The organism is Pseudomonas silensiensis (genome assembly GCF_050434865.1).
Classification (GTDB): domain Bacteria; phylum Pseudomonadota; class Gammaproteobacteria; order Pseudomonadales; family Pseudomonadaceae; genus Aquipseudomonas; species Aquipseudomonas fluorescens_W.
On the sequence record NZ_JBNDJH010000014.1, the window covers coordinates 1 to 112,043 of the forward strand.

A 112,043-nucleotide genomic window follows, 5' to 3' on the forward strand; every position below is an offset into this window, starting at 1 on the left:
CTGACGGGCAAGGCGACACCAAACCTGAAGGTCGTCATTACTGATAACGGCGCTCTGCCGCAGACGGTCGATGTCAAGCCCGATGGGAGCTGGACCTTGACCCGCACCGGGCTGAGCCGGACAGGGCATAGCTTCGTCGCGAAATCGGAGTCGCTGGCGTCGGCGGCCTGGGTTGTAAATGTGGTGGCAGAGGTGCAGCCGAGCATCGACAAGATCACCGACTCGCAGTTGCGGGATATCGCCAACCGCGGCACGACCGTCGACACCACGGTGATCCTGACGGGCAAGGCGACACCAAACCTGAAGGTCGTCATTACTGATAACGGCGCTCTGCCGCAGACGGTCGATGTCAAGCCCGATGGGAGCTGGACCTTGACCCGCACCGGGCTGAGCCGGACAGGGCATAGCTTCGTCGCGAAATCGGAGTCGCTGTCATCGGCGGCATGGACCTTGACCGTGGTGGCATTGGTCACACCGAGTGTTACCGTCAGGGACCCTCAGGGGGCTAATATTCCCCACGGTGGCGAGACCACGGCAACCACCGTGTATGTCAGCGGCAGTGCGTCTATCAATACCGCTGTCGAGGTTCGCGATAATGGTGTTCGGAAGCAGGATGCATCCGTCAACGGCAGCGGTGGATGGGGGGAGATCAGTCTGTCGGTGGGGGCTGGTTTTCATAGCATTACGGCCAGAGGGCTTTATGGTAATAACCCGGTATCTCCGGCCCGGAGCTTTACCGTAGTGGTTGATACCTGGCGGGACTCCATTACTGACTTCAACAATGGAACCGCAGGAAACTGGCAAAAAGGCCCGGCAGGTTTTCAAGGGCGTATTACGGGGGGAGTGTTTCATAACGATACGACAGCTGTTTCAGGGCATGCCGGCGTGTTGTTCAGTCAAACATTTAACTTCATGACCGGGCGAACCTATTCATTCAGCTATAGCGTTCGAAACTTTAGTCCGCTGGTAAACAATGTGCCGCCGATTTTTTCAGTCAGCACCGCCGCGGGCCAACAGATACTTCCTGCCTATAGCGTCCCCAGGACAGGGCAATGGTTTCAACAGAGTGCCAACTTCTCCGTTACCCTGACTGGAAATCAGCTAGTGCGCATAGTGAGTCACCAGGACAGGGGGGGTAACGATGGTAGTGACGGTGGGAATGACTATCAGATAGATAACATCATTGTAAGAAGAGTTTCCTGAAGCTTAGAAAGTAAATGAGCAGAAAAGGTTAAGGTTTATTTTTCCGACATGAAAAATAAACCTGCACCCTTGATTCCAGAGCCATGGAAATGTCCGGTGAATTTTCAGGGTTGCCGGTCGGAAGTGCCGCGACTGTCAGCCCGAGGCTAATCCAGGTGATAGTGGACTTGCTCGCCATGGCGCCAGTCCAGACTACACAGAACCCTCCAATAAACCCTTCTATTTCCCACCCCCTGCAAAAGTTGGAAGGTTTCTTGCAGTAGCGGCTCTGCGCCTGCTTTCGGCGTCAAAAGTTTGCTTCAAGGAACGGGGAATACCGGTGGATCGCTCTCAGTTACTCAACAGTGCTCGCACAAACGTTGCCGACTTAAGTCGGGGCAATCTGGGTGTGCCGTTGTTGCTGCTGGTCATGCTGGCGATGATGATGTTGCCGGTGCCGCCGTTCCTGCTGGACGTGTTCTTCACGTTCAACATTGCCTTGTCGATTGTCGTCTTGCTGGTGTGTGTTTATGCGTTGCGGCCACTGGACTTTGCGGTGTTCCCGACCATTTTGCTGGTGGCGACCCTGTTGCGACTGGCGCTGAACGTAGCCTCTACGCGCGTGGTGATGCTCCACGGTCAGGACGGCCATGCCGCCGCCGGTAAGGTGATCCAGGCCTTCGGCGAGGTGGTGATCGGCGGTAACTACGTGGTCGGTATCGTCGTCTTCGCGATTTTGATGATCATCAACTTTGTCGTGGTGACCAAGGGTGCCGGGCGGATTTCCGAGGTGAGTGCGCGTTTCACCCTCGATGCGATGCCCGGTAAACAAATGGCGATCGACGCCGACTTGAACGCCGGCCTGATCGACCAGAACCAGGCCAAACTGCGCCGGATGGAAGTGGCCCAGGAAGCCGAGTTCTACGGTTCCATGGACGGTGCCAGCAAGTTCGTTCGCGGTGACGCCATTGCCGGCCTGCTGATTCTGTTCATCAACCTGATCGGCGGCATGGCGGTTGGTATCTTCCAGCACGGCATGAGCTTCGGCGACGCCGGCAAGGTTTACGCACTGCTGACCATCGGTGACGGTTTGGTGGCGCAATTGCCATCACTGCTTTTATCTACAGCTGCAGCGATCATGGTGACCCGTGCTTCCGGTTCGGAAGACATGGGCAAGCAGATCAATCGCCAGATGTTTGCTTCGCCCAAAGCGTTGGCCGTGGCGGCGGGTTTGATGGCGGTGATGGGCCTCGTGCCGGGCATGCCGCACTTTTCCTTTCTCAGCATGGCAGCCCTGGCGGGTGGCGGCGCGTACCTGTTCTGGAAGAAGCAGAACGTGGTCAAGGTTCAGGCGCTGCAAGAGGTCAAGCGTCAACAGGAACTGCTGCCATCGCCCGCTCGCGCTCAGGAAACCAAGGAGCTTGGCTGGGATGACGTCACTCCGATCGACATGATCGGCCTGGAAGTCGGCTACCGGCTGATTCCGCTGGTGGACCGCAATCAGGGTGGTCAGTTGCTGGCGCGGATCAAGGGCGTGCGCAAGAAGCTGTCCCAGGACCTGGGCTTCCTGATGCCAACCGTGCATATCCGTGACAACCTCGACCTGGCGCCGAGTGCCTATCGCCTGACCTTGATGGGGGTGATCCTGGCCGAAGCGGAGATTTACCCGGACCGCGAACTGGCGATCAACCCGGGGCAGGTCTACGGTACGCTCAGCGGCATTACCGCCAAAGATCCGGCTTTCGGTCTGGAGGCGGTCTGGATCGAAATCAGCCAACGTGCCCAGGCTCAATCCCTCGGTTACACCGTGGTCGATGCCAGTACGGTGGTGGCAACCCACTTGAACCAGATTCTGTACAAGCACTCCAGCGAGCTGATCGGACACGAAGAAGTCCAGCAACTCATGCAATTGCTGGGCAAAAGCTCACCTAAACTGGCCGAAGAGCTGGTGCCTGGCGTGGTGTCTCTGTCGCAGCTGCTCAAAGTATTGCAGGCATTGCTGGCCGAACAGGTGCCAGTACGGGACATTCGCAGCATTGCCGAAGCCATCGCCAACAATGCCAGCAAGAGTCAAGATACTGCCGCGTTGGTGGCCGCGGTGCGCGTCGGCGTATCCCGCGCAATCGTCCAAAGCATTGTAGGCACTGACTCCGAGCTCCCAGTGATCACCCTGGAGCCAAGGTTGGAACAAATATTGCTCAATAGTCTTCAGAAGGCAGGACAAGGCTCGGAAGAGGGTGTTCTGTTGGAGCCAAGCATGGCTGAGAAACTGCAACGCTCGTTGATCGATGCGGCGCAGCGACAGGAAATGCAAGGTCAACCGGTGATTCTGCTGGTAGCCGGTCCGGTTCGCGCGATGTTGTCGCGATTCGGCCGATTGGCAGTCCCGGGTTTGCATGTGTTGGCTTACCAGGAAATTCCTGACAACAAGCAAGTGACCATCGTTGCGACAGTAGGGCCCAACGGCTGAGGTAGTGGTTTATGCAAGTTAAGCGTTTTTTCGCCGCCGATATGCGTCAGGCCATGAAACTGGTTCGTGATGAGCTGGGCGCTGATGCCGCCATCATTGGCAACCGCCGGATCGCCGGTGGTGTCGAGCTGACGGCTGCCCTGGATTACAAGTTGTCGGCGCTGGCTCCGCGCGTTCCGAACATGGAACTCGAAGACGAGCTGCGCAAGACCCAGTCGCGGATCGTCACCGCTCAGGCCGAACTGAGCCTGCGCAGCGATGGCGAGAGCGACAAGTCCACCAATCGCCAATTGTTTGCCGGCCTGCCACTGACCGCCGCCGAGCCGCTGATCGAGCCGACCTACACCGAACCCCGTCGTCCTGCACCGGCTGCGGCACCTGCCTCCGGTGGCGTCGATCCACGGGCGTTCGACTCGATGCGTTTCGAACTCAACAGCCTGCGCGAACTGATGGAAGTGCAACTCGGCTCCCTGGCCTGGAATCAGCTGCAAGGCAGCCGTCCGGCCCAGGCCAATCTTTGGCGTCGCCTGCAACGCATCGGCCTTTCCGGCCCGTTGTCGCGCGATTTGCTGGCGCTGATTACCGATATTGAAGAACCTCGTCAGGCTTGGCGCATGTTGCTGGCGCATCTGGCGCGGATGATCGCCACACCGGAAGTCGAGCCTCTGGAAGAGGGCGGCGTGATTGCCATGGTCGGCCCTGCCGGCATGGGCAAGACCACCACCCTGGCCAAGCTCGCGGCCCGTTACGTGCTCAAGTACGGCGCGCAGAATATCGCGCTGGTCAGCATGGACAGCTACCGTATTGGTGCTCAGGAACAACTCAAGACGCTGGGCCGGATCCTCAATGTGTCGGTGACGCATGTCGATCCGGGCCAATCGCTGGTGCAGGCGCTGGAGCCTTTGCTGCGCAAACGCGTGGTGCTGATCGATACCGCGGGCCTTCAGGCCAGCGATCCGGCACTGCGCATGCAGCTCGAAAGCCTGGCCGGTCGTGGCATCAAATCAAAAAATTATCTGGTCCTGGCAACCACCAGCCAGAAACAGGTTCTAACGGCCGCTTATCACAGTTACAAGCGTTGTGGGCTCGCTGGCTGCATCCTGACTAAACTGGATGAAACGGCAAGCCTGGGCGAGGTGTTGAGCCTGGCCATCAGTCATGAATTGCCGGTGGCCTACCTGACCGATGGCCCGCGGATTCCGGATGATTTGCATCTACCGCGTCGTCATCAGTTGGTCAGTCGCGCCGTCAGCGTGCAAATGCAAGAAGAACCCAGCGAAGAAGCCATGGCTGACATGTTCGCTGATATTTACCACAGCCCGACCAAGCAGGTTGGCTGAGGTATTAATGAACAGTTTTTGTACCTACATCGATGGTCTGCCATGCATTGTTCCGTTAGTGAACGCGCAGCCAGTAATGTGGCCTCCGTCTATGCAAGACAAGGTAAAGAAATAACATGGGCAGCATGCATCCCGTACAGGTGATCGCGGTGACCGGCGGCAAAGGTGGCGTCGGGAAAACTAACGTGTCAGTGAACTTGTCCCTGGCTCTAGCTGAGCTCGGCCGGCGCGTCATGCTGTTGGACGCCGATCTGGGGCTGGCGAACGTCGACGTCCTGCTGGGACTGACACCCAAACGTACTTTGGCCGACGTGATCGAAGGCCGCTGTGAGCTGCGCGACGTACTGTTGCAGGGCCCTGGCGGTATTCGAATCGTCCCGGCCGCGTCCGGCACACAGAGCATGGTTCATTTAAGCCCGGCCCAACACGCCGGCCTGATCCAGGCGTTCAGCGATATCGGTGACAACCTCGACGTGCTGGTGATCGACACCGCTGCGGGCATTGGTGACTCGGTAGTCAGTTTCGTTCGTGCAGCGCAAGAAGTCTTGCTGGTGGTCTGCGACGAGCCGACCTCGATCACCGATGCCTACGCACTGATCAAACTGCTGAACCGCGATTACGGCATGAACCGCTTCCGCGTCCTGGCCAACATGGCCCAGAGCCCGCAGGAAGGGCGCAACCTGTTCGCCAAGTTGACCAAGGTCACGGATCGCTTCCTTGACGTCGCCTTACAATACGTCGGCGCGGTGCCTTACGACGAAAGTGTGCGCAAGGCTGTGCAGAAACAGCGCGCCGTCTACGAAGCCTTCCCTCGGTCCAAGTGCTCACTGGCGTTCAAGGCGATTGCACAGAAGGTCGATACCTGGCCGCTACCTGCCAACCCGCGTGGGCACCTGGAGTTTTTCGTCGAGCGCCTCGTGCAACAAACGGCAGGACCGGTGCTATGACAGCCAGTGGCTACGACCTCTACAAGAAGTCGGCACGTGACGCGCAGTACGAGCTGATCGAGCGTTACGCGCCACTGGTTAAACGCATTGCCTACCACTTGCTGGCGCGTTTGCCCGCCAGTGTTCAGGTTGAAGATCTGATCCAGGCCGGGATGATCGGCCTGCTTGAAGTATCGACCAAATACGACGCCAGCAAAGGCGCGAGTTTCGAGACGTACGCGGGCATTCGAATCCGTGGCGCGATGCTCGATGAAGTACGCAAGGGGGACTGGGCGCCACGTTCGGTCCACCGCAATACCCGGATGGTCAGCGACGCAATTCGCTCGATTGAAGCTAAAACCGGTCGTGACGCTAAAGATCACGAGGTTGCGGCCGAACTCCAATTGAGTCTCGACGATTATTACGGGATTTTGAACGACACCCTGGGCAGCCGGCTATTCAGTTTCGACGATCTGTTGCAGGACGGCGAACACGAAGGGCTGCACGAGGATGGCGCCAGTGCTCATCTCGAGCCGTCACGCGATCTGGAAGATGAACGCTTCCAGGCGGCGCTGGCGGACGCGATTGCCAATTTGCCGGAGCGTGAGCGACTGGTGTTGGCGCTGTACTACGACGAAGAGTTGAATCTCAAGGAAATCGGTGAGGTCCTGGGGGTCAGCGAATCTCGGGTCAGCCAGTTACACAGCCAGTGCGCGGCCCGCTTGCGGGGGCGTTTGGGGGAGTGGCGAGCGCGCTGAAGGCAGTGTGGGGACACTGCGAGCGGGACCGGTGTGGGATTAGCTGCACCGGTCGCGATTTGTTGTGCTCCAGACAGTCATCGAGTGCATTGCCGGATTGATTGAAATGGCGCGTCCAGGTGCTGGGCGCGTTTAAGACTGCTTGGAGGTCGAATTGGACAAGAACATGAAAATCCTCATCGTTGATGACTTCTCAACGATGCGGCGGATCATTAAAAACCTGTTGCGTGACCTTGGGTTCACCAACACGGTCGAGGCCGACGATGGCACTACTGCCATTCCGGTTCTCAACAGCGGCAGCATCGACTTTCTGGTAACAGACTGGAACATGCCTGGCATGACCGGTATCGACCTGCTGCGTCACGTGCGTGCCGATGAAAAGCTCAAGCACCTGCCGGTGCTGATGGTGACCGCTGAAGCCAAGCGCGAGCAGATCATCGAGGCAGCCCAGGCCGGAGTTAACGGCTATGTGGTCAAGCCCTTCACGGCCCAGGCGTTAAAAGAAAAAATCGAGAAGATTTTCGAACGCATCGGTTGATGTGCGAAGCCACTGCGCCACGGGGGAGCTATGGAGCATAACGAGTCTTCACAGAGCGATTTCGAATCGACTCTGAAAAAACACGCGGTCGAACTGGTCGACAGCCTTGAAAAAGGCAGGTTCGGCGACGCTGTGCAACTGATCCATGAGCTCAATCAGACCCGTGATCGTGGCCTGTATCAGGAAGTGGGCAAGCTCACTCGCGAGCTGCATAGCGCGATCGTCAATTTCCAGATTGACCCGCACATGCCGCAAGCCGAGGAAGTCTCGCAGATCACGGACGCCACCGAGCGTCTGGGTTATGTGGTCAAGCTGACCGAGGCTGCTGCCAACCGCACCATGGACCTGGTGGAAAACGCCACGCCGCTGGTCAACGGCCTGAGCAACGAAGCCCAGGCCTTGAGCACCGACTGGGGACGGTTCATGCGTCGCGAAGTCGGGGCTGAAGAGTTCCGCGAGCTGGCTCGGCGAGTCGACGGTTTCCTGACACGCAGCAGCGAAGACAATCGCGTTGTGTCGAGCAACCTCAACGACATTTTGCTCGCTCAGGATTACCAGGACCTCACCGGTCAGGTGATCAAGCGTGTGACCCAATTGGTCACCGAAGTTGAAAGCAACCTGCTCAAGCTCGTGCTTATGGCCAGTCAGGTGGACCGCTTTGCGGGCATCGAACATGACCGTGAAGCGATGCTGGCAGAAAAAGATCCGCAAAAACATCTCTCTCAGGGTGAAGGTCCGCAGATTCATGCCGATAAAAGAGAAGACGTTGTGTCCGGTCAGGACGATGTAGACGATTTGCTTTCCAGCCTTGGATTCTAGGAGCACCCCTACACATGAGCTTCGGCGCCGATGAAGAGATCCTTCAGGATTTCCTGGTTGAGGCCGGCGAGATTCTAGAGCAACTGTCCGAACAGCTGGTCGAGCTTGAAAGCCGACCTGATGATGCGGACTTGCTCAATGCAATTTTTCGCGGTTTTCACACTGTAAAAGGAGGCGCCGGCTTCCTCCAGCTCAACGAGTTGGTGGAGTGCTGTCACATCGCCGAGAACGTGTTCGACATCCTGCGCAAGGGTGAACGTCGCGTCGACTCGGAACTGATGGACGTGGTTCTCGAAGCGCTGGATGCGGTGAACGGCATGTTTACCGAAGTCCGCGAGCGCAGCCCGATCACGGCTGCCACGCCAGAATTGCTTGCGGCACTGGCCCGTCTGGCCGAGCCGCAAACCGCCGATGAAACGGCACCGGTCGCCGAGGTGGTGGAAGAACCTGCCGCCGAGAGCGAATCAGGTGACATCACCGATAACGAATTCGAACAACTGCTGGATTCGCTGAACGCCGTCAAGGCTCAGGCAGAAGCCCCGGTCGTTGTGCCAGCGCCGAGCAGCCATGCGGCGGCCAGCGACGAAATCACCGATGCCGAGTTTGAGTCGTTGCTCGATCAGCTGCACGGTAAGGGCCAATTCGCCGTCGATGCGGTAGCCCCGGCGCCAGCCGCACCGGCTGCCCCGAAAGCGGCAGGCGACAGCTCCGATATCACTGATGACGAGTTCGAAGCCCTGCTCGATCAGTTGCATGGCAAGGGCAACTTTGCCGTTGATGCGCTGGAATCGGCCATTGCTTCGGTCCCGGCCCCGGCTGCGCCCACCGCTAAAGCGGCTGGTGGCGATCTGATCTCCGATCACGAGTTCGAATCGCTGCTCGACGAATTGCACGGTAAAGGCAAGTTCACTGAAGTCGGTACCGGTGCAGTGGTTTCGGCTCCAGCGGCCAAGGCCCCAACACCTGTCGCGAAGCCTGCGGCCAAAGCGCCCGAGCCTAAAGCTGAAGCGCCGAAACCGGCAGCCGCAGCGGCTCCGGCACCTGCTCGCGCCGCGCCGTCCGCGCCGCCACCGGAAAAACCGGCCAGCGAAGCCGAGACCACCGTGCGGGTCGATACCGCGCGTCTCGACGAAATCATGAACATGGTTGGCGAACTGGTACTGGTGCGTAACCGCTTGGTCCGTCTGGGCCTCAACAGCGGCGACGAAGCCATGTCCAAGGCCGTGTCGAACCTCGACGTGGTCACGGCCGACCTGCAAACCGCGGTCATGAAGACCCGGATGCAACCGATCAAGAAGGTCTTCGGGCGCTTCCCGCGCCTGGTTCGCGACCTGGCTCGCCAGCTCAAGAAAGAGATCAACCTGGAACTGGTCGGGGAAGAAACCGACCTCGACAAGAACCTCGTCGAGGCCCTGGCTGACCCGCTGGTCCACTTGGTGCGCAACTCGGTCGACCACGGTATTGAAGAGCCGGCCGAACGTGAAGCGATGGGCAAGCCTCGCAGCGGCAAGGTGATCCTGTCCGCTGAACAGGAAGGCGACCACATCCTGCTGTCGATCTCCGATGACGGCAAGGGTATGGACGCCGATGTTCTGCGCGGCATTGCCGTGAAGAAAGGCTTGATGGACAAGGATGCAGCGGATCGCCTCAGCGAATCCGATTGCTTCAACCTGATCTTCGCACCGGGTTTTTCGACCAAGACCGAAATTTCCGATGTCTCCGGACGCGGCGTGGGCATGGACGTGGTGAAAACCAAAATCGCCCAGCTCAACGGCACCATCAATATCTATTCGACCAAGGGCAAGGGCTCGAAGATCGTCATCAAGGTCCCGTTGACCCTGGCGATCATGCCGACGCTGATGGTCATGCTGGGCAACCAGGCGTTTGCGTTCCCGCTGGTGAACGTCAACGAGATCTTCCACCTCGACCTGTCGCGCACCAACGTGGTGGACGGCCAGGAAGTGGTAATCGTGCGGGACAAGGCGCTGCCATTGTTCTACCTCAAACGCTGGCTGGTCAGCTCTGCCGCTCACGAAGAGCAGCGCGAAGGCCATGTGGTGATCCTTTCGGTGGGCACTCAGCGGATCGGCTTCGTCGTCGATCAACTGGTGGGCCAGGAAGAAGTGGTCATCAAGCCATTGGGCAAAATGCTCCAGGGAACCCCGGGCATGTCCGGCGCCACCATCACCGGTGACGGCCGCATTGCGCTGATTCTCGATGTTCCGAGCATGCTCAAGCGTTACGCCGCACGGCGTATTTGATTCTGGTGGGGCGGGGCGACTGAGCCTCGCTCCGTCTAACGGAGTGTTTATGGCAGTTAAAGTCCTGGTGGTGGACGATTCGGGGTTTTTCCGCCGCCGCGTCTCGGAAATTCTTTCAGCGGATCCGAATATCCAGGTCGTCGGCACGGCGACCAACGGAAAAGAGGCGATTGATCAGGCGCTGGCCCTCAAGCCAGACGTGATCACCATGGACTACGAGATGCCGATGATGGATGGCATCACGGCGGTGCGGCACATCATGCAGCGCTGCCCGACCCCGGTGTTGATGTTCTCCTCGCTGACGCACGAAGGCGCTCGGGTAACCCTCGACGCACTGGATGCCGGCGCGGTGGATTTCCTGCCGAAGAATTTCGAAGACATCTCCCGTAACCCGGAGAAGGTCAAGCAACTGCTGTGCGAGAAGATTCTCAGCATCTCGCGCAGTAACCGTCGCGCCAACACCTACAGCGCTCCGGCACCTGTCGCCGCACCCGCTCCGACGCCTGCACCTTCGAGTGTCAGCAGCTACGGCAGCAGCGCGCCTGCGCGCCCGGCACCGGCTCCGATTCCGGCCCGTACGTACGCGCCAGCCTCGTCGTCGCCCGCACCGAAACGCAAAGCCTACAAACTGGTCGCCATCGGTACGTCCACGGGCGGCCCGGTTGCCTTGCAGCGGGTTCTGACCCAATTGCCGGCCAACTTCCCCGCACCGATCGTATTGATCCAGCACATGCCGGCTGCCTTTACCAAGGCGTTCGCCGAGCGTCTGGACAAGCTCTGCCGCATCAGCGTCAAGGAAGCCGAGGATGGCGACATCCTGCGTCCGGGCCTGGCGTTGCTGGCGCCGGGTGGCAAGCAAATGATGATCGACGGCCGTGGCGCGGTGAAAATCCTCCCGGGCGACGAACGTTTGAACTACAAACCGTGCGTGGACATCACCTTCGGTTCGGCGGCCAAGTCTTACGGTGACAAAGTTCTGGCGGTCGTATTGACCGGCATGGGCGCCGATGGCCGCGAAGGCGCGCGTCTGCTCAAGCAGGGCGGCAGTGCAATCTGGGCTCAGGATGAAGCCAGCTGCGTGATCTACGGTATGCCGATGGCCATCGTCAAAGCCGAACTCGCCGATGCGGTGTACAGCCTGGACGATATCGGCAAGCATCTGGTCGAGGCTTGTATCTGATGGACGTTTTAAGCCTTATCGGGATCATCCTGGCGTTCGTCGCCATCATTGGCGGCAACTACCTTGAAGGCGGCCACCTCGGCGCGCTGGCCAACGGCCCGGCGGCGTTGATCGTTATCGGTGGCACCGTCGGTGCGGCGCTGCTGCAGGCACCGATGAGCGCCTTCAAGCGCGCCATGCAGATTCTGGCCTGGATCCTGTTTCCTCCGCGCATCGACCTTGCTGGTGGCGTCGATCGCGTTGTGAGCTGGAGCCTGACCGCGCGCAAGGAAGGCCTGCTGGGTCTGGAAGGAGTAGCCGACGCCGAATCGGACAACTACTCGCGCAAAGGCCTGCAACTGCTGGTGGACGGCGCCGAGCCGGAAGCGATTCGCAGCATTCTGGAAGTGGATTTCTACACCCAGGAAAGCCGCGACATCGAAGCCGCCAAAGTCTTCGAAAGCATGGGCGGCTACGCGCCGACCATCGGGATTATCGGTGCGGTGATGGGCCTGATCCACGTGATGGGCAACCTGGCCGATCCATCGCAACTGGGTAGCGGCATCGCCGTGGCCTTCGTCGCGACCATCTACGGCGTGGCCAGTGCCAACCTGGTGCTGCTGCCGATTGCCGCCAAACTCAAGTCCATCGCTTTGCGGCAGTCGCGTTATCGCGAAATGTTGTTGGAAGGCATTCTGTCGATCGCCGAAGGTGAAAACCCTCGCTCTATTGAGTTGAAGCTTCAGGGCTTCATGGATTGATGGGGGTAATGGACTATGGCTCGTCGTCGGCAACCTGAAGAACATGTAAACCATGAACGTTGGCTGGTTTCGTACGCCGACTTCATTACGTTGCTGTTCGCTTTCTTCGTGGTGATGTACTCGATCTCTTCGATCAACGAAGGCAAGTACAAGGTAATTTCCGAAGCGTTGATCGGGGTCTTTACCGACTCCGACCGCGCCCTCAAGCCGATCCCGATCGGCGACGAGCGACCGAAGACCGTGACCCCGGCCAAGCCGCTGGTTAAAGACGCCGAGCAGGTCGACGCCGGTATCGCAGGTGCCAGCGATCCGCTCAAAACCATCGCCGACGACATCAGTGCCGCGTTCGGCGACTTGATCAGCTCCAACCAGATGACCATTCGCGGCAACGAGCTGTGGGTCGAGATCGAACTCAATTCCAGCCTGTTGTTCGGCAGCGGCGACGCCATGCCCAGCGACATCGCGTTCAACATCATCGACAAGGTCGCCGCGATTCTGAAGCCGTACGACAACCCGATTCACGTCGAAGGTTTCACTGACGATCAACCGATCCGCACCGCGCAATACCCGACCAACTGGGAGCTGTCCTCGGCCCGGTCGGCGAGCATCGTGCGCATGCTGGCGATGCAGGGTGTGAACCCCGGTCGCCTGGCCTCGGTGGGTTACGGCGAGTTCCAGCCAGTGGCCAACAACGCCACTGCCGAGGGCCGGGCGCGTAACCGTCGCGTCGTCTTGGTGGTGTCACGAAATCTCGATGTACGCCGCAGCCTCACCGGTACCGGAACCGCCAATGCAAAACCGGATGCCGCGTTGAAGCGTGCTGGCACACAAACTGCACCGACCCCGGTCAAGTCGCCGGGACGAGAGAGCGCCGTCAATTCTCCGTCACCCGCATTAATACGCTGAACCATTTCTCGGTCGACCATGTCGACCGGGAGGAACAATCCGAATGAGAGTCTGGGCCGTTGCCAATCAAAAGGGTGGTGTTGGTAAAACCACTTCCTCTATCGCTTTAGCCGGTTTGCTGGCCGAGGCGGGCAAGCGCGTGGTTGTGGTCGATCTCGACCCCCACGGCTCCATGACCAGCTACTTCGGTTATGACCCTGACAGCCTGGAACACAGCAGCTACGACCTGTTCCTGAACAAGGGCAGTGTGCCGCAAGGCTTGCCCGGTCAGTTGCTGTTGCCGACCAGCCACGAGAGTATTTCCCTGCTGCCATCAAGCACCGCACTCGCGACCCTCGAGCGCCAGTCGCCGGGGCAGAGTGGCTTGGGCCTGGTGATTGCCAAGAGCCTGGCGCAACTTTGGCAGGACTTCGATTACGCCGTGATCGACAGCCCACCGTTGCTCGGTTTGCTGATGGTCAATGCCTTGGCGGCGAGCCAGCAATTGGTGATTCCGGTGCAGACCGAACACTTGGCGGTCAAAGGCCTGGAGCGCATGGTCAACACCCTGGCGATGATCAATCGTTCGCGTAAACAGGCGCTGCCGTTCAGCATCGTGCCGACCCTGTTCGACCGCCGTACGCAGGCTTCCCTCGGAACGCTGCGAGTGTTGCGTGACAAATACCCGGAAGAAATCTGGCAGGGCTATATCCCGGTCGATACTCGCTTGCGTGATGCCAGCCGTGCTGGCGTGACGCCTTCGCAGTTCGACGGCAAGAGCCGTGGCGTGCTGGCTTATCGCGCGTTGCTCAAGCATCTGCTGGCCGCACAACTTGTTCCGCAGGTGGCGTGAGATGAACCGCCCGGTAAAAATCACCTCGCGCCCGCAACTGGCACTCCAGTCTTATCTGGACAGCTTGCTGATGGAGGCGACTGAAGAGTTGCCGCCAGAAATCGAAGCGCTGGTTGAAATCGTTGAGGTTGTTGAAGCGGTCGAATCTGAAGCTGCACTGGACGAGTTCCAGGCGGCGGTGCTTGAAGAGCAGGCTCGAGATGCGCAGAACCCCGCCGTGGCTGCTGCGCCGATAGCAGCGCCCGTGGTGAAAGCTCCAATGGCGCTGGTCGAAGCACCTGTACCGGTGCTGGCGCCGGTCTCCACCATCGCACCGCTGCTGCAAGCCTTGGTACCGCCAGTGGTCGAAGTCCACCTGCCGCCAAGTAATACGCCGCCACCGGTGGAAACCGATGGTCGCCCGTCCTGGGCCGCCGAGCCGTTCGAATGCCTGTTGTTCGATGTCGCCGGGCTGACCCTGGCCGTACCGCTGGTGTGCCTGGGCTCGATTTATTCTTTGGCCGGTCACGAGCTGACACCGTTGTTCGGTCAGCCGGAGTGGTTCCTCGGGATCCTGCCGAGCCAGGCCGGCAACCTGAAAGTATTGGACACCGCGCGTTGGGTCATGCCGGACCGCTACCGCGACGATTTCCGTCAGGGCCTGCAATACGTTATTTCGGTTCAGGGCTACGAATGGGGGCTGGCGGTGCATCAGGTCAGCCGCTCGTTGCGCCTGGACCCGAACGAAATCAAATGGAGAAGTCATCGAGGTCAGCGGCCATGGCTCGCCGGCACGGTGATTGAGCACATGTGTGCGCTGCTGGACGTTTCCGCCCTGGCCGAGTTGATCGCCAGCGGCGGGGCAAAGCACATGAGCAGCAGCAAGCCGCTACACAAACCGACATAGCTGCCGACATAACAAGTATGCGACGGCATTGTTGAATGCCGCCAACAGAACACACACCGCTATGGCGGTTTTTCGAGGGGTCAGGGTATGAGTAATCAAGCGACGAATGCAAAAGGTTCTGAAGATCCGATCCTGCAATGGGTGACCTTCAAACTGGACAATGAAACCTACGGCATCAACGTGATGCGCGTTCAGGAAGTCCTGCGTTACACCGAAATCGCCCCGGTCCCGGGTGCCCCGAGCTACGTGCTGGGCATCATCAACCTGCGCGGTAACGTGGTCACCGTGATCGACACCCGTCAGCGCTTCGGCCTGATGAACGCCGAAATCAGCGACAACACCCGTATCGTCATCATTGAAGCCGACAAGCAAGTCGTCGGGATCATGGTCGACAGCGTCGCCGAAGTGGTTTACCTGCGTCAGTCGGAAATCGAAACCGCGCCGAACGTCGGTAACGAAGAATCCGCCAAGTTCATCCAGGGCGTGTGCAACAAGAACAACGAACTGCTGATCCTGGTCGAGCTGGACAAGATGATGAGCGAAGAAGAATGGTCGGACCTGGAGAACATCTGATTGATTCTTGAGGTAGCGGTCATTGTCCTGTTCCTCTTTTGGGCAGGCACGCTGGCGATGTTTCTGGCGTACATACGAGGCCAACGACTGATCGCCACGCAACAGGCGCAGGGCGATGCGCTGCGCGATCAGCGCATCAGGGACTTGGCCAAGCGTGTCGAGGACTACCAGAGCGGCAACGTGCGCATGGGTGAAGACCTGCACGAACTGCGCGCAGTGGTTGCCCCGTTGCCGGACAAACTGGCTCAACTGGAACAGCGCGATCCGTCGAGCCTGTCGTTTGCACAGGCGGCAAAACTGGTCGGTATGGGCGCGAGCGTCGATGAACTGACTCAGTCCTGCGGCTTGACCCAGGCTGAGGCGGAGTTGATGAGCAAGATGCACAAGAACTGACGCCTACCAACGATCATTCCCACGCTCTGCGTGGGAATGATCAGTAATCGTCGCCGCGTTCGGTGATGTCCTTCTCGACCATCGGCGCATCCGGATCCTGCCCCTGGGGAAACTTGCCCTTCAGATTCCACGCAAACGCAATAATCTCCGCAATCGTTCGATACAACTCCTCCGGAATACTTTCCCCCAATTCCATCCGCGCCAACAGTTTCACCAGCTCGGCGTTTTCGTAGATGGGTACTTCATAATCGCGGGCAATCTTCAGAATGGCTTCGGCCAGTGCCTCGTCACCTTTGGCCGTGAGGGTAGGGGCGTGGCTGCCGTCGTATTTGAGGGCGATGGCCTGGCGCGGGGTGTTGGGATTTCTCATGCGGTTTCGTCGACCCAGCGTTGTTCGAGACGGGTTTGAGGGCCTTGTGGCGGAGTGCCAAGGTGGCAATCGAGATCGCCGACATTCAGGCCGGACGCCAGCAGCCGTTGGCGTAGTTCGGCCAGATGACTTTCGATCAGGCTGGCGGTGTACGGGCGTTCGGCCCACAGCTGGCTGGACAGGCTGCCTTTGATCAGTTGTGCCTGAATCTGCAACGGGCCCAAGGGCTCCATGTCGAACGCCAGGTCCACTCGCCACAATTGTTGTTTGGGTTCGCGCTCGTCGCGGCGTTCGTTTTGCTGTTCCTTCCCGGGCGCTTCTTCGCGCTGGAACTTGACCTGCAACGGCACGATGTCCTGCAGATTGCGCATCGGGATTTCCAGTTGCCAGGTGCTCATTAACCGTCCGTCGTCAGTGACGCCGGTCTGTTCCAGGCTCGACAGTTGATGGCTTTGCAGGCGTGAAACCGCCGCTGCTGCCAAACGCAGCAAGTGCTCGAGATCGCCTTCGCCGTCCATGCTTTGTAACAGGCGCTCGGGCAGCGGGAAGCTGGTTGGCTGCGGTTTGGCGCTGACCTGACCGAGCATGCCGAGGGCGCTGCGCACGAAGTTCGGCATGGCCTGGGCCAGTGTGTTGGCGGCAATGATCGCGTTGAGATTGGTGTTGGCCGGCAGGCCTGGCGTCAGTTGTGCGATCAGCTTGAGCAGATCGCCTTTCATGTCCGGGGCCAGTGTCGGGTTCTGACCGCTGAGCAGTTTGGCTTCAAGGAACAGCCCGCTATTGGCCAGTGACTGGGCCAGCCCCTTTGGCGTGCTGAGTTGTTGAACATCGGGCAGGCCGGCGAGCAACTTGTCGACGGCGGCACGCAGATCACTGGACGTCTGATTCGAAGACGGCAGGTTTTGCAGGAGCTTGAGCAGGCCATCCAGCGAACCCTGGCGGCTCTGTTGACTGACCAGTTGTTGGGTCACCGCCAATTGCTCCTGGCGGCTGCTCAATGGCACGAACTTCAACGTCTGGGTGTCCTGCACCAGCGCGCTCAGCAAGGTGCCGATGCGCAGCGGCGTCGGGCTGTCGATGCTTAGGGTGCTGCCGCTCAACGCGGTGTTGAGCACGCTCACCATCGAGCGAAACACCGTCGGCTGGCCCGGCACCTGCGGCAACACCTGAGAGGTCAGCACTTTGCCTTGCAGCAGGGTGCCGACGGGCAGTTGCGCCGTGTCGATACGGGTGAGGGTGGCGACGCTGGAGGCGATGGCTTGTTGCACGGTGACGGCCAGATTACCCGCCGACGGCTGGGTAATCGCCAGGCTGGTGCCCTGAGGCAACGGTTGGGTGCTGGTGGCCTGGACCGTGGTCTGACGGCCGCTGTCGAGGGTGACCTTGAGCAACAGTTGAAAGGTCTGATCCGCCTGCTTGAGCGACAGCACTTCGGCCTTGGCGGTCTGGCCCGCAGTGATCAGGCCCTCCATCGGCGTCAGTAACTTCAGCAGGTCGCCACTCACCACCAGCGGCCGCGAAGTCGCGGGGGTGGTCTGCGGTAGCGGGAGGATGTTCATTTCGCCTGTCATACGCGGTCACAACCTGAGGAAATTGCCCTCTTGAGAGTAGGGCATGGCATGTATAATGCCGCCCCGTTGTATCCGGGGCGCTGAAAACATTTCAAATACTTGATCCAGCTCCTTAGAACGGGCCGCCAATGCATTTATCCTGCATATCTTTAACGGCCGCTCCACTGCCGACTTGAACCCAAAAGGCCCGTGATCTCTTGACCAGTCCAGTCCTGCAAACCGTTGCCCTCGCCTGTGAGCGAGACCTTCGGCTGCTCTTCGAAAATCTCGAATTGAGACTGGCCAGTGGCGAAATGTTGCAAATCAGCGGCCCCAATGGCAGTGGCAAAACCAGCCTTTTACGCCTGCTTTGCGGGCTGATGCAGCCGACTGCCGGTCAAGTGCTGCTCAACGGCCAGCCATTGAACGAGCAGCGCTTCGAACTGGCGCGCAACCTGCTGTGGATCGGTCATGCCGCCGGGATCAAGGATCTGCTGACGCCGGAAGAGAATCTGAGCTGGCTTTGCGCCTTGCATCAACCGGCCTCCCATGAGGCGATCTGGCAAGCACTGACGGCCGTCGGACTGCGCGGTTTCGAGGATGTTCCTTGCCATACGCTGTCTGCCGGGCAGCAACGCCGGGTCGCGTTGGCGCGGTTGTACCTGGAAAGCCCGCCGCTGTGGATCCTCGATGAGCCATTCACTGCGCTTGACAAACAAGGCGTGGCGCAACTCGAAGAACACCTGGCCGCACACTGCGAGCGCGGTGGCATGGTGGTCTTGACCACTCACCACACGCTGACCCGAATGCCGGCCGGCTATCGCGACATTGATCTGGGGAACTGGGCCGTATGAGTGTTTTTGGCCTGTTGGTCGCCCGTGAAGCCCGATTGTTGTTCCGCCGTCCGGCGGAGTTGGCCAATCCGCTCGTATTCTTCGCGATCGTGGTTTCCCTGTTCCCGTTGGCGGTCGGACCCGAGTCTCAATTGTTGCAAACCTTGTCTCCGGGACTGGTCTGGGTAGCGGCCCTTTTATCGGTTTTGCTCTCGCTGGACGGGCTTTTCCGCAGTGATTTCGAAGACGGATCGCTTGAACAGTGGGTCCTTTCGTCGCACCCCCTGCCTCTTCTGGTTTTGGCCAAGGTACTGGCACACTGGTCCTTCTCTGGCCTGGCACTGGTTTTGCTCGCTCCATTGCTGGCATTGATGCTCGGTTTGCCAACCGCCTGTCTGCCGGTGTTGCTGCTTTCTTTGTTGCTGGGTACACCGGTGCTGAGCCTGCTCGGTGCGGTGGGCGCAGCCCTGACGGTGGGGTTGAAGCGTGGTGGCCTGTTGCTGGCGCTGCTGATTCTGCCGTTGTACATCCCGGTGTTGATTCTCGGCAGTGGCGCCTTGCAGGCGGCATTGCAAGGCATGCCGGCGACCGGTTATCTCCTGTGGCTTGGTAGCCTGACCGCCCTGGCGATAACCCTGACACCTTTTGCAATAGCTGCTGGCCTGAAGATCAGCGTCGGCGAATAATGAGGTCTGGTTATTTTTTAACCAGTAAAGACCCTTCGCTGCTCGTGATGGCGAGCAGCAACCGTGATGGAAACAGTAATGAACTGGACTTGGTTTCATAAGCTCGGCTCGCCAAAATGGTTTTACGGCATCAGTGGCAAACTGCTGCCGTGGCTGAGTGTCGCGGCGTTGCTGCTGATCAGCGTTGGTGTGGTGTGGGGCCTGGCCTTCGCCCCGCCGGACTACCAGCAGGGCAACAGCTTTCGCATCATTTATATCCACGTTCCGGCCGCCATGCTGGCCCAGTCTATCTACGTGATGCTGGCGATCTGTGGCATCGTCGGGCTGGTGTGGAAGATGAAACTGGCCGACGTCGCCCTGCAATGCGCGGCGCCCATCGGTGCCTGGATGACCGCCGTAGCGCTGGTCACCGGCGCGATCTGGGGTAAACCGACCTGGGGCTCGTGGTGGGTCTGGGATGCACGACTTACGTCCATGCTTATTCTGCTGTTTCTGTACTTCGGTCTTATTGCGCTGGGCAATGCGATCAGCAATCGTGACAGTGCTGCCAAGGCCTGCGCGGTATTGGCGATTGTCGGCGTGATCAACATCCCGATCATCAAATACTCGGTGGAGTGGTGGAACACCCTGCACCAGGGCGCGACGTTCACCCTCACCGAAAAACCGGCAATGCCCGCCGAGATGTGGCTGCCACTGCTGCTGACGGTGCTGGGTTTCTACTGTTTCTTCGGCGCGGTGTTGCTGCTGCGCATGCGTCTTGAAGTGCTCAAGCGCGAAGCCCGCGCCAGTTGGGTCAAGGCCGAAGTGCAGAACAGTCTGGAGGCCGCTCGATGAGTTTCGCTTCATTCGGCGACTTTCTCGCCATGGGCCATCACGGCCTGTATGTCTGGTCAGCCTATGGCATTAGCCTGGCGGTGCTGGCCCTCAACGTGGCGGCGCCGATCCTGGCCCGCAAGCGGTATCTGCAACAAGAGGCGCGTCGTCTGCGCCGGGAGAACGGCAAGTGAATCCGCTGCGCAAAAAGCGTCTTATCATCATTCTCGCGATCCTGGTCGGTGTCGGCGTTGCCGTCGGCCTGGCCCTGAGCGCCCTGCAGCAGAACATCAATCTGTTTTACACCCCGACCCAGATCGCCAACGGCGAAGCCCCGCAAGACACGCGCATCCGCGCCGGTGGCATGGTCGAGAAAGGTTCGCTGCAACGCTCCGGCGATTCGCTGGACGTGAAATTCATCGTCACCGACTTCAGTAAATCCGTGACCATCAGCTACCGCGGCATCCTTCCGGACCTGTTCCGCGAAGGGCAGGGCATCGTTGCCCTGGGCAAGCTCAACGCCGACGGCGTGGTGGTGGCCGACGAAGTGCTGGCCAAGCACGACGAGAAGTACATGCCGCCGGAAGTGACCAAGGCGTTGAAAGACAGTGGTCAATCTGCTCCAACGCCCGCGAAGGAGGGTTGATCGATGACATCTGGACTCTTTGTTCCTGAACTCGGCCATCTGGCCATGATTCTGGCGCTGTGTTTCGCGCTGGTTCAGGCCGTGGTGCCGTTGTTCGGTGCCTGGCGCGGTGACCGCTTGTGGATGAGCCTCGCTCAGCCGGCCGCCTGGGGGCAGTTCGCGTTTCTGCTGTTCTCCTTCGGTTGCCTGACTTACGCCTTCATGGCCGACGATTTCTCCGTCGCCTACGTTGCCAGCAACTCCAACAGCGCGTTGCCGTGGTACTACAAGTTCAGCGCGGTGTGGGGCGCTCACGAAGGGTCGTTGCTGCTCTGGGCCCTGATACTCGGCGGCTGGACCTTCGCCGTGTCGGTGTTCTCCCGTCAGTTGCCGCAAGTGATGCTGGCTCGCGTGCTGGCGGTGATGGGCATGATCAGCACGGGTTTCCTGCTGTTCCTGATCCTCACGTCCAACCCGTTTGCACGGATCCTGCCGCAGATTCCTGCGGACGGTCGTGACCTCAACCCACTGCTGCAAGACATCGGCCTGATCGTTCATCCGCCGATGCTGTACATGGGCTATGTCGGTTTCTCCGTGGCCTTCGCTTTCGCTATCGCTGCGCTGCTGGGCGGTCGTCTTGATGCGGCGTGGGCTCGCTGGTCCCGTCCGTGGACCATCGTCGCCTGGGCCTTCCTCGGTATCGGCATCACCCTCGGTTCGTGGTGGGCCTACTACGAACTCGGCTGGGGCGGCTGGTGGTTCTGGGACCCGGTGGAAAACGCCTCCTTCATGCCATGGCTGGTGGGTACGGCGCTGATTCACTCGTTGGCGGTCACGGAAAAACGTGGCGTGTTCAAGAGCTGGACCGTGTTGCTGGCCATCGCGGCCTTCTCGTTGAGCTTGCTGGGGACTTTCCTCGTACGTTCCGGCGTGCTGACCTCGGTTCACGCCTTTGCGTCCGACCCTGCGCGCGGCGTGTTCATCCTGATCTTCCTGTTGTTCGTGGTCGGTGGTTCGCTGACGCTGTTTGCCCTGCGCGCTCCCGTGGTGAAGAGCCACGTCGGCTTCAACCTCTGGTCCCGGGAAACCTTGCTATTGGGTAACAACCTGGTGCTGGTGGTGGCGGCGTCGATGATCCTGCTCGGCACCTTGTATCCGCTGATTCTCGATGCGATGACCGGCGCCAAGCTGTCGGTCGGCCCGCCGTACTTCAACGCACTGTTCATTCCGTTGATGGCCTTGCTGATGATGGTGATGGCAGTCGGCATGCTGGTGCGCTGGAAAGACACCCCGGTCAAATGGCTGTTGAGCATGCTGACCCCGGTGTTGCTCGGCAGCGCCGCGCTGGCCGTGGTAGCCGGTGTCGCTTACGGCGATTTCAACTGGGCGGTGATCGCGACCTTCATGCTCGCCGCCTGGGTGTTGCTGGCCGGTGTGCGTGACATCTTCGACAAGACTCGCCACAAAGGCTTGATCAAAGGCCTGCCGACCCTGACCCGCAGTTATTGGGGGATGCAGGTCGCTCACCTCGGCATCGCTGTGTGTGCCCTCGGCGTCGTGCTGTCGAGCCAGAACAGTGCCGAGCGCGACCTGCGCCTGGCGCCGGGCGAGTCCATGGACCTGGGCGGTTACCAGTTCGTGTTCGAAGGCGCCAAGCATTTCGAAGGCCCGAACTTCACCTCCGATAAGGGCACCGTTCGGGTGATCCGCAACGGCCAGGAAGTCAGCGTGCTGCACCCGGAAAAGCGCCTCTACACCGTGCAGAACTCGGTGATGACCGAAGCCGGGATCGACGCCGGTTTCACCCGCGACCTTTACGTCGCACTCGGCGAACCGTTGGGCGACGGTGCCTGGGCCGTTCGCGTCCACGTCAAACCGTTCGTGCGCTGGATCTGGTTCGGTGGTCTGCTCACCGGTTTGGGCGGGTTGCTGGCGGCATTGGATCGCCGTTACCGGGTCAAGGTGAACAGCCGTGTGCGTGAAGCACTGGGCATGAAGGGAGCCACGGCATGAGACGTTGGTTGATGCTGTTGCCCCTGGTGATTTTTCTGGTGGTGGCTGTTTTCCTTTATCGCGGGCTGTTCCTGAACCCGGCCGAGCTGCCCTCGGCGATGATCAACAAGCCATTCCCGGAGTTTTCCCTGCCGGCCGTGCAGGGCGACAAGACCCTGACCAAGGCGGACATTCTGGGTAAACCAGCGCTGGTCAACGTCTGGGGTACCTGGTGCATTTCCTGCCGGGTCGAGCACCCGGTGCTGAACAAACTGGCCGAGAAGGGCGTGGTGATCTACGGCATCAACTACAAGGACGTCAACGCTGACGCCTTGAAGTGGCTGGTGGAATTCCACAACCCGTACCAGCTGGACATTCGTGACGATGAAGGCACCCTGGGCCTGAATCTCGGCGTTTATGGCGCTCCGGAAACCTTCTTCATCGACGCCAAGGGCATCATCCGCGACAAGTTCGTTGGCGTGATCGATGAACAGGTCTGGCGCGAAAAACTGGCGGCCAAGTATCAGGCGCTGGTTGATGAGGCCAAGCCATGAAGCGCTGGATAGCCGCCGCGGTATTGGGTTTGAGCATGGCCGGCGTGGCGCACGCGGCCATCGACACCTACGAGTTCGCCAAAGAAGGTGATCGCGAGCGTTTTCGCGAACTGACCAAAGAACTGCGTTGCCCCAAGTGTCAGAATCAGGACATTGCCGATTCCAATGCACCGATCGCCGCCGACCTGCGCAAAGAGATTTTTCGCATGCTCGGCGAGGGCAAGGACAACCAGCAGATCATCGACTTCATGGTCGACCGCTACGGTGATTTCGTCCGCTACAAACCCGCTCTGAACGCCAAGACTGCTGTGCTCTGGTTCGGCCCTGCCGGCCTGCTGCTGGGTGGTTTTGTGATCATCGCCGTGATCGTCCGCCGTCGTCGCGTGCAACGCGCTGACACCAAGGATGAGCTTTCCGCCGGGGAGCGTGAGCGCCTCGACCACCTGTTGGATAAAACCAAGAATGATTGATTTCTGGCTCGCTGCAGGTCTGCTACTTCTGGTTGCCCTGAGTTTTCTGCTGATTCCCGTACTGCGTGGTCGTCGCGCCCAGCTTGAAGAGGATCGTACGGCCCTGAACGTCGCGCTGTATCAGGAGCGTGTGGCTGAGTTGCAGACTCAGCAGGAAGAGGGCGTTCTGGACGCCGCGCAAATGGACACCGGTCGCGCCGAAGCCGCCCGTGAATTGCTCGCCGACACTGAAGGCGTCGAGGCGCCACGCGTGTCCCGCCTGGGCAAACCGTGGCCCTTGCTGGCGGCGATTCTGGTGCCGGTGCTGGGTCTTGGCTTGTATCTGCATTTCGGAGCGAGCGACAAGGTCGAACTGACCCGCGAATTCTCCCAGGCGCCGCAGTCGATGGAAGAGATGACCCGTCGTCTGGAACGTGCGGTCGCGGCTCAGCCGGACTCGGCTGAAGGCCTGTATTTCCTCGGTCGCACCTACATGGCTCAGGATCGCCCTGGCGATGCGGCGAAGATCTTCGAACGCACGGTGAACCTGGCTGGTCGTCAGCCGGAGCTGTTGGGTCAATGGGCGCAGGCCCAGTACTTCGCCGACGGCAAGAAGTGGTCGGACAAGGTTCAGGCGCTGACCGACGAAGCACTCAAAGCCGACCCGAAAGAAGTCACCAGCCTTGGCTTGCTCGGTATTGCTGCCTTTGAAAGCCAGCGTTATCAGGACGCCATCGACTACTGGAATCGCCTGCTGGTGCAACTGCCACCGGAGGACAGTTCCCGCGCCGCGCTGCAAGGCGGCATCACTCGGGCCACCGAGAAACTCGAAACCAGCGGTGGTAAGGTGGCCCAGGCACCCGCCGCCAAGGTGGCAGCACTGCTCAAGGTGCGAGTGGATCTGGCACCAGAGCTGAAAGCCAAGGTCCAGCCGGGCGACAGCGTATTCATCTTCGCCCGCGCCACCGCAGGTCCTCCTGCGCCATTGGCCGCCAAGCGCCTGACCGTGGCCGATTTGCCAGCGACTGTCGAGCTGGGCGATGCTGACGCAATGATGCCGCAGTTGAAACTGTCGAACTTCCCTGAAGTCCAACTGGTTGCGCGCATCTCCCGCGCCGGCAAACCCACTGCCGGCGAATGGATCGGTCGCAGCCAGCCTCTGGCCAGCAGCACCACTGCGCAGCAAACACTGACCATCGACAGCCCGGACAAATGACAGGAAACGCCACTATGACCGCCATCGCTCGTATCACCCTGCTCAGTATGGTTTTGGGGTTAAGCGCTTGCGTGGTCCAACCGCAGCAGCCTGAACGGTTGCCACCGATCCCGCCGTCGCAGCCGCGTCCGACGCCGTCCACGACACCGACACCGGGCAAACCGAGCATTCCGGCCAAGCCCGCCAAACCGCAGCCACGCACCTCCGCCAGCTTCGCGCCGCCGCCGGGTGGCAACAGCCATTGGGATGCCAAGCTCGGCGTGTACGTTCTCGATGATCAGACCAACACCTTCTACCGCCAGCGTACGTATTATCGCTGGGACAACGGCTGGAGCCGGTCGATCAGCCCGAACGGGCCATGGGAAGAGACAGACATCCATGGCGTTCCGGGCGGGTTGGGAAGGCAATTCGGGCAGTAAACAGAACGGCGATCCTTGGATCGCCGTTTTGCTTTCTGAGCGTTTCTCAGACGTCTTTTATCAGCAACCCCTGCACATACTCCACAAACGCCCGGGCCTTCGCACTGGCCATTCGGCCTGTGGGAAACACCGCCCAAAGGTCCTGATTCGGCAACGTCCAATCCTTCAGCACTTCCCTGACCGCGCCGTTGGCCAGTTCCGGTGCAAACATCCATTCGGACGCCATGGTCAGCCCTTGATGGGCTAGCACGGCTGCACGCAGACCTTCGGCGGCGTTGACGCGGATTCGCCCGTTGATGATGACTGACTGATCATCTGTCCCATTGCGCAATTGCCAACTGGCACCACCGCCCAAGGTGTAGATGACTGCTTGGTGTTTACTCAGATCGGCAGGGCAGGTGGGCTCGCCATGTTTTTCGAAATAGGCGGGCGTGCCCAACACCACGCGCCGACACTCGGCAATCTTGCGGGCGGTGAGGCCTGAGTCGCTCTGGGCGCCCATGCGCAGGGCGATGTCGACGCCTTCCTCCACCAGATTGACGTTGCGATCGTCCAGCATCAAATCGATGTTCAGGCCCGGGTTCTGATCGAGAAATGGCCCCAGGTGCGGAACGATGTGCAGCCGGCCAAAGGTCACAGCAGCACAGATACGCAAGTTACCGCTCAGGCCGCTGGCGGCACCGCGAGCGGCATTGTCGGCCTCGTCGGCTTCTTCGATGGCACGCTTGGAGCGTTCAAAAAAGGCCAGGCCCGCCTCGGTCGGCGTCAGGCCTCGGGTAGAGCGCAACAGCAGCCTGACGGCGAGGCGCGCCTCCAAATGCGCGATGGCTTTCGAGACGGCGGGCTGGCCGATATTCAAGCGTCGGGCGGCGGCGGAAAACGAACCGGTTTCCACCACGTAGACGAAGGTTTCCATTGCGGCGAGGCGGTCCATCGGGATTCTCTGTTCTGATTGAATTGAGCTTTAACTGTGGCGAGGGAGCTTGCTCCCGTTGGGTCGCGAAGCGGCCCCAATACAGGCGACAGGTCTGACCGATGACGACTGCTTCGCAGCCGAACGGGAGCAAGCTCCCTCGCCACAAAAGCGTTGATATGTGTTCTTCAGAAAGCCGCTTTGCCTATCGAAGACCCACCGTCGACAAACAAGGTTTGCCCGGTGATAAACCCGCTCTGCTCGGACAACAAAAACGCAATCGCCGCCGCGATCTCCTGCGGTTGCCCCAACCGACCCATCGGCACGCCGGCCAGATACCGCGCTTCACCTTCGCTGCCCGGCGGATTGTTGGCGCGAAACAGTTCGGTTTCAGTTGGTCCCGGCGCCACCGCATTCACCGTCACACCGGTTTGCGCCAGTTCCAGCGCCCAGGATCGCGTGAAGCTGATCAGCGCCGCTTTGGCCGCCGCGTAGGCGGTGCGCTGCGTGATACCCAGCACGGTCAGGCTGGATATGTTCACCACCCGACCCCAGGCCTTGGCGCGCATGTTCGGCAGTAGCGCCTGAGTAGCCTGCAACGCCGAATGCAGGTTGATTCGCATCACGTCGTCGAACGTATCGAGGTCGATTTCGCCCAGCACTTGCGGGCGTACCAGCCCGACGTTATTCACTAGCCCGTCGAACTCATAGGTCCTGGCCAGATCCACCAGCACTTCCTGAGTCAGCGCCCGGTCGCTCAGATCCAGCGGAAACAGGATGCCGGGAAAGCTCAGGTCGGGCGATCGGGCAATCCCGACCACCCGATGACCCGCGCGGTCCAGATGCTCGGCCACCGCCCGACCAATGCCTTTGCTGGCGCCGGTGATGAGAAAGGTACGTCGGGTCATTGCACACTCCTTGAAAGAACATGCCGCGGCTCAGGCGGCATTTGATCGGTTCAGCCGCGAATCGCATCCAGCATCGCGCCAGGCTCAGGACGCTGAGTGTAATCCGGGTTGACCTCGGCGTAACCGATCACGCCGAGTGAAATGATTCATTCCCGGGAAGAAGGCCGCGGCCCGCAATCACACTCTGTAAAACAACCGAGCGTCGCGATATGGATTTTTGTGCTTGAGTAAAGATAACTCTAGGGTTACTTTTGTTTAGGCCTGAGCACGGAGGCTATTGGTGCAGAGCAGGCTATTGATCAAGGAATTGGAGGAAGCTGGCTGGACACTGGATCGGATTGCCGGCAGTCATCACCTTTTCAAACACCGATACAACCCGTACACGATACCCGTCCCTCATCCGAAAAAGGATTTGCCGATCGGGACGGTCAAAAGCATCAGGAGGCGAGCCGGGCTGTATTGCCCGGGAGCCAGTTACGCAGGAGATCCATAATGCAATATCCAATCTGTATCGAGTGGGGCGACGAGAACACCGCCATCGGTATTCAGATCCCTGATATTCCAGGCGCCGTAACGGCCGGGGATACATTTGAAGATGCCTACAACGCGGCGGTCGAGATTGCCCACATCATGCTTCAGGAGATTGCGGCTGACGGGGAGTCGATTCCCATGCCTACATCTGCTGCCGCTCACCGTGGGAATCCGGACTTTGCCGACATGGGCTGGGGAATGCTGGAACTGGACATCGCGCCATACATGGGGAAGACCGAGAAGGTCAACGTGACGCTGCCCGGTTATGTGATTCAGCGCATTGATCGATATGTGCGTGAGCACAATGTCAAAAGCCGTTCTTCCTTTCTGGCGGATGCGGCGATGGAGAAGTTGGTTCGGCACTGAGTGAAAGCGAGACCATCACCTTCGCGGGCGCTACCCCTTGCCCGCGAAGCTATTGGTGGACTATGCCGTCGCCAGCGAACGCTTCTCTGAAACACTCAAAAACCGCAACAACGCCAACAGCGGAAACGCACTGCCCACAATCACGATCCACAACCAGCCACCGTGCTCATACACCGCACTGGCCACCGAAGAACCAAACGCGCCACCGATGAAGATGCTGGTCATGTACAACGCATTCAGGCGGCTGCGGCTTTTGGCGTCGAGGGCGTAGACCGCGCGTTGGCCGAGGACCATGTTCATCTGCACGCAGAAGTCGAGCACCACGCCGGTGACAGCGAGGCCGATAACGCTGTAAACCGGATGGATGAACGCTGGCAGGAAGCTCAGGCTGGCGAACAGCAAGGCCAGCAGTGAAGCAATGCGAGTATGGCCGGCATCGGCCAGTCGACCGGCAATGGGGGCGGCGATGGCACCGATGGCTCCGACCAGGGCGAAGATCGCGATCTGGGTTTGCGACAAGCCATGGTTGCGCGCCAGTTCCAGCGGCACGGCGGTCCAGAACAGGCTGAAGGTGGCGAACATGCAGCCTTGGTAAAACGCGCGCTGACGTAACACGGGTTGTTGACGCAACAGGGTCCACAACGAGCCCAGCAACTGACCATAAGAAGCGCTGTGATCAGGCTGGCGCTTGGGAATGGTCAGCGCCAGCACGATGCTGATCGCCGCCATCAACACGGCCGCAATCACAAACATCGCGCGCCAGCCGAAGTGGTCAGCCACCACGCTGGACACCGGCCGCGCCAACAGAATCCCCAGCAGCAAACCGCCCATGATCCCGCCGACCACACGGCCACGCGATTCCTCTGGTGCCAAGTGCGCGGCCAGTGGAATCAGGATCTGCACCGACACCGAGCTGAACCCCACCAGCAGCGAGATCAGCAAAAACACGTTTGGCTGATCGGTGAACGCGGCGCCCAACAGACTGGCAATCGCCACCACGGTAGTGATGATCATCAAGCGGCGGTTTTCCAACAGATCTCCCAGCGGTACCAGGAAGAACAGACCCAGCGCGTAACCGATCTGGGTCAGTGAAACGATCAGGCTGGCCATGGTGCTGGTCAGGCCGATGTCGGGTGCGATCAGGCCGATGATCGGTTGGGCGTAGTAAATGTTGGCAACGATGGCGCCGCAGCAGAAGGCGAACAGCAGCACCATGCCTCGGGTCATTGTTGCGGTGCCGTGGGGCACCTGGGTCGCTGGCTTCATAACGGGTCTCGCTGAGCAAAAGAGAATGCGCGCAGGCTAAAGGGCTATCGAAAGGGGCAGAAGAGGGTTTGGAGTGATAGCAATCATTCCGTTGCGGAATGAGTGACGGACGTGTGTGATGTCCATCGAGGAGCCTTGCGTCAAAATATCGAGGTCCGATGATACATTCACTTACATCCTGTTCGATAGCGTGCTTATGTTCTCTCTTCACGTTTCATTAAACGGAAGGCACTTTCATGAATGCGATGTTTCGTCACCTGATTCGCGGCGCTTCAGTGGTTACCTTGATCAGCTTGTTCACGGCAGGTCTTGTCCAGGCTGCTGACGCGCCGGGCATGCGCATCGGCGTTCGCGGCGAGATCACCGGGGTCAGCCCCGACGTGCTGAAAGTCCACGTTAACAGTGGTGAAAACGTGGTGATCAACCTGACCAATGACACCAAAGTCCGTGCCGTCACCTTGGCCAACATCGAAGACATCAAGCCCGGCAGCTACATCGGCTCGGCTGCCATTGCGCAAGAAGACGGCACCCTCAAGGCGCTGGAAGTCCATGTCTTCCCACCGGAGCTGGCTGGTAGCGGTGATGGACATCGACCGTTTGATTTGGTGAAGGGCAGTAGCATGACCAATGGCAGCGTCGGTGATCTGGTCGTCAGCAATGGCCGGGTGTTGACTGTCAACTACAAGGGCGGCCAGCAGAAGATTCTGGTGCCGGAGGATGTGCCGATCGTGAACCTGGTGCCGGGTGATCGCAGCTTGCTGAAGGTGGGGGTGAAGATTGTGACGTTTGTGACCCAGAGTGCTGACGGGACGCTCACTGCCCAATCAATTTCCGCGGGCAAGGACGGCGTAACACCACCGATGTAACAGCATGGCAAAACCCCTGTAGGAGTGAGCCTGCTCGCGATAGCGGAGTGTCAGTCAATATCAATGTTGAATGACACTCCGCTATCGCGAGCAGGCTCACTCCTACATTAAGGGATCTTCAGTGAACTTGGGTTTTGTGTTCGGGCACAAAAAAGGCGACCTTCTCAGGTCGCCTTTTTCATTGGGCTCAGGAATTACTGACCGCTGTAGATCTGATCAAAGATCCCACCATCGTTGAAGTGGGTCTTCTGCACTGTCCGCCAGTCACCAAAGGTCTTTTCTACCGACAGGAAATCCACTTTCGGGAAACGATCGGTGTACTTGGCCAACACCGCCGGATCACGCGGGCGAAGGTAGTTCGCCGCAGCAATCTCCTGACCTTCCGGCGACCACAGGTACTTCAAATATTCCTCGGCAGCAGCGCGAGTGCCTTTCTTGTCGACGGTTTTGTCGACCACCGACACTGGCGGCTCGGCTTCGGCGGAAACACTTGGGTAGATCACTTCAAACTGATCACGACCAAACTCACGGGCGATCATTTCCGCCTCGTTTTCGAAGGTCACCAGCACATCACCAATCTGGTTGGTCATGAAAGTCGTAGTGGCGGCGCGGCCACCGGTATCCAGCACCGGCGCTTGTTTGAACAGCTTGCCGACGAAGTCTTTGGCTTTGCTTTCGTCACCACCGTTTTTCAGCACATAACCCCAGGCCGAGAGGTAGGTGTAGCGGCCGTTACCCGACGTTTTCGGGTTTGGCACGATCACCTGCACGCCGTCCTTGAGCAGGTCAGGCCAGTCTTTCAGGGCTTTCGGGTTGCCTTTGCGGACGATGAACACGGTGGCCGAGGTGAACGGTGCGCTGTTGTTCGGCAGGCGCGTGACCCAGTTGTCCGGGACCAGTTTGCCGTTGTCCGCCAGGGCGTTGATGTCGGTGGCCATGTTCATGGTGATGACGTCAGCCGGCAGGCCATCGATCACTGAACGCGCCTGTTTGCTGGAGCCGCCGAAGGACATCTGCAGGGTGATGTTTTCGTTGTGCTCGGCTTGCCAGTGTTTCTGGAAGGCAGTGTTGTAGTCCTTGTAGAAATCGCGCATCACGTCGTAGGAAACGTTAAGCAGGGTCGGTGCGGCCTGAGCCATGCTGGTCAGTGCCAGGCCAGCGGCCAGAAGTGAGGCGCCAAAGAGTTTTTTCACTGCGCAGTCCTTGTTTTAAAAAGAGTGTTCATAAAGTTTTTATTTAAAAGAGGCAATTTGCCAGCGACTATAACGGGGCTCGCATAGTCCTTTAAAGATTAAAAAGTACTTTGATTATTCCATTTTCTTGAACAGCTGATTACCGCACCGTGAGCAGAACGCCGCGCCATGCTCGTGGTTGTTTTTCTTGCACACCGGGCAGTCATGTTGCAGTTGTTCGCCGCGCATCGCGTTGGCCAGTTCGGCGGTGAAAATTCCCGTCGGCACGGCGATGATCGAGTAACCGGTGATCATCACTAGCGACGAAATCACCTGGCCCAATGGCGTTTTAGGCACGATGTCGCCGAACCCCACGGTGGTCAGCGTGACGATAGCCCAATAGATGCCTTTGGGAATGCTGGTGAAGCCGTGCTCCGGGCCTTCGATCACGTACATCAACGTACCGAACACCGTCACCAGGGTGCAGACGCTGACCAGAAACACCACGATCTTCTGCTTGCTGCCGCGCAATGCGGACATCAGATAGTTGGCTTGCTTGAGGTACGGGCTGAGCTTGAGCACGCGGAAAATCCGCAGCATCCGAATGATCCGGATAATCAGCAGGTACTGCGCATCGGCGTAATACAGCGCAAGAATGCCGGGCACGATTGCCAGCAAATCCACCAGCCCATAAAAGCTGAACGCATAGCGCAACGGCTTGGGTGAACAGTACAACCGCAGGCCGTATTCGATGGCGAAGATGACCGTGAAGCCCCACTCGATGTACGCCAGCACATTGGCGTAGTTCTGGTGAATGGAATCGATGCTGTCGAGCATCACGATCACAATACTGGCGAGGATGATCAACAACAGGATGCCGTCGAAGCGTCGCCCGGCCTTGGTGTCGCTCTGGAAAACCATGACGTAAAGCTCTTCACGCCAGTTTTTGCTGCTGTCCATGGATACCGCCTGAACCAATGATCAGCGAAGCCTAGGTTGATTCTCCTCCAGAGTGCAAGGCGTACGGGCGACAGTGGTCTTGCCGAGCATTTGAACAATCGTGCGGATCAGCCAACAGGCGAGGATAAAAGGCGCCGTCAGCGTTGGCAGACCGATGGCGGCAAACACCGGCGTCAGCAACAGCGCTGATGCAATACCGACCAGCGGCAGCCAAGGCTTCTGGCGCTGCGGGCTGAAGGCGAGGGCGGCGAGTACGGCGTTGTAGCCACCGAGGCCGATCAATGCGGTATAGACGTCGTGATGCAGCATGCTCCAGCCCATGCCCGCGACAGACGCCAACAACGCCCAGCAGAATGCGCGGCGATCAGCGATCAGCAAGCCCACGGCAATCATCGCACCGGCCAGCGGATGACCGAGGAACATCACCTGGCCGAGGCCTTTGAGTGGTGCGGCGAGCATGTTCAGCGTATTGATTTCGATCAGGTGCGCATTTGTCGAGGGCGTGGCGAAGCACAACAGCAACCAGCCCAGCCCCACGAAGGGCGCCGTATAGGCAGGCAGGTATTGGCTGACCCGGACGCGTTTGAGCCACTGTTGAGTGACCATCGCACTCAGGCCGCCCGCGGCAATGATCAGCGGCGGCAACATTGCTGACCACGGGAAGTAGAGGCTCAGCAGCAAACCGAGCAAGACACCGTTGTAACTGAACAGCCCGGCCTGACGATCGGCCTTGGCATAACCGCGTCGTTGCGCGGTGAGCAGCCCGGCGACACCGCCTAGCAGTGCACCGCCGAGCAGGGCGGGCGCGGTGAAAAGAATGGCCAGCAGGCACAGCAGACCGCACAGCGGATGACGCTGGAGAAAAATCTGGCTGAAGCCGTTGAGCAGGGCAGTAGCCCAGTCGGGGCAGTGGGTGTTGAAGTGGTTGGCAGGCATGATGAAGTCTGGGGGCAGAGGAAAATCAAAAGGTCTTGCACAAACTCTGTGGCGAGGGAGCTTGCTCCCGCTGGGCTGCGAAGCGGCCCCAAATTCAGCGAATGCGGTCTTTCTGTTGGAACCGTCATGCTAAAGCGACGACTGCTTCGCAGCCGAGCGGGAGCAAGCTCCCTCGCCACAGGAGTCTTTAGATCAATGTTTCGATACGCAAAGAGTTAGTCGACCCAGGCTGCCCAAACGGCACACCCGCCGTGATCAATAAAGTATCCCCGCGTTGCGCCATGCCCTGGGCCTGGGCAATTTCCAGCGCCGTCGAGCACACCTCATCCACCTGCCGCAGCCGATCATTGACCACCGAGTGCACGCCCCACGCCACCGTCAACCGGCGAGCGGTTTGCAGGTTCGGCGTCAGGTTGAGGATCGGCACCGTCGGCCGTTCCCGCGCCGCACGCAAACTCGACGTGCCGGATTCGCTGTAATTCACCAGCACCGCCACCGGCAGCACATTGCTGATACGGCGAATCGCGCAGCTGATCGCATCGGAAACAGTCGCTTCAGCCTTAGGCCGGCTCACGTCCAGTTGCGCCTGATAGTCCGGGCCGTTTTCCACCTGACGAATGATCTTGCTCATCATCTGCACAGCTTCCAGCGGGTACTCGCCAGAGGCAGTTTCTGCCGACAACATCACCGCATCCGCACCTTCGGCCACGGCGTTGGCAACGTCGGTCACCTCGGCACGGGTCGGGGCAGGGGAGAAGCGCATCGACTCCAGCATCTGCGTCGCCACCACCACCGGTTTGCCGAGCTGACGGCAGATGCTGATGATGTTTTTCTGAATCTGCGGCACGCTTTCGGCCGGCACTTCCACGCCCAGGTCACCGCGAGCAACCATGATCGCGTCGCTCAATTCGGCGATCTCACGCAGTTGCGTCACTGCCGATGGCTTCTCGATCTTGGCCATCAAAAACGCTTTGTCGCCGATCAGTTCGCGCGCCTCGCGGATGTCTTCCGGACGCTGCACAAACGACAGCGCGACCCAGTCCACACCCAGCTCCAGACCGAAGCTCAAATCACGACGGTCCTTGGCGGTCAGCGGGCTCAGTTCCAGCACCGCTTGAGGCACGTTCACGCCTTTGCGATCCGAGAGTTCGCCGCCATTGAGCACGGTGGTGTCGATGGCGTCGGAATATTTGGTGACCACGCGAAGACGCAGCTTGCCGTCGTCCAGCAGCAGGTCCATGCCCGGTTCGAGCGCAGCGATGATTTCCGGGTGAGGCAGGTTGACCCGGCGTTCATCACCCGGCGTCGGGTCAAGATCCAGACGCAGTGCCTGACCGCGATGCAGTTGCACCTTGCCCTCGCTGAACTTGCCGACCCGCAGTTTCGGGCCTTGCAGGTCCATCAGAATGCCCAGCGGATAATTCAGCTGGCGCTCGACTTCACGAATCCACTGATAGCGCTGAGCGTGGTCGGCGTGATCGCCATGGCTGAAGTTCAGGCGAAAGATGTTGACCCCGGCCTGCACCAGCTCACGGATGTCGTCGATCCCGTTAGTGGCAGGACCGAGGGTGGCGAGGATTTTAACCTTCTTGTCAGGCGTCATTTTTAGGGCTCTCGAGAATCAGGATGGCACGGAAGTCGTTGACGTTGGTGCGGGTCGGTTCAGTGACGATCAGCGCGTCCAGCGCCTCGAAATAGCCGTAGCCATTGTTGTTGTCCAACTCGTCGCTGGCGCTCAGGCCGAGGGCGGCGGCGCGGGCGTAGCTGTCCGGGGTCATGATTGCGCCGGCGTTGTCTTCGGAGCCGTCGATGCCATCGGTGTCGCCGGCCAGCGCGTAGACGCCGGGCAGGCCTTTGAGGTTGTCGGTCAGGCTCAGCAGGAATTCGGCGTTGCGTCCGCCACGGCCATTGCCGCGTACGGTGACCGTGGTTTCACCGCCCGAGAGGATTACGCAGGGCGCCGCCAATGGCTGACCGTGCAGCACGACCTGACGGGCGATACCGGCGTGCACCTTGGCCACTTCGCGGGATTCGCCTTCCAGGTCGCCGAGGATCAGCGGACTGAAACCGGCCTGACGCGCTTTCACCGCAGCGGCTTCAAGCGACTGCTGCGGACGGGCGATCAACTGGAAGTGACTGCGCGCCAGGCTCGGATCGCCGGGTTTGACCGTCTCTGATTCCGGGCTCAGCAGCCAGTTGCGCACCGAGGCCGGGACTTCGATGTTGTAGCGCTTGAGGATCGCCAGTGCTTCGGCGGAGGTGCTCGGGTCGGCCACGGTAGGGCCGGAGGCGATGACCGTGGCGAGGTCGCCCGGTACATCGGAAATCGCATAGGTATAAACAGTGGCAGGCCAGCAGGCTTTGCCGAGGCGGCCGCCCTTGATCGCCGAGAGGTGCTTGCGGACGCAATTCATCTCGCCAATGGTGGCGCCGGATTTGAGCAGGGCTTTGTTGATCGACTGCTTGTCGGCCAGGGTGATGCCAGCCGCGGGCAACGCCAGCAGGGCAGAGCCGCCGCCCGAGAGCAGGAAGATCACACGGTCGTCTTCAGTCAGATTGCTGACCAGTTCCAACACGCGCTTGGCGACCGCCAGACCGGCAGCGTCAGGCACCGGGTGAGCGGCTTCCACCACTTCGATTTTTTCACACGGGGCGCCGTGACCGTAACGCGTCACCACTAAACCTGATACTTCGCCCTGCCAGCAACGCTCCACCACTTGGGCCATGGCCGCGGCGGCTTTGCCGGCGCCGATGACGATCACCCGACCGCTGCGGTCTTTGGGCAAATGGGCTTCGAGGACTTGCTGCGGATGGGCCGCGTCGATGGCTGTGGCAAACAGCTCGCGCAGGAATTGTTGCGGATTGACCGACATGGCGGGCTCCCGGAATTCTTGTTATTCGAAAGGGCACACAGATCACTGTAGGAGTGAGCCTGCTCGCGATTCAGGCGGCGCGGTGTGTCAGGTACACCGCGCTGATTCCATCGCGAGCAGGCTCACTCCTACAGGGTGGGGCAGGGCTTACTTATCGCGAATCGAGAAATTCGCCATGTGTTCCAGGCCCTTGATCAGCGCCGAGTGGTCCCAGTTGCTGCCACCGATCGCTGCGCAGGTGCTGAACACTTGCTGGGTGTTGGCGGTGTTCGGCAGGTTGATGCCCAGCTCTCGTGCGCCGGCCAGGGCCAGGTTCAGGTCCTTTTGGTGCAGGCTGATGCGGAAGCCTGGGTCGAAGGTGCCTTTGATCATGCGCTCGCCGTGCACTTCGAGGATCTTCGACGATGCGAAGCCGCCCATCAGTGCTTCACGGACCTTGGCAGGATCGGCACCGTTTTTCGACGCAAACAGCAGGGCTTCGGCCACGGCCTGGATGTTCAGCGCCACGATGATCTGGTTCGCCACTTTGGCGGTTTGACCGTCGCCGTTGCCGCCCACCAGGGTGATGTTCTTGCCCATCGCCTGGAACAGCGGCAGCACGCGTTCGAAGGCATCCGCATCGCCGCCGACCATGATGCTCAGGGTCGCGGCCTTGGCGCCGACTTCACCGCCGGACACCGGCGCGTCGAGGTACTGAGCGCCTTTTTCGTTGATCTTGGCAGCGAAGGCTTTGGTGGCCGTCGGCGAGATCGAACTCATGTCGATCACGACTTTGCCTTTGCCAACACCGGCCGCAACACCGTCTTCGCGGAACAGCACGTCGTCTACCTGCGGGGTATCCGGCACCATGACGATGATGAATTCGGCTTCTTGCGCGACTTCTTTCGGGTTCGCCAAGGCAACGGCGCCACCGGCAATCAGGTCAGCAGGCGCAGCGTCGTGGTGCGCCGACAGGAACAGGCTGTGACCGGCTTTCTGCAGGTTCAACGCCATTGGGTGGCCCATGATGCCGGTGCCGATAAATCCGATTTTAGCCATGAGAAATTCCTCTTGTTTTTGTGTTGCTCAAGCAAATAGGTGCGGAGCTTTTTGTAGGAGTGAGCCTGCTCGCGATTCAGGCGCTGCGGTACATCAGGTGTACCAAGGTGAATTCATCGCGAGCAGGCTCACTCCTACAGGGGATCTGTGTCAGATCGCGTTATGCGTTTTGAGCCAGCCAAGGCCCGCTTCGGTGGTGGTCAGCGGTTTGTATTCGCAGCCAACCCAACCCTGATAACCGATGCGGTCCAGGTGTTCGAACAGGAAGCGGTAGTTGATTTCACCGGTACCCGGTTCGTTGCGCCCAGGGTTATCGGCCAACTGGATGTGGTTGATCTCGCCCAGGTGCGCAGCCATGGTGCGGGCCAGGTCGCCCTCCATGATTTGCATGTGGTAGATGTCGTATTGCAGGAACAGGTTGGCGCTGCCGACCTGTTCGCGAATCGACAGGGCTTGCGCGGTGTTGTTCAGGTAGAAACCCGGAATGTCGCGGGTGTTGATCGCTTCCATCACCAGTTTGATGCCCGCGGCTTGCAGCTTGTCGGCGGCGTATTTGAGGTTGGCGACGAAGGTTTTTTCCACGGTGGCATCGTCGATGCCTTGCGGACGAATACCGGCCAGGCAGTTGACCTGGGTGTTGCCCAACACTTTCGCGTAAGCAATCGCCAGGTCGACACCGGCGCGGAACTCTTCAACCCGGTCCGGCAGGCACGCGATACCGCGTTCGCCCTTGGCCCAGTCACCGGCCGGCAGGTTGAACAACACTTGGGTCAAGCCATTGGCATCAAGCTTGGCCTTGATCTCGGCGGAGCTGAAATCGTAAGGGAACAGGTATTCGACACCACTGAAGCCGGCCTTGGCGGCAGCTTCAAAACGGGCAAGAAAATCCTGCTCGGTGAACAGCATGGACAGGTTGGCTGCGAAACGCGGCATGGTGGTCTCCTGTGAAAAATAGGTGCCTGTAGCAGCTGCCGAGGCACGAGGCTGCGTTGGGCTGCGAAGCGGCCCCGACGGCGGTCCTGCGGACACGCAACGCAGCCTCGTGCCTCGGCAGCTGCTACAGGTATCAGGTCAACTTAATCAAGCAACGAAATGGCGGTCGGCGCATCGTTGCCGACCAGCGCCAGGTCTTCGAATTCGTTGACGGCGTTGATCTCGGTACCCATGGAAATGTTGGTCACGCGCTCCAGAATGATTTCGACGATCACCGGCACCTTGAACTCTTCGATCAGCTCCTGAGCCCTGCGCAGGGCAGGCTGGATCTGACCTGGTTCGAACACACGCAGCGCCTTGCAACCCAGGCCTTCGGCCACCGCGACGTGGTCCACACCGTAACCGTTGAGTTCCGGAGCGTTCAGGTTGTCGAAGGACAGCTGCACGCAGTAATCCATGTCGAATCCGCGCTGAGCCTGACGGATCAGCCCCAGGTACGAGTTGTTCACCACCACGTGGATGTACGGCAGCTTGAACTGCGCGCCCACCGCCAACTCTTCGATCATGAACTGGAAGTCATAGTCGCCCGACAGTGCCACGACCTTGCGAGTCGGATCAGCCTTGACCACGCCCAGCGCTGCCGGAATGGTCCAGCCCAGAGGGCCTGCTTGACCGCAGTTGATCCAGTGACGTGGCTTGTAGACGTGCAGGAACTGCGCGCCGGCAATCTGCGACAGACCGATGGTGCTGACGTAGCAGGTGTCTTTGCCGAACACCTGGTTCATCTCTTCGTAAACCCGTTGCGGCTTGACCGGCACGTTGTCGAAGTGAGTCTTGCGCTGCAGGCTGGATTTGCGCTGCTGGCAGTCTTGCAACCAGGCGCTGCGGTTTTTCAGCTTGCCGGCGGCTTGCCATTCGCGAGCGACTTCGATGAACACGGTCAGCGCGGCAGCGGCGTCGGAAACGATGCCCAGGTCCGGGGTGAACACGCGGCCGATCTGGGTCGGTTCGATGTCAACGTGAATGAACTTGCGGCCTTCGGTGTAAACGTCGATCGAACCGGTGTGACGGTTGGCCCAACGGTTACCGACACCCAGCACCAGGTCGGACTTGAGCATCGTGGCGTTGCCGTAGCGGTGCGAGGTTTGCAGACCGACCATGCCGACCATCAACGGGTGATCGTCCGGAATGGTGCCCCAGCCCATCAGGGTCGGGACCACCGGAATACCGGTCAGCTCGGCAAATTCCACCAGCAACTCGCTGGCGTCGGCATTGATGATGCCGCCACCGGCCACCAGCAACGGACGCTCGGCCTGGTCGAGCATGGCCAGGGCCTTCTCGATTTGCACGCGGTTAGCGGTTGGCTTGGCCAGCGGCAGTGGTTCGTAGGCGTCGATGTCGAATTCGATTTCAGCCATCTGCACGTCGAACGGCAGATCGATCAGCACCGGGCCCGGACGGCCGGAGCGCATTTCGTAGAAGGCTTTCTGGAACGCGTAAGGCACCTGGCCCGGCTCCATGACGGTGGTTGCCCACTTGGTCACTGGCTTGACGATCGAGGTGATGTCGACAGCCTGGAAGTCTTCCTTGTGCATACGGGCGCGGGGTGCCTGGCCGGTAATGCAAAGAATCGGGATCGAGTCGGCCGAGGCGCTGTAAAGCCCGGTGACCATGTCGGTCCCGGCAGGGCCGGAAGTGCCGATGCACACGCCGATGTTGCCGGCCTTGGTGCGGGTGTAGCCCTCGGCCATGTGCGAGGCGCCTTCAACGTGGCGAGCAAGGACGTGATCGATGCCACCGACCTTCTGCAAGGCGGAGTACAGCGGGTTGATCGCGGCGCCGGGGATGCCAAAAGCGGTATCAACCCCTTCACGGCGCATCACCAGAACGGCGGCTTCGATTGCTCTCATTTTGCTCATGGTTTTGTGCCTCTTACGTTTTGTAATTGTATACAAGTGGCTTTGCGCAGAGTGTATTCACGGCGGACGGCGCAGGTCAATCCATTTTCTCAAGCGGCCGTTTCATTCGTCGGAAGCCCAATCTACTGTGGCTTTTCGTCGAATGTGGCGCTTTTCGAAAATTATTGTATACAAAAAAATAACTCATTGTGTTCTATTTGTTGCATCGGACTTCTGAGCAAAACGCAGTCCAGCAGCTTTCCCTATAACAAAATGAGGACGGCACCATGAGCGCTTTAACCTTGAAAGTCGCAGTCAACCTGGCCAATCAGGCTATCTCCGCAGGGCGTGCAATCTCGGCGGCTCCATTGACCATCGCAGTACTGGATGCGGGTGGACACTTGGTCGCCCTGCAGCGTGAAGACGGCGCCAGCCTGCTGCGCCCGCAGATCGCCATCGGCAAAGCCTGGGGCGCCATCGCCCTGGGCAAAGGCTCACGCCTGCTGGCGCTGGACGCACAACAACGACCGGCGTTTATCGCCGCTTTGAACAGTCTGGGGCAGGGCAGCGTCGTCCCGGCACCGGGCGGAGTCTTGATTCGGGATCAGGACGGGAATGTGCTGGGGGCGGTGGGTATCAGCGGTGATCTTTCTGATGTTGATGAGCAATGTGCAATCAACGCGATTGAGGCGTCGGGGTTGCGGGCGGATGCGGGGGTGAGTGCTTGACCTTCAGCGCCTGAACAAATGTCATCGCGAGCAGGCTCGCTCCTACAGGTTTTGTGGTCGGACACAAATTGTCTGACTGCTGGAATCCCCTGTAGGAGTGAGCCTGCTCGCGATAGCTGTCTACCAGACACATCCAGCCAATAGTTTGCCCCACCCACTTCAATCCATAGAGCTAGCCTTCTCATGACCTGATCACGGGAGGCTAAGGAATGCCGGATTTACCTGCCGCAAATCGATTGCGAATCGGTCGCTATGCCGAAGCCAGTCGAATTTATCTGTTAACCACCAACACAGTTCACAGAACCCCGGTTTTCAAGGATTTCACCTTGGGCCGGCTGGTGGTCGATCAATTTCGCAATGCACAGAATCTAGGCTTTGCGAACTCGTTGGCTTGGGTGGTCATGCCAGATCATTTTCATTGGTTGATTGAGTTGCAAAAGGGATCTTTGAGTGAGCTGATGCAAAAAACCAAGTCGATGAGCACCAAAGCCATAAAGCAGTCTACCGGTCGAAGCACCAGTCTCTGGCAGAGAGGATTTCATGATAGGGCGCTGCGGCGGGAAGAGGATTTGGTGAAGCTGGCTCGATATGTAGTAGCCAACCCGTTGCGGGCTGGACTGGTCGAGAAGCTTGGCGACTATCCGTTGTGGGATGCTGTTTGGGTTTGAGCTGAAATCGAGTTGCCTTCATCGCGAGCAGGCTCGCTCCTACAAGGAAATGTAATTCAATGCGGGAGCTGGCTTGCCAGCGATGGCCGCGCCGCGGTTTAACGGTCCGGCTCACACCCCTTGAGCACCAACCGGATAATCGTCTGCGCCGCCGCTTCATAGTCGGCCTCATCGAGTTTGGCCTTTCCGGTCACCGCGGAAATCTGCCAGTCGAAGTCGGCATAGGTCTGGGTCGCGGCCCAGATGCTGAACATCAGGTGGTTGGGGTCGATCGGGGCGATCTGGCCGCGGTCGATCCAGGTCTGGATGCAGTCGATGTTGTGCTTGGCCTGGCCGTTGAGCCGTTCAACCAGATCAGCGCTCAGGTGCGGGGCGCCGTGCATGATTTCGCTGGCGAACACCTTGGAGGCGAAAGGAAGGTCGCGAGAGATGCGGATTTTCGAGCGGATGTAGCTGCTCAGTACGTCACTCGGCACGCCGTCGGCGTTAAACGGTGTCGAGGCCTGCAGAATCGGTTCGATGATGCTTTCCAGGACCTCGCGGTAGAGGTTTTCCTTGGATTTGAAATAGTAGTAGACGTTGGGCTTGGGCAATCCCGCCTTGGCTGCGATGTCACTGGTTTTGGTCGCAGCGAAGCCCTTGTCGGCAAATTCTTCACTGGCGGCACGCAGGATCAGTTCTTTGTTGCGCTCGCGGATGGTGCTCATAAACCAGGGGGTTCCTTGCCTGTTCTGGCGGTTGCGCATGGTAGCACCGGCCTCGCGCGGCGCTCAAGAATGCCCCGTGCGGCACCCGGCCGCGTTATGCTGCGCGGCATCCATTCAAGAAGGAAACCTGATTCATGGCAGGAAGCAGTTTGCTGTTGCTGATCGACGACATCGCCGCGGTACTCGACGATGTGGCGTTGATGACCAAAATGGCCGCCAAGAAGACTGCCGGTGTGCTCGGCGACGATCTGGCGCTCAATGCCCAACAGGTTTCCGGTGTGCGCGCCGAGCGGGAAATCCCGGTGGTGTGGGCGGTGGCCAAGGGCTCCTTTCTCAACAAGCTGATCCTGGTGCCCTCGGCGTTGGCCATCAGCGCGTTCATTCCCTGGCTGGTCACACCGTTGTTGATGATCGGCGGCGCGTATCTGTGTTTCGAAGGTTTCGAGAAACTGGCCCATAAATTCCTGCACAGCGAGGCTGAAGACCAGGCCGAGCATGCAGAGCTGGTCGAGGCCGTGGCTGATCCGGCGGTCGATCTGGTGGCGTTCGAGCAGGACAAGATCAAAGGCGCCATCCGCACCGACTTCATTCTCTCTGCAGAAATCATCGCAATCACCCTGGGCACCGTGGCGGATGCCTCGCTGACCCAACAAGTCATCGTGCTTTCGGGCATTGCCATCGTCATGACCATCGGCGTGTATGGCCTGGTGGCCGGCATCGTCAAACTCGACGACCTCGGCTTGTGGCTGACTCAGAAGCCTGGACAGATCGCTAAAAGCATTGGCGGCGGGATCCTGCGTGCGGCTCCGTACATGATGAAAAGCCTGTCGGTGATCGGCACGGCAGCGATGTTCCTGGTGGGTGGTGGAATTCTCACCCACGGCGTGCCGGTGGTTCATCACTGGATTGAGAGCGTCAGCGCAGGGGCGGGCGGTGCCGGTTTTATCGTGCCGACGTTGCTGAATGCGGTGGCGGGGATTGTGGCAGGGGCCATTGTGTTGGCCGGTGTTATGGCCGTGAGCAAAATCTGGAAAGCAGTGAAAGTTTAAGAAAATCTAGATACCCACATTTCTTTCAGATTGTTCCTACAAGCCCATTTTTGATGTTCTCGTAAACTTCGCCTCCCTATTTGGGTTGCAATGGCCTGAATGGGTTTTCTGATTGTGAAGGGGGGTAGGGATGAAATGGTATTTGCAAGCTTTCAAGAAATACGCAACGTTTGGAGGCAGAGCGAGCAGGAAAGAGTTCTGGATGTTTTTTCTCATTGATAACTGCTTAATTGCACTTTGGCTAGGTATCGGGATTTGGTTGGGGTTGTTGGGAGAGCGAGCATATCTGTTGATCTACACCGCGTATGCGCTTTGCTCTGCTTGCCCTCGATTGGCGATTACCTGGCGGCGGTATCATGACCTTAACAAAAGCGGGCTCAACTTCTTCTGGCTAATCATCCCTCTCATTGGATTTATCATGTTTTTGATTTCAATGGGGACACGGGGAAATAAGGGCGAAAATGACTACGGGGCGGATCCGAAGGAATCGCAAGTTGTTCATGGGTAACTGACCTAGCTCAAAAAAAGGCCATTCGATTCGCATCGAATGGCCTTTTTTTGTTGCCGATGAATTACTCGGCGATCTGCAACTTGCGCGACTCGGTGTACACGTAGCGCACTTTCTCGTACTCGAACGGCGAGTTCAGCTTGCCATAGCGGAAGCTGTTCTGGTGACGCTTGTCGATGCCACGCAGGACCCAGATTTCCGGATGGTTTTCGCTGACTTCGGCGACGTTCAGGAAGTTGATCGCCGATTCCGCGCTGAAGTCCACCACCAGGCCACCGGTGTCGCGGAGGTTCGAAGGGCCGAGGATCGGCAACACGAAGTAGGCGCCGCTGGGTACACCATAGAAGCCCAGTGTCTGGCCGAAGTCTTCGTTCTGGCGCGGCAGACCCATGGCGGTCGCCGGATCCCACAAGCCGGCGATGCCGACGGTGGTATTGAGCAGCAGGCGCGCGGTGGTTTCCATCGAGCGCTGACCCTTGAACTGCAGCAAGCTGTTCAACAGGTTCGGCACATCACCGAGGTTGTTGAAGAAGTTGCTGACACCGGTGCGCAGGAAACTCGGCGTGATGTAGCGATAGCCATCGACCACTGGCAGGAACACCCATTGGTCGAAGCGGTAGTTGAAGTGGTAGACGCGGCGGTTCCACTCTTCCAGCGGGTCGTAGACGGCCAGCGCGCTAAGCGTCGAACGTTCGAACTCGCGCTGATCCAGGCCCGGGTTGAATTTGAGCTTGCTCAGAGGCTCCTTGAAGCCGTCACTGTCAATCACAACCGGTGCATTGGCTTTGCTGTTGTCGGCATTGGCGACGCCTGCACAGAGTAACGCGGCGATAAGCAGGAGATATTTAGCCACGGAAGAACTCCAGCATGGCGTCGCTGTTGACGCGGTAATTAAGGTTGCCGCAATGGCCGCCCAGCGGGTAAATGGTCAAACGATCGCCAAAGGTCTTGCGCAGGAAACCAAGGTCGCCAGGGCCGAGAATCACGTCGTCGGCGTTGTGCATGACGGCGATTTTCGGGCTGTCGTGCAGGTAATCCTTGAGTGCATACAAACTGACCTGGTCGATCAGTTGCAGCAGGCTGCCGCCGTCGGTGCGGGCGCGCCACATCGGGATGACCTGTTCGGTGATGTAACAGTCGAAGTCGCACTGCAGCGCGCGTTTGAGGAACGGCGTGAGGGTGGTGCCTTCGGTGATCGGGTATTTCGGTGGAGTGATCAGGCCGCGACGGTTGATCAAGTCCGAGGTGAAGGCAATGTCGGCAGCCGAGAAGCGGAACGAAGTGCCGATCAACATGGCCATCTGTTCGTTGCTCAGGTGTTGCTTGGACTGCTGGAAGTCGTAGAGCAGCGCATCGTTGAGGTCGATGTAGCCTTTCTGCTGGAAGTAACGGGTCAGTTTGTCCAGCACCAGCTCGTAGAAAGTGGTGGTGTTGTTGATGCCCTTGACCTCGGTCTGGACGAGCTTGTCCAGGTTGGTAATCGAGGTGTAGAGGTTGACCGGCGGGTTGAGCAGCAAGACTTTCTTGAAGTTGAAGCTGCGGCGGGTTTCGTCCAGGTGCGCGACAAATGCCGCGTCCAGTGCGCCCAGGCTGTAGCCGGTCAGGTAGTAATCAGTGACGGGCACTTTCGGGTTTTGTGCCCGCACGGCCTGCATCACACGGTACATGTCTTCGGCGTCTTCTTTGGTGATGCCGGGTGTGGCGAAGCGTGAGGCGGCACTCATGAAATCGAAGCTGGTGGGCGACGACAGTTGCACCACGTGGTAGCCGGCCTTGTAGTAGAGCTTTTTCAGGTACTCATTGATGCTGCTGTCATAGCGCGCGCCGGTGCCGGCGATCAGGAAGATCAGCGGTGCGGCTTTTTCTTGTGTGGCGATGCGGTAGGTGAGCTTTTTCACCGGCCAGAAGTTGTCCGGCAGGTCGAACTCACGTTCCGGGCGCAACCTGACGCTGCGGTCGGTCTGATTGATGTCGTCATCCAGCGGCAACTCCGGGCGCAAGTCCGGCGGTGTCGTGGCAATGGTCGCCTCGAACGGGTTGGTCAAGGGGTAGCCATAACTGGCAGCGTCGATATCGACGGCCAGTGCGGACGCACTCAAAATAAGGCCGCCAAACAGGGCGGCGAAGCGCAAGGAACGGAGCATGACTAGATCCCTTAGAGAAAGGTGCCAAATGAAGTTCGCAGGCTATGACCACGGGGTTTGCGCCAAAGTGCCATGGGTCGGCACCAATCAGGCCTAATTTCGAGGTAATAGTAGCTGGACGATACACTTTGCAGAGATTTCGTGGCCAATTATCTGTCACGCGCGTTTGCTTACCGCTGGCGGGGGATTAAGCTGGCCGCCGTTTTCGTTTATTGGAGTGCTTCATGTCCCGCCGTCTGCCTGTGATTCTGCTGCTCGTTCTCCTGCCGTTATGGCTGGCCGCCAGTTATGGCGCGCGTTATGGCTTTATGGAGGATGCTCAATGGGTCGGCGTCTGCGTGGACGAAGCGAGCCGCTGGGAATGCCAGGTTCGTTCGAGCCTGGGCTTGATGATTCACTTCAACGTATTGGGCTTCGCGGCATTGGCGGCAGCCGTTATCGGTTTTGTGCTGCCGGGCCGGGCCGGGTGGTGGTTGGCGGTGCTGGCGCTGGTGTTCGGGTTTCCGGCGTTGGCGTTGTACAACACGACTTTGGCGGTGTTTGCGGTGGTGATTGCTGGATTGCGGTTGGTCCGGGCGTCTCGTAGCGTCTGATGTTCCGTCTTCGCGAGCAAGCCCGCACACATTTGACCGCATTCTCATGTGGGAGCGGGCTTGCTCGCGAAGAGGTCGGCAGCAGCAATGAAGATCAGCCCTTGCGAACCCGCAAACTGCGCCACAACGCTGCAACCATCAACACACTCACCAGCGCCCAACCCCAGGCCTGCTGATTCTGCAACCCTTCACGATAAAGCTGCGGCGCAATGCCGGTGCCGATGATGAAGGTCAGCAGGGCAATTTCCCGACGCGGCACGCTCACCGGGCGGCACAGATAGACCAGCGCCGGCAGGATGAATGCGACACTCGGGAAGCTGCGATAACGCGGATCGAACACCAGCTCCAGCATCATCACCGCAGCGGCAAAACCTGCCGCGGCGAGCAACCAGCCTGCCCGACGTTCCAGCGTATTGAACGCGCGTCCGCGCCAGCCAGTGCGAGCGCTCAGGGTCAGTGCCGCATGGGCCAGCACCAACACGTTCAACGCCGTCAGCAAAGCGACCCACAACCACTCACTGCCAAACCGCGTAGTGACACGGGCCAGGTCGCCCCAGGCGCCAATCGAGCAAGCGGCCAGCGCACCCAGCAGCGGTAGAACCAGCGCTGCGCGAGTACTGCGGACACGGCCGCCGAGGAATAGCGTGCCAAGGAAGATCAAACCACCCACTGCCAGCCACTGCGTCCAGTAAGGCACGTTCGACACCGGACCGGCGAGCACGCCCTTGTCCTGGCGATCGGCATCGAACAGCCCCCAGTAACCACCGACTGCACCTTCGCTGGCGCGTTTCCACGGCTGGTCGAAGGCTTCGATCAGGTTGTAATGCCAGCCTTGCTGCTCCGCCATGATGACAAAAGCGCGAATGAACTTGGCTTCATTGACCCGGCTCGGCAGGGCGGTTTCACGCTGACGGCCTTCGCTGGGCCAGCCGGTTTCGCCAATCATCACGTCCTTGGGTGCAAACTTGTTGCCGAACACCTGACGTACTTCGGCCACATGCTGCAGGGCGGCATCGATGTTCGATGGGTCATCTTCCCAGTACGGCAACAAGTGGATGGTCAGGAAATCCACCGCCGGGGCGACTTCCGGGTGCTTGAGCCAGAACTCCCAGACGTCGGCGTAAGTGACAGGCTGTTTGACCTGGCTTTTGACTTTACTGATGAGCTTGGCCAGCTGCGCGCCAGTGACTTCCTTGCGCAACAGGGTTTCGTTGCCGACGATCACCGAGGTGACCACGTCCGCGTTGGCGTTGGCCGAGGCGATCAGCAGGTCGACTTCCTTGGCGGTGTCCACCGGGTTGCTGTTGACCCAGGCTCCGATCATCAGTTTCAGCCCGTGCTTGCGCGCCAGGTCGGGCAGGGCCTCGAGGCCGGTCATGGAATAGGTGCGGATGCATTCGAAGCTTTTGGCCAGCAGCGCGAGGTCGGCGTCCATGCGCTCGGGGCGCAGCTTGAACGGCTGATCGAACGGCGATTGGTCCTTGTCGAACGGGGTATAGGAGGCGCATTGCAGCTTGTGAGTCGCGCTGGCCACGTCCGGCAACACCACCGGTTTACCGAGGCCGTACCAGAAGCCACCCAGGGCAAAAAGCCCCAGCAGGCAGGCGAATAGATAAGCAAAAAAAGGAAAGCGGGATGTCGCGGGCATGGTCAGGCCGTCTGGGAGCAAAGCCGCGCATGTTACCTTCATTTGCCGCGTGCTTGGTGGCCTGCATACTTTTGACATGCAATGTTTGGGCGGATTGGCCGGCGGACCTCTGGTGGTCTAGATTAATGGCGTTCTGATGTCGTTTCTCGATGCCTTGAGGTCGCTGGCAGAGAAGGTCGCCATTGTCGTGAGGTTGATTATCAGGGCGTCAGTACTCCGCTGATGTTCGGACGAGTTTGCGGTGGGCGTGATGGGGGCGCTGTGCACCATAACAATACGTTGACGCGACTCGGCATCCGTCGAGCGCAGCACTTTCGGGGAAGTAACGATGAAGATGCGACGACTCTTGGGCGCGGGTGCCGCTTTGGTGCTGGCGATCAGTTCTACTGTAGCCAGCGCCGAAGGCAAGGCAGTGACTATCGGTTATGTCGACGGCTGGTCGGACAGTGTTGCCACGACCAACGTGGCCGCTGAAGTGATCAGGCAGAAACTCGGTTATGACGTGAAACTGCAAGCAGTTGCCACCGGGATCATGTGGCAGGGCGTGGCCACTGGCAAACTCGATGCCATGATGTCTGCGTGGCTGCCTGTGACTCATGGTGAATACTGGACCAAGAATAAAGATCAAGTCGTCGATTACGGTCCGAACTTCAAGGACGCGAGAATCGGCCTGATCGTGCCGGAGTACGTCAAAGCTAAAAGTATTGCCGATCTGAAAACCGACGACAGCTTCAAAGATCGTATCGTCGGCATCGACGCCGGTTCGGGCGTAATGCTCAAGTCCGAACAGGCAATCAAGGACTACGATCTGACCGGCTATCAACTCAAGGCCAGTTCCGGCGCCGGCATGATTGCCGAGCTGACCCGTGCCGAGAAGAAAAACGAATCCATTGCTGTTACCGGCTGGGTGCCGCACTGGATGTTCGCCAAGTGGAAACTGCGCTTCCTGGACGACCCGAAAGGCGTTTATGGCGCGGCTGAAACTGTAAACAACATCGGCAGCAAAGATCTGGCAACCAAGGCTCCGGAAGTTGCCAAGTTCATGAAGAACTTCCAGTGGGCGTCGAAAGACGAAATCGGCGAAGTCATGTTGGCCATTCAGGATGGTGCCAAGCCAGAAGCCGCCGCCAAGGATTGGGTGGCCAAACACCCGGAACGCGTTGCAGACTGGACCAAATGATTTGAGCTGACGCGTCTGGTCAGTACCTTACAGGGCCGCTTGGTATCACTGCCAAGCGGCCTTTTGCATTCCCGGATTCTTGTAGATAGAAGATGGGTGTATAGCAGGCTAATTAATATGTGCTGAAAAAAGGCAAAACCGTCATGTCGTTCTAATACTAAGGTCGTCTGGAACCAGTTCCGTAGCCGCATAGAGTGGATAACGTTCCAACTTCATCTGTGCTGCGAGGATAAAAACAATGAACGACAGCATTTACCTCTCGATTCAAAACAGCCCGCGCTTCAAGGAGCTGGTTAGTAAGCGAGAAAGGTTCGCCTGGATTCTTTCGGCGATCATGCTTGGGCTTTACTCCGGATTCATTCTTTTGATTGCTTACGGGCCGCATATTCTGGGGGCGAAAATCAGCCCCGAGTCTTCGATTACCTGGGGGATACCGATTGGTGTCGGGCTGATTCTCTCGGCCTTTATCCTGACTGCAATCTACGTACGACGCGCCAATGGCGAATTCGACGACCTGAACAATGCGATTCTCAAGGAGGCTCAGCAATGATCCGGCGTCTAATGGCTCTATTGAGCATCGCAGCCTTTGCACCTGGCGCCTGGGCAGGTGAAGCCCTGACCGGCGAAGTGCACAAACAACCGCTCAACGTTTCCGCGATCCTGATGTTCGTCGCGTTCGTTGGCCTGACCCTGTGCATCACCTACTGGGCCTCCAAGCGCAACAATTCGGCGGCTGACTACTATGCGGCGGGTGGCAAGATCACCGGCTTCCAGAACGGTCTGGCGATTGCCGGTGACTACATGTCGGCGGCGTCCTTCCTGGGTATTTCCGCCCTGGTGTTCACCTCTGGCTACGACGGCCTGATCTACTCGATCGGGTTCCTGGTGGGCTGGCCGATCATTCTGTTCCTGATCGCCGAGCGCCTGCGTAACCTGGGTAAATACACCTTTGCCGACGTGGCGTCCTATCGCCTTGGGCAAACCCAGATCCGCACGCTGTCCGCTTGCGGCTCGCTGGTGGTGGTGGCGTTCTACCTGATCGCGCAAATGGTCGGTGCCGGCAAGCTGATTCAGCTGCTGTTCGGTCTCGACTACTACGTTGCCGTGATCCTGGTCGGTATCCTGATGTGCATGTACGTGTTGTTCGGCGGCATGCTGGCGACCACTTGGGTGCAGATCATCAAGGCAGTGTTGCTGCTGTCCGGTGCTACGTTCATGGCACTGATGGTCATGAAGCATGTCAACTTCGACTTCAGCTTGCTGTTTTCAGAGGCGATCAAGGTTCACCCTAAAGGTGAAGCGATCATGAGCCCGGGCGGGCTGGTGAAAGATCCTGTTTCGGCATTCTCGCTTGGCCTGGCACTGATGTTCGGTACCGCTGGCCTGCCGCACATTCTGATGCGCTTCTTCACCGTGAGTGATGCGAAAGAAGCTCGCAAGAGCGTGCTGTATGCAACCGGCTTCATTGGTTACTTCTACATCCTGACGTTCATCATCGGCTTCGGCGCGATCCTGCTGGTCAGCACCAACCCTGCCTTTAAAGATGCGGCTGGCGCGCTGTTGGGCGGCAACAACATGGCGGCGGTGCACCTGGCCAACGCGGTGGGTGGCAGTATCTTCCTGGGCTTCATCTCGGCGGTGGCGTTCGCGACCATTCTGGCAGTTGTTGCCGGTCTGACGCTGGCCGGTGCTACAGCGGTGTCCCACGACCTTTACGCGAGTGTGATCAAGAAGGGCAAAGCCAACGACAAGGATGAGATCCGCGTCTCGAAAATCACCACCATCTGTCTGGGTGTGTTGGCGATCGGTCTGGGCATTCTGTTCGAAAGCCAGAACATCGCGTTCATGGTAGGCCTGGCGTTCTCCATCGCGGCGAGCTGTAACTTCCCGGTGCTGCTGCTTTCCATGTACTGGAAGAAGCTGACCACACGTGGTGCGATGATTGGCGGCTGGTTGGGTCTGATCAGTGCTGTTGGTTTGATGGTTCTTGGGCCAACCATTTGGGTGCAGATCCTGCATCACGAGAAGGCTATCTTCCCGTATGAGTACCCGGCGCTGTTCTCCATGGCCATTGCGTTTATCGGGATCTGGTTCTTCTCGGTCACTGACAAGTCCACAGCGGGTGTTAATGAGCGCGCGCTGTTCTTCCCGCAGTTTGTTCGTTCGCAGACTGGTTTGGGGGCGAGTGGGGCGGTTGCTCACTAAGGCTTCAGGTTTGTTTGTGTAAGTTGCGTTGAATAGAAATGCCCTGGTCGAGAGATTGGGGCATTTTTTTTGTTGGGCGGTTTGATTGTGTACATATCCAACAAAAATCCCAGTCGGCCCTAAGGCCGCTGCGCCCGCACAAACAAAAACGGCCTCTATATAAATAGAGGCCGTTCCCGGTGCAGCGTACAACTCAAGACGTTATCGCAAGACAGGTCTTATTTGCGGTCTTCCAGCTTGGTGATGTCACGCGACTCGTAGCCGGTGTACAGCTGGCGCGGACGGCCAATCTTGTACGGGCTGGAGAGCATTTCTTTCCAGTGGGAGATCCAGCCGACGGTCCGCGCCAAAGCGAAGATCACGGTGAACATGCTGGTTGGAATGCCGATCGCCTTGAGGATGATCCCCGAGTAGAAATCGACGTTCGGGTACAGCGAGCGTTCGATGAAGTACGGGTCGGTCAGGGCGATCTCTTCCAGGCGCATGGCCAGTTCGAGTTGCGGATCGTTGGTGATCCCCAGTTCCTTCAGCACTTCGTCGCAGGTCTGCTTCATGACGGTTGCGCGTGGGTCGCGGTTTTTGTAAACCCGGTGACCGAAGCCCATCAGCTTGAACGGATCGTTCTTGTCCTTGGCCTTGGCGATGTACTTGTCGATGTTCGACACATCGCCAATTTCATCGAGCATGGTCAGAACAGCTTCGTTCGCGCCGCCGTGGGCAGGGCCCCACAGTGCAGCGATGCCGGCGGCGATACAGGCGAACGGGTTGGCACCCGAAGAGCCGGCCAGGCGTACGGTGGACGTCGATGCGTTCTGCTCGTGGTCGGCATGGAGGATGAAGATCTTGTCCATGGCGTTGGCGAGTACCGGGCTGATCGGTTTGATCTCGCACGGGGTGTTGAACATCATGTGCAGGAAGTTTTCCGCGTACGTCAGGTCGTTGCGCGGGTACATCATGGGTTGACCCATGGAGTACTTGTAAACCATCGCTGCCAGGGTTGGCATCTTGGCAACCAGACGGATCGCGGAAATTTCGCGATGCTGCGGGTTATTGATGTCCAGGGAGTCGTGGTAGAAGGCCGAGAGGGCGCCGACTACGCCGCACATGACGGCCATCGGGTGGGCGTCGCGACGGAAACCGTTGAAGAACGTCTTCAGCTGCTCGTGAACCATGGTGTGGTTTTTCACGGTGCTGACGAACTGGGCCTTCTGTTCTGCGGTCGGCAATTCGCCGTTGAGCAGCAGATAGCAGGTTTCCAGGTAGTCCGACTTTTCAGCCAACTGTTCGATCGGGTAGCCGCGGTGCAGCAGGATGCCGTTGTCGCCGTCAATATAGGTGATCTTCGACTCGCAGGAAGCTGTCGACATGAAACCAGGGTCAAAGGTGAAACGGCCCGTGGCCGTCAGGCCCCGAACATCGATAACATCGGGACCAACGGTGCCGGTTAAAATGGGCAGCTCGACGGGGGCTGCGCCCTCGATGATCAACTGCGCTTTTTTGTCAGCCATGTGGCCTCCTATTTATGCTTGAAATCATCAGACAGACCCCCCACGCAGGGCCCGCACCACTATAGTGAGATAAATTCGAATGTCAATTTGCCTAAAGTCTTGCTCCAGAAGGCTTTAACCGGACTTTTTCCTCGAAATTGACTGCCATTTACGCCTTTTATCCAACTTGTGCAATGCGCTATTAGGGGAAGGTGAACGCGTTGTCATTAGTAGCCTAACTGTCTATACTCGGCCTCCGACCGCCAGGGGCTTTTGGGCCTGCTTTACTGGGGGTCGCACTCCCTGGGTGGTGGGTACCTGACCAGTGCACTCCCCAACAACTTTGCCCTGATTGTTAGGGGCTCTTCAGTGTGAAAAAAAGCCGTGAATAGCCAACGACCTGTAAACCTAGACCTAAGGACCATCAAACTCCCAGTCACTGCTTACACGTCCATTCTTCACCGAATCTCCGGAATCATCCTCTTCGTCAGCCTGGCCATCATGCTTTATGCATTGGACAAGTCGCTCGACTCGGAAGAAGGCTTCGGTCAGGTGAAAGCGTGTCTGACCAGTCCGCTAGCCAAGCTAGTGATTTGGGGCATCCTGTCCGCCTTGCTGTATCACTTGGTTGCCGGTGTGCGCCACTTGATGATGGACATGGGCATCGGCGAGTCGCTTGAAGGCGGCAAACTGGGCTCGAAAATCGTTATCGCCGTTTCCGTGGTGGTAATCGTTCTGGCAGGAGTTTGGATATGGTAACTAACGTCACGAACCTGTCGCGTTCGGGCCTCTATGACTGGATGGCACAACGTGTGTCTGCGGTCGTTCTCGCGGCTTACTTCATTTTCCTGATCGGATACGTCGTTGCCCATCCTGGCATCGGCTACGCCCAATGGCATGAACTGTTCGCAAGCAACTGGATGCGTATTTTCAGTCTCCTGGCCCTCGTTGCCCTCGGCGCTCACGCCTGGGTCGGCATGTGGACCATCGCGACCGACTACCTGACGCCTATGGCGTTCGGCAAGTCCGCGACTGCAATACGTTTCCTCTTCCAGGCAGTATGCGGCGTCGCGATGTTCGCGTACTTCGTCTGGGGTGTGCAGATTCTTTGGGGTATCTGATTCATGTCTACTACAGTTAATACGCTTTCGTTCGACGCCATCATTATTGGCGGCGGCGGTGCCGGCATGCGCGCTGCGCTGCAACTGGCACAAGGTGGTCACAAGACTGCCGTAGTTACCAAGGTTTTCCCGACTCGCTCGCACACTGTATCCGCCCAGGGTGGCATCACCTGCGCCATCGCGTCCGCTGATCCGAACGATGACTGGCGCTGGCACATGTACGATACCGTCAAGGGTTCCGACTATATCGGTGACCAGGACGCTATCGAATACATGTGTTCCGTAGGCCCGGAAGCGGTCTTCGAGCTCGAGCACATGGGCTTGCCGTTCTCCCGTACCGAACAAGGTCGCATCTATCAGCGTCCGTTCGGCGGTCAGTCGAAAGACTTCGGTAAAGGTGGCCAGGCTGCCCGTACGTGCGCCGCTGCCGACCGTACCGGTCACGCACTGCTGCACACCCTGTACCAGGCCAACCTCAAGGCCGGCACCGTATTCCTCAACGAATACTACGGCGTCGACCTGGTGAAGAACGAAGACGGTGCCTTTGTCGGCATGATCGTCATCTGCATCGAAACCGGCGAAACTTCCTACGTCCGCGCTAACGCCACCGTACTGGCGACTGGCGGTGCAGGTCGTATCTACTCGTCCACCACCAATGCCCTGATCAACACCGGTGACGGCGTCGGCATGGCTCTGCGTGCTGGCGTGCCGGTACAAGACATTGAAATGTGGCAGTTCCACCCGACCGGCATCGCTGGCGCTGGTGTACTGGTGACTGAAGGCTGCCGCGGTGAAGGCGGTTACCTGATCAACAAGCACGGCGAGCGTTTCATGGAGCGTTATGCTCCGAACGCCAAAGACCTTGCTGGTCGTGACGTTGTTGCTCGCTCGATGGTTAAAGAAATCATCGCCGGCAACGGTTGCGGTCCGGATGGCGACCACGTAATGCTGAAACTCGATCACCTTGGTGAAGAAGTTCTGCACAGCCGTCTGCCAGGCATCATGGAACTGTCCAAGACCTTCGCCCACGTCGATCCAGCCGTGGCGCCGATTCCGGTCGTTCCAACCTGCCACTATATGATGGGCGGCGTTGCCACCAACATTCATGGCCAGGCAATCACTCAGGACGCAGACGGCGTTGACCAGATCATCCCTGGTCTGTTCGCAGTAGGCGAAGTGGCGTGCGTTTCGGTTCACGGTGCCAACCGTCTGGGCGGCAACTCGCTGCTCGACCTGGTGGTATTCGGCCGTGCGGCCGGCCTGTTCCTGGAACAGACCCTGAAAGAAGGCGTCGACTACACCCGCGCTCGCCAGTCCGACATCGACGCTGCCCTGGCACGTCTCGATGGCCTGAACTCGCGTACCGAAGGCGAAGACGTCGCCACCCTGCGTAAAGAACTGCAAAGCTGCATGCAGAACTACTTCGGTGTATTCCGTACCGGCGAATACATGCAGAAGGGTATTGCCCAGCTGGCTGATCTGCGTGGCCGTATCGCCAACGTCAAGATCAACGACAAGAGCCAGGCGTTCAACACCGCTCGTATCGAAGCTCTGGAATTGCAGAACCTGCTGGAAGTGGCCGAAGCTACCGCCATCGCCGCAGAGATCCGCAAAGAGTCCCGCGGCGCTCACGCCCGTGAAGACTACGAAGACCGCGACGACGAAAACTGGCTGTGCCACACCCTGTACTTCCCGGGTGACAAGCGCGTAACCAAGCGTGCTGTGAACTTCTCGCCGAAGACTGTTCCGACTTTTGAACCTAAGATTCGGACTTATTAAGGGTGGCCGCCATGTTGCAAGTCAGTGTTTATCGCTACAACCCTGATCAGGACGCTGCGCCGTTCATGCAGGAATTTTCGGTCGATACCGGTGGTAAAGACCTGATGGTGCTGGACGTGCTGGCCCTGATCAAAGAGCAGGACGAAGGTTTCTCCTATCGTCGCTCTTGCCGTGAAGGTGTTTGCGGTTCCGACGGCATGAACATCAACGGCAAAAACGGTCTGGCGTGCGTCACGCCGCTGTCCGCTGTCGTAAAAGGTAACAAGCTGATCGTTCGTCCTCTGCCAGGTTTGCCGGTTATCCGTGACCTGGTCGTCGATATGAGCATCTTCTACAAGCAATACGAAAAGGTTAAGCCATACCTGCAGAACGACACGCCGGCTCCGGCCATCGAACGTCTGCAGACCCCTGAAGAGCGTGAAAAGCTCGACGGTCTGTACGAGTGCATCCTGTGCGCTTGCTGCTCGACCTCTTGCCCGTCCTTCTGGTGGAACCCGGACAAGTTCCTGGGTCCAGCTGCTCTGCTGCAAGCGTATCGCTTCCTGGCAGACAGCCGCGACACCAAGACTGCCGAGCGTCTGGCTTCGCTGGATGACCCGTTCAGCGTATTCCGCTGCCGCGGGATCATGAACTGCGTCAACGTCTGCCCGAAAGGCCTGAACCCGACTAAGGCCATCGGTCACGTACGTAACATGCTGCTGCAAAGCGGCGTGTGATTCAGCTGCTGTAAATGTAGTACCGCTGTACCCGTAGATGCTACGGCGCAGGCTTCAACCGGCGCCGTAGTTTTAACCTGAGCAGCAGCTCACAAAGCTGCGGCTCTTATTTTGAAGAAATGAGACAAGCAGGGGCATCCGGGCTGGTACCCGGACTATCAGCGTGATCCTAAGTGGCTTGTTTTAGTCGCTGCATTCGGACTTCTGCAAGCGTGCTCGGTGTCGACGCCGATGGTGTTCCCCTAACCGAGGGTGACCAAGCATGCAAGAAAGCGTGATGCAGCGCATGTGGAACAGTGCCCACCTTTCAGGTGGAAACGCTGCCTATGTGGAAGAGCTTTATGAGCTCTACCTGCACGACCCTAACGCTGTGCCAGAAGAGTGGCGCACCTACTTTCAGAAGTTGCCGACTGACGGCAACTCTGCCACCGATGTTTCGCACTCCACAATTCGCGATCATTTCGTCTTGCTGGCAAAGAACCAGCGCCGCGCCCAACCGGTTTCCGCCGGCAGCGTGAGCAGTGAGCACGAGAAGAAGCAAGTTGAAGTGCTGCGATTGATCCAGGCCTACCGTATGCGTGGCCACCAGGCAGCCCAGCTTGACCCGCTGGGGCTGTGGCAGCGTCCTGCACCAGCAGACCTGTCGATCAATCATTACGGCTTGACCAATGCCGATCTTGATACGACCTTCCGTGCCGGCGACCTGTTCATCGGCAAAGAGGAGGCGAGCCTACGCGAAATTCACGAAGCGTTGCAGCAGACATATTGCCGCACCATCGGCGCTGAATTCACGCACATCACCGATTCCGAGCAACGCCAGTGGTTCCAGCAGCGTCTGGAAAGCGTGCGCGGCCGTCCGACGTACTCCGCCGACATCAAGAGCCACCTGCTCGAGCGCGTCACCGCGGGCGAAGGTCTGGAAAAATACCTGGGTACCAAATACCCGGGTACCAAGCGTTTCGGTCTGGAAGGCGGCGAGAGCCTGATTCCGATGCTCGACGAGCTGATCCAGCGTTCCGGTTCCTACGGCACCAAGGAAATCGTTATCGGCATGGCCCACCGTGGTCGTCTGAACGTGCTGGTCAACACCTTCGGCAAGAACCCGCGTGAGCTGTTCGACGAGTTCGAAGGCAAGAAGAAGGTCGAGCTGGGTTCCGGTGACGTTAAGTATCACCAGGGCTTCTCGTCCAACGTGATGACCACCGGCGGTGAAGTTCACCTGGCCATGGCGTTCAACCCGTCCCACCTGGAAATCGTTTCTCCAGTGGTCGAGGGTTCGGTTCGCGCCCGTCAGGATCGTCGTAACGACCCTACCGGCGAGAAGGTTCTGCCGATCTCCATCCACGGTGACGCGGCATTCGCCGGTCAAGGCGTGGTCATGGAAACCTTCCAGATGTCGCAGACCCGCGGTTTCAAGACCGGCGGCACCGTGCACATCGTGATCAACAACCAGGTCGGTTTCACCATCAGCAACCCGCTGGACTCGCGCTCCACCGAGTACGCGACCGACGTTGCGAAGATGATCCAGGCGCCGATCCTCCATGTGAATGGTGATGATCCCGAAGCCGTGTTGTTCGTGACCCAGCTGGCCATCGACTACCGCATGCAGTTCAAGCGTGACGTGGTGATCGACCTGGTCTGCTACCGTCGTCGTGGCCACAACGAGGCCGACGAGCCAAGCGGCACCCAGCCAATCATGTATCAGCAGATCACCAAACAGCGCACTACCCGTGAGCTGTATGCCGATCGTCTGACTCAAGGCGGTGTGCTGGACGCAGAGCGTGTTCAGGCGAAAGTCGACGAATACCGCAATGCGCTGGACAACGGTCTGCATGTTGTAAAAAGCCTGGTCAAAGAGCCGAACAAAGAGTTGTTCGTGGACTGGCGTCCGTATCTGGGCCACGCCTGGACCGCGCGTCACGACACTCGCTTCGATCTGAAAACCTTGCAGGAACTGTCCGCCAAGCTGCTGGAAATTCCGGAAGGCTTCGTGGTTCAGCGCCAGGTCTCGAAAATCTACGAAGACCGTCAGAAAATGCAAGCCGGCGGCCTGCCGATCAACTGGGGTTACGCCGAAACCATGGCGTACGCGACCCTGGCGTTCGAAGGTCACCCGATTCGCATGACGGGTCAGGACATCGGTCGCGGTACGTTCTCGCACCGTCACGCTGTCTTGCACAACCAGAAAGACGCGGGTACCTACGTCCCGCTGCAAAACCTGTACAAGGGCCAGCCACGTTTCGACCTGTACGATTCGTTCCTGTCCGAAGAAGCCGTGCTGGCGTTCGAATACGGTTACTCGACCACCACGCCTGAGGCGCTGGTGATCTGGGAAGCCCAGTTCGGCGACTTCGCTAACGGTGCCCAAGTGGTTATCGACCAGTTCATCACCAGTGGCGAGCACAAGTGGGGCCGTCTCTGCGGTCTGACCATGCTGCTGCCGCACGGTTATGAAGGTCAGGGTCCGGAGCACTCTTCGGCTCGTCTGGAGCGTTACCTGCAACTGTGCGCCGAGCACAACATTCAGGTAGCCGTACCGACTACGCCGGCTCAGATCTACCACTTGCTGCGTCGTCAGGTGATTCGCCCGCTGCGCAAGCCATTGATCGTTCTGACTCCGAAGTCGCTGCTGCGTCACAAGCTGGCCATCTCGACTCTGGAAGATCTGGCCGAAGGTTCGTTCCAGACCGTTATCCCGGAAATCGATGCACTGGACCCGAAAAAGGTCGAGCGCGTTGTTCTGTGTAGCGGCAAGGTCTATTACGACCTGCTGGAAAAACGCCGTGCCGAAGGTCGTGATGACATCGCCGTCGTGCGTATCGAGCAGCTGTATCCATTCCCTGAGGACGACTTGAAAGAAGTCCTGGCTCCTTACACCAACGTCAAAAATGCCGTGTGGTGCCAGGAAGAGCCGATGAACCAGGGGGCGTGGTACTGCAGTCAACACCACATGCGTCGCAGCATCAGCAATCTCAACCAGTCTCTCGTACTTGAGTACGCGGGCCGTGAGGCTTCTGCTGCACCTGCATGCGGTTACGCATCGATGCACGCTGAGCAGCAAGAAAAACTGCTGCAAGACGCCTTTACTGTTTAACGCCTTCGCGCACCTGAAACCGAATTTAAGGACCCACAGATAATGGCTATCGAAATCAAAGCCCCCACTTTCCCGGAATCGGTTGCCGATGGCACCGTTGCCACCTGGCACAAAAAGCCGGGCGACGCCGTCAAGCGCGATGACCTGATCGTCGACATCGAAACTGACAAAGTCGTATTGGAAGTGTTGGCCACCGCTGATGGCGTGCTGGGCGCTATCGTCAAGAACGAAGGCGACACCGTTCTGTCCGACGAAGTCCTGGGTTCCATCGAAGCGGGCGGCGCTGCTGCCGCTCCAGCTGCTGCCGCTGCTCCGGCCGCTGCACAAGCTGCTGCTCCAGCCGCTGAAGGCGAAGATGATCCTGTTGCTGCACCGGCTGCTCGCAAGCTGGCTGAAGAAAACGGCATCAACATCGCTTCCGTTGCCGGCACTGGCAAAGGCGGTCGTGTGACCAAGGAAGACGTCGTTGCTGCTGTAGCTGCCAAGAAAGCCGCTCCGGCTGCCGCGCCTGCCAAGGCTGCTGCTCCTGCCGCTGCTGCTCCAGTGTTCGCTGCCGGCGATCGCATCGAGAAGCGCGTACCGATGACCCGCGTGCGGGCCACCGTCGCCAAACGTCTGGTTGAAGCACAATCGAACATGGCGATGCTGACTACTTTCAACGAAGTCGACATGACCGAAGTCATGGCCCTGCGTTCGAAGTACAAGGACCTGTTCGAGAAGTCCCACAACGGCGTGCGCCTGGGCTTCATGTCGTTCTTCGTCAAGGCTGCCACCGAAGCGCTGAAACGCTTCCCGGCTGTCAACGCGTCGATCGACGGTGCTGACATCGTTTACCACGGCTACGCTGACGTCGGTGTTGCTGTTTCCAGCGACCGCGGCCTGGTTGTTCCGGTTCTGCGTAACGCCGAACTGATGAGCCTGGCTGAAATCGAAGGCGGCATCGCCACCTTCGGCAAGAAGGCTCGTGACGGCAAGCTGTCGATGGACGAAATGACCGGCGGTACGTTCACCATCACTAACGGTGGTACTTTCGGTTCGATGATGTCGACCCCGATCGTCAACCCGCCGCAAGCGGCCATCCTGGGCATGCACAACATTCTGCAGCGTCCTATGGCGATCAACGGTCAGGTTGTTATCCGTCCGATGATGTACCTGGCTCTGTCCTACGATCACCGTCTGATCGATGGCAAAGAAGCTGTGACCTTCCTGGTTACCATCAAGAACCTGCTGGAAGACCCGGCTCGTTTGCTGCTGGATATCTGATTTCGTTGCACGGGCCGTCCAGTGATGGACGGCCCTCCTGTAATGACCAGCTTCGTCCCACGACGGTCCTCAAAAGGGACCGTCCGGTTTGATTCGAGAAGGAATGACACATGACTCAGAAATTCGACGTGGTAGTGATTGGCGCGGGCCCTGGCGGCTACGTGGCTGCCATTAAAGCAGCGCAACTGGGCCTCTCCACTGCCTGCATCGAGAAATACACCGACAAGGAAGGCAAACTGGCCCTCGGCGGTACTTGCCTGAACGTCGGCTGCATTCCATCCAAGGCGCTGCTGGACAGCTCCTGGAAATACAAGGAAGCCAAAGAAGGCTTCGCCATCCACGGTATCAATCACGCTGGCGTGACCATGGACGTGGCGGCAATGGTTGGCCGTAAAGCCAACATCGTCAAAGGCCTGACCTCTGGCGTTGCCACCCTGTTCAAGGCCAACGGCGTTACTTCCCTGCAAGGCCACGGCAAACTGCTGGCCGGCAAGAAAGTCGAGCTGACCAAGGCAGACGGCACCGTCGAAATCATCGAAGCCGAGAACGTGATCCTGGCTTCGGGCTCGCGTCCGATCGACATTCCACCGGCTCCGGTTGACCAGAACGTGATCGTCGATTCGACTGGCGCGCTGGAATTCCAAACCGTACCTAAGCGTCTGGGCGTTATCGGCGCTGGCGTGATCGGTCTGGAACTGGGTTCGGTATGGTCCCGTCTGGGTTCCGAAGTGGTTGTTCTGGAAGCGCTGGAGAAGTTCCTGCCAGCAGCTGACGACGCCGTTTCCAAAGAAGCCTACAAGACCCTGACCAAACAAGGTCTGGACATCAAGTTGGGCGCACGCGTCACCGGTTCCAAAGTGAACGGCAACGAAGTTGTCGTGAACTACACCGATGCCAATGGCGAACAGAACATCACGTTCGACAAGCTGATCGTTGCCGTTGGTCGCCGTCCAGTGACCACCGAACTGCTGGCATCTGACAGCGGTGTGAACATCGACGAGCGCGGTTTCGTTTTCGTTGACGACCAGTGCGCGACCAGCGTACCGGGCGTTTACGCGATCGGCGACGTGGTTCGCGGCATGATGCTGGCGCACAAGGCGTCCGAAGAAGGCATCATGGTGGTTGAGCGCATCAAGGGCCACAAAGCCCAAATCAACTATGACCTGATCCCGTCTGTTATTTATACTCACCCGGAAATCGCGTGGGTCGGTAAAACCGAGCAGACCTTGAAAGCTGAAGGCGTTGAAGTTAACGTCGGCACTTTCCCGTTCGCAGCCAGTGGCCGTGCCATGGCAGCCAACGATACCGGCGGTTTCGTGAAAGTCATTGCTGATGCCAAGACTGACCGCGTATTGGGCGTCCACGTGATTGGCCCGAGCGCTGCAGAACTGGTTCAGCAGGGCGCGATCGGCATGGAATTCGGCACCAGCGCTGAAGACCTGGGCATGATGGTTTTCTCCCATCCGACCCTGTCTGAAGCCTTGCACGAAGCAGCTTTGGCTGTGAATGGCGGCGCCATCCACATCGCCAACCGCAAGAAGCGTTAAGACAAGACAATAAGAAACCACGGCGGAAGGCCCGTCGTGAGCCTTGCGTGCAAGACTCACCGCGGAATGTCCGCCGGACGCAGCCTTGCGTAGTCTCACCGGTTATCCGGAACACCTACGCAAGCAGCAGTCACAGGTGGTGCGGCACTTGAACAAGTGCAGCACCGAATGCGCAGTACCTAACGAAGACGGTAATAAGCATGAATCTTCACGAGTATCAGGGTAAGCAGCTGTTCGCTGAATACGGCCTGCCAGTATCCCAGGGCTTCGCCGTAGACACCCCGGAAGCAGCAGCAGAAGCGTGCGACAAGATCGGCGGGACCGAATGGGTTGTCAAAGCCCAGGTTCACGCAGGTGGTCGCGGTAAAGCGGGCGGCGTTAAGCTGGTTCGCAGCAAAGAAGACGCCAAAGCATTCGCTCAACAGTGGTTGGGCAAGCGTCTGGTGACTTACCAGACTGATGCCAATGGTCAGCCAGTCACCAAGATCCTGGTTGAATCGTGCACTGATATCGCTAAAGAGCTGTACCTGGGCGCTGTCGTTGACCGTTCGAGCCGTCGCATCGTGTTCATGGCTTCCACCGAAGGTGGCGTGGACATCGAGAAAATCGCTCACGACACCCCTGAGAAAATCCTCAAGGCCACTATCGATCCACTGGTTGGCGCTCAGCCATTCCAGGGTCGCGAGCTGGCATTCCAGCTGGGTCTGGAAGGCAAGCAAGTTGCTCAGTTCGCCAAGATCTTCGTAGGTCTGGCCAAGCTGTTCAAGGATCACGACCTGGCTCTGCTGGAAGTGAACCCGCTGGTGATCAAGGCTGACGGCGATCTGCATTGCCTCGACGCCAAGATCAACATCGACGCCAACGCCATGTACCGTCAGCCTAAGCTGAAGACTTTCCACGATCCGTCGCAAGACGATCCGCGCGAAGCGCACGCTGCGAAGTTCGAACTGAACTACGTAGCGCTGGAAGGCAACATCGGTTGCATGGTCAACGGTGCTGGCCTGGCCATGGGTACCATGGACATCGTCAACCTGCATGGCGGCAAACCAGCCAACTTCCTCGACGTGGGCGGCGGTGCTACCAAAGAACGCGTTACCGAAGCGTTCAAGATCATCCTGTCCGACACTAACGTCGCTGCAGTATTGGTCAACATCTTCGGCGGCATCGTTCGTTGCGACATGATTGCCGAAGGCATCATCGGCGCTGTGAAAGAAGTCGGCGTGAAAATCCCGGTTGTTGTTCGCCTTGAAGGCAACAACGCTGAGCTGGGCGCTAAAGTACTGGCAGAAAGCGGTTTGAACATCATCGCTGCTACCAGCCTGACCGACGCTGCTCAACAAGTTGTCAAAGCTGCGGAGGGCAAATAATGAGCGTCCTGATCAATAAAGACACCAAAGTTATCTGCCAGGGTATTACCGGTTCGCAAGGTAGTTTCCACACCCAGCAAGCCATCGAATACGGCACCAAGATGGTTGGTGGTGTAACTCCTGGTAAAGGCGGCACCGAGCACCTGGGTCTGCCAGTGTTCAACACCGTGAAAGATGCTGTAGCTGCCACTGGCGCCACCGCCAGCGTGATCTACGTTCCAGCTCCTTTCTGCAAGGACTCCATCCTGGAAGCAGCATTCGGCGGCATCAAGCTGATCGTTTGCATCACTGAAGGCATTCCTACCCTGGACATGCTGGATGCCAAGGTCAAGTGCGACGAGCTGGGCGTAGTCCTGATCGGTCCTAACTGCCCAGGCGTGATCACTCCAGGCGAATGCAAGATCGGCATCATGCCAGGTCACATTCACTTGCCAGGCAAGGTCGGTATCGTTTCCCGTTCCGGCACCCTGACCTACGAAGCTGTGAAGCAAACTACTGACGCCGGTTTCGGTCAGTCGACTTGCGTCGGCATCGGTGGTGACCCGATCCCGGGTTCGAACTTCATCGACATCCTGAAGCTGTTCCAGGAAGACCCGAAGACCGAAGCGATCGTGATGATCGGTGAGATCGGCGGTTCGGCTGAAGAAGAAGCGGCTGCCTACATCAAGGCACACGTGACCAAGCCGGTTGTTTCCTACATCGCTGGTGTGACTGCCCCTGCGGGCAAGCGCATGGGCCATGCTGGCGCAATCATCTCTGGCGGCAAAGGCACTGCAGACGAGAAGTTTGCTGCCCTGGAAGACGCAGGCGTTAAAACCGTGCGTTCGCTGGCAGACATCGGCAAGGCTTTGTCCGAGCTGACCGGTTGGGCGATCAAGTAAGCCTCGCGCTTAGCTGACGCTTCACCAAACAAAGGCCACCTTCGGGTGGCCTTTGTCGTTTCTGGCGTTCGAGAAGTTCGCAGGTTTCTGTGGCGAGGGAGCTTGCTCCCGCTCGGCTGCGCAGCAGACGCCAAATGGGGCCGCTTCGCCGCCCAGCGGGAGCAAGCTCCCTCGCCACAGGGTTTAGTTGTGAACATTTGATATGTAAACGCGACACTGAAATGTCGCGTATCGGATAGATCGCACCCTAACAGTGCGTTTGTCGGGCAAATTCGTTAGGCTAGCAGCCATTTTGCGTTTGCGTCCCACAAGGAAGCATCGCGCTAAACGGGTCAGTCCTATACGGACCGACAGCATTTCCCTCACCCCTCAGGGAAATCCCTCTCTAAATTCCGATTCAGTAGTGTGGTATTTCCTTAATGAAAGTGTTGAAAGGCCAGGACATCCTGGCACTTGGTTTTATGACCTTTGCCCTGTTTGTCGGGGCTGGCAACATCATCTTCCCGCCTATCGTCGGTCTGCAGTCCGGTCCAAACGTCTGGATGGCGGCGCTGGGCTTTCTGATCACTGCGGTCGGTCTGCCGGTGATCACCGTTGTCGCACTGGCCAAGGTCGGTGGCGCCATGGATGCCTTGAGCAGCCCGATCGGGAAAGTCGCCGGTGGCCTGCTGGCGGCCGCGTGCTACCTCGCCGTGGGCCCGCTGTTCGCGACACCGCGCACCGCCACCGTGTCATTCGAAGTCGGCTTGGCACCACTGACTGGCGAGAGCCCGCTGGCGCTGTTCCTCTACAGCTCGGTGTACTTCCTGCTGGTGTTCTTCATCTCGCTCTATCCGGGCCGGCTGCTGGATACCGTAGGACGTTTCCTCGCACCGCTGAAGATCATCGCCCTGGCCGCACTCGGCATCGCAGCGTTTGCATTGCCGGCCGGTGATGTCGGCGTGGCCACCCCGGAATACGTGGCGGCACCGTTTTCCCAAGGCTTCATCAATGGTTACCTGACCATGGATACCCTGGGTGCGCTGGTGTTCGGCATTGTCATTGTCAACGCAATCCGCTCCCGTGGCGTCGAGTCGCCGGTGTTGATTACCCGTTACGCAATCATCGCCGGGCTGATTGCCGGCGTGGGCCTGGCGCTGGTTTACGTCAGCCTGTTCCGTCTCGGTTCGGGCAGTCATGAAGTGGCCGCGGGTGCCACCAACGGCGCGGCGGTGTTGCACGCTTACGTGCAACACACCTTCGGCTCTCTGGGCAGCGGTTTTCTGGCGGTGCTGATCTCCCTGGCCTGCCTGGTGACGGCGGTGGGTCTGACCTGCGCCTGCGCCGAATACTTCAGCCGTGTGCTGCCACTGTCCTACAAGACGCTGGTCATCATCCTGGCGGTGTTCTCGCTGTTTGTGTCCAACCTGGGCCTCACCAAGCTGATTGCGTTCTCGATCCCGGTGCTGACCGCGATCTACCCGCCGTGCATTGCCTTGGTCGCCCTGAGCTTCTGCAAGGACTTCTGGCATGAGCAGGGCCGCATCGTCGGTCCGGTGATGCTGGTGTCGTTCATCTTCGGTTTGATCGACGCCCTCAAGGGCGCGGGCCTGGCGGACTGGATGCCGACTCAGTTGTCCCACCTGCCGCTGAGCGAGCAAGGCCTGGCCTGGCTGGTGCCGTCGGTCATGACCCTCGTCGTCGCGGTGGTGTGCGATCGCCTGCTGGGCAAGCGCGAAGAAGCACTGGCCTAAGCCGCTTCATGGCCCGCCACAAGCGGGCCGTGAACACACATGGAAATGCCCCGTATCAATCGATACGGGGCATTTTTTTTGGAGGGGGTGCAGTGTCTTTTTCCTTGAGCTAACGTCGAAGCACTACTTGCTTTGCCAAACACATCACAAGGACCTGCATGTCGTTCATCCACGCCAACATGATCCACATCCTCGCCGCGCTCTGGTTCGTCATCTGCTGGGGCGGCTACACCCGTTATGCGACGTGGAAGGGCCGCGATACCGCGTGCCTGGCCAGCGTGCTGCACCTTTATCGCGAAGACTGGATGCGCCGCATGCTGTTGCGCGACAACCGTATCGCCGACGCTAGCGTGATCGGCAACCTGGAGCGCAACGCCTCGTTCTTCGCCTCCAGCACACTGATTATCCTGGCCGGCATTCTTACGGTGCTCGGAGCCTCCGAAAGGGCAGTGTCGTTGTTGGCGGATATCCCGATGGTGCAACAGGCATCCCAGGGGATGTCGGAGATCAAGTTGCTGTGCCTGGCGCTGGTCTTTGTCTATGCGTTCTTTACGTTCAGCTGGTGCATGCGCCAGTACAACTTTGCCGCCATTCTGGTGGGCTCGGCACCTATGGTCGGTGAGCGTCACGTTTCCGAACAAGAGCGCAAAGCTTTTGCTGCCCGGGCGGCCCGCGTCATTTCCATGGCCGCCAACCAGTTCAACTTCGGACTGCGCTCCTATTACTTCGGCATGACCATGCTGGCCTGGTTCGTCAGCCCGTGGTTGTTCATGTTGATGAGTGCCGGGGTGGTGCTGGTGTTGTATCGCCGGGAGTTTCATTCCGACGTTCTCGACGTGATGGTCTATACACCTACAGAGGCGCCATTGCCCGAGGCGATTAAAGAGGCTGTTTGATGAGTATTCCGTTCTGGTGTGTGTTTATCAGTGCCTTGTTGATTTTTATGGCAAAAATTCCTGTGGCCAAGGCGATGAATGACCAGGGCGGTTATGACAACCACTTGCCTCGTCAGCAGCAGGCGCAACTGACTGGCTTTGGTGCCCGTGCGTTGGCGGCTCATCAAAACTGTTTTGAGGCGTTCATTCTGTTCGCGGTGGGGGTGTTGATGGCTCACACCACGCAGACAGCGGGGTGGCTGATCGACTTGCTGGCAATCATCTTCGTGATTACTCGAATCATTTATTTGCTGTGCTATTGGGTCGATCTGGCGTGGGCGCGGAGCCTGGTATGGTTTGTCGGATTAGTGTGTTCGTTGTTGCTGATGATTAGTCCGACTTTTAGAACTATTTTGCTGTAGCACCTGCTTTGCAAACAAAAAAATCAGGCAAAAGAAAACCCGCACTTGGCGGGTTTTCTTTATCACGCTAAAAACTGTTTTAGTTTTTAGGTGCTTCTTTTGCGGCAGCTTCGTTCGATTCAGCCTGAGCTTTGGCAGCTTCGGCGTTTTCTTTCGCAGCGTCGTTCACTTTATCCTGAGCTTTGCTCATGTCTTGCTGAGCTTGCTCAGCATGTTTGTCGGCTTCTTGAGCTTTGTCCTCGGATTTTTTATCGCAAGCAGCGAGACCGAGGGAAGCGGTCAACATCAAGGCAATAGCTAAAGTCTTACGCATGGGGTGTTTCTCCTTATGGAAAATATCTACTGGCCTTTCGAGCGCAGCCGTTAGCGTTAAGTTCCTCAATTCATACAGATATATAAGTTTATTCCGACGGGAACTTTTACTAAAAACGCCTAGTGCGTTGCCGGAACACTAAGAAGAGTTTTATGAAAATGGCCGAAAACCCCGTTTTTGAGCGCGCTACACGATTTCTATCGGCGCTGCGACATTGTCAGGTACTTGGGCTGCGGGTTCACAGCGCCAGCAGCGAAGGGCTAACCGTCATCCTGCCGTACAGTCCTCAAATTGTTGGCAACCCGCATACCGGCGTGATTCATGGCGGAGCGCTGACCTCGCTGATGGACACGGCCTGCGGCATGTCCACCCTCTGCGTACTGCCCGAGTTCGAAGTTTGTCCGACCCTCGACCTGCGCATCGACTACATGCACGCCGCCGAGCCGCATAAAGATGTCTACGGTTTTGCCCAGTGCTACCGGGTGACCACGGATGTGATCTTTGCTCGCGGTTTCGCCTATCAGGACGATCCCGAGCAGCCCATCGCCCATGTAGTGGGCACCTTCATGCGCATGGGCAAAGCCATCAAGGGCACCAAAGGCTTTGGTGGCGTCATCGCCGGAGGTGCGAAATGACCGATTCCTTCAAGGAACAACTTCAGCAGGCACATGAGCAGGGCGACTACGCCTCGCTGCTGCACTTGATCCCCTACGCCAAACTGATCGGCGTCGAATGTTCGCGGGTGGGGGATGAGCTGCTGTTTCGCTTGCCGGCCAACAAGGACAACATTGGTAACCCTTTATTGCCGGCGATCCATGGCGGGGTGATTGCCGGGTTCATGGAACTGTCCGCTGCGCTGCACCTGCTGATTTTCACCGGTTCGCCGGGTGTGCCGAAGATCATCGATTTCTCCCTCGACTATCTGCGCGCCGGGCAATTTCGCGACACCTGGGCCAGATGCCAGGTTTGTCGGCAGGGCCGTCGGGTCGCCAACGTTGCGATTACGGCCTGGCAAAGCACTGAAGCCGAACCGATTGCCACAGCCCGCGCCCATTTCAAAATTGAAGAGCCCTTGAAATCCTGAACTCAGCCCCCAACTTTGATGACAACCCGCCGCCGACCCTTCAGGTCGCGGCCACTGCCATCTGATTGGAGTTTGATGACCATGAGTGTGGAAACTCAAAAGGAAACCCTGGGCTTCCAGACCGAGGTGAAGCAGCTGCTGCACCTCATGATCCATTCGCTGTATTCCAACAAGGAAATTTTCCTTCGCGAATTGATCTCGAACGCCTCTGACGCTGTCGACAAATTACGTTTCGAAGCCCTGTCCAAGCCTGAGTTGCTGGAAGGTGGCGCCGAACTGAAAATCCGTGTGAGCTTCGACAAGGACGCTAAAACCGTCACCCTCGAAGACAACGGCATCGGCATGAGCCGTGAAGATGCGATCACCCACCTGGGTACCATCGCCAAATCCGGCACTGCCGATTTCATGAAACATCTCTCCGGCGATCAGAAAAAAGACTCGCACCTGATCGGTCAATTCGGTGTGGGTTTCTACTCTGCGTTCATCGTCGCCGACAAAGTCGACGTGTTCAGCCGTCGTGCCGGTGCTGATGCCAGCGAAGGCGTGCATTGGTCGTCCAAGGGCGAAGGCGACTTTGAAGTTGCCACCGTTGATAAAGCCGAGCGCGGCACTCGTATCGTTCTGCACCTGAAGTCCGGTGAAGACGAATTCGCCGATGGCTGGCGTCTGCGCAACATCATCAAAAAGTACTCCGACCACATCGCTCTGCCGATCGAGTTGCCGAAAGAAGTGGCCGCCGTTGAAGGCGAAGAGCAACCGGCCGTTGAATGGGAAACCGTCAACCGCGCCAGTGCCCTGTGGACCCGTCCGCGTACCGAGATCAAGGACGAGGAATACCAGGAGTTCTACAAGCACGTCGCTCATGACTTCGAAAATCCGCTGAGCTGGAGTCACAACAAGGTCGAAGGCAAGCTCGAATACAGCTCGCTGCTCTACGTGCCGGCCCGTGCTCCATTCGATCTGTACCAGCGTGAAGCGCCGAAAGGCCTGAAGCTGTACGTGCAACGCGTGTTCGTGATGGATCAGGCTGAGTCGTTCCTGCCGCTGTACTTGCGCTTCATCAAAGGCGTGGTCGATTCCAACGACCTCTCGCTGAACGTATCGCGGGAAATTCTGCAGAAAGATCCGATCATCGATTCCATGAAATCGGCGCTGACCAAGCGCGTTCTCGACATGCTGGAAAAGCTGGCGAAGAACGAGCCTGAGCAATACAAGAGCTTCTGGAAAAACTTTGGCCAGGTCATGAAAGAAGGCCCGGCAGAAGACTTCTCCAACAAAGAGAAAATCGCTGGCCTGCTGCGTTTCGCATCGACCAACGGTGATGAAGGCGAGCAAGTGGTGGGTCTGGCCGAATACCTGGCTCGCGCCAAGGAAGGTCAGGACAAGATCTACTACCTGACCGGCGAAACCTACGCGCAAGTCAAGAACAGCCCGCACCTTGAAGTCTTCCGCAAGAAAGGCATCGAAGTGCTGCTGCTGACCGACCGCATCGACGAGTGGCTGATGAGCTACCTCAGCGACTTCGACGGCAAGAGCTTTGTCGACGTGGCGCGCGGTGACCTGGACCTGGGCAACCTGGATTCGGAAGAAGACAAGAAAGCTGCGGAAGAAGTCGCCAAGTCCAAAGAAGGTCTGGTTGAGCGTCTGAAAACTGCACTGGGCGACTCTGTTGCTGAAGTGCGGGTTTCCCATCGTCTGACTGATTCCCCGGCGATTCTGGCCATCGGTGAACAGGACCTGGGCATGCAGATGCGTCAGATCCTCGAAGCCAGCGGTCAGAAGGTTCCGGAATCCAAGCCGATCTTCGAATTCAACCCGGCTCACCCGCTGATCGAGAAGCTCGACAACGAGCAGAGCGACGAGCGCTTCGGCGACCTGTCGCACATTCTCTTCGATCAGGCGGCCCTGGCCGCCGGCGACAGCTTGAAAGACCCGGCCGCCTACGTGCGCCGTCTCAACAAGCTGCTGGTTGAACTGTCGGTTTAACTGCGCTGTACAAAAACCCGCTTCGGCGGGTTTTTTTATTCTGGTGTCTTTTACTGGGAGTTAGTCATGAGCCAAATCACTGTTCGTTCCGTCGCTTATCAGATTGATGACCAGCCGTATGAAAGCCGTCTGGCGTTCGATGCCAACCACAAAGGCCCACGTCCCGGCCTGTTGATGGCGCCGAACTGGATGGGCGTCAGCGCCGGTGCCGAGGAAATTGCCAAGTCTGTTGCGTCCAAGGGTTATGTGGTGCTGATCGCGGACCTCTACGGCCAGTCGGTCCGTCCGCAGAACGGCGACGAGGCGGGTGCAGCCATGATGCCGCTCAAGCATGATCGGCTGTTGTTGCGCAAACGCATGCAAGCAGCATTCGATCAGCTGCAAATCCAGGACGAAGCGGCGGTCGATAGCTCGAAACTGGCGACGTTCGGTTTCTGCTTCGGTGGCTGCTGCGCGCTGGACTTGGCCCGCACCGGAGCGCCAGTGAAAGCGGCTGTGTCGTTCCACGGAACGCTGGATTCGCCGAATCCGGCGGATGCCAGGAACATCAAGGGTTCGGTGTTGGTGCTGCACGGTGCATCCGACCCATTGGTGCCGAAAGAGCAGCTGCCGGCGTTTGAAGATGAGATGAACGCGGCAGGCGTGGATTGGCAATTGCTGAGCTACGGCGGCGCGGTGCATTCCTTCACCGATCCGCACGCGAATGTGCCGGGCATGATGATGTATGACGCGAAGACGGCAAGTCGTGCGTTTACCTCGATGCACAACTTGCTGGATGAAGTGTTCAAAGGCTGATAGCAGTTTTCACCCTGACACTCTTGGTGCCATGACTGGCCTCATCGCGAGCAGGCTCACTCCTACATTTTGGAACGCATTCCCCTTGTAGGAGTGAGCCTGCTCGCGATGACGGTGTAATGGTTACCGAAAAAGCTGAGGCAATTCGATCCGCTCGCTTTCCCCCGGCACCGTCGGCCAATCCCCGGCCGCCCAGCGTCGCCGCGCTTCATCGATCAACGCCGGATCGCTCGCCACGAAGTTCCAGTTGATCCGCCGTGGCCCATCCAGCGGCGCACCTCCAAACAGCACGGCATGACAGTCGCTTTCAGCGAACAGCGTCATCTCTTCCCCGACCGGCAACACCACCAGCGAATGCGGTTCTATCAGCTCGCCATCCAGTTGCACCTCGCCGTCCAGCACATACAACGCCCGCTCTTCATGCTCGGTTGGAATCAGCAATGTGGTCGCCGTTTGCAGGTTCAATTCGGCATACAGCGTAGGAGAAAGCACCGGGACCGGTGATTCCAGGCAAAAACCTGACCCGGCAATCATCCGGATCTTCACCCCTAGGTTATCGCTGACCGGTAGCGTGGCCGCCGGATGGTGGCTGTAGTGTCCGGGGCCGTGCTCTTTATCTTTTGGCGAGGCCAGCCAAATCTGCAAACCATGCATCGTGAAGCCGCTGTCCTTCAACGCATCAGGCGTGCGCTCGACATGGGCAATTGCGCTGCCCGCCGTCATCCAGCTGACATCGCCAGCCTCCACCACCTGATCGGAACCGAGGCTGTCCTTGTGCTGGATTTTTCCTTCGAACAAGTACGTGAGGGTCGACAGACCAATGTGCGGATGCTGACGGATGTTCATGCCTTTTCCCGCCTCATAGCGGGTTTCGAGCATGTGGTCGAAAAACACGAAAGGCCCGACGCTGCGGCATTTGGCTGACGGCAGCGGGCGGAGAATCGGCTGGCCTTCGACATCTTCGGCGCGGGGGCGGATCACGAGCGGAGTGTTCATGCTGCATTCCAGGCTGAGCGGGTAATGCGTGGAGCATAACCCGCTTGCGCAGCCCTTGCCGCTATTGGCTGAAGGCACCTTCAGACAGGTGCGTTTCGATGCTGACGTCGGTGGTCGTCATCAACTTGTGGACCGGGCAACGGTCGGCCACGCGGTGCAGCTCATCGCGCTGAGCGTCGGTGAGCACACCTTTGAGTGTCAGTTTGACGTGCAGGGCATATTTACCTTTCTGCTCTTCGCTGTTGTCACGTTTGACTTCAACGGTGACACCGGTCAGCGGGATGTCTTTCTTCTTCGCGTACATCTTCAGGGTCAGGGCCTTGCAGGCACCCAGGGCCGCGTCGAAGTAATCGTGCGGCTCGGGCGCCGAGCCTTCGCCGCCGATGGATGTCGGTACGTCGGCAAAAATTTGATGGTCATCGATCTGGACGCTGTGGCGAAAACCTTCGGCGGAAACGGTATTGACGGTGACAGTCATGGGAAACCTCGCAGGCAACAGGAAAAGTCATTCGATCAAAAAAGACCTTGAAGGTATAGAGCATTGCTCCTGTTACGCGTTCCACTTTCTTGCTCGCCCATTCCCGAGCACTGAATCGTTACCGCTCGGCGATCGAAGCAGTTGAGGCGTTTTGATATCACGTTTTCGTCTTACGCAAAATTTATCCGGGCCGATACCTTCTTAAGCAACCCACTGCAGGGTGATGCAGCACTTTTGGAAGGAACCAGAGCAATGAGTATCAGAAGTCTCAATATTGCGCCGCGCGCGGGTCTGGGTTTTGGCTTGCTGGCGTTGATGGTGTTTGGATTGGGGGCGTTCGCCCTGCTGCAAATGTCGAACATGCGCGCGCAGTCCGATCAGGTCGATGACAACTGGCTGCCGAGTGTGATGGCGGTCGGGGAGATGAATCAGGACACGCTGCGGCTGCGGGCATTGACTATGCGTCTGCTGCTCAATCGGGACCCGCAGGTGCTGATGCAAAACGTCAGCAAACTCAACGAACTCAAAGGCACCATGGATGAGCCTCAGCAGCGGTATGACGCGCTGATCGTGCTGCCCGAAGAACGTGTGCTGTTCGACCGCTTCAAAGCCTCGGAGCAACACTTCCTGCAGTTCCAGACGCAGGTGATGACGCTGTCTGCCCAGGGACGGGTGGAAGAGGCGGCCGCTATCCTCAATGGCGAGATGAGTCCGTTGGCCGATGAAATCAACGTTACCCTCAAGGCATTGGTCGAACTGAACAAGCACAACGCTAACCTGGCGACGGAGGCGGGGCGCCAAGTGTTCAGCCGTTCGCGGGTCTGGGTCGGGGTGATGATCGGCATGACGGCGCTGATGACCATCGGTCTTGCGCTGCTGCTGACTCGCAGCATCGTCGTGCCGCTTTCCCAATCGTTGAAGGTGGCTGAAGGGGTGGCTGGCGGCGATCTCACCGGTGTCATCAGCATCAGCGGCAAAGACGAGCCGGCGCGGCTGTTGCACGCCCTCAAGAGCATGCAGGGGAGTTTGCGCGAAACCCTGCGGCGTATTTCCGACTCATCCACCCAATTGGCCTCTGCGTCGGAAGAACTCAGTTGTGTGACCGAAGAGGCCACCCGGGGTCTGCATCAGCAGAGCCTGGAAATCGACCAGGCCGCCACGGCGGTGAATCAGATGACTGCGGCGGTGGAGGAGGTCGCGAGCAATGCGGTGGCCACGTCCGAAGCGTCTCGGGAGTCCGACCGGATCGCCCAGCACGGTCGCGAGCAGGTGCATCAGACCGTGTTGTCCATCGAATCCCTGGCCGACGATGTCACGGCCAATGCGACCCAGGTCGAGGACCTGGCGCAGAAAGTCTATGGCATCAGCAAAGTCCTGGAGGTGATTCGCTCGATTGCCGAGCAGACGAACTTGCTGGCCCTGAACGCGGCCATCGAAGCGGCGCGGGCCGGGAGTGCCGGGCGCGGGTTTGCGGTGGTGGCCGATGAAGTGCGGGCGCTGGCGCACCGGACTCAGCAATCGACCCAGGAAATCGAGCAGATGATGACTGGCATCCAGCAAGGCACCGATGCTGCGGTCAGCTCGATGCAGCAGAGCAATACGCGGGCGCGTTCGACCCTGGAAGTGGCGAAAGCAGCGGGCACGGCGCTGGAGGAAATCGCCTCGGCGTTTACCCTGATCAATGAACGCAACCTGGTGATCGCCAGTGCCTCGGAGGAGCAAGCGGCTGTCGCGCGAGAGGTGGATCGCAACCTGATGAACATTCGCGATCTTGCGTTGCAGACGTCGGCCGGGGCGAATCAAACCAGTGCGGCGAGCCAGGAACTGTCTCGGTTGGCGGTCGATTTGAACACGATGGTGGCACGGTTCTCGGTCTGAGCACCGAGCGGCTTTGTCGTTCCGGCGATGCTACCGGCTGGCTGTGCAAGGTTGCGGGTGGCGCCATCCCGGCCTATGGTCCAAGCGATACTTTGCCGCGACTGGCGCGCAATGATTCGACGCCGGTCGCTGTCCATCCAGTGCTGATTTACGTAGCGAGGTGACGACATGCCCACCGACTCCCGACCCGCCGTACTCGAACTGATCGGCAATACGCCGCTGGTGCGCGTCAGCCGTTTCGATACCGGCCCGTGCACGCTGTTTCTCAAGCTCGAATCGCAGAACCCCGGCGGCTCAATCAAGGATCGCATCGGCCTGGCGATGATCGACGCCGCCGAGCGCGATGGCAGCCTGCGCCCCGGCGGCACCATCGTCGAGGCCACCGCCGGCAACACCGGCCTTGGCCTCGCCCTGGTCGGCCGTGCCAAGGGTTACCGAGTGGTGTTGGTGGTGCCGGACAAGATGTCCACCGAGAAGGTCTTGCACCTCAAGGCGATGGGCGCCGAGGTGCACATCACCCGCTCCGACGTCGGCAAGGGCCACCCCGATTACTACCAGGACGTTGCGGCGCGGCTGGCGCAGGAAATCCCCGACGCGTTCTTCGCCGATCAATTCAACAACCCGGCCAACCCGCTGGCCCACGAGTGCAGCACCGCGCCGGAGATCTGGGCGCAGACTCAGCATGATGTGGACGCCATCGTCGTCGGCGTCGGCTCGGCCGGCACGTTGACCGGTCTGACTCGGTTCTTTCGCCGCGTGCAACCGGATCTGGTCATGGTACTGGCCGACCCGGTCGGCTCGGTGATGGCCGAATACAGCCGCAGCGGCACCATGAGCACGCCCGGTTCCTGGGCAGTGGAGGGGATCGGCGAGGACTTCATTCCGTCGATTGCCGACCTGTCCAGCGTGCGCCACGCCTACTCGATAAGCGATGAGGAAAGCTTCGATCATGCCCGCCAACTGCTGCGCGCCGAAGGCATACTCGGCGGCTCTTCGACCGGCACTCTGCTGGCGGCGGCGCTGCGCTATTGCCGCGAGCAGACCGAGCCGAAGCGGGTTGTCAGCTTCGTCTGCGACACCGGCACGCGCTATCTGTCGAAGGTCTACAACGACCAGTGGATGAACGATCAGGGCCTGTTGCAGTACAAACATTACGGCGATCTGCGCGACCTGATCTCACGGCGCTTCGAGGATGGCCGGGTGATCAGCGTGGGCCCGGACGATACGCTGCTCACTGCGTTCCAGCGCATGCGCCTGGCGGATGTCTCGCAACTGCCGGTGCTGGAGGGCGGGCAGCGGCTGGTCGGCGTGATCGACGAATCCGACATTCTGCTGGGCATGCAAGAAGATGCTTCGCACTTTCGCATGAGCGTGGCCAGCGCGATGACCGACAAGCTGCAAACCCTGCCTCCAAGCGCCAGTCTGGCTGAACTACAAGCGGAGCTCGACCGTGGGCTGGTGGCGATCATCGCCGACGCTTCGGGCTTCTACGGCTTGATTACTCGAGTCGACATGCTCATTCACCTACGGAGATCCCTTACATGAGTCAACACGACGAAAACGCTGTGCCACGTGCCTTCGCCACCCGTGTGATCCATGCCGGGCAAACACCCGACCCTACCACCGGGGCGCTGATGCCGCCGATTTACGCCAACTCCACTTATTTGCAGCAGAGCCCCGGAGTGCACAAGGGGTTCGACTACGGGCGCTCGCACAACCCGACGCGCTTTGCGCTGGAGCGTTGCGTTGCGGACCTCGAAGGCGGCACCCGGGCCTTCGCGTTCGCTTCCGGGCTGGCGACGATTTCCACCGTGCTCGAATTGCTCGATGCTGATTCGCACATCGTCTCCGGCAACGACCTGTACGGCGGTACTTTCCGCCTGTTCGACAAGGTGCGCCGGCGCAGCGCCGGGCATCGCTTCAGCTTTGTCGACCTGACTGATTTGTCGGCTTTCGAAGCGGCGCTGCAGGACGACACTCGGATGGTCATGGTCGAGACGCCGAGCAATCCTTTGCTGCGCCTCACCGACCTCGTTGCCATCGCGCGCATCTGCCGCCAGCGAGGCATCATTTGTGTCGCCGACAACACCTTTGCCAGCCCCTGGATACAGCGTCCGCTGGAGATGGGCTTCGACATCGTGTTGCACTCGACCACCAAGTACCTGAACGGGCATTCCGACGTGATCGGCGGCATCGCGGTGGTCGGACAAAACGCAGACCTGGCGGAGCGTCTGGGCTTCCTGCAAAACGCAGTCGGCGCGATCGCCGGGCCGTTCGACGCTTTCCTCACCCTGCGCGGTGTTAAGACCCTGGCGCTGCGCATGGAACGCCACTGCAACAACGCGCTGGATCTGGCGCAATGGCTGGAGCGTCAGCCGCAGGTGGCGCGCGTCTATTATCCGGGCCTGCCGTCGCACCCGCAGCACGACCTGGCGCAGCGGCAGATGCGCGGTTTCGGCGGGATGATTTCCCTCGACCTGGACAGCGACCTGGCCGGTGCCACGCGCTTTCTCGAGAATGTGCGGATCTTTGCCTTGGCCGAGAGCCTTGGCGGGGTGGAAAGTCTGATCGAGCACCCGGCGATCATGACCCACGCCACTATCCCTGCGGAGACTCGTGCGCAACTCGGCATCGGCGATGCGTTGGTACGGTTGTCCGTGGGGGTTGAGGATGTCGAAGACCTGCGCGCCGACCTGGCACAGGCGCTGGCGCGGATCTGAATTTCAGCAGGCAAAAAAAATCCGGAACCCTTATCGGATTCCGGATTTTTGTGTGAGCCGGATCAGCTGCCTTTGACAGCCTTGCCGTTGACCGTACCGTCGAGGAGCATGATGTTGTACTCCTTGCCGTCGGTTTCAACCTGTTGCAGACGAACCAGTAGGTAATCCCAATCCTTGGCGAACCACAGGACAGTGATGCGCTTGCTTTGCGTCGGGTCGCGCACGCGCTCGACCTTGATTGCATCGATCTGGCCAGCCTTGGTGTCGACCTTTTCCGAACCCAGCACGCGGAAATCATAGGTATCGACTTCGCCAGCGTCGACGACCTGATAGCTCATGCTTTTCTTGCCAGCGGCCACGTCGTGCTGCAGGGCGAGCTGATAAGTGGATTTGTCGACCATGCCGCGGTTGAGCGGGATCTTGACCGGGTCACCGCGATCGGTGCCGGTGATCATTTTGTTGGTCCAGTCGAAATCCAGGTCAGCCTTCTTGGCTTTACCCAGGCCGCCACGTTCGAAGTGGTAGGACTGCGGCAGCATGGTGTCCTTGTCCAGCGTCAGGGTGCTTTCTTCGGTCAGGCTGGCGATCATCATCGAGGCCTTGAAGCTGAGCTTCCAGGCGCCGTTGGCTTGTTTCGTCAGGCTGCGTTCAGCGGTACCGCTCATGGGCAACTGCTTCCAGTCAGCGGTGTAGCTGGCGGAGAAAGGTTGAAGTTCTGCAGCCTGCGCAAATGGCAGTGCGAGCAGAGCGCAAGCGAAGAGCAGGGCGCGACGCATAAAATCTCCTAGGTTCGAATCAAGTGGCCGCTGGCCGCGAGTAACTTTCCATCCAGTAAAGCACCTTGCTCGCCGAGTGATAAACGACCTTCGGCAAACCAGCGTACAGCCAGCGGGTAAATCAGGTGTTCCTGGGTATGAACTCGCTGCGCCAGACTCTGCGGCGAATCGTGCAACTCTACCGGTATTACTGCCTGTACGACCAGTGGTCCGCCATCGAGTTCCTCGGTGACGAAGTGCACGGAGCAGCCGTGCTCGGTGTCGCCGGCTTCCAGCGCGCGCTGATGCGTGTGTAACCCTTTGTATTTGGGTAGCAGCGAGGGATGGATATTGAGCAGGCGACCCGCGTAGTGGCGCACGAAGTCAGCGCTGAGAATGCGCATGAACCCGGCCAGTACCACGAGTTTGGGGTTGAACGCGTCGATCAGTTCGATCAGCGCGGCATCGAAGGCCTCGCGGCCTTCGAAAGCCTTGTGATCCAGGGTGCGGGTGTCGATACCAGCGTCCCTGGCGCGTTGCAGGCCGAAGGCGTCGGCGCGGTTGGAAATCACCGCAGCGATGCGGGCCGGGCTGTCGCCCGTCCGCGTGCTGTCGATCAAGGCCTGCAAGTTACTGCCGGTGCCGGACAACAGCACCACCACATCACAGGTCTGGGACATCAATGAGCCTTGAGGTTCTTCAGTTCAACCTGAGCCGCGCCTTCGGCAGCGGTGGAGATCTGACCGATGACCCAAGGCTGCTCGCCGGCTTCGCGCAGGACGTTCAGGGCGGTTTCAACGTGCTCTTGAGCAACGCAGATGACCATGCCCACGCCGCAGTTCAGTACGCGGTGCATTTCGTTTTCGTCGACGTTGCCTTTCTCTTGCAGCCAGTCGAACACGGCAGGACGGGTCCAGCTCGCAACGTCAACCACGGCTTGTGCGCCATTTGGCAGAACGCGCGGGATGTTGTCCAGCAGGCCACCACCGGTGATGTGGGCCATGGCTTTGACGGCGCCGGTTTCCTTGATCAGCTTGAGCAGCGGCTTCACGTAGATACGGGTCGGGGCCATCAGCAGGTCGGTCAGCGGTTTGCCGTCGAGCTGGATGTTTTCGATGTCGGCACCGGACACTTCGATGATCTTGCGGATCAGCGAGTAGCCGTTGGAGTGCGGGCCGGAAGACGGCAGGGCGAGCAGGGCATCGCCGGCAGCGACTTTGGAACCGTCGATGATTTCGGATTTTTCCACGACGCCGACGCAGAAGCCGGCCAGGTCGTAGTCTTCGCCTTCGTACATGCCAGGCATTTCAGCGGTCTCGCCGCCAACCAGGGAGCAGCCGGACAATTCACAGCCAGCGCCAATGCCGGTCACGACCTGGGTCGCGGTTTCGACGTTGAGTTTGCCGGTGGCATAGTAGTCGAGGAAGAACAGCGGCTCGGCGCCGCAGACCACCAGGTCGTTCACGCACATGGCAACCAGGTCGATGCCGATGCTGTCGTGCTTGTTCAGGTTCAGTGCCAGGCGCAGCTTGGTGCCGACGCCGTCGGTGCCGGAAACCAGCACGGGCTGTTTGTAGCCGGCCGGGATTTCGCAGAGGGCGCCAAAACCGCCCAGGCCGCCCATGACTTCCGGGCGCGCAGTGCGCTTGGCGACGCTCTTGATGCGTTCGACCAATGCTTCACCGGCGTCGATGTCTACACCGGCGTCCTTGTAGCTCAGGGAGGGTTGCTTGCTCATGATCCAGGCCTTTAGGGGGGATTCAGGGGTAACGACCGAGTCCAGTGGGACCACCGAAAATGACGAAGGCGATTGCCATCCGCGAATTTCAGGGTGCCCGGCTGTTGCCGGTCTGCGAAGGCGCGCGATTTTATCAGGCTTGAGGGGCAGCGGCCATCCTCAGGCCGACGGCAGGGGCATATCCGCTTAAAAAAACCTTCATTGCCCGTGCTGGTCGCCTCCTTCATGGCTGTATAAGGTATCGCTATTAACCGTCTATCGTTATGACAGTGCAAAAACTTACCAGGGTCAGGTGAATGTTTTGCTTGGGGGCGTGGTCACAGCCTTGCTCAATCCGGTTCACGCGGCCTGTTCCAGCCGCTCTTGTCGTCAGGAATCCTCCATGCGTTTTTTTTCCAGATTTTTGTTTGCAGGCTGTTTGTCATTGGTCAGCCTGGCGAGTCATGCCGAAACCGTCAAAAACCTGTATCAGGTGCGTCAGCCTGTCAGTGGTCAAACCCCGGAAGTGCGCGATCAAGCGACCCAGCAAGCGCTGGATACGTTGGTGTTGCGTCTGACCGGTGATCCCAAGGCTGCGCAAAACCCGGGGTTGGCGGCACTGCGCAAGGACCCGCAGCAAATCATCAGTCAGTACGGCTTTGATGCTGGCCCGCCGGAAGTGCTGAAGGTCGATTTCGATCCGGCCACCACGGAGCAGGCGTTGCGCCGTGCCGGACTGTCGTTGTGGGGGGCGAACCGGCCTTCGATCCTTGGCTGGTGGCTGAACGATTCCACCGAGGGTTCGAGCCTGGTCGGCGATGGCCAGGCCAGTGCTGCACCGTTGCGTCGAGCAGCGCAACACCGTGGTTTGCCGCTGCGCCTGCCGCTGGCCGATCTGAGTGAGCAGATTGTCGCCACTGCACCGAATCTGGAAGGTACGGATGCGGCGCCACTGCGCGGGGTATCGGAGCGTTACAACGCTGACGCCTTGCTCGCGGTGCATGCCCGTGAAGAGGGCGGACAGTGGCAGGCCAAGTGGCATTTGTGGCTCGGCGACAAGAAGGAGGCGGGCAGCGTGCAGGGCGCGGATCAGGCCGCGGTGGCCGATGCGGTGATGCTGGCAGTCAGTGAGCGCCTGGCGCCTCGCTTTGTCGTCAAGCCGGGTGCTTCGGGCGAACAATTGCTCGAAGTGCAGGGCATGAACCTGGAGCACTACGCGGCGCTTGGGCGTTTGCTGGAGCCGTTTGGTGCGCGTCTGCAAAGTGTCGACGGCGACCGGATTCTCTACCGCGTCAATGGCAGTGCCGAACAGTTGAAGGCGCAATTGGCGCTGGCCAGGTTGCAGGAAGTTCCGGCCGGTGAAGCGCCGGCGCCCGTCGCACCGGCTCAGCCGGCCGAGGGTTCGGCACCGGTAGTAGCGCCGACTCCGGCACATGTGCCGCAGCTGCGATTCCGTTGGTAAGGTTTTCTTTCTTTATATAGATGCATAGGGAGTTGTACATGGCCGATACGCGGCGTTGGTTTTGGTTGGGTGGGGTGATCCTACTCTGCGCGTTTATCTGGCTGTTGCATCCGATCCTGACGCCATTTCTGGTGGCGCTGCTGTTGGCTTATCTGTTCGATCCATTGGTGGATCGGCTGGAGAAGGCCGGTCTGTCTCGGACCTGGGGCGTGGTGGCAGTGTTTGCGCTGTTCACCCTGATCTTCACGACCTTGCTGCTGGTGTTGGTGCCGATGCTCGCCAAGCAGCTGTTTCGCTTGTACGAATTGGCGCCGCAGATGCTCGACTGGTTGCAGCACACCGCACTGCCGTGGGCGCAATCGAAATTCGGGCTCTCGGATAACTTCTGGAAGTTCGACAAGCTCAAGGCAGCAATCAGCGAGCACATGGGCCAGACCACTGACATTGTCGGGATCGTACTGAGTCAGGCGACGGCGTCCGGGCTGGCGCTGATCGGTTGGTTGGCGAATCTGGTGCTGATCCCGGTGGTGGTCTTCTATTTGCTGCGGGACTGGGACCTGATGATGGCCAAGATCCGCGGCCTGCTGCCCCGTGACCGCGAAGAGCGCGCCGTGATCCTGGCGGGTGAATGCCATGAAGTGCTGGGTGCATTCGTGCGCGGACAGTTGCTGGTGATGGTGGCGTTGGGTGTGATCTACGCGGCGGGCCTGATGTTGGTAGGGCTGGAGCTGGGGCTGTTGATCGGTTTGATTGCCGGTCTGGCGGCGATTGTTCCGTACATGGGATTTGTCATCGGGATCGGCGCGGCCTTGATTGCCGGTCTGTTCCAGTTCGGTGGCGATCTGTATCCCATGATCGGAATCGTCGTGGTGTTCATGGTGGGGCAGGCGCTGGAAGGCATGGTGCTGACGCCATTGTTGGTGGGGGACAAGATCGGTCTACACCCGGTAGCGGTGATCTTCGCGATTCTGGCGGGGGGCGAGCTGTTCGGATTTACCGGCGTGTTGCTGGCGCTGCCGGTGGCGGCGGTTATTATGGTGCTGGTGCGCCATGTGCATGATTTGTATAAAGATTCGGATATGTACAGCGGTGCCGACTAGCCTGAGCGCTAAGATCTGTTGAGGGTTGGTAACGGGCAGCCTGGTTCCATGCCAGGTTGGCCCGAATCCCTCGTGCGGCTGTCACATGCGCCGCCAAAGAAACTGCCATAAAACCAGTGTGTTAACGCAAACCTTTGATTTTGCTTGTGGTCTGTCGCATTGTGCGACCCGCCTCACGGGTATAAACTTCGCAAACTTTACACAGAGGCCACTAACGGTTCCTTTGGAACTGTTCAGTCAGCATGAAACCGATTCAGCTGCCCCTAGGTGTGCGTCTGCGTGATGACGCTACCTTTATCAATTACTATCCAGGCGCCAATGCCGCTGCACTCGGCTATGTCGAGCGGCTATGCGAAGCCGACGCCGGGTGGACCGAAAGCCTGATTTATCTCTGGGGCAAGGACGGGGTAGGGCGTACGCACTTGTTGCAGGCGGCCTGCCTGCGCTTCGAGCAACTGGGGGAGCCAGCGGTGTATTTGCCGTTGGCCGAACTGCTTGATCGCGGCATCGCCATTCTCGACAACCTCGAACAGTACGAGCTGGTCTGCCTGGATGATTTGCAGGCGGTGGCCGGTCGGGCGGATTGGGAAGAGGCGCTGTTCCATCTGTTCAACCGTCTGCGTGACAGCGGTCGACGCCTGCTGATTGCCGCGTCTACATCACCTCGTGAACTGCCGGTGAAGCTGGCGGACCTCAAATCCCGTCTGACATTGGCACTGATCTTTCAGATGCGTCCGCTCTCCGACGAAGACAAATTGCGTGCCTTGCAACTGCGCGCATCTCGTCGCGGTCTGCACCTGACCGATGAAGTCGGGCATTTTATTTTGACCCGCGGTACGCGCAGCATGAGTGCACTTTTCGAGCTGCTTGAGCGTCTCGATCAGGCCTCCCTTCAAGCTCAGCGCAAGCTGACGATCCCCTTCCTGAAAGAAACCCTGGGCTGGTAAAACCAAGGCCTGTAGCGGGTTTTGGCATATTTCAGGCGCCAGAAAAACCGCTTTCCTACAGGGTTGCAGGCTGCGCGAGTGTCTAAAACGGGCTTAAGCGCTTAGATGTAAACGCGAAACCAAGAAGTCACATAAAGTTCGATTGAATTTGCAAATGAGGATGATAGTAGGCATAGTCTCGGCTTCTTTAGAACTATCAGCCACGGTCGTGCCCATGCTAAATCGCTTTGCACCCCTCGTGCCCCTCGCACTCGTCACCCTGTTGTTCGGTTGCGCTGCCCACTCTCCAGTGTCCCAGCAAGAGCAACAACAGCAGGCTAAAAATTCTGCTACCGCCCAATCTTCCGTTCTTTACCAGCAAGCGCTGGAACAGGAAGAAGCGGCCACCGAAAAAGAACTGGCAGACTTCGCCGGCGGCAAGTCGTACCAGCTTCCGGTTCTGGCCGACAGCATCCTCGAACGCGGCATGTCCCTGATCGGTACCCGTTACCGTTTCGGCGGCACCTCCGAAGCTGGCTTTGATTGCAGCGGCTTCATCGGTTACCTGTTTCGGGAAGAAGCCGGCCTGAACCTGCCACGCTCCACCCGCGAAATGATCAACGTCGACGCTCCGCTGGTTTCTCGCGGCAAACTGGAGCCGGGCGACTTGCTGTTTTTCGCCACCAATGGCCGTCGCGGTCGCGTCAGTCACGCCGGGATCTACCTGGGTGACAACCAGTTCATCCATTCCAGCAGCCGCCGCAGTGGTGGTGTCCGGATCGATAGCCTGGGCGACAGCTACTGGAGCAAAACCTTCATCGAAGCCAAGCGTGCACTCGCGATGGCACCGGCTGCGACCCCTACGATCGTCACGGCTCGCAAGTAAGCGGACTATTTGTAAGGTGAACTTAAAGTCTTACTTGAAGTTTGCCGCGTAGCAGCTAGAATCCTGATCTATTATTGATGGCAAACCGCCTGCGTCCTGCGCAGGCGGTTTTCTTTTCTGCGCCCCCTGCAGAAAAAGCCGCAGCCAGATCAGGATGCTCTGCATATGTCGATGTCGGCCCGCCTCGCAATCATGTTTTTCGCAGCGCTGCTCAGCGCCTGCGCCAGCCGTACACCGCCCCCTGCGCCGGTGGTTCGCGCGCCCATTGTTTTCAGTTCCTCCCAACCATTCTCCCCTGAGGCAGAAGACGTATTGTTCCGCGCGCTCGGCCTGGTGGGCACGCCGTATCGCTGGGGTGGCAACACGCCGGATTCGGGTTTCGATTGCAGCGGGCTGATTGGCTATGTCTACCGTGACGTCGCCGGCATTTCCCTGCCGCGTACCACGCGCGAGATGATCAGCATGCAGGCGGCCAGTGTGGGCAAGGAAGGTCTGCAAACCGGCGACCTGATCTTCTTCGCCACCAATGGCGGTTCTCAGGTCAGTCACGCCGGGATCTACGTCGGCGAAGGTCGCTTCGTCCATGCGCCCGCCACCGGCGGCACGGTGAAGCTCGACAGCTTGTCCAAAGCTTACTGGCAGAAAGCCTATCTGAGCGCCAAGCGCGTCTTGCAACCTGAGCACTTGGCACGCAATCCCTAAATGGCAGAGGTTGTCATGACCGCTCGCACACTCAATCTCGACGATTCCCTGTATCAATACCTGCTCGACGTTTCCCTGCGCGAAACGCCGTTGCTCAAGCGTTTGCGTGACGAAACCCAGGCGCTGCCCATGGCTCGCTGGCAAGTGGCGCCCGAGCAAGGTCAGTTCCTCGCGCTATTGGTGAAACTCACCGGCGCCAAGCGTCTGCTGGAAGTGGGCACCTTTACCGGTTACAGCGCGTTGTGCATGGCGGCTGCATTGCCGGATGACGGTTCGCTGATCTGCTGTGACATTCCCGGTGACTACAACGCCACTGCGCAGCGTTACTGGCAGGAAGCGGGGCTTGCCGAGCGGATCGATCTGCGTCTGGCGCCCGCGCTGGAAACCCTGGCCCAGTTGGATCAAGGAGAGCCATTCGACCTGATCTTCATCGATGCCGACAAGGCCAACTACCCACGCTATCTGGAGCACGCATTGCGTCTGCTGCGCGTCGGCGGTCTGGCGGTGTTTGATAACACGCTGTGGAGTGGCCGGGTGCTTGAGGACAATCCCGAGAGCGAAGACACCCGAGCCATCCAGGCACTCAATCGCGCCTTGAAGGATGACTCGCGTGTGGACCTGTCGTTGTTGCCGTTGGGCGATGGATTGACCCTGTGCCGCAAACGCTAGGCGCTTACTTGGCCGCCGACACGCGCCACACCTTGTTGCCCACATCATCCGCCACCAACAAATCACCCTGCTGATCAATCACCACGCCCACCGGCCGGCCCATGGCTTTTTCCTCGCTGTTGAGGAAACCGGTGAGCACATCAATCGGCTGCCCGATCGGTTTCCCTGCGCTGAACGGTACAAAAATCACTTTGTAGCCACTGTGCGGTTTACGGTTCCAAGAGCCGTGCTGGCCGATGAAAGCGCCTTCCTTGAACTGCGCCGGCAGTCTGTTGCCTTCAGCAAACGTCAGGCCCAACGATGCGGTATGCGGCCCGACCGCGTAGTCCGGCGCAATGGCCTTGGCCACCAGCTCAGGGTTTTGCGGCTCGACGCGGATGTCGACGTGCTGACCGTAATAACTGTAAGGCCAGCCGTAGAACCCGCCGTCCTTCACTGAAGTGATGTAGTCCGGCACCAGATCGCTGCCGATTTCGTCGCGCTCGTTGACCGCCGTCCACAATGCGCCGCTGCGAGGTTCCCAGGCCAGGCCGTTTGGATTGCGAATCCCGGAGGCGAAGATCCGATGGTTGCCGGTAGCGCGATCCACTTCCCAGATCGCCGCTCGACCTTCTTCTTTGTCCATGCCGTTTTCGGCCACGTTGCTGTTGGAGCCCACGGTGACGTACAGCTTGCTGCCGTCCTTGCTGGCGATAACGTTTTTGGTCCAGTGGTGATTCAGCGTACCGCCCGGCAAGTCGATCACCTTCATCGGCTGTGACTTGATCGCCGTCTCGCCGTTTTCATAGTGGAAGCGCAGCAAGCGGTCCGTGTCGGCGACGTACAGGTCGTTGCCGACCAGGGTCATGCCGAAGGGCGAGTTGAGGTTTTCCAGGAACACCGTGCGGGTTTCGGCGATGCCGTCGTGGTCCTTGTCCCGCAGCAGCGTGATGCGGTTCGGGCTCGTTACTTTGGCGCCGGCACGGCCCATGACTTTGCCCATGACCCAGCCACGAACGCCTTTGCCGTCTTCGGGTTTGGGTGGTGCGTTGGTTTCGGCCACCAGCACGTCGCCGTTGGGTAACACATAGAGCCAGCGCGGGTGATCGAGACCTTCGGCAAAAGCCGCGACCTGAGTCCCTGTCGCGGCGATGGGTTTCGTGCCGTCCGGCCAGCCGATCGCCGGGGCGATGTTCACCGTCGGGATCAGGGTTTTGTTCGGTTCTGGCAGCTTGGGTGACGGGCCGATGCCGTCGGAGACTTGCAGCCTGGCGGTTTCACCACAGGCTGCAAGCCCTCCGGCGAGCACGATGACGAGAGCGAGCTGGGGCTTGCGCATGCTGACCTTCCCTATGAATGCATTGACCTAATCAATAGAGAAGCGCAGGTGATCGATGGTTCAACTGGTCAGCCGCGTGCTTCCTTGAACAGCACGGCAATGCCGGGGTGATAGTTGCCGGCTTCGTTGCGCAATTTGCGATAGGCATAAGGGAAGTACCAGGCCACCGCGCAGGTGTGTTCCTTTTGCAGGTCGTCGACCATGTCCTGGAGTTCTTCCGGGGTGGCGCTTTGTTGGGCTTTTTGCGGCGCGACAAACAGGCAGCCGAGTTTCAGGTCGCTGGCGTAGCTGATGCGCTTGGCGTCGCTGGTGATGTCCTGCAATGCTTGAGTCAGGTTCAGGCTGTTGACGCGTGGCCAGCGCTGGGTCGCTTGCACGTAAGCGCGTTCTTCGCTGGCCGCGATAAACAGATCGGCGCGGCCATTGCGTTCGCCTTCTTCGGTCTGTTTACGGGTCGGTGTTTGTTGCAGCGTCACCATTTCCGCCATCCACGCCGCGACGGAAAGCAGGCCCAGGTTGGCCTTTTCGTCGAACCAGTAAGGCGTGTCGTTATCGCCGCGCACGGCGTTGTAGCGGTCGATACAGTCAAACCAGCGTTCCAGCACCGGGCGCAGGAATTCCAGCTTCGGATTGCTGATGATCATGCCTTGCATGTGGCTCACCCTTGTTATTGTGTTGTGAGATTGTGGCTCTTTGATATCACTGCTGAGAGTGTGGCACAAGATTGGCGTCAGATAATTGATCGACGGCAGTTATTCGCTCGCAGGCTGCCCGTCTTCAATTGACGCTCCATCCCCAACCCTCTAACCTTCGCGGCTTGTTTCAGGTGCTCTGTGACCTTGGTCGACAGAGTGAAACAGGGAAGCCGGTGAGTGACGCTCTTCAAGCGACGAAGAGCCATGATCCCGGCGCTGCCCCCGCAACGGTAAATGAGTGAAGGCTGCGCGAGGGCCTGTCATCAGCTTTTTCCTATACCGCGTTGAGGTCTGAAAGCGGACCAGGCAAGGCGCAGTCCGCTGGCAATGGTTGTTCCCTTGCCAAGGACTGCAACGCAGTCTGGTCCGCTTTCAGACACAACCCGAAGGGCCGGGCCTGCTGTGGCGCAGGGCGGCGTTGCTCGGAGCTTGTTTGGAACGACCAAACCACGCTCCTCGCGCCTTGCCCTGCGCCACAGCAGACCCGGCGCGGTATAGGAAAAAGCTGATGACAGGCCCTAGCCACTGTGTCGATATCGACATGGGAAGGCGCGCAGTCGGGCCCAGTGCCGCTCATGAGCCCGGAGACCGGCCTGATCCATCCAGCGGCATCACGGTGGGCGATGCCAGGCTTCTTGCCGTCTATTCTTGTGCCTGCCCGCCGTTATCCAGCCTCAACGGAGAGCTCCCCCATGACTGATACCCCCGATCGTGACGAACGCCATCTGGCGCGCATGCAGCGCAAAAAAGCCGTGATCGACGAACGCATCGCCAACTCCCCGAATGAATGCGGCCTGCTGCTGGTGCTGACCGGCAACGGCAAAGGCAAAAGCAGCTCGGCCTTCGGCATGCTCGCCCGGTCCATGGGCCACGGCATGCAATGTGGCGTGGTGCAGTTCATCAAGGGGCGCAGCAGCACGGGCGAAGAACTGTTCTTCCGGCGCTTCCCGGAGCAGGTGCGTTTTCATGTGATGGGCGAGGGCTTCACCTGGGAAACCCAGGATCGCCAGCGCGACATCGCGGCCGCTGAAGCTGCGTGGGCGGTGTCGTGCGAATTGCTGCGTGATCCGTCGATCGGCCTGGTGGTGCTGGATGAATTGAACATTGCGCTCAAGCACGGTTATCTGGATCTCGATCAAGTGCTCAGCGACTTGCAGGCCCGTCCGCCGATGCAGCACGTGGTGGTGACCGGTCGCGGCGCCAAGCCGGAGATGATCGAACTGGCCGACACCGTCACCGAAATGGGCGTGATCAAGCACGCGTTCCAGGCCGGGATCAAAGCGCAAAAAGGCGTCGAGCTGTGAATCAACCACGTCATTGCCCGGCGGTACTGATTGCCGCGCCGGCCTCCGGTCAGGGCAAGACCACCGTCACCGCCGCGCTGGCCCGTTTGCATCGCAATCAGGGGCGCAAGGTTCGCGTGTTCAAGTGCGGCCCGGACTTCCTCGACCCGATGATTCTCGAGCGCGCCAGCGGTGCACCGGTTTATCAATTGGACATGTGGATGGTCGGCGAGCAGGAAAGTCGTCGACTGTTGTGGGAGGCCGCTGGCGAAGCCGACCTGATCCTCATCGAAGGCGTCATGGGCCTGTTCGACGGCACGCCGTCCAGTGCTGATCTGGCGCGACATTTCGGTGTGCCGGTGCTCGGAGTGATCGACGGCACTGCCATGGCCCAGACTTTTGGCGCACTGGCCCTGGGGTTGGCGCGCTATCAGCCGGACTTGCCGTTTGCCGGTGTGCTGGCCAACCGCGTCGGCACTCTACGTCACGCGCAATTACTGGAAGGCAGTCTCACTGAAGGTTTGCGCTGGTACGGCGCCTTGTCCCGGGAAACCGGGATCGAATTGCCGAGTCGACACCTCGGGCTGGTTCAGGCCAGTGAGTTGAACGATATCGATCTGCGCCTCGATGCAGCGGCTGACGCACTGGCCAGCAGTTGCGAGGTCGCGCTGCCACCGGCGGTGGAATTCGCCGCGCCAGATGTGATCGCTGCCGAGCCTTTGCTGGCCGGTGTGCGAATTGCCGTGGCCCGTGACGAAGCGTTTGCCTTCACCTACGGCGCCAGCCTGGATTTGCTGCGGGCCATGGGCGCTGAGTTGTCGTTTTTCTCGCCGATCCGTGACACGCAATTGCCGCAGGCAGACAGTCTTTATCTGCCGGGTGGTTATCCTGAATTGCATCATATGGCGCTGTCACAGAACACTACGATGCTGGCCGCAATCCGCGCTCACCATGCAGCGGGGAAACCGTTGTTGGCCGAGTGTGGCGGCATGCTGTATCTGCTCGATTCGTTGACCGATGTCGAGGGCACTCGCGCTGAACTGGTCGGCTTGCTGGCCGGCGATGCGGTGATGCAAAAGCGTCTGGCCGCGCTGGCGTTGCAGGCGGTCGAGTTACCGGAAGGTTCGTTGCGCGGACACACCTATCACCATTCTCTGACCAGCACCGAACTTGAGCCCATCGCTCGTGGCCTGAGCCCGAACGGTGGGCGAGGGGCGGAGGCGGTTTATCGTGAAGGGCGGATGACCGCGTCCTACGTGCACTTTTATTTCCCTTCCAATCCCCAAGCGATGGCGGCGTTGTTCAAGCCATGAACCCAGATGATCTAGCGTTCAGCGAAGCTGAGCGCGCGGCGGTCTACCGAGCCATCGGCGAACGCCGCGACATGCGTCATTTCAGCGGCGGCACCGTCGAGCCCGAGTTACTGCGACGCCTGCTCGAAGCCGCGCATCAGGCGCCGAGTGTCGGCCTGATGCAGCCTTGGCGGTTCATCCGCATCAGTGATCGAGCCCTGCGCGGCAAGATCCAGTCACTGGTGGAAGAAGAGCGCATCCGCACCGCCGAAGCCCTCGGCGAGCGCACCGACGAATTCATGAAGCTGAAAGTCGAAGGCATCAACGACTGCGCCGAAGTGCTGGTCGCGGCGCTGATGGACGATCGCGAGCGTCACATCTTCGGCCGTCGCACCTTGCCGGAAATGGACATGGCCTCGTTGTCCTGCGCGATCCAGAACCTCTGGCTGGCCTCCCGCGCTGAAGGGCTCGGCATGGGCTGGGTCTCGCTGTTCGAACCGCAAGCGCTGGCGGACCTGTTGGGTTTGCCGGCCGGAGCCAAGCCCTTGGCCGTTCTTTGCCTCGGCCCGGTCAAGGAATTCTATCCGGCACCGATGCTGGTACTCGAAGGCTGGGCGCAGGCGCGTCCGCTCAGTGAATTGCTGTATGAAAATTATTGGGGAGTGAGTCAATGAGTGTGGCGTTATTGAGTGTCGCTGCGGTTGCGCTGGATGCGCTGCTGGGTGAACCCAAACGCTGGCATCCGCTGGTGGCGTTCGGCCGTTTTGCCGACCGTATCGAGCAACGTTTCAATGGCGGTGGCCGCGGCTGGCGCAGTCATGGCGTCACTGCCTGGGTGATTGCGGTGTTGCCGCTGACCCTGCTGGCCACGGCGTTTTCCTGGGCGCCCTATGTCGGCTGGATCGTCGAGATTCTCGTGCTCTATTGCGCCCTCGGCATGCGCAGCCTCGGTGAACACGTCGAGCCGGTGGCCAAGGCACTGCGCAGCGATGATCTGGACGAGGCGCGCAAACGTGTCAGTTATCTGGTCAGCCGCCAGACCAGCGAACTGGATAAAACCGAAGTCGCCCGCGCCGCCACAGAATCCGTATTGGAGAACGGCAGCGACGCAGTATTTGCCGCGTTGTTCTGGTTTGCTGTCGCCGGTGCGCCCGGTGTGGTGCTCTACCGTTTGAGCAATACGCTGGATGCGATGTGGGGTTACCGCAACGAACGTTTCGAGCGTTTCGGCTGGGCGGCGGCAAAGATCGACGACGTCCTCAACTACATTCCTGCACGCTTGGTGGCATTGACCTACGCGCTGCTGGGCAAAACCCGACTGGCGCTGAAATGCTGGCGTACCCAAGGTCCGACCTGGGACAGCCCGAATGCCGGCCCAGTGATGGCGGCCGGTGCCGGCGCGCTCGGTGTCGAGTTGGGCGGAGCGGCGATTTATCACGGTGAGCTGCATCAGCGTCCACAACTGGGCGAAGGCGTGCCGGCGGACGCTGACTCCATCGACCGTGGCTGGCAATTGGTCCAGCGCGGGGTATGGTTATGGTTGCTGATCCTCTGCGTGGGGGCTGAATTCTATGCTTGAACACGGTGGTCGGTTACGCAAGGCGGCGCTCGATTACGGCATCGCCGAAGCCGATTGGCTCGACCTGTCCAGCGGCCTCGCGCCCTGGCCGTTTCCGGTCCCGGAGATCCCGTTGCGGGCTTGGGCGCGTTTGCCGGAAACCGATGACGGTCTGGAGCAGGCGGCCTGTGATTATTACGGCGCCGCTCAGGTGCTGCCGGTGGCCGGCTCGCAAATGGCGATCCAGTTGCTGCCGCGTTTGCGCAGGGTCGGCAAGGTCGGCGTGCTCTCGCCGTGTTACGCCGAACACGCTGAAGCGTGGCGCCGTAATGGCTACATCGTGCGTGAAGTGCTGGAGCAGGAAGTCGACTTCTTTCTCGACAGCCTCGACGTGTTGGTGGTGGTCAACCCGAACAACCCAACCGGCCTGAGCCTGACGCCGAGTCGTCTGCTCGACTGGCACTCGCGGCTGGCGCAGCGCGGTGGCTGGCTGGTGGTGGACGAGGCGTTCATGGACAACTCACCGCAGCTGAGCCTGGCACCTTTTGCCAATCAGGTCGGGTTGATCGTGCTGCGTTCCTTCGGCAAGTTTTTCGGCCTGGCCGGTGTGCGCCTGGGTTTCGTGCTGGCCGAGCGCAAGTTGCTCAAGTTGCTGGCCGAGCAAGTGGGGCCGTGGGCGGTCAGCGGGCCGACGCGGGTGCTGGGGCAGGCCTGTCTGCTGGATACCGAAGGGCATGCCCGGCAACGGGTTCGCACTGATGAAGCCAGCGAGCGTCTGGCGCTGCTGCTTGAACAGCACGGCTTCAAGCCACAGGGCGGCTGCGCCTTGTTTCAATGGCTGATCACCGAACGCGCCGAAGCCCTGCATGAGTTCATGGCCCGGCGCGGCATTCTGCTGCGGTTGTTCACGCACAACAGTAGCCTGCGTTTCGGCCTGCCCGACGATGAAGCCGACTGGACACGTCTCGCGCAAGCGCTCGAAGCCTACGCCAAGGAAACCCAATGACTACGTTGATGGTGCAAGGCACCACTTCCGACGCCGGTAAAAGCACGCTGGTGACGGCGTTGTGCCGCTGGGTCACGCGTCAGGGCGTCAGCGTCGTGCCGTTCAAGCCGCAGAACATGGCGCTCAACAGTGCCGTGACCGCCGACGGTGGCGAGATCGGTCGTGCGCAAGCGGTGCAGGCCCAGGCCGCCAACCTTGAGCCGCACACCGACATGAACCCGGTGCTGCTCAAACCCAACAGCGACACCGGCGCCCAAGTGATCATCCATGGTCGCGCGGTCACCACAATGAACGCGGTCGCGTATCACGACTACAAAGCCATCGCCATGCAAGCAGTGCTGGCCTCACATGAACGGCTGAGCGCGGCGTATCCAGTGGTCATGGTCGAAGGCGCGGGTTCGCCGGCCGAGATCAATCTGCGTGCCGGAGATATCGCCAACATGGGCTTTGCCGAGGCGGTGGATTGCCCGGTGGTGCTGATCGCCGACATCAATCGCGGCGGGGTTTTCGCGCATCTGGTGGGTACGCTGGAACTGCTGTCGCCCAGCGAGCAGGCGCGGGTCAAAGGCTTCATCATCAACCGATTTCGCGGCGATATCGCTTTGCTGCAACCGGGTCTTGACTGGCTGGAAGCGCGCACCGGCAAACCGGTGATCGGCGTTCTGCCTTACGTGATGGACCTGCACCTGGAAGCGGAGGACGGCATCGATCAGCGTCAGACCGACAAGGCCGACCAGGTGCTAAAAGTGCTGGTGCCGGTGCTGCCGCGCATCAGCAACCACACCGATTTCGATCCGCTGCGCTTGCATCCGCAGGTGGATCTGCAATTTGTCGGCCCCGGTCAGGCGATTCCGCCGGCGGACCTGATTATTCTTCCCGGTTCGAAGAGCGTGCGCAGTGACCTCGCATATCTGCGCGCCAATGGCTGGGACACTGCGATCAGTCGTCATCTGCGTTATGGCGGCAAAGTGCTGGGGATTTGCGGCGGTCTGCAAATGCTCGGCGAGCAGCTACACGACCCGCTGGGCCTCGAAGGCGCACCGGGTTCCAGCGCCGGTTTGGGTTTGTTGGCGTTCGAAACACAGCTCGAAGAAGAGAAGCAATTGCGCAATGTGCGCGGGCGTCTGGCGCTCGAAGACGCGCCGGTCAGCGGCTATGAAATTCATGCCGGCGTGACCACCGGGCCGGCGTTGGAAAACGCCGCTGTGCTACTGGACGATGGTCGCTGCGATGGCGCGCAAAGCGTGGATGGGCAGATTTTCGGCACCTATCTGCATGGGCTGTTTGAATCGCCCGCAGCGTGCAGTGCCCTGTTGCGCTGGGCAGGTTTGCAGGTAGTGCAGGAAGTGGATTATCACGCGTTGCGTGAGCGCGATATCGAGCGGCTGGCGGATCTGGTGGAAAAACATCTGGATACCGGGTTGTTGCGTCAACTCTGCGGGATTTGAGGTGAATTCATCGCGAGCAGGCTCACTCCTACAGCGGATCGCCAGTGAACATAAACTTTGTGTTCGCCATCGACCCACTGTAGGAGTGAGCCTGCTCGCGATGAGGCCAGTCGCAACGCCGCCATTTAAAGGTAAATGACCATGCTCCAACTGATCCTCGGCGGCGCCCGTTCCGGTAAAAGTCGCCTGGCCGAAAAACTCGCCTCCGACAGTGCTCTGGCGGTGACTTACATCGCCACCAGCCAACCGCTCGACGGTGAAATGAACGAGCGGGTCGCCCATCACCGCGCCCGTCGTCCAGCCGAATGGGCGTTGATCGAAGAACCGGTGGAACTCGCCCGCGTCCTGCGCGAAACCGCCAGCCCCGATCGTTGCCTGCTGGTGGATTGCCTGACGTTGTGGATGACTAATCTGCTGATGCTCGACGACACCGAGCGGCTGTCAGCCGAACGTGATGCATTGCTGGACTGCCTGGCGTCGTTGCCGGGTGAAATTATTTTTGTCAGCAACGAGACCGGAATGGGTGTCGTGCCGCTGGGCGAATTGACTCGCCGCTATGTCGATGAAGCCGGTTGGCTGCATCAAGCGTTGGCCGAGCGCTGTCAGCGCGTCGTCCTGACCGTCGCCGGTCTGCCCCTGACTTTGAAAGGAACTGCGTTATGACTCAATCCTGGTGGCTGAACCCCTGCAAACCGATCGATGCTCAAGCGGTCGAGCAAGCGCAGGCCCGTCAACAGCAGCTGACCAAACCGGCCGGCTCCCTCGGTCGGCTTGAGTCGGTGGCCGTGCAATTGGCCGGGATGCAGGGGCAGGTCAAACCGAGTCTCGATCAACTGTGGATCGCGATTTTTGCCGGCGATCATGGCGTTGTCGCAGAAGGGGTGTCGGCATTTCCCCAGGAAGTCACCGGGCAGATGCTGCACAACTTCGTCAGCGGTGGGGCGGCGATCAGCGTGTTGGCGCGACAACTCGGGGCATCCCTGGAAGTTGTCGACCTCGGCACGGTGACGCCGTCGCTGAATTTGCCGGGTGTGCGTCACTTGAACATCGGCCTGGGCACGGCGAATTTCGTCGACGGTTCGGCGATGACGCCGGCTCAAGGCGAGCTCGCTTTGCAGGCCGGCCGCGACAGCGTGCAGCGCGCCATCGCGGCGGGTGCGCAGTTGTTTATCGGTGGCGAGATGGGCATCGGCAACACCACCGCGGCCAGCGCATTGGCCTGTGCCTTGCTCGATTGCCCGGTGGTGCATCTGGCCGGGCCGGGCACGGGTTTGAACGCAGCGGGTGTCAGTCATAAAGCCCAGGTTATCGAGCGCGCGTTGACATTGCACAGCGCTCAGCGTGGCGATGCGCTGCAAACCCTGTTCAACCTCGGCGGTTTTGAAATCGCGGCACTGGTCGGCGCGTATCTGGCGTGTGCCCAGGAAGGCGTCGCGGTGCTGGTGGACGGTTTCATTTGCAGCGTTGCGGCGTTGGTGGCGGTGCGCTTGAACCCTGAATGCCGTCAGTGGCTGTTGTTCGGTCATCGCGGCGCCGAGCCGGGTCATCGTCATGTACTGGAAACCCTGAACGCCGAACCGCTACTCGACCTCGGCCTGCGTTTGGGCGAGGGCAGTGGTGCGGCGTTAGCCGTGCCGTTATTGCGTCTGGCGTGCGACCTTCACGGGCAGATGGCGACGTTCGCCGAGGCCGCTGTGGCGGACCGTCCGGCATGACTTTGTACCTGGACTTGTTGCGCCACGGCGAAACCGAACTCGGTGGCGGTTTGCGCGGCAGCCTTGACGATGCGTTGACTGAAAAGGGCTGGGCGCAGATGCGCGCGGCGGTGGTCGAGCAGGGGCCTTGGGATCGCTTGGTCAGCTCGCCACTGCAGCGGTGCGCGCGGTTCGCCGAAGAACTCGGCGAACAGCTGGGTTTGCCGGTGCAGCTGGATAAAGACCTGCAAGAGCTGCACTTCGGCGCCTGGGAAGGGCAGAGCGCCGCCGTGCTGATGGAAACCGATGCCGAGGCGTTGGGATTGTTCTGGGCCGACCCTTATTCGTTTACGCCGCCTCAGGGTGAACCGGTGGTGGATTTTTCAACGCGGGTGTTGGCGGCCGTTGAGCGCTTGCACGCTACCTACGCAGGCGAGCGGGTGTTGCTGATCAGTCACGGCGGAGTCATGCGCTTGTTGCTGGCTCAGGCGCGGGGATTGCCCCGTGAGCAGTTGCTCAACGTCGAAGTCGGGCATGGCGCGTTGTTTTCGCTGACGGTCGAATCCGGCGTGTTGTTAAAGGAAGCGCTCTGACCATGTTGCCATTCTGGATCGCCCTGCAATTTTTGAGCAGTCTGCCGATTCGTCTGCCGGGCATGCCGGAACCACAGGAATTGGGGCGGTCGCTGCTGTTTTATCCGCTGGTCGGCCTGCTGTTTGGCGGGATTTTGTGGGCGTTCAACTGGCTGTTGCTCGGCACTCCGTTGTTGCTTCACGCCGCGCTGTTGCTGACGGCTTGGGTATTGCTCAGCGGCGCGTTGCACCTGGACGGCCTGGCCGACAGCGCCGATGCGTGGCTCGGTGGGTTCGGCGACCGCGAGCGCACGTTGACGATCATGAAGGACCCGCGCAGCGGGCCGATTGCGGTCGTGACGCTGGTGCTGGTGTTGCTGCTCAAATTCGCCGCGTTACTGGCATTGATCGAGCAGCAACACGCCGTTGTCCTGATCATCGTTCCGTTGATCGGGCGCAGCGCGATGCTGGGCTTGTTCCTGACCACGCCTTATGTGCGTGCCGGCGGGTTGGGGCAAGCGCTGGCCGATCATCTGCCACGTCTGGCGGGCAAGCAGGTGTTGGCGGTGAGTGCGTTGGCGTGTGTTTTGATTGCCGGTCTCAGCGGCGTGTTGGCCGTCGTGCTGGCGGCGCTGGTGTTTGTCTGGCTGCGGCAAGTGATGCTGCGCCGATTGGGCGGCTCGACGGGCGATACGGCGGGGGCGTTGCTGGAAATCCTTGAGGTCGCGGTGCTGGTGGGATTGGCGATCGCCTGAACTTCCCACATCATGTAACTTGATTTAACACAACCGCGGGTATATACACGCACCATGCTCGACTCCCAATGTTTATGCATCAACCTGCGTCGCGCCGCCCGTGGCGTCAGCAGGCACTACGACGGCGCTCTCGACGGCTTCGGGATCAACGTTGCCCAGTATTCTCTGCTGTGTAATCTGCAGCGTCTGGATAAACCGAGTATTTCCACGTTGGCCGAGGCCATGGGGCTGGATCGCAGCACCTTGGGGCGCAATCTGCGGGTGCTGGAAGGTGAAGGCTTGTTGATGCTGGTCGAGGGCGAAGACATGCGTAACCGCATCGTCATGCTCACCGAGGCCGGTGTTGAACGCCTGAAAGCGGCCTTGCCCGCGTGGGAAGCGGCGCAACAGCGGTTGATTGACCGCTTGGGTGCCGAGAAACGTGAAACCTTGCTGCGACTGCTGGACGAACTGGCCTGATGCCGGTTTTTCCGATCTTAAGCGGGTATATACCCGCTACCGGAGAATAAGAATGACATCGATGTGGCGTACGTGTGGTTGGGTTTTGTTGGGGAGTGCGCTGATTCTCGCGTTGTCCTTGGGGGTAAGGCACGGCTTCGGGCTGTTTCTGTCGCCGATGAGTGCCGAGTTCGGCTGGGGGCGTCAGACGTTTGCCTTCGCCATTGCCTTGCAGAACCTGATCTGGGGCCTGGCGCAACCCTTCACCGGCGCGCTGGCCGACCGCTTCGGCGCCGCGAAAGTGGTGCTGGTCGGCGGTGTCCTGTATGCGTTGGGCCTGGTGTTCATGGGCCTGTCGGATTCGGCAGTGACCTTGTCCCTGAGTGCCGGCCTGTTGATCGGCATCGGTCTGTCCGGCACCTCGTTCTCGGTGATCCTCGGCGTGGTCGGCCGCGCAGTACCGCCAGAGAAACGCAGCATGGGCATGGGCATCGCCAGTGCTGCCGGCTCTTTCGGCCAGTTCGCCATGTTACCCGGTACGCTGGGGTTGATCGGCTGGCTCGGCTGGTCCGCGGCATTGCTGGTGCTGGGCCTGCTGGTGGCGCTGATTGTGCCGCTGGTGAGCATGCTCAAGGACAAACCGCTGCCGGTGTTCGGCCATGAGCAAACACTGTCCGAGGCACTGCACGAGGCTTGTTCCCATTCGGGGTTCTGGCTGCTGGCATTCGGTTTCTTTGTTTGCGGTTTTCAGGTGGTATTCATCGGCGTGCACTTGCCGGCTTATCTGGTGGATCAGCACCTTCCGGCGAGCGTCGGCACGACGGTGCTGGCGTTGATCGGGTTATTCAATATATTCGGGACCTACACGGCGGGCTGGCTCGGCGGGCGGATGTCCAAGCCACGTTTGCTCACAGGCCTGTATCTGCTGCGAGCAGTGGTGATCGGGTTGTTCCTGTGGGCGCCCGTCACGACGACCACCGCGTACCTGTTTGGCATGGCGATGGGCTTCCTGTGGCTGTCGACGGTGCCCTTGACCAACGGCACCGTCGCGACCTTGTTCGGCGTACGAAACCTGTCCATGCTCGGTGGGATTGTTTTCCTGTTTCACCAGCTCGGATCGTTCCTCGGCGGCTGGTTGGGCGGGGTGGTGTACGACCGAACGGGGAGCTATGACTTGATCTGGCAAGTGGCGATTCTCTTGAGCCTGTTGGCCGCCGCCCTGAACTGGCCGGTGCGTGAGCAGCCGGTGGCACGCCTGCAAACACAAATGAGTGCGATATGAACAGTCTCTGGCCGCGGATCGCTGTCGTCGCTGTCTGCGCCTTGCTGCTCGCCCTGTCGTGGTGGGGCTGGCATCAGGGCGGGCTGGCGTTGATGCAACTGGGCATGGGTGCTTGCTAGCAGGATGTGAGGGCGAGTAACTTCGGTCTTGACGATTTCTAAGGATGCACCGACATGCTGATGCGCTGGCTTGCAGTTCCTGCGTTACTGGTAGCGTTTAGTGGATTGGCTCAAGCGGCCGAATGCCCGGAGCTGCTGCAAGGCTCGTTGCCCAAGCTGCGCGCCAAGGAATCCATCGACCTGTGCCAGCGCTTTGCCGGCAAACCGCTGGTGGTGGTCAATACTGCGAGCTTCTGTGGTTTCGCTCCGCAGTTCAAAAGCCTTGAGGCGCTGAATCAGCGTTACAAGGATCAGGGGCTGGAGGTGATCGGCGTTCCGTCCAACGACTTCAAGCAAGAGTCCAAGGATGGCGAAGAGACAGCCAAGGTCTGCTACGTGAACTACGGCGTGACGTTCACCATGACTGAACCGCAGAAAGTGCGCGGTAATGACGCGACGCACTTGTTCAAGACTCTCGCCAAGCAGAGCACCGCGCCGAAGTGGAACTTCTACAAATACGTGGTTGATCGCAAGGGCAAGGTGATCGCCAGTTTTTCCAGCCTGACCAAGCCTGATGACCCCGAATTTATCGAGACGGTGGAAAAGGCACTGGCCTCGCAACCCTGATCAACACCCACTAAAAAGCCCCGCCTCTGTACAAGAGAGCGGGGCTTTTTTTGATTCAGGCGGCGAGGGGTTCAGGTTCGCCGTGAATCATCAGAAGCGGTAGGTCGCGCCAACACCGAAACCGTTCGCATAGTTTTCATACTCTGCGCTGTAGTTCTGACGGCCGTTGCTGTTGTTGACCTTGACCGACTCTTCGCGCAGGTACGAATACGCTACGTCGATGGTCAGGTCGTCGGTCGGGCTCCAGCCGGCGCCCAGGCTGAAAATCTTGCGATCGCCAGTCGGGATGCGAGGGGAGCGGTTTACGTTGTTGGTCGGTGCCTGGTCAACCGACAGGCCGGTACGCAGCACCCACTGCTTGTTCAGCTGGTAGGAAGCACCGATGGCGTGAGCCCAGGTGTCGTGCCAGTTCTGCTCTTCAGTGATGGTGCCAAAGCCGCGTGCGGCCAGGGCGGCAGGAACGCCTTCGTTCTCGACGGAGATCTCTTTCAGGCGGCTCCAGCGAGTCCAGGTGCTGCCTGCGTAAAGGGTCCACTGATCGTTCAGTTGGTGAGTGACCGAGAAGTCCACCGACTCAGGCGTGGTGATGTCCAGCGAAGCATCGAACTTCTGGTTCCCCAGTGGGCCGAGCAGGGCGTAGTTGACCTTGGTGTCACCTTCGAGCTTGTACTTCACTTTCGAGTGATAGGTCAGGCCGAGGCGAGTGCTTTCGAGGGCTTGAACCATGATGCCGATGTTGTAACCCAGCGCGGTGTCGTCACCCTCGATCTTGACGGAGCCGTCCGCTGCGCGCGGGTTCAGCGACAGATTAGATTCCAGGGTACCGTCGATGCGGTTGATGGTCGGACCGAAACCGATCGACACCTTGTCGTTGAAGGCGTAGCTGACGGTTGGCTGCAGAGTCACGATTTTGACTTCGCTCTTGCTGCCGAAGTATCTGCCGGCGAAGCCGTTCTCGTAGTCGGTCACCAGGCCGAATGGAGCGTAGACGCCGAAACCGACTGCCCAATGGTCATCGATTGGCTTTACGTAGTAGCCCATGGGCACGCCCATGAAAGGGACCATGTCACCTTTGTTGGTACCGCCATTCGGGCTGGAGCTTGCATCACTGATATCAGCGTGCGCGTCGATGAATGCAACACCACCGGTCACTTGTTCGCGCTTGAGGCGAGACATGCCGGCAGGGTTGCCAAAAACGGTGGATGCGTCGTCGGCAGAAGAAGATCGCCCGGCAAAACCTGTCCCCATCCCGCTGATGCTTTGTTCGTTGAGGGCAAAGCCACTGGCGAAGATCTGGGTGGATGCCACGGTAACGGCGAGGCTAAGGGTGGTTTTGAGCATTACTTTTTTCATTATTAGAACTCCTGGTGATCACCGGGGCGAAAATTACCAACATTTTCGTCCCAGCGCTATAGGCTGTAATGCTTGATTTAGAGCGGTTTTGTAGGACAATCCGACCAAAATCGCAGCAGTTGCGCGATCTTGTGGAAACAGCAGGTCAGCAGGCGACCTGATTCAGTGGTGAAACACAGGTTTGCCAGGCGCAGGTGAAGTCTCTCAGGCGTCCTTGAGGCTGGAAGGTCTGGCGCCAGATACGGGCCATTCCCAACAGGTCGTCTGCTTCGGGGAGGGGGGTGTTCTGTTCTTCTACCAGCAGCCAGGCGATGGCTGTGGCGTAACGCAGGTTGACGGTCAGTTCGAGGTGCGGACCACTCAGGAAAGCATGCTGGCTGGCCAAGCCGCGAACCAGGCTTGCGCGTTCCGGGTCAAGTGCCAGGTAGTGGTCCCAAAGTGCCTGATGGCGGGGTTCGGCGATTCGGTACAGGCCGTGTCCACGGCGGTCATGCAGGGCCGTTCCAAGGGCTGACTGGCTGGCGGCAATGCCCAGCAGCAGGGATTCGGCAGTTGCGCTATGGCACCCGAGGTAAATCAATGTCGGGCGGATCACATAACGGCACAGTTCGCTGGCAGCGATACCCATAAAACCCTCGAAACATGAAATGGTCGGCGATACCTGAAGGGGCCTTGGCAGCGGGTGAATCGAATCAGGCTCGCCGGAAGCGGTTTAGGCCGCTTGAGTTGAAGTGTAGTGTCATATTCGCGCCGTAAAGGCCTGTTTTTAAAATATTTCCAGCTGCGAGTTATAACCGTTATATCGCTTAGTGCTTAGGCGGTGGCAGCAAAAAGAGAAATATCGGGCAATAAAAAGCCCCGCTTTTTGAGCGAGGCTTTTGAGGTTTTCAGTCTTGCTGGCGTATCAGGCAACCAGTGCCTGACGGGTACGCTCGATCACGGCCTGCAGCGGCTCGGCGCTGGAGTATTGATCGGGGTACAGGCGTTCGCTGTGACGAGCGATGCCGTGTTCGTTGACCAGAGTGAAGCTGAAGCAGCCTTTGCGAGCAGCCATGATCAGGCAGTTCATTGGTGCAAAAGCATTGGTTAGGGTGCGAATTGCATCCTGGGTGTGGATTTGAGTAGACATAGTCATTGGGTGTTCCTACAAGCGACACGGATAAGAACCGTGCAAAATTAAAACGTTCCAGTGACGCTGACCACCATTGGTCGAACGAAGAACCCGACTGGAACAAAGCAGCCAGTTTGAAGCGCTGATAAATTGGCGCGCTTGGGCTGGCAGGTAGGTACTTAGGAGGGCAGGCAACACATCAAGGGCAAAGGTTCTGGGCCCGGGGTGAAGATCCTGATCAATTTGCAGGTTGGTTCGGTCAGAGTAAGTGAGCTTCGCAACACCCTTTGCTTTCGATCAAAGGCAGTGTTGACGCAAGGTTTACCTGGAAACCATCGAGGTGGTCGATCCCGCTTTGTCGGTGGAGGCTTCCTTTGGGAAGGCTGACCGGGGGGATTTGTTCGACCAGAATTGACTTTCAGCTTGGTACTAACGCCGCGGATACTAACGGATTGAATTGCTGAAGGGAAGTGCGTTAGCAAAAAAGTTCTCTGAACGCCTCATTCAACGTCCGGATTGGCGCTCGGAATAAGCCATGACCCGCAGACTTGCCCTGTAATAGCACAAATTCCGACCATTGGTAGTCACGGCTCATCGGGCCAGGACCTGCCTGGATCATGGGTTTGCCGAGGTTTATCCCCAGGTGCAGGCAAAAAATGCGCCGAAAACGCGCATCGATATAACCGCCTCGAAGGTACTTGTGCACATAAGTCACGGAGGGTGTCACGCCGCTGTCATCTCCCCTTCAAACGCAGTGGGTGCCTGTAACCAAAATTTAAGTCAATGAAAAACATCGCTTTTTTTTACTGGTGAAAAAATCGTCAGTTTGACTGCGAGCCCCATTCCATACGGCTTTGCGAGAGTTCAATGGCGGTTGTCCACTGAGTTATCCACAGCTTCTGTGGATTGTCCCGAGCGCTTGCTCTAGGACGGGCGTGCCGGGTTTTTTTAGACTTTACCTGTAAGAAAAAAAGAGTAGAGTGGCGCGCCTTCCGATCTGCCCCACAGTGCTTTATGAAGTTTCGCTCAGTATCAGTCTCTGTAACCTCCACATCTCCCGGCATTACCCCGCCCAAGCGCTTTTCGATGCGTGTGGCCGAGTGGCTGCTGGACAGCCCGCGTCTGGGCGAAAACCCCAACGTCAAACACTTCGCCGGACGTTTGCTCAAGCAGCCAGCCCGTGAAGGGGTCGTGGCCGCGCAAAGCCGTCTCGGTCAGCTGATGTGCCGTGAATGCGGGAATGCCCGGGATCGCCGTATCGGTCAGGACCTTTTGCGTTCGGCCGCGCGGGCAGGGGATCGGCGCGCCCAGCAGGAACTGGGTCTGATCGAAGACTGAGCTGTCCAAGACCTGACGCCTTGGTTAACCTTCAAGCTTTATTTCATTGGCAGGAGTGGCTATGGCTATGGACTTGACCAGCGCATTGCTCGGTCTGGCGGGTGCTGCGCTGCCGTTATTGGTACTGGCCTGGCAACTTCAGCGGCGAGCGAGCGCCACGCAGTCAGACGTTGCACTGCTGGAAGAACGCCTGGCCATGGCCCATCTGGCTCAGGACGGATTGAACGCCCAGCTTGAAGCCTGTCGCGATGAAATAGGTGATCTGGGCCAGGCCAACGCCGCCAAACAAGCAGACCTGGCCGCCGTGCGCCGTGAAGTCGAATTGCTGCAGATCGAACGTGACGATGCCCGCGATGCCGCCCACGCCTGGAATCTGGAGCGCGCCGGCAAAGAGGCTGAGTTGCGTCGTCTGGACGCCCAGGCCGCTTCGCTCAACGCCGAGCTGCGTGAGCAGCAGGAAAGCCATCAGCAGCGCCTCAACGACCTGCAGGGCTCGCGAGACGAGCTGCGAGCGCAGTTCGCCGAGCTGGCCGGCAAAATCTTCGACGAGCGCGAGCAGCGCTTTGCCGAAACCAGTCAACAACGCCTCGGTCAGTTGCTCGATCCGTTGAAAGAACGCATCCAGTCCTTCGAAAAACGCGTTGAAGAAAGCTATCAGGCTGAAGCCCGCGAGCGTTTTTCCCTGGCCAAGGAACTGGAGCGGCTGCAACAGCTGAACTTGCGCCTGAGCGACGAAGCCACGAACCTGACCCGCGCCTTGAAAGGCCAGAAAACCCAAGGCAACTGGGGTGAGCTGATTCTTGAACGAGTGCTTGAACACGCCGGCCTGGAAAAGGGGCGCGAGTATCAGACCCAGGTCAACCTCAAGGGCCCGGACGGTGAGCGTTTCCAGCCGGACGTGATCATTTATTTGCCGGGCGACAAACAGGTGGTGGTCGACTCCAAGGTCAGCCTCACGGCCTATCAGCAATACGTCGCGGCCGAAGACGATGCCATCGGCCAGATCGCCATCAAGCAGCATGTGCTGTCCCTGCGCACTCACGTCAAAGGGCTGGCCGGCAAGGACTACAAGCGTCTCGACGGTTTGCACAGTCTGGATTTCGTCCTGCTCTTCGTACCGATCGAAGCGGCGTTTTCCGCCGCATTGCAGGCTGAGCCGACGCTGTTTCAGGAGGCCTTCGACCGCAACATCGTGATCGTCAGCCCGACCACGTTGCTGGCGACCCTGCGCGTCATCGACAGCCTGTGGAAGCAGGAGCGCCAGAGCCAGAACGCCCGGGAAATCGCCGAGCGGGCCGGGTGGCTGTACGACAAGTTTGTGTTGTTCATCCAGGATCTGGATGAAGTCGGCAATCGCTTACAGCAACTGGATAAGGCCTACAGCTCGGCACGCAACAAGCTGACAGAAGGCCGCGGCAATCTGGTCAGCCGTAGCGAGCAGCTCAAGTTGCTTGGCGCGCGGGCGAGCAAGAGCCTGCCGGCAGACTTGCTGGAGCGGGCGATGACCGATGTGGATGGGTTGGCCGAGTTGCCAGAATAAGATCTTTTGATTTTGACGCTACAACGGCAAATGCCGACTCAGCAATGCCCGCAACGCCGCCGGCTTCACTGGTTTGGCCAGGTAGTCCAGCCCCGCCGCATGCACTTGGGCCACCGTCTCCGGTCGCCCATCGGCACTGATCACTACCCCTGGCACTGGCTCACCCAATCGGGTTCGCAGCCATGCCATCAGTTCGGTCCCGGTCTCGCCATCGTCCAGGTGGTAATCCACCAGCGCCAATTGCGGTCGCATCCCGTCGCTGAGCAGCGCCGCGCATTCGTCGCGATTGCGCGCCGTCCAGACCTGACAACCCCAGCGCGTGAGCAAACTGTTCATGCCGATCAGGATGCTGTCTTCGTTGTCGATGCACAGCACCTGCGAGCCGCTCAGTAACTTTCCATTGAGCTCGGCGGTCTTCGCCGGCAGGGCGGCTTGAGCACGAGCCAACGGCACACTGACGCTGAACACGCTGCCGCGCCCCGGCCAGGAGCGTACGCGCAAGGTATGGCCCAGCACGCGACACAGCCCGTCGGCGATCGCCAGGCCCAGCCCCAGGCCTTTTTCAGCGCGCGTCTGGTGGCTGTCGAGGCGTTTGAATTCTTCAAAAATGACCTGCTGTTTGTCCAGCGGAATGCCTGGGCCACGGTCCCAGACTTCCAGGCACAACTCGCCCTTGCGTCGGCGAACGCCCAGCAGCACCGGCCCTTTGGCGTAGCGGAAGGCATTGGTCAGGAAGTTCTGCAGGATTCGTCGCAGCAGTTTGGCGTCACTGTCGACGCGCAACGTACTGCCCCTGACGCGGAATTTCAGCCCCTGATCGTGGGCCAGCGCCTTGAACTCGGCACCGAGGACATCGAACATCTCATTGAGCACGAACGGTTTGGGATCAGGGTTGATCTTGCCGTTTTCCAGGCGGGAAATGTCCAGCAGGTCGCTGATCAAGTCCTCGGCCGAGCGCAGTGACGTGTCCAGATGATGGACCAGTTTCTGCGCCTCACCGGAGAGGCCGTCGTCTTGGTGGGAAAGGGCGGCCGAGAACAATCGCGCAGCGTTCAACGGTTGCATCAAGTCGTGGCTGACCGCCGCCAGGAAACGGGTTTTCGACTGGTTGGCCGACTCCGCGGTGCCCTTGGCTTCGGTCAGGGCGACGTTGAGTTGCGACAGTTCGTGGGTCCGCTCGGTGACCCGACGTTCCAGGCCCTCGTTGGCTTCGGTCAGCGCCTGCTCAGCCTCGCGGAACGCGGTGATGTCGGTGAAACTCATGACGAAACCGCCGCCCGGCATCGGGTTGCCGATCAGCTCGATCACACGGCCATTTGGGAAAAGTCTTTCAGAGGTGTGGGCGCGGCCCTGACGCATCCAGTGCAAGCGTCGTGCGACGTGCACTTCGGCTTCGCCGGGGCCGCACAGGCCGCGTTCGGCGTTGTAGCGAATGATGTCGGCAATCGGGCGGCCAAGCCTGATCAGTCCATCCGGGTAGTTGAACAGCTCCAGGTAGCGCCGGTTCCAGGCCACCAGTTTCAGCGACTGGTCAACCACGCTGATGCCTTGGGTGATGTTCTCGATCGCGCCTTGCAGCAGCGCACGGTTGAACTGCAGCACTTCCGAGGCTTCGTCGGCGATTCGGACGACGTCCTCAAGCTGCATTTCCCGACCTTCGATGGCAGCTTTTACCACCGCTCGGGTCGAAGAAGCACCCAGCACACCGGCCAGCAAACGTTCGGTATGGGCGATCCATTCACCGTCGGCGTTCTGGTTCGGGTTGAAGCCTTTGCCCTGACGGTAGGCGAAGCGGATAAAGCTCTGACGGGCGCGTTCTTCGCCGACGAAGCGAGCGGCCAGCTGCAATAAATCGTCGATCTGCACCGACAGCATTGAGCGGGCGCTGGGGCGGGCGCTGATTTCCTGACCGATGAAGCGACCCGCCTGCCAATGTTCCGAAACCCTCGTGCGTGACAGCACCGACACCCAGGCGAACAGTGTGAAGTTGGCCGCCAGCGATAACATCACGCCTTGGGTCAGCGGGGTCAGCGGCAGGTTCAGCGGGTTGCTGTGCAGCCAGGCCAGGCCGGGGAAACTGCTCAACGACAAGCCGAGGCTGTGGGCCGCTATTGGCAGGATCAAGGTGTAGAACCAGAGGAATGTCCCGGCGGCGAGGCCGGCGAACACACCACGGCGGTTGGCCTGTTTCCAGTACAGCGCGCCGAGCATGGCCGGGGCCAATTGGGTCACGGCGGCGAAGGCGATCTGGCCGATGGTCGCCAGGCTCGCCGTCGAGCCGAGCAGGCGATAACTGACGTAGGCCAGCAGCAGAATCACCACAATGCTCACTCGGCGTACCGAGAGCATCCACTGGCGGAACACTTCGAACGGCCGCTCGGCGTTGTTACGCCGCAGCAACCATGGCAACAACATGTCGTTGGAGACCATGGTCGACAGCGCCACGCTGGCAACAATCACCATACCGGTTGCCGCCGAGGCGCCACCGATAAATGCCAGCATCGCCAAGGCAGGATGGGATTGGGCGAGCGGCAGGCTGATGACAAAAGAGTCCGGCAGCACCGAACTTGGCAGCATCATTTGACCGGCAAGGGCGATGGGCACGACGAACAGTGCCGCCAGCGCCAGATAGGCTGGAAACACCCATTTGGCCAGGCGCAGATCCTGAGGGTCGATGTTCTCCACCACGGTCACGTGGAACTGCCGGGGCAGGCAGATGATGGCCATCATTGCCACGCCGGTCTGCACCACCATCGACGGCCAGTTGATGGTCTCCTTCCAATACTCTTCGAGGCGCGGAGCGAGCATGGCCTGGTCGAACAGGTCGTCGAAACCGTCGTACAGGCCGTAGGTCACGAACGCGCCGACCGCGAGAAAAGCGAACAGCTTGACCAGCGATTCGAATGCAATCGCCAGCACCATGCCGCGGTGGTGTTCCGTGGCGTCGAGGTTGCGGGTACCGAAGACGATGGTGAACAGCGCCAGCACCAGCGACACGATCAGCGCCGTGTCCTGGGCGCGAGTGCCCATGGCGTCGGCACCGGCGCCGATCAACAGGTTCACCCCGAGCACGATGCCCTTGAGTTGCAGCGCGATGTAGGGCAACACGCCGACCAGGCAGATCAGCGCCACCACCACGGCCAGCGACTGGGATTTGCCATAACGCGCGGCGATGAAGTCGGCAATGGAGGTGATGTTCTCTTGCTTGCTGATCATCACCATTTTTTGCAGGACCCACGGTGCACACACCAGCAGCAGGATCGGCCCGAGGTAGATCGGCAGGAAAGACCAGAGCTGTTCGGCGGCCTGGCCCACGGCGCCAAAGAAGGTCCAGCTGGTGCAATAGACAGCCAGCGACAAGCTGTACACCCAGGCGCGCACTCGCGGCGGCAACGGCGTGCTGCGACGGTCGCCGTAGAAGGCGATGGCGAACATGATGGCCATATAGGCCAGGGCGACGGCGGCGATCAGCCCGCTGGACAGCGACATGGGAACTCCTGACAAAAGACACCCGGGACTCCCGCCCGGACAGACAGTCTCGCACGATGGCAGGGGTTAGTCAGTGTCGACCAAGGTCGCGGCGCGGCGGGGTGTCGCAGGCTTTGTATCAGTTGGATCTTTGCTGTTTATGCTGGCCTCACTGATTCAAAGCAATCTCGATCAACCGATGCAATTCCTCAACCTCCAGCGGCGCCACTGAAAACAGGATACGAAACACCGTCGGCGCAGCCACCATGTTGATCAGCCGATCAACGTTCGGCTTCGGCTGATCGGGGTAACGATCCAGAATCGTCTGCAGCTGCCCGCCAATGATCGTCGCGCAAAGGGCCGGTGTGGTGCTGCATTGCACGTCGCGCAAGATGTTGCGGCCGGGCTCGGAACTCATCTCGTCCAGATACTGCTCGGCCCAGGCGCGCACGTCACCGTGCAGGCTGCCGGTATTGGCCGGCTCGCTCTCCGGGCGCATGCGGGCGAGGGCGACGTCCGCCAACAACACCGACAAATCGCCCCAGCGCCGGTAGATGGTCGACGGCGTGACGCCGGCACGCGCAGCAATTTGCGGGACGGTCACGGTTGCGCGGTCCTGCTCTTCGAGAAGATCGCGGACTGCCGAATGAACCGACTCTTGCACCCGGGCACTGCGGCCGCCCGGGCGTAAACCTTCTTTAATTGCCATGCATCGGACCTTAACACAAAGAATTTGCTTTAAGCGTCAGCCAGTCGCACACTCCGCAAAAGCAAAAAATTAGCTTTTGTGGAGTGCTCATGTCCAGTTCAGCGTCTAATCGTTCAAGCCTGTGGTTCCTGGCGATCACCTTACTCAGTTTTCTTGCGGCGTCCACGGCGCCGACGCCGTTGTATCACTTGTACCAAGAGCACCTGCAATTCTCGGCAGCGACCCTGACCCTGATTTTCGGCGTGTACGCCATCAGCTTGCTGGGGGCATTGCTCACGGTCGGTTCGCTCTCGGATTACCTGGGGCGCAAACCGGTGATCTTCACCGCTGTGATGTTGAACATGCTGGCGATGCTGTTGTTTATCAACGCAGACAGTGTCGCCTGGTTGATCAGCGCACGAGTGCTTCAAGGTTTTGCGACGGGGATGGCCACTGCCGTACTGAGTGCGGCGCTACTGGACACTGATCGCCATAAAGGTCCGCTGGTCAACAGCGTCGCGCCATTGCTGGGCATGGCGTCGGGCGCCATGGGCTGCGGTTTGTTGGCCGAGTTTGCGCCGTTGCCGTTGCAGTTGACCTATTGGGTGCTGTTCGCGCTGTTTGTGATGCAAGCGCTGTACGTCTGGCGCTTGCCGGAAAGCGTCAGCCCCCAGCCGGGAGCCTGGGCCTCGCTGCGTCCGACACTGCATGTGCCGATTCAGGCGCGGCGGGCGTTGTGGTTGGTGCTGCCGATCAACGTCGCGGTGTGGGCGCTCGGTGGTTTTTACGCCTCTTTGGCACCGTCGTTGGTGCGCACGGCCACCGGATCGACCTCAAATCTGATTGGCGGTGCGACGGTGGCCGTGTTGACGGTGACCGGCGCGTTGATGATCTACACCCTGCGCGATCGACCTGCCGACAAGGTTTTGCGATTAGGCGGCAGTCTGCTGCCCGCCGGCGTCGCGCTGATTCTGATGGCAGTGCACAGCGCCAGCCTTACGCTGTTTTTCGTCGGTACGCTGGTGGCCGGGTGCGGTTTCGGTGCCGGTTTCCTCGGTGCGTTGCGCAGCGTCGTGCCGCTGGCCTTACCCCATGAACGGGCAGGGTTGATGTCGGCTTACTACGTGCTCAGTTATCTGGCGTTCTGCTTGCCATCGTTGCTGGCCGGGAACTTGACCCGGACCTTCGGGCTGGTGGCCACCACCGATGGTTACGGTGCGGTGCTGATTATTCTCTCGGTCGGCGCTCTGTTTGCGTTGATGCGTCAGCAGTCCATGAAAGTCTGTGGCGCCGATGTTCGATGACCGTTAGCCTTGGCACCGCCATACTTTTCGACGGACCGACGCATGAACATCATCCGCAGCAAATCCTTCACCGCTGACCGTGCCTGGGGCGCTTTGGATATCGCCAGCATGAACGGCATCACCACACGTTTGCACTGGACCGATCAGCCCTATAAATGGCACATCAATGATGGGCAAGAAGTGTTTGTGGTGCTGGATGGCGTCGTGCAGATGCGTTATCGCGAAGAAGGACAGGAGAAAGAGGTGATGTTGGGTGTAGGCGATATCTTCTATGCCGATGTAGGTACCGAACACGTTGCTCATCCGCAGGGTGCGGCGAGAATCCTGGTGATCGAGACTGAAGGCAGCGTCTGACGCTATATCTGCAAAACAGATAACAGTTAGAGATATTACCCGTTATATCGATATTCGATTCAGATCTACCATGGGCTCCACCTCAACAGAGGACAGGAGTTCACCATGACATGCCCCAACACCGCCCCAGCCGGGTTCAAACCTTTCAGTCATTTGCAGCATCCACGTGAAGTCATCCGCCAGTTCACGCCGAACTGGTTCGCCGCCACCATGGGCACTGGTGTGCTGGCGTTGGCGCTGGCGCAGATGGCTGGCGCAAATGCCGGTTTACACGCGATTGCCGAAGCCTTTTGGCTGTTCAATATCGGGCTGTTCGTTTTGTTCACTGCGCTATACGCCGCACGTTGGGCGCTGTTTTTCGATGAAGCGCGGCGGATTTTCGGTCACTCCACGGTTTCGATGTTTTTTGGCACCATCCCCATGGGCCTGGCGACCATCATTAATGGTTTCCTGGTGTTCGGTCTGCCGCGTTGGGGCGAGGGCGTGATTGATGTCGCCGAGGTGTTGTGGTGGCTGGATGTGGCGATGTCCGTGGCGTGTGGCGTGCTGATTCCCTACCTGATGTTCACCCGTCAGGAACACAGCATCGACCAGATGACCGCCGTCTGGCTGTTGCCAGTGGTGGCAGCAGAAGTGGCGGCCGCCAGCGGTGGTCTGCTGGCGCCGCA

At 59.4% G+C, this 112,043-nt stretch carries 110 protein-coding genes, 1 pseudogene and 1 riboswitch (1 of these 112 running past the window's edge); of the genes and pseudogenes, 80 read left to right on the forward strand and 31 right to left on the reverse strand.

Annotation, left to right across the window (positions count from 1 at the left end; genetic code table 11):
- The 15 genes and pseudogenes from QF010_RS19865 to QF010_RS19935 form a co-directional block, all read left to right on the forward strand.
- Positions 1 to 1,203 (forward strand): annotated as a pseudogene (locus QF010_RS19865) (hypothetical protein); the annotation flags it as partial.
- Positions 1,204 to 1,522: 319 nt separating this feature from the next.
- Complete coding sequence (gene flhA, locus QF010_RS19870) at positions 1,523 to 3,652, forward strand: flagellar biosynthesis protein FlhA (protein ID WP_033055997.1); 2,130 nt, start codon at positions 1,523 to 1,525, stop codon at positions 3,650 to 3,652.
- An 11-nt stretch (positions 3,653 to 3,663) separates the two neighbouring features.
- The gene (gene flhF, locus QF010_RS19875) at positions 3,664 to 4,992 is read left to right on the forward strand and encodes a flagellar biosynthesis GTPase FlhF (protein ID WP_008155822.1); all 1,329 of its coding nucleotides are present in this window, start codon (positions 3,664 to 3,666) and stop codon (positions 4,990 to 4,992) included.
- Positions 4,993 to 5,108: 116 nt separating this feature from the next.
- Complete coding sequence (gene fleN / locus QF010_RS19880; protein WP_008001746.1) at positions 5,109 to 5,939, forward strand: flagellar synthesis regulator FleN; 831 nt, start codon at positions 5,109 to 5,111, stop codon at positions 5,937 to 5,939.
- Positions 5,936 to 6,676 (forward strand): RNA polymerase sigma factor FliA, encoded by a 741-nt coding sequence (gene fliA, locus QF010_RS19885; RefSeq protein WP_033055999.1) that lies wholly within the window; start codon positions 5,936 to 5,938, stop codon positions 6,674 to 6,676. Before fleN ends, fliA begins: the two co-directional genes overlap by 4 nt.
- A 166-nt stretch (positions 6,677 to 6,842) precedes the next feature.
- The gene (locus tag QF010_RS19890; RefSeq protein WP_003183998.1) at positions 6,843 to 7,214 is read left to right on the forward strand and encodes a chemotaxis response regulator CheY; all 372 of its coding nucleotides are present in this window, start codon (positions 6,843 to 6,845) and stop codon (positions 7,212 to 7,214) included.
- A 30-nt stretch (positions 7,215 to 7,244) separates the two neighbouring features.
- A complete protein-coding gene (locus QF010_RS19895; protein WP_033056001.1) occupies positions 7,245 to 8,033 on the forward strand; it encodes a protein phosphatase CheZ in 789 nt (262 codons plus the stop codon).
- 14 nt (positions 8,034 to 8,047) lie between these two features.
- Positions 8,048 to 10,294 (forward strand): chemotaxis protein CheA, encoded by a 2,247-nt coding sequence (locus QF010_RS19900; protein WP_429533760.1) that lies wholly within the window; start codon positions 8,048 to 8,050, stop codon positions 10,292 to 10,294.
- A gap of 49 nt (positions 10,295 to 10,343) precedes the next feature.
- Complete coding sequence (locus QF010_RS19905; protein ID WP_033056003.1) at positions 10,344 to 11,474, forward strand: protein-glutamate methylesterase/protein-glutamine glutaminase; 1,131 nt, start codon at positions 10,344 to 10,346, stop codon at positions 11,472 to 11,474.
- Entirely contained in the window at positions 11,474 to 12,214 is a 741-nt protein-coding gene (locus QF010_RS19910; protein ID WP_033056004.1) for a flagellar motor protein, read from the forward strand. Before QF010_RS19905 ends, QF010_RS19910 begins: the two co-directional genes overlap by 1 nt.
- A 15-nt stretch (positions 12,215 to 12,229) precedes the next feature.
- Positions 12,230 to 13,120 (forward strand): flagellar motor protein MotD, encoded by an 891-nt coding sequence (gene motD / locus QF010_RS19915; RefSeq protein ID WP_429533761.1) that lies wholly within the window; start codon positions 12,230 to 12,232, stop codon positions 13,118 to 13,120.
- 43 nt (positions 13,121 to 13,163) lie between these two features.
- Positions 13,164 to 13,952: a ParA family protein gene (locus tag QF010_RS19920; RefSeq protein ID WP_033056007.1), complete on the forward strand. Its 789-nt coding sequence runs from the start codon at positions 13,164 to 13,166 to the stop codon at positions 13,950 to 13,952.
- A 1-nt stretch (position 13,953) separates the two neighbouring features.
- Positions 13,954 to 14,838 (forward strand): CheW domain-containing protein, encoded by an 885-nt coding sequence (locus QF010_RS19925; RefSeq protein WP_033056009.1) that lies wholly within the window; start codon positions 13,954 to 13,956, stop codon positions 14,836 to 14,838.
- A gap of 87 nt (positions 14,839 to 14,925) precedes the next feature.
- A complete protein-coding gene (locus QF010_RS19930) occupies positions 14,926 to 15,411 on the forward strand; it encodes a chemotaxis protein CheW (RefSeq protein ID WP_008155806.1) in 486 nt (161 codons plus the stop codon).
- The gene (locus QF010_RS19935) at positions 15,412 to 15,804 is read left to right on the forward strand and encodes a DUF2802 domain-containing protein (RefSeq protein ID WP_429533762.1); all 393 of its coding nucleotides are present in this window, start codon (positions 15,412 to 15,414) and stop codon (positions 15,802 to 15,804) included. It abuts the gene before it with no gap.
- Positions 15,805 to 15,844: 40 nt separating this feature from the next.
- Here the strand turns inward: QF010_RS19935 and QF010_RS19940 are convergent, their stop codons facing one another.
- Positions 15,845 to 16,174: an EscU/YscU/HrcU family type III secretion system export apparatus switch protein gene (locus tag QF010_RS19940; protein ID WP_429533763.1), complete on the reverse strand. Its 330-nt coding sequence runs from the start codon at positions 16,172 to 16,174 to the stop codon at positions 15,845 to 15,847.
- Positions 16,171 to 17,745 carry a flagellar hook-length control protein FliK gene (fliK, locus tag QF010_RS19945; protein WP_429533764.1) on the reverse strand — a complete coding sequence of 525 codons (1,575 nt, stop codon included), beginning with the start codon at positions 17,743 to 17,745 and terminating at the stop codon, positions 16,171 to 16,173. Before fliK ends, QF010_RS19940 begins: the two co-directional genes overlap by 4 nt.
- Positions 17,746 to 17,942: 197 nt before the next feature.
- On the opposite strand from fliK, the gene ccmA reads away from it, so the two are divergent.
- The 10 genes from ccmA to QF010_RS19995 all read left to right on the forward strand — a co-directional run bounded on the left by ccmA (position 17,943) and on the right by QF010_RS19995 (position 25,311).
- The gene (ccmA, locus tag QF010_RS19950) at positions 17,943 to 18,578 is read left to right on the forward strand and encodes a cytochrome c biogenesis heme-transporting ATPase CcmA (protein ID WP_007894233.1); all 636 of its coding nucleotides are present in this window, start codon (positions 17,943 to 17,945) and stop codon (positions 18,576 to 18,578) included.
- Entirely contained in the window at positions 18,575 to 19,243 is a 669-nt protein-coding gene (gene ccmB / locus QF010_RS19955) for a heme exporter protein CcmB (RefSeq protein ID WP_008155797.1), read from the forward strand. Before ccmA ends, ccmB begins: the two co-directional genes overlap by 4 nt.
- Before the next feature lie 78 nt (positions 19,244 to 19,321).
- The gene (locus tag QF010_RS19960) at positions 19,322 to 20,077 is read left to right on the forward strand and encodes a heme ABC transporter permease (protein WP_046054301.1); all 756 of its coding nucleotides are present in this window, start codon (positions 19,322 to 19,324) and stop codon (positions 20,075 to 20,077) included.
- Positions 20,074 to 20,250: a heme exporter protein CcmD gene (gene ccmD, locus QF010_RS19965; RefSeq protein ID WP_007894243.1), complete on the forward strand. Its 177-nt coding sequence runs from the start codon at positions 20,074 to 20,076 to the stop codon at positions 20,248 to 20,250. The genes QF010_RS19960 and ccmD overlap by 4 nt, the downstream gene beginning before the upstream one ends.
- Positions 20,247 to 20,702: a cytochrome c maturation protein CcmE gene (ccmE, locus tag QF010_RS19970; protein WP_046054302.1), complete on the forward strand. Its 456-nt coding sequence runs from the start codon at positions 20,247 to 20,249 to the stop codon at positions 20,700 to 20,702. The genes ccmD and ccmE overlap by 4 nt, the downstream gene beginning before the upstream one ends.
- Positions 20,703 to 20,705: 3 nt before the next feature.
- Positions 20,706 to 22,694, forward strand: coding sequence for a heme lyase CcmF/NrfE family subunit (locus tag QF010_RS19975; RefSeq protein ID WP_429533765.1), 1,989 nt, complete (start codon positions 20,706 to 20,708; stop codon positions 22,692 to 22,694).
- Positions 22,691 to 23,227 carry a DsbE family thiol:disulfide interchange protein gene (locus QF010_RS19980; protein ID WP_429533766.1) on the forward strand — a complete coding sequence of 179 codons (537 nt, stop codon included), beginning with the start codon at positions 22,691 to 22,693 and terminating at the stop codon, positions 23,225 to 23,227. The genes QF010_RS19975 and QF010_RS19980 overlap by 4 nt, the downstream gene beginning before the upstream one ends.
- Positions 23,224 to 23,697, forward strand: coding sequence for a cytochrome c-type biogenesis protein (locus QF010_RS19985; protein ID WP_033056023.1), 474 nt, complete (start codon positions 23,224 to 23,226; stop codon positions 23,695 to 23,697). The genes QF010_RS19980 and QF010_RS19985 overlap by 4 nt, the downstream gene beginning before the upstream one ends.
- Positions 23,690 to 24,892 (forward strand): c-type cytochrome biogenesis protein CcmI, encoded by a 1,203-nt coding sequence (ccmI, locus tag QF010_RS19990; RefSeq protein ID WP_429533767.1) that lies wholly within the window; start codon positions 23,690 to 23,692, stop codon positions 24,890 to 24,892. The genes QF010_RS19985 and ccmI overlap by 8 nt, the downstream gene beginning before the upstream one ends.
- Positions 24,893 to 24,906: 14 nt before the next feature.
- Positions 24,907 to 25,311 (forward strand): hypothetical protein, encoded by a 405-nt coding sequence (locus tag QF010_RS19995; RefSeq protein WP_033056027.1) that lies wholly within the window; start codon positions 24,907 to 24,909, stop codon positions 25,309 to 25,311.
- Between the two features lie 46 nt (positions 25,312 to 25,357).
- On the opposite strand, the gene QF010_RS20000 is transcribed toward QF010_RS19995, so the two are convergent.
- A complete protein-coding gene (locus QF010_RS20000; RefSeq protein WP_429533768.1) occupies positions 25,358 to 26,245 on the reverse strand; it encodes a LysR family transcriptional regulator in 888 nt (295 codons plus the stop codon).
- Positions 26,246 to 26,412: 167 nt separating this feature from the next.
- Positions 26,413 to 27,132, reverse strand: a complete 720-nt coding sequence (locus tag QF010_RS20005; protein ID WP_033056030.1) for an SDR family oxidoreductase — start codon at positions 27,130 to 27,132, stop codon at positions 26,413 to 26,415.
- Between the two features lie 280 nt (positions 27,133 to 27,412).
- Between QF010_RS20005 and QF010_RS20010 the strand changes: the two genes are divergently transcribed.
- Together QF010_RS20010 and QF010_RS20015 are read left to right on the forward strand one after the other, a co-directional pair.
- Positions 27,413 to 27,625, forward strand: coding sequence for a type II toxin-antitoxin system HicA family toxin (locus QF010_RS20010; RefSeq protein ID WP_033056032.1), 213 nt, complete (start codon positions 27,413 to 27,415; stop codon positions 27,623 to 27,625).
- On the forward strand, positions 27,625 to 28,029 hold the full coding sequence (locus QF010_RS20015; protein WP_056742059.1) for a type II toxin-antitoxin system HicB family antitoxin: 405 nt from the start codon (positions 27,625 to 27,627) through the stop codon (positions 28,027 to 28,029). The genes QF010_RS20010 and QF010_RS20015 overlap by 1 nt, the downstream gene beginning before the upstream one ends.
- 60 nt (positions 28,030 to 28,089) lie before the next feature.
- Here QF010_RS20015 and QF010_RS20020 read toward each other — a convergent pair whose 3' ends face one another.
- Positions 28,090 to 29,295, reverse strand: coding sequence for an MFS transporter (locus QF010_RS20020; protein WP_095127749.1), 1,206 nt, complete (start codon positions 29,293 to 29,295; stop codon positions 28,090 to 28,092).
- A 236-nt stretch (positions 29,296 to 29,531) separates the two neighbouring features.
- On the opposite strand from QF010_RS20020, the gene QF010_RS20025 reads away from it, so the two are divergent.
- Positions 29,532 to 30,161 carry a hypothetical protein gene (locus tag QF010_RS20025; RefSeq protein ID WP_429533769.1) on the forward strand — a complete coding sequence of 210 codons (630 nt, stop codon included), beginning with the start codon at positions 29,532 to 29,534 and terminating at the stop codon, positions 30,159 to 30,161.
- A 194-nt stretch (positions 30,162 to 30,355) separates the two neighbouring features.
- On the opposite strand, the gene QF010_RS20030 is transcribed toward QF010_RS20025, so the two are convergent.
- The 8 genes from QF010_RS20030 to gcl all read right to left on the reverse strand — a co-directional run bounded on the left by QF010_RS20030 (position 30,356) and on the right by gcl (position 39,992).
- Positions 30,356 to 31,354, reverse strand: coding sequence for a sulfate ABC transporter substrate-binding protein (locus QF010_RS20030; protein ID WP_033056035.1), 999 nt, complete (start codon positions 31,352 to 31,354; stop codon positions 30,356 to 30,358).
- A gap of 114 nt (positions 31,355 to 31,468) precedes the next feature.
- On the reverse strand, positions 31,469 to 32,293 hold the full coding sequence (locus QF010_RS20035) for an ion transporter (RefSeq protein ID WP_033056036.1): 825 nt from the start codon (positions 32,291 to 32,293) through the stop codon (positions 31,469 to 31,471).
- A gap of 21 nt (positions 32,294 to 32,314) precedes the next feature.
- Positions 32,315 to 33,229 carry an urea transporter gene (locus tag QF010_RS20040; RefSeq protein WP_429533770.1) on the reverse strand — a complete coding sequence of 305 codons (915 nt, stop codon included), beginning with the start codon at positions 33,227 to 33,229 and terminating at the stop codon, positions 32,315 to 32,317.
- A gap of 187 nt (positions 33,230 to 33,416) precedes the next feature.
- A complete protein-coding gene (pyk, locus tag QF010_RS20045; protein ID WP_429533771.1) occupies positions 33,417 to 34,832 on the reverse strand; it encodes a pyruvate kinase in 1,416 nt (471 codons plus the stop codon).
- Positions 34,822 to 36,102, reverse strand: a complete 1,281-nt coding sequence (locus tag QF010_RS20050) for a glycerate kinase type-2 family protein (RefSeq protein ID WP_429533772.1) — start codon at positions 36,100 to 36,102, stop codon at positions 34,822 to 34,824. Before QF010_RS20050 ends, pyk begins: the two co-directional genes overlap by 11 nt.
- A gap of 147 nt (positions 36,103 to 36,249) precedes the next feature.
- Positions 36,250 to 37,140, reverse strand: a complete 891-nt coding sequence (locus QF010_RS20055) for a 2-hydroxy-3-oxopropionate reductase (protein WP_033056043.1) — start codon at positions 37,138 to 37,140, stop codon at positions 36,250 to 36,252.
- Positions 37,141 to 37,290: 150 nt separating this feature from the next.
- Positions 37,291 to 38,073: a hydroxypyruvate isomerase gene (hyi, locus tag QF010_RS20060; protein WP_046046339.1), complete on the reverse strand. Its 783-nt coding sequence runs from the start codon at positions 38,071 to 38,073 to the stop codon at positions 37,291 to 37,293.
- A 143-nt stretch (positions 38,074 to 38,216) separates the two neighbouring features.
- Positions 38,217 to 39,992, reverse strand: a complete 1,776-nt coding sequence (gene gcl / locus QF010_RS20065) for a glyoxylate carboligase (protein WP_033056046.1) — start codon at positions 39,990 to 39,992, stop codon at positions 38,217 to 38,219.
- Positions 39,993 to 40,258: 266 nt separating this feature from the next.
- On the opposite strand from gcl, the gene QF010_RS20070 reads away from it, so the two are divergent.
- Together QF010_RS20070 and QF010_RS20075 are read left to right on the forward strand one after the other, a co-directional pair.
- On the forward strand, positions 40,259 to 40,699 hold the full coding sequence (locus QF010_RS20070; RefSeq protein WP_429533773.1) for a GlcG/HbpS family heme-binding protein: 441 nt from the start codon (positions 40,259 to 40,261) through the stop codon (positions 40,697 to 40,699).
- A 209-nt stretch (positions 40,700 to 40,908) separates the two neighbouring features.
- Positions 40,909 to 41,367, forward strand: coding sequence for an REP-associated tyrosine transposase (locus QF010_RS20075; RefSeq protein WP_033056048.1), 459 nt, complete (start codon positions 40,909 to 40,911; stop codon positions 41,365 to 41,367).
- Between the two features lie 98 nt (positions 41,368 to 41,465).
- Here the strand turns inward: QF010_RS20075 and QF010_RS20080 are convergent, their stop codons facing one another.
- Positions 41,466 to 42,074 (reverse strand): TetR/AcrR family transcriptional regulator, encoded by a 609-nt coding sequence (locus QF010_RS20080; protein WP_033056049.1) that lies wholly within the window; start codon positions 42,072 to 42,074, stop codon positions 41,466 to 41,468.
- 134 nt (positions 42,075 to 42,208) lie between these two features.
- Between QF010_RS20080 and QF010_RS20085 the strand changes: the two genes are divergently transcribed.
- On the forward strand, positions 42,209 to 43,123 hold the full coding sequence (locus QF010_RS20085; RefSeq protein WP_429533774.1) for a DUF808 domain-containing protein: 915 nt from the start codon (positions 42,209 to 42,211) through the stop codon (positions 43,121 to 43,123).
- A 130-nt stretch (positions 43,124 to 43,253) separates the two neighbouring features.
- On the forward strand, positions 43,254 to 43,631 hold the full coding sequence (locus tag QF010_RS20090; protein ID WP_429533775.1) for a DUF805 domain-containing protein: 378 nt from the start codon (positions 43,254 to 43,256) through the stop codon (positions 43,629 to 43,631).
- Between the two features lie 64 nt (positions 43,632 to 43,695).
- On the opposite strand, the gene QF010_RS20095 is transcribed toward QF010_RS20090, so the two are convergent.
- Both QF010_RS20095 and QF010_RS20100 read right to left on the reverse strand, forming a co-directional pair.
- The gene (locus QF010_RS20095; protein WP_033056052.1) at positions 43,696 to 44,484 is read right to left on the reverse strand and encodes an MlaA family lipoprotein; all 789 of its coding nucleotides are present in this window, start codon (positions 44,482 to 44,484) and stop codon (positions 43,696 to 43,698) included.
- Positions 44,477 to 45,775, reverse strand: a complete 1,299-nt coding sequence (locus tag QF010_RS20100) for a serine/threonine protein kinase (RefSeq protein WP_033056053.1) — start codon at positions 45,773 to 45,775, stop codon at positions 44,477 to 44,479. Before QF010_RS20100 ends, QF010_RS20095 begins: the two co-directional genes overlap by 8 nt.
- A 224-nt stretch (positions 45,776 to 45,999) precedes the next feature.
- On the opposite strand from QF010_RS20100, the gene QF010_RS20105 reads away from it, so the two are divergent.
- Positions 46,000 to 46,368 (forward strand): hypothetical protein, encoded by a 369-nt coding sequence (locus QF010_RS20105; RefSeq protein WP_429533776.1) that lies wholly within the window; start codon positions 46,000 to 46,002, stop codon positions 46,366 to 46,368.
- 94 nt (positions 46,369 to 46,462) lie between these two features.
- On the opposite strand, the gene QF010_RS20110 is transcribed toward QF010_RS20105, so the two are convergent.
- Positions 46,463 to 48,058 carry a glycoside hydrolase family 17 protein gene (locus QF010_RS20110; protein WP_429533777.1) on the reverse strand — a complete coding sequence of 532 codons (1,596 nt, stop codon included), beginning with the start codon at positions 48,056 to 48,058 and terminating at the stop codon, positions 46,463 to 46,465.
- A 286-nt stretch (positions 48,059 to 48,344) separates the two neighbouring features.
- Between QF010_RS20110 and QF010_RS20115 the strand changes: the two genes are divergently transcribed.
- The 3 genes from QF010_RS20115 (at position 48,345) to QF010_RS20125 (ending at position 51,401) form a co-directional block, all read left to right on the forward strand.
- Positions 48,345 to 49,196: a glycine betaine ABC transporter substrate-binding protein gene (locus QF010_RS20115; RefSeq protein WP_429533778.1), complete on the forward strand. Its 852-nt coding sequence runs from the start codon at positions 48,345 to 48,347 to the stop codon at positions 49,194 to 49,196.
- A gap of 238 nt (positions 49,197 to 49,434) precedes the next feature.
- Positions 49,435 to 49,746 carry a DUF485 domain-containing protein gene (locus tag QF010_RS20120; RefSeq protein WP_017337238.1) on the forward strand — a complete coding sequence of 104 codons (312 nt, stop codon included), beginning with the start codon at positions 49,435 to 49,437 and terminating at the stop codon, positions 49,744 to 49,746.
- A complete protein-coding gene (locus QF010_RS20125; protein WP_429533779.1) occupies positions 49,743 to 51,401 on the forward strand; it encodes a cation acetate symporter in 1,659 nt (552 codons plus the stop codon). Before QF010_RS20120 ends, QF010_RS20125 begins: the two co-directional genes overlap by 4 nt.
- 218 nt (positions 51,402 to 51,619) lie before the next feature.
- Here the strand turns inward: QF010_RS20125 and gltA are convergent, their stop codons facing one another.
- The gene (gene gltA / locus QF010_RS20130) at positions 51,620 to 52,909 is read right to left on the reverse strand and encodes a citrate synthase (RefSeq protein ID WP_008148584.1); all 1,290 of its coding nucleotides are present in this window, start codon (positions 52,907 to 52,909) and stop codon (positions 51,620 to 51,622) included.
- Positions 52,910 to 53,272: 363 nt separating this feature from the next.
- Between gltA and sdhC the strand changes: the two genes are divergently transcribed.
- From sdhC to QF010_RS20190, 12 genes are all read left to right on the forward strand, one after another.
- Positions 53,273 to 53,647, forward strand: coding sequence for a succinate dehydrogenase, cytochrome b556 subunit (gene sdhC, locus QF010_RS20135; RefSeq protein WP_082555868.1), 375 nt, complete (start codon positions 53,273 to 53,275; stop codon positions 53,645 to 53,647).
- Positions 53,641 to 54,009: a succinate dehydrogenase, hydrophobic membrane anchor protein gene (gene sdhD / locus QF010_RS20140; RefSeq protein ID WP_027922414.1), complete on the forward strand. Its 369-nt coding sequence runs from the start codon at positions 53,641 to 53,643 to the stop codon at positions 54,007 to 54,009. Before sdhC ends, sdhD begins: the two co-directional genes overlap by 7 nt.
- A 3-nt stretch (positions 54,010 to 54,012) precedes the next feature.
- Entirely contained in the window at positions 54,013 to 55,788 is a 1,776-nt protein-coding gene (sdhA, locus tag QF010_RS20145; RefSeq protein ID WP_429533780.1) for a succinate dehydrogenase flavoprotein subunit, read from the forward strand.
- 11 nt (positions 55,789 to 55,799) lie between these two features.
- Positions 55,800 to 56,504 (forward strand): succinate dehydrogenase iron-sulfur subunit, encoded by a 705-nt coding sequence (locus tag QF010_RS20150; protein WP_008148594.1) that lies wholly within the window; start codon positions 55,800 to 55,802, stop codon positions 56,502 to 56,504.
- A 262-nt stretch (positions 56,505 to 56,766) separates the two neighbouring features.
- A complete protein-coding gene (locus QF010_RS20155) occupies positions 56,767 to 59,598 on the forward strand; it encodes a 2-oxoglutarate dehydrogenase E1 component (protein ID WP_033056075.1) in 2,832 nt (943 codons plus the stop codon).
- 42 nt (positions 59,599 to 59,640) lie between these two features.
- On the forward strand, positions 59,641 to 60,861 hold the full coding sequence (gene odhB, locus QF010_RS20160; protein WP_010456848.1) for a 2-oxoglutarate dehydrogenase complex dihydrolipoyllysine-residue succinyltransferase: 1,221 nt from the start codon (positions 59,641 to 59,643) through the stop codon (positions 60,859 to 60,861).
- 110 nt (positions 60,862 to 60,971) lie between these two features.
- Positions 60,972 to 62,408 (forward strand): dihydrolipoyl dehydrogenase, encoded by a 1,437-nt coding sequence (gene lpdA / locus QF010_RS20165; RefSeq protein WP_429533781.1) that lies wholly within the window; start codon positions 60,972 to 60,974, stop codon positions 62,406 to 62,408.
- 200 nt (positions 62,409 to 62,608) lie between these two features.
- Positions 62,609 to 63,775, forward strand: coding sequence for an ADP-forming succinate--CoA ligase subunit beta (gene sucC / locus QF010_RS20170; RefSeq protein ID WP_008148602.1), 1,167 nt, complete (start codon positions 62,609 to 62,611; stop codon positions 63,773 to 63,775).
- On the forward strand, positions 63,775 to 64,656 hold the full coding sequence (gene sucD, locus QF010_RS20175; RefSeq protein ID WP_008148605.1) for a succinate--CoA ligase subunit alpha: 882 nt from the start codon (positions 63,775 to 63,777) through the stop codon (positions 64,654 to 64,656). Before sucC ends, sucD begins: the two co-directional genes overlap by 1 nt.
- Positions 64,657 to 65,075: 419 nt before the next feature.
- Complete coding sequence (gene brnQ, locus QF010_RS20180) at positions 65,076 to 66,389, forward strand: branched-chain amino acid transport system II carrier protein (RefSeq protein WP_033056079.1); 1,314 nt, start codon at positions 65,076 to 65,078, stop codon at positions 66,387 to 66,389.
- Between the two features lie 158 nt (positions 66,390 to 66,547).
- The gene (locus QF010_RS20185; RefSeq protein WP_033055885.1) at positions 66,548 to 67,285 is read left to right on the forward strand and encodes a DUF599 domain-containing protein; all 738 of its coding nucleotides are present in this window, start codon (positions 66,548 to 66,550) and stop codon (positions 67,283 to 67,285) included.
- Positions 67,285 to 67,686, forward strand: a complete 402-nt coding sequence (locus QF010_RS20190) for an MAPEG family protein (RefSeq protein ID WP_429533782.1) — start codon at positions 67,285 to 67,287, stop codon at positions 67,684 to 67,686. The genes QF010_RS20185 and QF010_RS20190 overlap by 1 nt, the downstream gene beginning before the upstream one ends.
- A gap of 79 nt (positions 67,687 to 67,765) precedes the next feature.
- On the opposite strand, the gene QF010_RS20195 is transcribed toward QF010_RS20190, so the two are convergent.
- On the reverse strand, positions 67,766 to 67,999 hold the full coding sequence (locus tag QF010_RS20195; protein WP_033055882.1) for a hypothetical protein: 234 nt from the start codon (positions 67,997 to 67,999) through the stop codon (positions 67,766 to 67,768).
- 158 nt (positions 68,000 to 68,157) lie between these two features.
- Here QF010_RS20195 and QF010_RS20200 point away from each other — a divergent pair, with 158 nt between their 5' ends.
- From QF010_RS20200 to QF010_RS20215, 4 genes are all read left to right on the forward strand, one after another.
- Positions 68,158 to 68,634, forward strand: a complete 477-nt coding sequence (locus QF010_RS20200) for a PaaI family thioesterase (RefSeq protein ID WP_429533837.1) — start codon at positions 68,158 to 68,160, stop codon at positions 68,632 to 68,634.
- Positions 68,631 to 69,083, forward strand: a complete 453-nt coding sequence (locus tag QF010_RS20205; protein ID WP_429533783.1) for a PaaI family thioesterase — start codon at positions 68,631 to 68,633, stop codon at positions 69,081 to 69,083. Before QF010_RS20200 ends, QF010_RS20205 begins: the two co-directional genes overlap by 4 nt.
- A gap of 81 nt (positions 69,084 to 69,164) precedes the next feature.
- Positions 69,165 to 71,069 (forward strand): molecular chaperone HtpG, encoded by a 1,905-nt coding sequence (gene htpG, locus QF010_RS20210; protein WP_033055900.1) that lies wholly within the window; start codon positions 69,165 to 69,167, stop codon positions 71,067 to 71,069.
- 66 nt (positions 71,070 to 71,135) lie between these two features.
- Positions 71,136 to 71,864, forward strand: coding sequence for a dienelactone hydrolase family protein (locus QF010_RS20215; protein WP_429533784.1), 729 nt, complete (start codon positions 71,136 to 71,138; stop codon positions 71,862 to 71,864).
- A 123-nt stretch (positions 71,865 to 71,987) separates the two neighbouring features.
- Here the strand turns inward: QF010_RS20215 and QF010_RS20220 are convergent, their stop codons facing one another.
- Both QF010_RS20220 and QF010_RS20225 read right to left on the reverse strand, forming a co-directional pair.
- A complete protein-coding gene (locus tag QF010_RS20220; RefSeq protein WP_429533785.1) occupies positions 71,988 to 72,860 on the reverse strand; it encodes a pirin family protein in 873 nt (290 codons plus the stop codon).
- 61 nt (positions 72,861 to 72,921) lie between these two features.
- Complete coding sequence (locus QF010_RS20225) at positions 72,922 to 73,338, reverse strand: OsmC family protein (protein ID WP_429533786.1); 417 nt, start codon at positions 73,336 to 73,338, stop codon at positions 72,922 to 72,924.
- 252 nt (positions 73,339 to 73,590) lie between these two features.
- Between QF010_RS20225 and QF010_RS20230 the strand changes: the two genes are divergently transcribed.
- From QF010_RS20230 to QF010_RS20240, 3 genes are all read left to right on the forward strand, one after another.
- Complete coding sequence (locus tag QF010_RS20230; RefSeq protein WP_033055874.1) at positions 73,591 to 75,216, forward strand: methyl-accepting chemotaxis protein; 1,626 nt, start codon at positions 73,591 to 73,593, stop codon at positions 75,214 to 75,216.
- A 168-nt stretch (positions 75,217 to 75,384) separates the two neighbouring features.
- Positions 75,385 to 76,761, forward strand: a complete 1,377-nt coding sequence (locus tag QF010_RS20235) for a pyridoxal-phosphate dependent enzyme (protein WP_429533787.1) — start codon at positions 75,385 to 75,387, stop codon at positions 76,759 to 76,761.
- Positions 76,758 to 77,936, forward strand: a complete 1,179-nt coding sequence (locus QF010_RS20240; protein WP_033055870.1) for a trans-sulfuration enzyme family protein — start codon at positions 76,758 to 76,760, stop codon at positions 77,934 to 77,936. Before QF010_RS20235 ends, QF010_RS20240 begins: the two co-directional genes overlap by 4 nt.
- 62 nt (positions 77,937 to 77,998) lie before the next feature.
- On the opposite strand, the gene QF010_RS20245 is transcribed toward QF010_RS20240, so the two are convergent.
- The 3 genes from QF010_RS20245 to purM are packed head-to-tail and all read right to left on the reverse strand — an operon-like array spanning position 77,999 to position 80,429.
- Complete coding sequence (locus QF010_RS20245) at positions 77,999 to 78,712, reverse strand: DUF3108 domain-containing protein (protein ID WP_033055868.1); 714 nt, start codon at positions 78,710 to 78,712, stop codon at positions 77,999 to 78,001.
- Between the two features lie 8 nt (positions 78,713 to 78,720).
- On the reverse strand, positions 78,721 to 79,371 hold the full coding sequence (gene purN, locus QF010_RS20250) for a phosphoribosylglycinamide formyltransferase (protein ID WP_033055867.1): 651 nt from the start codon (positions 79,369 to 79,371) through the stop codon (positions 78,721 to 78,723).
- Positions 79,371 to 80,429, reverse strand: coding sequence for a phosphoribosylformylglycinamidine cyclo-ligase (gene purM, locus QF010_RS20255; RefSeq protein ID WP_429512411.1), 1,059 nt, complete (start codon positions 80,427 to 80,429; stop codon positions 79,371 to 79,373). The genes purN and purM overlap by 1 nt, the downstream gene beginning before the upstream one ends.
- Before the next feature lie 382 nt (positions 80,430 to 80,811).
- Between purM and QF010_RS20260 the strand changes: the two genes are divergently transcribed.
- The 6 genes from QF010_RS20260 (at position 80,812) to QF010_RS20285 (ending at position 86,153) form a co-directional block, all read left to right on the forward strand.
- On the forward strand, positions 80,812 to 81,870 hold the full coding sequence (locus QF010_RS20260) for a DUF2066 domain-containing protein (RefSeq protein ID WP_429533788.1): 1,059 nt from the start codon (positions 80,812 to 80,814) through the stop codon (positions 81,868 to 81,870).
- Positions 81,871 to 81,908: 38 nt separating this feature from the next.
- The gene (locus tag QF010_RS20265; protein WP_033055864.1) at positions 81,909 to 82,970 is read left to right on the forward strand and encodes an AI-2E family transporter; all 1,062 of its coding nucleotides are present in this window, start codon (positions 81,909 to 81,911) and stop codon (positions 82,968 to 82,970) included.
- Between the two features lie 242 nt (positions 82,971 to 83,212).
- A complete protein-coding gene (hda, locus tag QF010_RS20270) occupies positions 83,213 to 83,917 on the forward strand; it encodes a DnaA regulatory inactivator Hda (RefSeq protein WP_008148645.1) in 705 nt (234 codons plus the stop codon).
- 214 nt (positions 83,918 to 84,131) lie between these two features.
- Positions 84,132 to 84,782 carry a C40 family peptidase gene (locus QF010_RS20275; RefSeq protein ID WP_033055863.1) on the forward strand — a complete coding sequence of 217 codons (651 nt, stop codon included), beginning with the start codon at positions 84,132 to 84,134 and terminating at the stop codon, positions 84,780 to 84,782.
- A gap of 165 nt (positions 84,783 to 84,947) precedes the next feature.
- Positions 84,948 to 85,484 (forward strand): C40 family peptidase, encoded by a 537-nt coding sequence (locus tag QF010_RS20280; RefSeq protein WP_033055862.1) that lies wholly within the window; start codon positions 84,948 to 84,950, stop codon positions 85,482 to 85,484.
- Between the two features lie 15 nt (positions 85,485 to 85,499).
- Positions 85,500 to 86,153, forward strand: coding sequence for a class I SAM-dependent methyltransferase (locus tag QF010_RS20285; RefSeq protein ID WP_429533789.1), 654 nt, complete (start codon positions 85,500 to 85,502; stop codon positions 86,151 to 86,153).
- 4 nt (positions 86,154 to 86,157) lie between these two features.
- Here the strand turns inward: QF010_RS20285 and QF010_RS20290 are convergent, their stop codons facing one another.
- Both QF010_RS20290 and QF010_RS20295 read right to left on the reverse strand, forming a co-directional pair.
- Positions 86,158 to 87,471, reverse strand: a complete 1,314-nt coding sequence (locus tag QF010_RS20290) for a PQQ-dependent sugar dehydrogenase (RefSeq protein WP_429533790.1) — start codon at positions 87,469 to 87,471, stop codon at positions 86,158 to 86,160.
- A gap of 68 nt (positions 87,472 to 87,539) precedes the next feature.
- The gene (locus QF010_RS20295; RefSeq protein WP_429533791.1) at positions 87,540 to 88,124 is read right to left on the reverse strand and encodes a hypothetical protein; all 585 of its coding nucleotides are present in this window, start codon (positions 88,122 to 88,124) and stop codon (positions 87,540 to 87,542) included.
- A gap of 154 nt (positions 88,125 to 88,278) precedes the next feature.
- A riboswitch (cobalamin riboswitch) is annotated at positions 88,279 to 88,441 on the forward strand.
- 417 nt (positions 88,442 to 88,858) lie between these two features.
- Here QF010_RS20295 and cobO point away from each other — a divergent pair.
- From cobO to QF010_RS20365, 14 genes are all read left to right on the forward strand, one after another.
- Entirely contained in the window at positions 88,859 to 89,470 is a 612-nt protein-coding gene (gene cobO, locus QF010_RS20300; RefSeq protein ID WP_033055858.1) for a cob(I)yrinic acid a,c-diamide adenosyltransferase, read from the forward strand.
- The gene (locus QF010_RS20305) at positions 89,467 to 90,762 is read left to right on the forward strand and encodes a cobyrinic acid a,c-diamide synthase CobB (RefSeq protein ID WP_429533792.1); all 1,296 of its coding nucleotides are present in this window, start codon (positions 89,467 to 89,469) and stop codon (positions 90,760 to 90,762) included. Before cobO ends, QF010_RS20305 begins: the two co-directional genes overlap by 4 nt.
- A complete protein-coding gene (gene bluB / locus QF010_RS20310) occupies positions 90,759 to 91,415 on the forward strand; it encodes a 5,6-dimethylbenzimidazole synthase (protein ID WP_033055857.1) in 657 nt (218 codons plus the stop codon). The genes QF010_RS20305 and bluB overlap by 4 nt, the downstream gene beginning before the upstream one ends.
- Positions 91,412 to 92,320, forward strand: coding sequence for an adenosylcobinamide-phosphate synthase CbiB (cbiB, locus tag QF010_RS20315; RefSeq protein WP_033055855.1), 909 nt, complete (start codon positions 91,412 to 91,414; stop codon positions 92,318 to 92,320). Before bluB ends, cbiB begins: the two co-directional genes overlap by 4 nt.
- The gene (cobD, locus tag QF010_RS20320) at positions 92,313 to 93,305 is read left to right on the forward strand and encodes a threonine-phosphate decarboxylase CobD (protein ID WP_429533793.1); all 993 of its coding nucleotides are present in this window, start codon (positions 92,313 to 92,315) and stop codon (positions 93,303 to 93,305) included. The genes cbiB and cobD overlap by 8 nt, the downstream gene beginning before the upstream one ends.
- Entirely contained in the window at positions 93,302 to 94,753 is a 1,452-nt protein-coding gene (locus QF010_RS20325; RefSeq protein WP_033055853.1) for a cobyric acid synthase, read from the forward strand. The genes cobD and QF010_RS20325 overlap by 4 nt, the downstream gene beginning before the upstream one ends.
- A 141-nt stretch (positions 94,754 to 94,894) precedes the next feature.
- Positions 94,895 to 95,416, forward strand: coding sequence for a bifunctional adenosylcobinamide kinase/adenosylcobinamide-phosphate guanylyltransferase (gene cobU, locus QF010_RS20330; RefSeq protein WP_429512426.1), 522 nt, complete (start codon positions 94,895 to 94,897; stop codon positions 95,414 to 95,416).
- Positions 95,413 to 96,468, forward strand: coding sequence for a nicotinate-nucleotide--dimethylbenzimidazole phosphoribosyltransferase (cobT, locus tag QF010_RS20335; RefSeq protein WP_429533794.1), 1,056 nt, complete (start codon positions 95,413 to 95,415; stop codon positions 96,466 to 96,468). Before cobU ends, cobT begins: the two co-directional genes overlap by 4 nt.
- On the forward strand, positions 96,465 to 97,040 hold the full coding sequence (gene cobC, locus QF010_RS20340; RefSeq protein ID WP_429533795.1) for an alpha-ribazole phosphatase family protein: 576 nt from the start codon (positions 96,465 to 96,467) through the stop codon (positions 97,038 to 97,040). Before cobT ends, cobC begins: the two co-directional genes overlap by 4 nt.
- 2 nt (positions 97,041 to 97,042) lie before the next feature.
- Positions 97,043 to 97,774 carry an adenosylcobinamide-GDP ribazoletransferase gene (locus QF010_RS20345; protein ID WP_429533796.1) on the forward strand — a complete coding sequence of 244 codons (732 nt, stop codon included), beginning with the start codon at positions 97,043 to 97,045 and terminating at the stop codon, positions 97,772 to 97,774.
- A 54-nt stretch (positions 97,775 to 97,828) separates the two neighbouring features.
- Entirely contained in the window at positions 97,829 to 98,233 is a 405-nt protein-coding gene (locus QF010_RS20350; RefSeq protein WP_033055842.1) for a MarR family winged helix-turn-helix transcriptional regulator, read from the forward strand.
- Between the two features lie 52 nt (positions 98,234 to 98,285).
- A complete protein-coding gene (locus tag QF010_RS20355; protein ID WP_429512431.1) occupies positions 98,286 to 99,494 on the forward strand; it encodes an MFS transporter in 1,209 nt (402 codons plus the stop codon).
- Positions 99,491 to 99,613 carry a hypothetical protein gene (locus QF010_RS20360; protein WP_008148682.1) on the forward strand — a complete coding sequence of 41 codons (123 nt, stop codon included), beginning with the start codon at positions 99,491 to 99,493 and terminating at the stop codon, positions 99,611 to 99,613. The genes QF010_RS20355 and QF010_RS20360 overlap by 4 nt, the downstream gene beginning before the upstream one ends.
- Before the next feature lie 54 nt (positions 99,614 to 99,667).
- Positions 99,668 to 100,219, forward strand: a complete 552-nt coding sequence (locus QF010_RS20365) for a glutathione peroxidase (protein WP_033055839.1) — start codon at positions 99,668 to 99,670, stop codon at positions 100,217 to 100,219.
- Between the two features lie 90 nt (positions 100,220 to 100,309).
- Here QF010_RS20365 and QF010_RS20370 read toward each other — a convergent pair whose 3' ends face one another.
- The 3 genes from QF010_RS20370 to QF010_RS20380 all read right to left on the reverse strand — a co-directional run bounded on the left by QF010_RS20370 (position 100,310) and on the right by QF010_RS20380 (position 102,701).
- A complete protein-coding gene (locus QF010_RS20370; RefSeq protein WP_429533797.1) occupies positions 100,310 to 101,572 on the reverse strand; it encodes an OmpP1/FadL family transporter in 1,263 nt (420 codons plus the stop codon).
- 145 nt (positions 101,573 to 101,717) lie between these two features.
- A complete protein-coding gene (locus tag QF010_RS20375; protein ID WP_033055837.1) occupies positions 101,718 to 102,200 on the reverse strand; it encodes a hypothetical protein in 483 nt (160 codons plus the stop codon).
- 276 nt (positions 102,201 to 102,476) lie between these two features.
- Entirely contained in the window at positions 102,477 to 102,701 is a 225-nt protein-coding gene (locus QF010_RS20380; RefSeq protein WP_007898912.1) for a hypothetical protein, read from the reverse strand.
- A gap of 996 nt (positions 102,702 to 103,697) precedes the next feature.
- Here QF010_RS20380 and QF010_RS20385 point away from each other — a divergent pair.
- Both QF010_RS20385 and QF010_RS20390 read left to right on the forward strand, forming a co-directional pair.
- Positions 103,698 to 104,021 carry an SEL1-like repeat protein gene (locus QF010_RS20385; protein ID WP_429533798.1) on the forward strand — a complete coding sequence of 108 codons (324 nt, stop codon included), beginning with the start codon at positions 103,698 to 103,700 and terminating at the stop codon, positions 104,019 to 104,021.
- A gap of 175 nt (positions 104,022 to 104,196) precedes the next feature.
- Positions 104,197 to 105,561, forward strand: a complete 1,365-nt coding sequence (locus tag QF010_RS20390; RefSeq protein ID WP_197281727.1) for a DNA recombination protein RmuC — start codon at positions 104,197 to 104,199, stop codon at positions 105,559 to 105,561.
- 18 nt (positions 105,562 to 105,579) lie between these two features.
- Here the strand turns inward: QF010_RS20390 and QF010_RS20395 are convergent, their stop codons facing one another.
- Both QF010_RS20395 and QF010_RS20400 read right to left on the reverse strand, forming a co-directional pair.
- Positions 105,580 to 109,050, reverse strand: a complete 3,471-nt coding sequence (locus tag QF010_RS20395) for a hybrid sensor histidine kinase/response regulator (RefSeq protein ID WP_033055835.1) — start codon at positions 109,048 to 109,050, stop codon at positions 105,580 to 105,582.
- 148 nt (positions 109,051 to 109,198) lie between these two features.
- Positions 109,199 to 109,738, reverse strand: a complete 540-nt coding sequence (locus tag QF010_RS20400) for a TetR/AcrR family transcriptional regulator (protein ID WP_429533799.1) — start codon at positions 109,736 to 109,738, stop codon at positions 109,199 to 109,201.
- 89 nt (positions 109,739 to 109,827) lie between these two features.
- Between QF010_RS20400 and QF010_RS20405 the strand changes: the two genes are divergently transcribed.
- The 3 genes from QF010_RS20405 to QF010_RS20415 all read left to right on the forward strand — a co-directional run.
- Positions 109,828 to 111,021: an MFS transporter gene (locus QF010_RS20405; RefSeq protein ID WP_429533800.1), complete on the forward strand. Its 1,194-nt coding sequence runs from the start codon at positions 109,828 to 109,830 to the stop codon at positions 111,019 to 111,021.
- A 42-nt stretch (positions 111,022 to 111,063) separates the two neighbouring features.
- Positions 111,064 to 111,375 carry a cupin domain-containing protein gene (locus tag QF010_RS20410; protein ID WP_429533801.1) on the forward strand — a complete coding sequence of 104 codons (312 nt, stop codon included), beginning with the start codon at positions 111,064 to 111,066 and terminating at the stop codon, positions 111,373 to 111,375.
- A 105-nt stretch (positions 111,376 to 111,480) separates the two neighbouring features.
- Positions 111,481 to 112,043, forward strand: partial view of a TDT family transporter gene (locus QF010_RS20415; RefSeq protein WP_033055829.1) — the 5' end (the start) only. The gene runs 589 nt beyond the window's last position; the window shows 563 of its 1,152 coding nt (coding positions 1-563); the start codon lies at positions 111,481 to 111,483; its stop codon lies beyond the right edge, outside the window.

Excerpts from the sequence above, each read along its gene's own strand:
- QF010_RS19930 (WP_008155806.1), top strand. The coding sequence starts at position 14,926 with ATGAGTAATCAAGCGACGAATGCAAAAGGTTCTGAAGATCCGATCCTG.
- cobO (WP_033055858.1), top strand. The coding sequence starts at position 88,859 with ATGACTGATACCCCCGATCGTGACGAACGCCATCTGGCGCGCATGCAG.
- QF010_RS19905 (WP_033056003.1), top strand. The coding sequence starts at position 10,344 with ATGGCAGTTAAAGTCCTGGTGGTGGACGATTCGGGGTTTTTCCGCCGC.
- QF010_RS19960 (WP_046054301.1), top strand. The coding sequence starts at position 19,322 with ATGAACTGGACTTGGTTTCATAAGCTCGGCTCGCCAAAATGGTTTTAC.
- QF010_RS20295 (WP_429533791.1), bottom strand. The coding sequence starts at position 88,124 with ATGCAAGGCATGATCATCAGCAATCCGAAGCTGGAATTCCTGCGCCCG.
- QF010_RS19920 (WP_033056007.1), top strand. The coding sequence starts at position 13,164 with ATGAGAGTCTGGGCCGTTGCCAATCAAAAGGGTGGTGTTGGTAAAACC.
- QF010_RS19940 (WP_429533763.1), bottom strand. The coding sequence starts at position 16,174 with ATGAGAAATCCCAACACCCCGCGCCAGGCCATCGCCCTCAAATACGAC.
- sucD (WP_008148605.1), top strand. The coding sequence starts at position 63,775 with ATGAGCGTCCTGATCAATAAAGACACCAAAGTTATCTGCCAGGGTATT.
- QF010_RS20240 (WP_033055870.1), top strand. The coding sequence starts at position 76,758 with ATGAGTCAACACGACGAAAACGCTGTGCCACGTGCCTTCGCCACCCGT.
- QF010_RS20265 (WP_033055864.1), top strand. The coding sequence starts at position 81,909 with ATGGCCGATACGCGGCGTTGGTTTTGGTTGGGTGGGGTGATCCTACTC.
- QF010_RS20260 (WP_429533788.1), top strand. The coding sequence starts at position 80,812 with ATGCGTTTTTTTTCCAGATTTTTGTTTGCAGGCTGTTTGTCATTGGTC.
- QF010_RS20110 (WP_429533777.1), bottom strand. The coding sequence starts at position 48,058 with ATGAAGGTAACATGCGCGGCTTTGCTCCCAGACGGCCTGACCATGCCC.
- QF010_RS20000 (WP_429533768.1), bottom strand. The coding sequence starts at position 26,245 with ATGGACCGCCTCGCCGCAATGGAAACCTTCGTCTACGTGGTGGAAACC.
- QF010_RS20055 (WP_033056043.1), bottom strand. The coding sequence starts at position 37,140 with ATGGCTAAAATCGGATTTATCGGCACCGGCATCATGGGCCACCCAATG.
- bluB (WP_033055857.1), top strand. The coding sequence starts at position 90,759 with ATGAACCCAGATGATCTAGCGTTCAGCGAAGCTGAGCGCGCGGCGGTC.
- lpdA (WP_429533781.1), top strand. The coding sequence starts at position 60,972 with ATGACTCAGAAATTCGACGTGGTAGTGATTGGCGCGGGCCCTGGCGGC.
- QF010_RS20365 (WP_033055839.1), top strand. The coding sequence starts at position 99,668 with ATGCTGATGCGCTGGCTTGCAGTTCCTGCGTTACTGGTAGCGTTTAGT.
- ccmB (WP_008155797.1), top strand. The coding sequence starts at position 18,575 with ATGAGTGTTTTTGGCCTGTTGGTCGCCCGTGAAGCCCGATTGTTGTTC.
- cobC (WP_429533795.1), top strand. The coding sequence starts at position 96,465 with ATGACTTTGTACCTGGACTTGTTGCGCCACGGCGAAACCGAACTCGGT.
- motD (WP_429533761.1), top strand. The coding sequence starts at position 12,230 with ATGGCTCGTCGTCGGCAACCTGAAGAACATGTAAACCATGAACGTTGG.
- cbiB (WP_033055855.1), top strand. The coding sequence starts at position 91,412 with ATGAGTGTGGCGTTATTGAGTGTCGCTGCGGTTGCGCTGGATGCGCTG.
- sdhA (WP_429533780.1), top strand. The coding sequence starts at position 54,013 with ATGTCTACTACAGTTAATACGCTTTCGTTCGACGCCATCATTATTGGC.
- htpG (WP_033055900.1), top strand. The coding sequence starts at position 69,165 with ATGAGTGTGGAAACTCAAAAGGAAACCCTGGGCTTCCAGACCGAGGTG.
- QF010_RS20385 (WP_429533798.1), top strand. The coding sequence starts at position 103,698 with ATGAAGTTTCGCTCAGTATCAGTCTCTGTAACCTCCACATCTCCCGGC.
- QF010_RS20080 (WP_033056049.1), bottom strand. The coding sequence starts at position 42,074 with ATGAGCACCATCCGCGAGCGCAACAAAGAACTGATCCTGCGTGCCGCC.
- QF010_RS20360 (WP_008148682.1), top strand. The coding sequence starts at position 99,491 with ATGAACAGTCTCTGGCCGCGGATCGCTGTCGTCGCTGTCTGCGCCTTG.
- pyk (WP_429533771.1), bottom strand. The coding sequence starts at position 34,832 with ATGACGCCTGACAAGAAGGTTAAAATCCTCGCCACCCTCGGTCCTGCC.
- QF010_RS19980 (WP_429533766.1), top strand. The coding sequence starts at position 22,691 with ATGAGACGTTGGTTGATGCTGTTGCCCCTGGTGATTTTTCTGGTGGTG.
- ccmI (WP_429533767.1), top strand. The coding sequence starts at position 23,690 with ATGATTGATTTCTGGCTCGCTGCAGGTCTGCTACTTCTGGTTGCCCTG.
- purM (WP_429512411.1), bottom strand. The coding sequence starts at position 80,429 with ATGAGCAAGCAACCCTCCCTGAGCTACAAGGACGCCGGTGTAGACATC.
- QF010_RS20285 (WP_429533789.1), top strand. The coding sequence starts at position 85,500 with ATGACCGCTCGCACACTCAATCTCGACGATTCCCTGTATCAATACCTG.
- QF010_RS20225 (WP_429533786.1), bottom strand. The coding sequence starts at position 73,338 with ATGACTGTCACCGTCAATACCGTTTCCGCCGAAGGTTTTCGCCACAGC.
- QF010_RS20400 (WP_429533799.1), bottom strand. The coding sequence starts at position 109,738 with ATGGCAATTAAAGAAGGTTTACGCCCGGGCGGCCGCAGTGCCCGGGTG.
- brnQ (WP_033056079.1), top strand. The coding sequence starts at position 65,076 with ATGAAAGTGTTGAAAGGCCAGGACATCCTGGCACTTGGTTTTATGACC.
- fliK (WP_429533764.1), bottom strand. The coding sequence starts at position 17,745 with ATGACAGGCGAAATGAACATCCTCCCGCTACCGCAGACCACCCCCGCG.
- QF010_RS20100 (WP_033056053.1), bottom strand. The coding sequence starts at position 45,775 with ATGCTCCGTTCCTTGCGCTTCGCCGCCCTGTTTGGCGGCCTTATTTTG.
- QF010_RS20020 (WP_095127749.1), bottom strand. The coding sequence starts at position 29,295 with ATGAAGCCAGCGACCCAGGTGCCCCACGGCACCGCAACAATGACCCGA.
- hda (WP_008148645.1), top strand. The coding sequence starts at position 83,213 with ATGAAACCGATTCAGCTGCCCCTAGGTGTGCGTCTGCGTGATGACGCT.
- QF010_RS20155 (WP_033056075.1), top strand. The coding sequence starts at position 56,767 with ATGCAAGAAAGCGTGATGCAGCGCATGTGGAACAGTGCCCACCTTTCA.
- QF010_RS20405 (WP_429533800.1), top strand. The coding sequence starts at position 109,828 with ATGTCCAGTTCAGCGTCTAATCGTTCAAGCCTGTGGTTCCTGGCGATC.
- purN (WP_033055867.1), bottom strand. The coding sequence starts at position 79,371 with ATGTCCCAGACCTGTGATGTGGTGGTGCTGTTGTCCGGCACCGGCAGT.
- QF010_RS20015 (WP_056742059.1), top strand. The coding sequence starts at position 27,625 with ATGCAATATCCAATCTGTATCGAGTGGGGCGACGAGAACACCGCCATC.
- QF010_RS20070 (WP_429533773.1), top strand. The coding sequence starts at position 40,259 with ATGAGCGCTTTAACCTTGAAAGTCGCAGTCAACCTGGCCAATCAGGCT.
- flhF (WP_008155822.1), top strand. The coding sequence starts at position 3,664 with ATGCAAGTTAAGCGTTTTTTCGCCGCCGATATGCGTCAGGCCATGAAA.
- QF010_RS20245 (WP_033055868.1), bottom strand. The coding sequence starts at position 78,712 with ATGCGTCGCGCCCTGCTCTTCGCTTGCGCTCTGCTCGCACTGCCATTT.
- QF010_RS20005 (WP_033056030.1), bottom strand. The coding sequence starts at position 27,132 with ATGACCCGACGTACCTTTCTCATCACCGGCGCCAGCAAAGGCATTGGT.
- QF010_RS20120 (WP_017337238.1), top strand. The coding sequence starts at position 49,435 with ATGAACGACAGCATTTACCTCTCGATTCAAAACAGCCCGCGCTTCAAG.
- QF010_RS20355 (WP_429512431.1), top strand. The coding sequence starts at position 98,286 with ATGACATCGATGTGGCGTACGTGTGGTTGGGTTTTGTTGGGGAGTGCG.
- fleN (WP_008001746.1), top strand. The coding sequence starts at position 5,109 with ATGGGCAGCATGCATCCCGTACAGGTGATCGCGGTGACCGGCGGCAAA.
- QF010_RS20395 (WP_033055835.1), bottom strand. The coding sequence starts at position 109,050 with ATGTCGCTGTCCAGCGGGCTGATCGCCGCCGTCGCCCTGGCCTATATG.
- QF010_RS20370 (WP_429533797.1), bottom strand. The coding sequence starts at position 101,572 with ATGAAAAAAGTAATGCTCAAAACCACCCTTAGCCTCGCCGTTACCGTG.
- QF010_RS19925 (WP_033056009.1), top strand. The coding sequence starts at position 13,954 with ATGAACCGCCCGGTAAAAATCACCTCGCGCCCGCAACTGGCACTCCAG.
- QF010_RS20345 (WP_429533796.1), top strand. The coding sequence starts at position 97,043 with ATGTTGCCATTCTGGATCGCCCTGCAATTTTTGAGCAGTCTGCCGATT.
- QF010_RS20040 (WP_429533770.1), bottom strand. The coding sequence starts at position 33,229 with ATGCCTGCCAACCACTTCAACACCCACTGCCCCGACTGGGCTACTGCC.
- QF010_RS20350 (WP_033055842.1), top strand. The coding sequence starts at position 97,829 with ATGCTCGACTCCCAATGTTTATGCATCAACCTGCGTCGCGCCGCCCGT.
- fliA (WP_033055999.1), top strand. The coding sequence starts at position 5,936 with ATGACAGCCAGTGGCTACGACCTCTACAAGAAGTCGGCACGTGACGCG.
- QF010_RS19900 (WP_429533760.1), top strand. The coding sequence starts at position 8,048 with ATGAGCTTCGGCGCCGATGAAGAGATCCTTCAGGATTTCCTGGTTGAG.
- QF010_RS20380 (WP_007898912.1), bottom strand. The coding sequence starts at position 102,701 with ATGTCTACTCAAATCCACACCCAGGATGCAATTCGCACCCTAACCAAT.
- QF010_RS20190 (WP_429533782.1), top strand. The coding sequence starts at position 67,285 with ATGAGTATTCCGTTCTGGTGTGTGTTTATCAGTGCCTTGTTGATTTTT.
- QF010_RS20090 (WP_429533775.1), top strand. The coding sequence starts at position 43,254 with ATGAAATGGTATTTGCAAGCTTTCAAGAAATACGCAACGTTTGGAGGC.
- QF010_RS20115 (WP_429533778.1), top strand. The coding sequence starts at position 48,345 with ATGAAGATGCGACGACTCTTGGGCGCGGGTGCCGCTTTGGTGCTGGCG.
- QF010_RS20025 (WP_429533769.1), top strand. The coding sequence starts at position 29,532 with ATGAATGCGATGTTTCGTCACCTGATTCGCGGCGCTTCAGTGGTTACC.
- odhB (WP_010456848.1), top strand. The coding sequence starts at position 59,641 with ATGGCTATCGAAATCAAAGCCCCCACTTTCCCGGAATCGGTTGCCGAT.
- sdhD (WP_027922414.1), top strand. The coding sequence starts at position 53,641 with ATGGTAACTAACGTCACGAACCTGTCGCGTTCGGGCCTCTATGACTGG.
- QF010_RS19975 (WP_429533765.1), top strand. The coding sequence starts at position 20,706 with ATGACATCTGGACTCTTTGTTCCTGAACTCGGCCATCTGGCCATGATT.
- QF010_RS20050 (WP_429533772.1), bottom strand. The coding sequence starts at position 36,102 with ATGTCGGTCAATCCGCAACAATTCCTGCGCGAGCTGTTTGCCACAGCC.
- QF010_RS19995 (WP_033056027.1), top strand. The coding sequence starts at position 24,907 with ATGACCGCCATCGCTCGTATCACCCTGCTCAGTATGGTTTTGGGGTTA.
- gltA (WP_008148584.1), bottom strand. The coding sequence starts at position 52,909 with ATGGCTGACAAAAAAGCGCAGTTGATCATCGAGGGCGCAGCCCCCGTC.
- QF010_RS20195 (WP_033055882.1), bottom strand. The coding sequence starts at position 67,999 with ATGCGTAAGACTTTAGCTATTGCCTTGATGTTGACCGCTTCCCTCGGT.
- QF010_RS20200 (WP_429533837.1), top strand. The coding sequence starts at position 68,158 with ATGGCCGAAAACCCCGTTTTTGAGCGCGCTACACGATTTCTATCGGCG.
- ccmD (WP_007894243.1), top strand. The coding sequence starts at position 20,074 with ATGAGTTTCGCTTCATTCGGCGACTTTCTCGCCATGGGCCATCACGGC.
- QF010_RS20275 (WP_033055863.1), top strand. The coding sequence starts at position 84,132 with ATGCTAAATCGCTTTGCACCCCTCGTGCCCCTCGCACTCGTCACCCTG.
- QF010_RS20035 (WP_033056036.1), bottom strand. The coding sequence starts at position 32,293 with ATGGACAGCAGCAAAAACTGGCGTGAAGAGCTTTACGTCATGGTTTTC.
- cobU (WP_429512426.1), top strand. The coding sequence starts at position 94,895 with ATGCTCCAACTGATCCTCGGCGGCGCCCGTTCCGGTAAAAGTCGCCTG.
- QF010_RS20215 (WP_429533784.1), top strand. The coding sequence starts at position 71,136 with ATGAGCCAAATCACTGTTCGTTCCGTCGCTTATCAGATTGATGACCAG.
- QF010_RS20235 (WP_429533787.1), top strand. The coding sequence starts at position 75,385 with ATGCCCACCGACTCCCGACCCGCCGTACTCGAACTGATCGGCAATACG.
- hyi (WP_046046339.1), bottom strand. The coding sequence starts at position 38,073 with ATGCCGCGTTTCGCAGCCAACCTGTCCATGCTGTTCACCGAGCAGGAT.
- cobT (WP_429533794.1), top strand. The coding sequence starts at position 95,413 with ATGACTCAATCCTGGTGGCTGAACCCCTGCAAACCGATCGATGCTCAA.
- QF010_RS20085 (WP_429533774.1), top strand. The coding sequence starts at position 42,209 with ATGGCAGGAAGCAGTTTGCTGTTGCTGATCGACGACATCGCCGCGGTA.
- QF010_RS20220 (WP_429533785.1), bottom strand. The coding sequence starts at position 72,860 with ATGAACACTCCGCTCGTGATCCGCCCCCGCGCCGAAGATGTCGAAGGC.
- QF010_RS20075 (WP_033056048.1), top strand. The coding sequence starts at position 40,909 with ATGCCGGATTTACCTGCCGCAAATCGATTGCGAATCGGTCGCTATGCC.
- QF010_RS20185 (WP_033055885.1), top strand. The coding sequence starts at position 66,548 with ATGTCGTTCATCCACGCCAACATGATCCACATCCTCGCCGCGCTCTGG.
- cobD (WP_429533793.1), top strand. The coding sequence starts at position 92,313 with ATGCTTGAACACGGTGGTCGGTTACGCAAGGCGGCGCTCGATTACGGC.
- QF010_RS20410 (WP_429533801.1), top strand. The coding sequence starts at position 111,064 with ATGAACATCATCCGCAGCAAATCCTTCACCGCTGACCGTGCCTGGGGC.
- QF010_RS20125 (WP_429533779.1), top strand. The coding sequence starts at position 49,743 with ATGATCCGGCGTCTAATGGCTCTATTGAGCATCGCAGCCTTTGCACCT.
- QF010_RS20325 (WP_033055853.1), top strand. The coding sequence starts at position 93,302 with ATGACTACGTTGATGGTGCAAGGCACCACTTCCGACGCCGGTAAAAGC.
- QF010_RS20105 (WP_429533776.1), top strand. The coding sequence starts at position 46,000 with ATGTCCCGCCGTCTGCCTGTGATTCTGCTGCTCGTTCTCCTGCCGTTA.
- QF010_RS19890 (WP_003183998.1), top strand. The coding sequence starts at position 6,843 with ATGAAAATCCTCATCGTTGATGACTTCTCAACGATGCGGCGGATCATT.
- QF010_RS19985 (WP_033056023.1), top strand. The coding sequence starts at position 23,224 with ATGAAGCGCTGGATAGCCGCCGCGGTATTGGGTTTGAGCATGGCCGGC.
- QF010_RS20290 (WP_429533790.1), bottom strand. The coding sequence starts at position 87,471 with ATGCGCAAGCCCCAGCTCGCTCTCGTCATCGTGCTCGCCGGAGGGCTT.
- QF010_RS20205 (WP_429533783.1), top strand. The coding sequence starts at position 68,631 with ATGACCGATTCCTTCAAGGAACAACTTCAGCAGGCACATGAGCAGGGC.
- QF010_RS20150 (WP_008148594.1), top strand. The coding sequence starts at position 55,800 with ATGTTGCAAGTCAGTGTTTATCGCTACAACCCTGATCAGGACGCTGCG.
- QF010_RS19895 (WP_033056001.1), top strand. The coding sequence starts at position 7,245 with ATGGAGCATAACGAGTCTTCACAGAGCGATTTCGAATCGACTCTGAAA.
- QF010_RS20375 (WP_033055837.1), bottom strand. The coding sequence starts at position 102,200 with ATGGGTATCGCTGCCAGCGAACTGTGCCGTTATGTGATCCGCCCGACA.
- QF010_RS20230 (WP_033055874.1), top strand. The coding sequence starts at position 73,591 with ATGAGTATCAGAAGTCTCAATATTGCGCCGCGCGCGGGTCTGGGTTTT.
- QF010_RS20280 (WP_033055862.1), top strand. The coding sequence starts at position 84,948 with ATGTCGATGTCGGCCCGCCTCGCAATCATGTTTTTCGCAGCGCTGCTC.
- sucC (WP_008148602.1), top strand. The coding sequence starts at position 62,609 with ATGAATCTTCACGAGTATCAGGGTAAGCAGCTGTTCGCTGAATACGGC.
- QF010_RS19910 (WP_033056004.1), top strand. The coding sequence starts at position 11,474 with ATGGACGTTTTAAGCCTTATCGGGATCATCCTGGCGTTCGTCGCCATC.
- gcl (WP_033056046.1), bottom strand. The coding sequence starts at position 39,992 with ATGAGCAAAATGAGAGCAATCGAAGCCGCCGTTCTGGTGATGCGCCGT.